This window comes from Paenarthrobacter sp. NPDC089988, assembly GCF_044748465.1.
Classification (GTDB): Bacteria; Actinomycetota; Actinomycetes; order Actinomycetales; family Micrococcaceae; genus Arthrobacter.
The window spans coordinates 1-113,287 of sequence record NZ_JBIVGD010000008.1 but is presented as its reverse complement, the minus strand read 5'-3'; the positions used below and the strand labels follow the sequence as shown (position 1 = coordinate 113,287).

The window sequence follows — 113,287 nt, the reverse complement described above, 5'->3', positions numbered from 1 at the left end:
GATGTGCGAGGGGTCGCGACCGAATTCCACAGCCTTGGCGCGAAGCGCGTCGATCTGCTTCTTCAAGCCTGCCTTGGTGGCGGAGTTCATGAACACGGCCTCGGCGGTCTGGGCTGCCAAGGCAACGCCGCGGGGTGAACCGCCGGCTTGGAAGATCACCGGGGTGCGCTGCGGGGAAGGCTCGCAGAGGAAGATGCCCGGGACGGTGAAGTGCTTGCCCTCATGGCCGATTTCGTAGCGGTCGTCGTGGGCGGTCTGGGTGCCGGTGCCGAGGTTGCGTGCGGCGCTGTCCGAGTAGGAGGTCACCACGTTCCAGCCGATGCGGCCGCGCGTGACGTGGTCCAGGGTGGAGAACTTGCGGGCCAGCGCATACGGGTGGTCATAAGCGGTGGAGGACGTGATGCCGAAGCCAAGGTGCTTGGTTCCGGCAGCCATTGCCGGGATCAGGTAGGCGGGATCGTTGGCGGGGATCTGCGCAGCGTCGCGCAGGGCACCGTCCACGTTGCCGCGGTACTTGTCGTGGTAGCCGTTGTTGTCCGCGAAGAACATTCCGTCGAAGCCGGCCTTCTCCAGAAGCTGTGCGTACTCAACCCACCGCTTGATGTCCGTGTATTGGGCGCCGCCGTCGTTGGGGTGCCGCCACAGCCCGGCCGAAAGGTGGGCCGGTCCGTTGAAATCGAAGGCAAACACCTTCATTTGCTTTCCCATGGTCAATCCTTGCTGTTTGCTCACTAGGTGAACAGACTATTTATCTGTTGAACACCAAGGTAAAGTGGCCCGTGACACATCGTCAAGTCCCCGCCGGTAATAAGGCGGCTTCCGCGAAAGGAAAACCAGCATGAAGATTCCAGGTGAAACCAGCAGGCCCAGCCCACTGACGGCACCTACCCTCGACCTCGCCGGACGCGGCCGGCGCGGCGTGTGGGTCGACGTCCCGCATCCGGCCTCCCTGGAGCTCATTGCGGCGGAGGGGCCGGACTGGGTCTGCATCGACGGCCAGCATGGCCACCCCGATTTCCAGGACATGCTGGGCCTCATCGACGCGGCCAACGTCTTTGGCGTCCCCGCCATGGTGCGCGTGCAGGGCCATGAGTTGGGTGGCGCCGGGAGGGTGATCGACGCCGGCGCCCAGGGGCTCATCTTCCCAACCGTTGAGGGCGGCGAAACGGCGGAACTGCTGGTCAGGGCCTGCCGCTTCTCACCGCGCGGCAGCCGCAGCTATGGGCCCGTGCGGCGCGCGCCGCGGTATGCGAAGGCGACGCCGGGCGTCCTGGCTGACGATCCTCTGGCCATCCTCATGGTGGAAACCCGCGCGGGCTACGAAAACCTTGATGCCATCCTGGCTGCGGGGCCGGATGCGATCTTCGTGGGCCCCTACGACCTCTCGCTCAGCCTGGGGGTCGATTTCGATTCGTTCCTGGCGAGCGATCCGGACGGTGTGCTCCGCGATATTGCGAATCGCTGCGCGGATGCGGGTGTTTCCGCGGGCATCTACACCGGCTCGCCCGCTCTCTCCGAGGCGCCTATCAGCTGGGGTTACAGCTTCATGCCCATCGCCTCGGACTTCTCGCTGATCTCCACCGCGGCGCGTGCCGTCCTTGCCGAGGTCCCCGTTCCTGCCTGACGCATCCTTTCCGGCAGGCCTTAAACAATTCCAATTGAAGGTATTGACGAGTGATCAACGTCACTCTATGCTTTTGATCACTGAACAATCAAACTGTTCACTGAATGAACGCACTCCACTACAATCCGTTCGCTCCGCAGTATCACCGTCGATGCCGTGAAGCGGTGGAGGGCCTCGAACCAACAGTCCCGGAGGACTGCATGACCACCATGCACGCATCGCCATTCGCATCCCTTCTCCACGAGGAACCCATGGATCCTGAACAATCCTTCATTCGAGTCGAAAACCTCACCAAGGTCTTCCAGCCCAGGAAGTCCCGGCGCATGCTCGGACTTCTCCCGGCGAAGTCTTCCTCGGTGGGTTTTACCGCCGTCGACGATGTCTCCTTCGACGTCAAGCGCGGCGAGATCTTTGTGATCATGGGCCTTTCCGGCTCCGGGAAGTCCACTATCATCCGCATGGTCAACCGGCTTATCGACGCCACCGATGGAACCATCACGGTGGACGGCAAAGCCGTCCGCTCGCTGGAACCGGCCGGGCTGCGCGATTACCGGAACCGGACCATCAACATGGTCTTCCAGCACTTCGGTCTCTTCCCGCACAAGTCCTTGGTGGACAACGTGGCCTTCGGCCTGAAGGTCCGCGGCGTGGACAAAGAGGCCCGCGAAGCCAAGGCGGCCGAAGCGCTGGCCATTGTTGGACTCGGTGACCGGATCCACGCCATGCCGGACCAGCTCTCCGGCGGCATGAAGCAGCGCGTGGGCCTGGCCCGGGCGCTGGCCACCGACGCCGAGATCCTCCTGATGGACGAACCCTTCAGTGCCCTTGACCCGCTGATCCGCAAGGACATGCAGGAACTGCTGATCAGGCTGCAGAGCAACTTCAAGAAGACCATCATCTTCGTCACCCACGACCTCAACGAGGCGATGTATCTGGGGGACCAGATCATGGTCATGAAGCAAGGCAGGAACATTCAGCGCGGCACTGCCTTGGATCTCCTCGAAGCCCCGGCCGATCCGTACATTGAGGAGTTCGTCGCCGAGGTGGACCGCAGCCGCGTCCTTACCGCGGCAATGATTGCGCGGCGCCCGGGAACGGGTGGCCTGCAGTCCCACGCGACCGTCCGCGTCACCGGGGACACGGTCCTGCACGAACTCCTTCCCACCCTCGCCACCGGCGCAGAACCGCTTGAAGTGGTGGACCAGGATGGTTCCGTCCTTGGCAAGATCACCGCCGAAGACGTTTTTTCAGCTCTCTCACCCAGCAAGGGGACCAGCCATGCAGCTTAATATCGGAACAGGTTTCGCGGCCGTCATCGACTGGCTGTTGGCCAACGTGGGCTGGTTCTTCGACGGAGTCTCGGCAGTGGTCCAGCTCCTGGTGGGAAACGTGGAGAACGTCCTCGTCGGGCTCCATCCCTTCCTCATCATCGCCGTCCTGGCGGCAGCCGCGGCTGGGCTGACGCGAAGCCTCGGCCTGACCGTCTACACCATCCTGGCCTTCCTGCTCATCGTCGGCATGGGACTCTGGGTGCAGAGCATGTCCACCCTCGCGGTGGTGTTGGTCTCCGTGGTCTTCTCCCTGGCCATTGGTATCCCCCTGGGAATCTGGGCGGCGCTCAACGGAACCGTGAGCAAAGTGGTCCGGCCCGTCCTTGACCTCATGCAGGCCATGCCCGTGTTCGTCTACCTCATCCCGGCCGTGTTCTTCTTCGGCGTTGGCATGGTCCCCGGCATTGCCGCCACGATTGTGTTCGCCATCCCTCCGGCCGTCCGCCTGACCGAACTCGGTATCCGGAAGCTTGACCTTGAACTCCTCGAAGCAGCTACTGCCTTCGGGGCAAGGAAGGGACTCATCCTCAAGGACGTCCAGCTGCCCCTGGCCTTCCCGTCCATCATGGCCGGTGTCAACCAGGTCATCATGCTGGCCTTGTCCATGGTGGTTGTCGCAGGCCTGGTCGGCGCCGGCGGACTCGGCGGAGTCGTCGTAGAAGGCGTCGCCCAACTTGATACCGCCCGGGGCTTCGAAGGCGGACTCGCCGTCGTCATCCTCGCCATCTACCTGGACCGCGTCACCAGCGGAGCCACCTCCTTCGGCGAGGTCCTTCGCAGCCGCAAGGTCCGCAAGGAACAACTCGCAGCAGCAAAGACGCCCGCTCCCGCGGTAGCCGTCTAAACCACTACAAGAATCAACGGAGATTACACGTGTTCAAGAAAATCGGGGCCTTCGCGGCCGTCGCACTCCTCGTCAGCGGCGTCAGTGCCTGCTCCGGAGTCAGCACCGCCTCGTCGCAAGGCGGCGGTACCGACACCAAGACCATCACCGTCGCACTGCCCGCAGGGTACGACGACTCCGTGGCCGTCACCGGCCTCTGGACGGAACTCCTGTCCGAGCGCGGCTACAAGCTCGAAACCAAGAGCGTGGACCTGGCCGCTGGTTTCTCGGGCATCGCCCGCGGAGACCTGGACGGCTACCTCAACGCCTGGCTGCCCACCACGCACGGAACCATGGTGGACAAGTACAAGGACCAGTTGAACATCCTGGACAAGCCCTTCTTCGACAACGACCGCCTGGTCCTGGTTGCGCCGAAGTCCGTCCCGGAGAACACCATCGCCGATGTCGTGGCCAACGCGGCCAAGTATGACTCCAAGATCGTGGGCATCGAAGCCGGTTCAGGCGAAATGAAGATTCTTCCGGATGTCCTGAAAAAGTACGGAGCCACGGACAAGCTCAGCATCGTTGCCGGCAGTACTCCTGCCACTCTGGCGGCGCTGAAGGATGCCACGGCGAAGAACAAGCCGATCGTTGCCACTCTGTGGACCCCGCACTGGGCGTTCTCCTCCATGGACATCAAGGTCCTCGAAGACAACCTCGAGGGCTGGCCCAAGCCGGACGGATCTTACGTGGTGCTGTCCAAGGACTTCGCCTCGAAGCATGCCGATGTGGCCAAGTGGCTGGGCAATTTCAAGATCACCGAGCAGCAGTTCTCGGACCTCATGCTCAACGTCAGCGAGGCCTCTAGCCCCACCGAGGGCGCCAAGAAGTGGTTGGAGAACGCGGATAACAAGAAGGCCGCCGACAGCTGGTTCAACTAGTCGGGCCAAGGCCGCGACCTGCCGGAAACGGTGCGTCGCGGCCTTTCCGCGAAATTTTGTTTCGCCTGTGTTTCCCGGTCGTTTAACCCTTGTCTCGGGACGGGTAAAGCCTTGTGCCGGCGTCCGGGAACCGTCAATAATGAACAAAGTGTTCACTTGATGAATATTGCCTCCCCAATGCACGGTAGTGATTTTTTTCCAGCAGACAGGACCAACCCATGGCTACACAGCTCACAGGTGTACTCACCGCGCTCGCCACTCCGTTCACGCCCGATGGCGCCGTTGATGTTCCGGCGCTCCGCCGCTTGGTGGACCGCTCCGTCGACGGCGGGGTAGATGGCGTGGTGGCTTGCGGTTCAACCGGCGAGTTCGCCTCCCTCAGTGCCGAGGAACGGAGGCTCGTTGTTGAAACAGTCACTCAGCACACCGCCGGGCGCGTCCCGGTGGTTGCCCAGACGGGTGCCACCAGCACGGCCGAGGCCATCAGCAACTCCCGCCACGCCCAGGAGTGCGGTGCAGACGTGCTCATGGTGGTGGCCCCGTACTACGATCCACTTTCACTCGGCGAGACGACGCACTATTTCCGCGCCGTGGCCGAGGCCGTGGAGTTGCCGGTGATGCTCTACAACTACCCCTCGGCCACGGGGGTGAACCTGGACCCCGCCACTGTGGGCAAGCTTGCCCGCGAGGTGGAGAACATCCGCTACATCAAGGACTCCAGTGGGGACATGGGCCAGGCTACCCAGCTCATCCACCACCACAGTGACTACATCTCCACGATCGTGGGCTGGGACGCGCTGATCCTCTCCGCGCTCACCGAAGGTGCTCCGGCCGTCATGGCTGGCACGGCCAACATCCTGCCGCGGGAAATCGTGGCCGTCCAGCGGGCAGTCGCCGCCGGTGACTTTGCCACGGCCAAGGCCGAATGGGACCGGATCTACCCGCTGATCGACGCCATCCTGTCCTCGCCCTTCGTGCCGGCCGTCAAGGCAGCGCTGGAGATCCTCGGGGAGCCCATCGGCACACCCCGGCGCCCGACCGCCGATCTTGATGCTGCATCCGTGAACCGCATCCAAACCCTCGTGAACCAGCTGCAACCGGCACCGGCAGCGGCCGGATAAAACGCACGACGGCGGCGCTCACCGCCGTCGTGTCCCTCACCCCTCGGACCGATCACCTGACCACCACAACCTAAGGACCATCAGTCATGACCATTGACGTCACCACCAACCAAGCAACCGTGCGACGCGGCACCGGTGCCATCTCGGAAGCCGGCGTGCTGCCGCCCACCACGCACTTCATCGCCGGAACGTTCCGCGATGGGCTCGGCACGGACAAGCAGGCCGTCGTCGATCCGTGCAGCGAAGAGACCATCTGCCTGGTCAGCCAAGGCACCGCTGCCGACGTCGACGCCGCAGTGTCAGCAGCCGTGGAAGCCAAGGCAAGCTGGGGACGCACCCTGCCCAAGCAGCGTTCGGAAATCCTGCACGCCATCGCGGACCGGCTCGCCGAAAACGCGGACCTGCTGGCCCGCTTGGAGGCCTGGAACACCGGCAAGCCCCTCATGGTCGCCGAAGACGACATTGCCGGATCCATCGATTCCTTCCGCTTCATGGCAGGCGCCGCCCGCGCCACCACCTCGCTCGCCGCCGGCGAATACGCCGAGGACCACCTCTCCGTGATCGTCCGCGAACCCCTCGGCGTGGTGGGCGTCGTCACCCCGTGGAACTACCCCCTGTTGATGGCTGCCTGGAAGATCGCACCCATCCTGGCCGCAGGCAACACGATCGTCCTCAAGCCCTCCGAACAAACCCCGCTGACCACGCTCAAGTTCGCCGAGCTCATCGCCGATCTCCTTCCCGCCGGTGTTTTCAACGTCGTCACCGGCCTGGGCCCGGAGGTGGGCGGCCGCTTGTCCGAGCACCCGGACGTGGACATGATCGCGCTCACCGGCTCGGTGAACAGCGGCAAGGCCGTGGCCCGCAACGCCGCCGAAACCGTCAAGCGCGTCCACCTCGAACTCGGTGGCAAGGCACCTGTGGTCATCTTCGAAGACGCCGACCTGGCTGCCGCGGCCGAATCCCTCCGCGCAGCAGGCTATTGGAACTCCGGCCAGGAATGCGGTGCCGGTTGCCGCGTGCTGGTCCACGAATCCGTGGCAGAAAAATTCACCGGGTTGTTGGTTGAACAAGTCGCAACTTTGGTGGTCGGCGAACCCACCGCCGGCGAAGACGTGGAGATCGGCCCCCTGATCTCCAAGGCGCACTACGATCGCGTCCTGGCACACCTGGAGCGCGCCAAGGCTGACGGCGCGGAAGCTGCCCTCGGCGGCGGCGCCATGGAAGGGCCGGGCTACTTCGTAGCGCCCACCGTCCTGGCCAACGTCCCCGAAGGCTCCGCCTGCACCCTGGAAGAAATCTTCGGTCCGGTGATCACCGTGGAAACCTTCGCTACGGAAGAGGAAGCCATTACCCGCGCCAACGCCGTTCCCTACGGCCTTGCCGCTTCGGCCTGGACGCTGAACGCCCAGCGCGGCCACGACGTCGCATCCCGCCTGGACGCGGGCACCGTGTGGGTCAACTCCCACCTTGTCCTGGCCAACGAAATGCCGTGGGCCGGTTTCAAGAGCTCCGGCTACGGACGCGATCTCTCCGCCTACGCCCTGGATGACTACTCCCGCACCAAGCACGTCATGCACAACAAGGCGCGCTAGAAACGACAACAGGCGCCCGGCCGGGGAACACCCAGCCGGGCGCCTTCTTGTCGGCTGCCGGCCTGCCGCCGGAGAATCGACGGCACGCGTACCTTCCACACTGCGTGAACGGTAAACCGATAACCGTTCCGGTAGGCTGATGTGGCTCATTCAGGAGGAAGGATCGCAGGCGATGGCCAAGCAGGTAGAGCGTCCAGCAGCGCTGGGACAGCAAGTGGTGACCTCATTGCGCGCGGACATCCTGTCCGGTGAGCTCGCACCAGGGGACGCTCTGGTGGAAGCGACGATCGGTGAGGCGTTCGGTGTCAGCCGGGGTCCTGTCAGGGATGCCTTGCGGACCCTGGCCGCCGAGGGGCTCATTGCTGCGGCCGGGCGCAGCTATCGCGTGGTGGGACTGGACGAGAAGGATCTCCAGGACCTGTTTTCCCTCCGCGAACTGTTGGAAGTGTCCGCTGCCCAGCAATGCGCCTCGGCCGACCCGGATGGACTGCGGGCTGCGGCCGAGTCTGCCCTGGACGCCATGGAGAAGGCTGTTGGGTCCAGTGATGCCGATGCGTTCGCGGAAGCCGACGTTGCCTTCCACTCAGCGTTCTTTGCCTGCTGCGGGAACCGCCGACTGCTCGCCGTGTGGGAGCAGCAAGTGCCTACCTTTACCGAGTTGTTCCGCCTGACCACCGCCCTGGATCAACCTCTGGCGAGCACCGTGGAGTCGCACCGGGCGGTTTTGGACCTCATTGCGGATGGCGATCTTGATGCCATCGCCACAGGTGTCCGTGGGCTTGTGGCCGGCGGCGAGCAGCAGATCGTGGCCACGCAGAAGGCGCTCCGGGAGGAACGGGGCGCCTGAGCGGGCACGGCGGGCCCGGTTCGTTGCGTGCTAGTCGCCCCAGACCGCTACGGGCTGGCCCAGAACTTCTTCGTTGACGGTAATGCCGAGACCTGGGGCTTCCGGGGGAAGGATTCCGCCATCCCGCTGGATGAAGTTGAACTCCGCGGTCTTGAGCGTGACCATGTCATCGCAATTGAGCACGCAACGGAGCAGCTTCTCGGGTACTGTCGCGCCCAGTTGGGCGATGCCTGCGAAAGCGATGGCTGAACCCACCGTGTCCTGCACGCTGATGGTCATCCCGGCGGCGCGGGCAATGTCGCGTTGGCGGCGGCCGGGCGTTAATCCACCGGCCTTGGAGATCTTCAAGCCAATGCCGTCCGCGACGTCGTTGGCAATTGCCCAGGCCAGATCGCTGTCTTGCTGGGCCAGTTCGTCAAGGATGATCGGGTAGGGGCAGCGCTGGCGCAGGGACATGGTTTCGCGCCACGTGGCACAGGGCGCTTCGATCACGAAATCCAGGCCGGCGGGCATTAACGCCAGCATGCGCAGGGCGCTTTCCGGCGTCATGCCGCCGTTGGCGTCCACCAGGAAGAACTCGCCCGGTTGCCTGTCCGCCAGGCACGCGGTGATGCGCGCGGCATCGATGGCCGGTCCGCCTTCGCTGTCCGGAGTACCGATCTTGATGGAATGGCCAAGGTAGCCCCTGGCCCTGTGGTCGGCAACCCTGGCCCGCATCTCTTCGGGTTCGCCCACGTGGATCGAGGAAATCATGACCATCGGAGTGCCGGTTCCACCTCCCAGCAATTCGTACACGGGCAACCCTGTGGATTTGCCGAAGATGTCCCAGCAGGCGATGTCCAGCGGAGTCTTCGCGTGGTTGTGCCCCACGAGCGTGGCGTCCATCATGTCGTAGTTCCGGTCTACCCGGCGCGGGTCCCGGCCCAGGAGTGATGGAGCCAATTCGGCAATGCCCGCCCTGGTCCCGAGGGCATGGGCGGCGATGTAGGTGGAACCGAAGGGTGTGCTTTCGCCCCATCCGACCGTCCCGTCGTCGGCGGTGATCTTGACGATCGAAGCGTCAAAGGACTGGTAGGTCCTGCCGCCCGAGAGGTTGTACGTGCCTCCCGAGTAAGGCAGGTCAACCTGGAAGAGCTCAATGCGTTCGATTTTCATGAGGGTCTCCTGTTCAGAGGCAAGCGTGGTGTCCGCAGCCGGATAAGTGGGGGTCGGCATCGTTCAAGAGCTGAACGTGATGTTCAACATAGTTACCCGTGTGAGCAATTGTCAACGGTAAACCGAACCATTGCCACGGGGAGCTGCGTATGAATAAAATGACCAAACCATCCAGCTAGTGGATGACTTTCTGACCCAAACCTTTCGAAAGGGATCGATGATGACCCTGCCCACCACCATGAGTGCCGTTTTGCTGACCGGACACGGCGGCCCGGAAAAGCTCGAGTACCGCACCGATGTTCCTGTTCCTTCGCCGCAAGCCGATGAGGTCTTGATCCAGGTAGAGGCTGCCGGCGTCAATAACACGGACATCAACACGCGCATTGGCTGGTACTCGAAGGCGGTGACCGGCGATACGAATTCAACGGCGACGGCAAACGCCGACGCCGCTGACGACGATGACGCGTCGTGGTCTGGAGTGCCCCTGAACTTTCCGCGCATCCAGGGAGGGGACGTCTACGGCAAGGTCGTGGCCGTCGGTGACGGCGTCGACGCGGCCCGCCTCGGGGACCGGGTGATTGTGCGCAACCTGATGCGCCATTACGTGGACCGCCGCCCGTTTGAGTGCTGGACGTACGGCAGTGACTGCGACGGTGGTTTTGCCCAGTTTGCAGTGGCTCCATCCGCCGAGGCCTACACAGTCGAATCGGAGCTCTCCCCGGTGGAGCTTGGTGCCATTTCGATCGCTTACTCCACCGCGGAAGGCATGCTCCACCGGGCCAACCTGCGGGCGGAACGGGTGGTCATTACCGGCGCTTCCGGCGGTGTTGGGCTGGCTGCGGTCCAGCTCGCCAAACTCCGTGGTGCCGAGGTCATCGCGATCTGCTCGCCGAGCAAGGCCGACGTCGTACGCGACGTCGGCGCCGACCAAGTGATCGACCGAGGCGCCGACCTGACCCAGGTCCTGGGCGCGCGTTCTGTCGACGTGGTGGTGGACGTGGTCGGCGGGGATGGGGTTTCGGGACTGCTGTCGCTGCTGCGCCGCGGTGGCCGCTACGCCATCGCCGGGGCCATCGGCGGTCCCCTCGCGGAAGTGGACCTGCGGACCATCTACCTCAATGACCTTTCCCTGTTTGGCTGCACTTTCCAGGAGGACGAGGTCTTCGAAAACCTGGTGCGCTACATCAACCAAGGCCACATTCACCCCCTGATTTCCCGAACCTATCCGCTCAGCGATATCCACCGCGCCCAAGAAGACTTCATCTCCAAGAAATTCGCAGGCAAGCTTGTCCTCGTACCTCCGGCAGTCGACGCATAGCCGTGGACCTCTTCGCCTGACGAGCCGTGCCAGACTGGAGCCATGCGTTCACGTTCCCAGACACCGCGCACACCGTCCCGGCCCGCCGGAGCCGGCCACCCGCCGTCGTACGCCACCTCGGGCCGGCGGCACTTGGCTGCAAGGATCGACGACGCGTGGCTGAGGTTCCAGAACAAGCTCGCCATCCGCCGTGGACACGTGGTCACCGTCATCCCGCATACCGGCTATGGGTCGACGTCCTGGGTCCGGGTGCTGGCGCGAGTAGTCCGCAGCGACCCGCGCTTTGCCGGCAACGGGTCGGTGGACGGGAAGCGGAAGCCGCTCACGGACGGCTTGCGCGGGTGGCGCAACTTCACGAGCGCCCCGGTGGCGCACGCCGCCGTCCGCATCACCGTTGACGGTGTGGAGTACGACGTCGAGGCGGACCGCGGCGGGGTTGTTGACGCCAGGATTCCGGCTGGCTTTGCACCCGGTTGGCACACGGTGACCCTGCAGGCCGGGGCCTCCAAGGTGGTTGAGGCGCCCGTCCAGGTGGTCCCGGACGAGGCGGATTTCGGCCTTGTCTCCGACATTGACGACACCGTGATGGTCACCGCGCTGCCGCGCCCGTTCCTGGCGGCGTGGAACACGTTCGTCCTCAACGAGCATGCGCGCACCCCGACTCCGGGCATGGCCGTGCTGTACGAGCGGATTACGCGGAACGCCCCTGAGGCGCCCGTTCTTTACTTGTCCACCGGTGCATGGAACGTGGCTCCCGCGATCTCGCGATTCCTCTCCCGCAACCTTTACCCGGCGGGGCCCAAGCTCCTCACCGACTGGGGACCCACTACGGATCGCTGGTTCCGGAGCGGGAAGGAGCACAAGCAGGGCAGCTTGGAACGCCTCGCCGAGGAGTTTCCGGGCATCAAGTGGCTGCTGGTGGGTGACGACGGGCAGCACGATGTTGCCATCTACTCCGAGTTTGCCCAGCGGCACCCGGAGAACGTGAAGGCGATCGCCATCCGTCAACTGTCAGCGGGCGAGGCGGTGCTTGCCGGTGGCCGCTCGTCCGACGCCCAGCCAACTCCAGGAGTTCCTTAGATTTATGCCCCCGACGGCGCCGGCATGGCGGCGCGGTTGGAGCAATTAGGCATCATTGGGCCCTCACTGCGGTAGAATTTAGTAAGGATGCTTACTTATGTGAGGTGCAGCCATGGCAAAGGATCCAACTCCATCGGGCGAAATGTCCGTGCCGCAGGGGGAGCGGATGTGGTGCTCAACGTGCGGCTCGGACGAGCACTTGGTGCTCCACTCGATTGAGTCCGTCCGGGCCCACACGGTAGGGCTGCTGGTGGCGGTGTCCTACAGCTGCGCGGACTGCGGCTCAGTCCTCTCCCACTTCACCCCTTTCCGCGAGGTCGCCGCGAAGCTCAACACCAAGGCCAACCTTGAGGGGCTCATCCTCTTCGGCGACAGCTACCTCCATTGCGGTGAGCCCATGACCAGGATTCCCATCGAAGTCAGGCGCAGCGTGACCGCGAAACCAGTGCCGGGCGAGGAGTTGGTCCTCCTCGATGTGCGGTTGGGAACCAAGGTGCTGCAGTGCCTGGACTGTGGTTTCAGGCTCGAGTTGCCTGCTTGAGGAAGTCTTGAGGTTTTCCTGACGGGACGCTGTGGGTTTGCAGCGTCCCGTCTTGAGGTGGGGCCGTCAAAGTATTTCTTGTCAGCCGGAAAGGCTGGAAACAAGAGAACGGCCGTCCGGGGAAACGGTGGCCACCTTTGAAAGGACACTGATTCAGATGGCCATCAGCCTCAAGACCACTTCCGGCAAGATCCTCGCCTCCGTCGCCCTGGTCGGCACCGCTGCCGCCGTCGCCGGAATGGGCACTTACGGTGCGTTCACTTCCTCCACCTCCGCTTCCCAGGCCGTGACCGCCGGGACCGTGACCATCGCCCTGGGCACCGGAGCTTCGAACACCCTGAACGTCCCGGTCGCTGGGCTGCTGCCCGGTGACAAGGTCGAAAAGCTCGTCACCCTGGCGAACACCGGCAACTCGGACCTGAACAACGTCACCCTCACCACCTCAGCCGGCGCCACCGCCTCGCTGTTGACGACCGACACGGTGAATGGTTTGCAGTTGACCATCGAGAACTGCTCCGTTCCGTGGACCGGGTCCGCTGCCCCGTACACCTGCGCAGGGACCAAGACCACTGTGCTGGCCTCGGCCCCGGTGATCGGCGCGAACAAGGTCCTGAACAACCTGACGTCCCTGACCTCGGCCAAGACCGACAACCTCAAGGTCACCACCGCGTTCCCCACCACCGCGGACAACACCTTCCAAGGCGCCACCTCCACCATCGCCTTCTCCTTCACCGGCACCCAACGCACCGAAACCACCAAGTAACCACCCGTCACGCCAAGCGAAAGGACCAGTCGTGAAAAGCCGCTTCACCTTCCTGCGCAGCGTAGCTGTGGCCGTGGTTGTGGCGGCTGGCGTGTTTTCGGGTTCGACGGCGGCAATGGCTGCGTTCCGGGATACGGAACAGGCCGCTCCCCAATTCTCGACAGCGAGCCTCGCAGCCCCTGCGACCGCCAATGTCACCATGAGCTGCACTTTCGGCATCCGGGCCACCGTGACGGTGAATTCGTTCAGCACGGTGGCCAACGCCAACTACCACGAAGTCAAGATTTTCGACCGCTCGGGCAACCTCGAATTCACGGGCGACCTCAGCAAGGCTGCCGGCAAGACGTACACCTCCGGCTACGAGGTCATCGGCACGTGGTCCTACGAGATCCGCGGGTATTACAAGGTTCCCGGCACCTCCAATGCCTGGACTGGCAAGGTCCTCAAGGGCAACCTCACCTGCACCTAGTGCCCGGGTGTCAGGCCTCGATGTGCTTCCCGGCAGCGTCCCGGAGTGCGACCAACGCGCGGGCGTTGTTCGCCGCGTCCGTGAGGTCGTAGCGGAGCGGGGTGCCGTTCAGGACGGTGTCCGCGAAGTGTTCGCCCATCCGCACAAAGTGGTTCCGGCCTTTGATGTGGTGATGGACGGGGTCCTGCCCGAAGTGGTGCTCCTCAAGGACGGAATCCTCTTCCAGGAGCCCGAACGGGTTGTCCAGGTACAACCGGCCTTCGGTGCCCGTGATCTCCAGGAAGTTGCGGCGTTCCAGGTTGACGCCGGTATCGAACAGCGCGGTGGCGTTGCCCGCGAAACGCATGATCCCGGCGATGCTGGTGTCGATCAGTCCGTCGTCGCTGGCTTCGCGCACGTTGGCGAAGGCTTCCACGGCGGTGGGCTCTTGGCCGGTGACCATCCGGGCCGCATTGACGCAGTAGCAGCCGGTGTCGAAGAGCGCGCCGCCGCCCAGCCCGGCGTACCAGCGGATGTTGTCGTCTCCACCGGCGTCGAAGGAATGGGCAACGTGGACGAACGTCAAGGTCCCCACGGCTCCGGCCTCCAGGAGCTCCTGCAGCTTCTCGAACCGGGGATGGAAGCGGTACATGAAGCCCTCAAGGACTTTGAGCCCCGAGTTGTCGGCCTTGCGCGCGATGTCTTCGCATTCGGCGGCATTCATGGCCAAGGGTTTCTCGCAGAGGACGTGCTTTCCTGCGTCGAGGGACTTCAGGATCCATTCATGGTGCAGCGCGTTGGGCAGCGGAAGGTAGACCGCGTCAATGTCGGGGGAGGCCAGCAGTTCTTCGTAGGAACCGAAAGCCTGCGGAATGCCGTGCTTGTCCGCCAATTCCTTGGCTTTCACTTCAGAACGGGAAGCAATCCCCACTACCTCGCCGTTCGCCGTCGCCTGCAGCGCCGGAATGGTCTTGCGGACAATGCGTGCGCCGCCCAGGATGCCCCAACGTACTTTCGCGGTCATTGAACTCCCCTTGCCGCCCGCTTCCGTTTACCCCGGACAGCCTACTGTGCGCCTTCTTCCCCGCGCCACGGTGTGAAGCGGGGCCACCAGCCGGGTACGTGGCGCCGATAGTCGAGGTACTGCTCGCCGTACCTTTCGGTGAGTGTCGGTTCCTCGTAACCCTTCACGAAGGTGAAGACGGCGAGGAATACCAATGCGGCATAGAACGCTACCCACCAATTTGCGAACAGCAGGGCCTGCCCCAGAATGATGGCGAGGACCGCCAGGTACATCGGGTTCCGGACGAAGCGGTAGACGCCCGTGACCACCAGCGTCTCGGTGGGGGCAACCGGGGCCGGAGTCCCACGGTGGATGGCGAAGAGTGCAAACGCGTACAGCAGGAAGGCAATCCCGACGGCGATGGCCACCAGGGCGATCGGCTCGACAATCCAGGCCTCACCCCAGTCGTGCCGCCGCCAGCCGGAAATGGTCCACGGCACCAGCCCCGCCACGACTCCGGGCGCAAGGAACAGGAAGAAGACAGTGCCAATCCATGCGCGGGCGGACATCATGGTGGGTGTCATGTTTGCTGGCAGAGCCGGTCAAGGGTTTCAAGCAAGGCGGACTGGATCTGGTCGCTCCAGAGATCCCTTTCCCTGTCCGTGTCGGGATCCTCCAGCGGTGTTGCCAGGGGAGGTGAGGCCAGCGTCATGGTCGCCTGGTAGCGCCCGTCGGCAGAGCTCATGGCTATGGTCCGGAAGTCGAGGAATCCGCCACGGCCAAAGTAGCGCGGCTTGCCGCTGCAGTCTTCGGTCCAGCTGATGATTCCGAGCCCGAACGGCTGGACCACGGTTTTCTGCATCTCGGCCAGGGAGGCGGCGGAGACCAGCTTGCCGCCGAAGAGTGCTGCGAGGAAGTCGTTGACGTCGGACATGGTGGAAACGACGCCGTGGGCCAGGCTTAGGGCCAGCAGCAGCGTCTTGGGTTTCATCGCCACACCACCATCCAAGGAACACATGGATAAATTCGATGGTCCTCCGCGGGCACACGGACGGCAAGTGCCGTCGCCGTGGGATACGACGACGGCACTTGCCGTCCGCTTGAAAGGTGACCGCCCGCCGTCGTACCTGCCGCCGGCCGGCCGCTGGGTCAGTTGGTTTCCAGCTCGTCCAGCGTCTTGCCCTTGGTGTCCGAGGAGAGCAGGGTGGCCACGGCGGAGACGAGGCAGATGCCGAGGGTGGTCAGGCCGATGACCAGCGGGATGTTCGCGGACCCCGGAGGAGCGATCGCGGTGAACAGGCTCGGGAAGAAGGACGCGATCATGAGCCCGATGTTCTGCGAAACGGCGAAACCGGTGACGCGCATCCGCATGGGGAACTGCTCCTGGAAGAACGTGGCGAAGGTGCCGTTCCACATCTGGAAGAAGATGCCCTGGACGATCACGACGCACACGAACACCAGGGGCAGGCTGCCCAGCTGGATCGCATACAGGTAACCCATGGTGAGCAGGCCTCCCACAATGCCACCGGCAACCATGAGGGTCCGCCGGCCCATGCGGTCGGACAGGGCACCGAAAACCGGGATGGTGACGACGGCGGCAACGTTGGCAGCCATGGTGACCCAGAGGAACTCGCTGCTGGTGAAGCCGATGCCGTACCCCTTTTGGGTGGCGAAGGAGACGCCGAAGATGAGGGTGGCCATGCCGATGACGTTGGTGAAGGTCATGGCGATGCAGCGGACCAGGACCCATGGATGGGTACGCAGAAGGTCGAACAGCGGGAAGCGGCGCTTGGCCGGGGTTGCCTCGGACTGTGCCAGGTACGCGGGCGGTTCCGTGACGCGGCGGCGGATGATGTAGCCCGCCAGGATTACTACGGCGCTCAACAGGAACGGGATGCGCCAACCCCAGGAGTGGAACTGGTCATCGGGAAGCAGGGAAGCGAGCGGGATCAGGACGGCCGTGGCCAGGATGGAACCAACCTGGGTGCCCTGCAGGCTGAAGCTGGCAAAGAAGCCGCGGCGTGCGTCGGGGGAGTGCTCCACGATCATGGCGCTGGCCCCGCCAAGCTCGCCTGCCACGGCGAATCCCTGGATGAGGCGGAGGGTCACCAGCAGTACGGGGGCCAGGAGTCCTACCTGTCCATACGTAGGCAGGAGGCCGACGGCGAAGGTGGCGAAGCCCATGAGCAGCATGGCAAACACAAGGACTTTCTTGCGTCCATGCTTGTCGCCGTAGGCACCCAGGACCACTGCGCCGATCGGCCGGGAAACGTAGCCCACGGCGTAGGTTGCCAGGGAAGCGATGATGCCCACGGTGGGGTTTTCGCTGGGGAAGAAGATCGTGGGGAACAGAAGCGTCGCGGCCAGCGAGTACAAGGCGAAGTCGTAGTACTCGAGTGCGCTTCCAATCCAACCGCTCATGGCGGCCTTCTTGGGGTCTTTCTGGCCTGGTCCGTTTTCGAGAGGGGCGGTCTCAAACGTGGGCTGGATGTCCCGTCGGTGCATGACGCTCATTCGTGAGTCTCCTTTATCCGTCATTGGCAAGGAACAAGAGCTCTTCCCCGCTTACGCAGCGTGAGGAGGGTTACATCTTGAATCGATTCATAAAGCATAGAACGTGACCTGCGCAACGTCAAAGGGGGAGTGGGTTGTAGGGGTAACGCCAGTGACTCCCTGCGCGCGGGATGCCACCGTAGCGTGGAAAGCATGACCGCCGAATTGCTAACCGCCCCGTGAGCGCCCCAACCACCTCGCGCACCACAGCAAGCGCGCCCACCAAGGATGGCCGCGGCTTCATCGCCGCAACCGCCTCCTTCGTCAGCGTCTTCGCCGCCGGTGCCGCCGTCATCCCCTTGTATGACACCTACCGCGTTGCAGACGGCCTCACGAACGACCAGTTCTCGCTGGTGGCCGTTGCCTATTTCTGCTGCGCGGTCTTTGCCCTGCTCTTCCTTGGCCGGCTCTCGAACCATTTCGGCCGGCGCCCGGTGTCGATCGCGGCGCTGACGCTTGCCGTCCTCGGCTGCGTCACCCTCTTGTGGGTCCACAGCTTCCTGCCCCTGCTGCTTGGCCGCTCCCTCCAAGGACTCGCCGCCGGCGTCGCGTCGAGTGCCATTGGCGCCTACGTCGTGGACACCGCGCCACGTCGACCGGGATGGCTCGTTGCCGCTGTCACTACGGCCGGGGCCACGGTGGGACTCTCCTTTGGCGTGTTTCTTTCCGGCGTTTTGGTGGAGTTCGCTCCCGCTCCCCGCCAGCTGACCTTCTGTGCGTTCGCACTGGTCCTTATCGCCTGCGCCATCGCACTGGCCACGCGGCCGGAGACTGTCAAGCGCGTGGGTGGTGCCTGGCGTTCACTGGTGCCGAACCTGGCCGTACCCGCCGCCGCGAAACGGCATCTGCCCCTCGCGTCAGGCGTTTTCGTGGCCACGTGGGCCTTCGGCGGCTACTTCAACTCGTTCGGGCCCTCCATTGCGGCCGACAACCTCGGCTCGCACAGCCCCATTATCGCCGCGGCCGTCTTTGCCTCCTGCATGGCGCCAGGCTTCCTCGGCGGGTTCATTGCCGGGCGGCTGGCTCCTGGAACGGCCCAGCGGTGGGGGATGGCCTTGGTTGCCGCAGCGGGCGCAGGCCTGGCGTTCGCCAGCACGGCGGGGATCCTGGCACTCTTCATCGGTGCCGGGGTGGTGGGCGGCGTGGGCATGGGCATCGCCACCTCGGGCAGCATGAACACGCTCCTGCCCCACGCCCTCCCCAAGGAACGTGCCGGGCTCCTGGCGGTGATCTACGCGATCTCCTACACAGGCTCGGCGCTTCCCAGCCTCGTGGCCGGGCAGCTTAGCCGGGCCCTCAGCCTTCCCGCCATCACGGCCGGGTACGCCGCACTCGCCGCCCTGGTGTGGATGGCAACCCTGGTATGGGCGGGCGGCAAGGAGCGCACGTAGGGTACGACGGCGGAACGCGCCTTCAGCTGGCTTCGTCGGCGCTGCGGGTGAGCAGGTTCCGCATGGTGGCAAAAGCGGCTTCCGGTTCGCGGCGCTGAACGGCGGTGGCCACATCCGAGTGGAGCTGCAGGGCCACGGGGTGCGGATGGCCCGGGCCAAGCCCGCCGGCATGCCAACCCTCAAGAAACTCGCTGATGAGTCCCTGCAGCTGGACGAACATCGGATTGCCCGAGCATTCGAGCATGAGCGCGTGGTACTGGACGTCGAGTTCCAGGAACGCTTCCAGGTTGCCTTCTTCGCCGGCGGCCCACATGCGTCCAGCCAACGCCACCAGCTCCGCCGCCTGGCCGGGCGTGGCGTTCAGGGCGGCGAGGCGTGCAGACTCGGGCTCTACGGCGAGGCGGAGTCCAACGAGTGCTGCCAGTTGCTCGGGCCGTTGCGGTGATTGCATGCGCCAGCGAATGATCCGTGGCTCGAACAGGTTCCACTGGTCCGGATCCAACACCTTGATCCCCACCCTGCGGCGCGAGACCACTAACTGCATGGATTCCAGGACCCGCACCGTTTCCCGGGCCACCGACCGCGAGACCCCGTGGGTTCGTTCCAGTTCCTCCAGGGTCAGGGTGCTGCCCGGTGCCCGCTCGCCGGAGCAGATTTCCTTCCCCAGGCTGTCCAGGACCTGGTCATGCAGTCCCGGGAAGGGGCGCGGCTGTTCCGTCACGCGCGGGCGTCCGCGGCGTCGTAGGCTTTGGATGGGATTTGCGTGGCGAGTTTTCCTCCGCTGACGTCGATCAGGGTTCCCGTGATGTACCGCGAAGCGTCGCTGGCGAGGAACAGCAGGAGATCGGCCACCTCCTGTGGCTCGCCCCACTTCCGCAGCGTCAGCGTGTTCAGCAAACGGTCCTGCGCTTCTTGGGGCATAGTGGCAAAGCCGTTCATGCCGGTGGGGATCATTCCGGGGGCGTACGCGTTGACGGTGACGTTCCAGGGGCCCAGTTCTCCGGCGAGCACTTTGGTGAATTGCACGACGGCGGCCTTGGACGCCGCGTAGGCGGCGCTGCCGATGCTGGGCACAATCGCGGCGAAGGACGCCGCGTTGATCACCCGGCCGTGGGCGCTCTCCTTGAGGTAGGGAATGACGGCCTTGCACATGCGTGCCACGCCGGTGACGTTGACATCGAAGCAGCGTTGCCACGCCGTGTCTTCAAGCTCCTCCACCGTGCCTTCAACATTGATTCCCGCGTTGTTGACCAGGACGTCGATCCCGCCGAAGTGCCCGGCAGTCCGTTCCACAGCTTCCTGCACCGAGGCGCTGTTGGTGACGTCGCAGGAGATACCGACGACGGCGGCGCCAGCCTCGGCCAGTTCGGCGGCAACGGCTTCGACGCCTTCGCGCGAGATGTCCAGGGCGGCAACCCTGGCTCCGTTGCGGGCTAAGCTCTCTGCGATAACGCGGCCGATGCCTTGGGCCGCGCCCGTGACCACGACCACGCGGCCTTCAATTCCCCACTGAACTGCTGCTGCATTAGTCATACGATTAGCTTACAGTGATTCTGAAAGATATGACTTTTACATTTGGGAGCACTGAATGGACTCGAGCAAGATCCTGTGGGTCATCGGTGGCGGAACTGGCATGGGACGCGCGGCCGCGGTGGAGGCGGCCGAAGCAGGTTGGCGAGTGGCCGTCACGGGCCGACGGCACGACGCCGTCGCCGAAACCACACGCCTCATCGCGCTCGCCGGCGGCGAAGCATTGGCTGTGGTGGCGGACGCCAGGGACGCTGAATCGCTGGCCGGGGCCCACTCAAGGATCGAGGCCTACTGGGGTCGCGTGGCCGCCGTCGTACTTGCCGCCGGCCTCAACGCACCCAACCGAACATGGGCAGACCAATCGATCAGGGATTTTGCGGACATCGTGGACACCAACCTCACCAGCGTCGCCCGGGCCATCCACCTGGTACTCCCCGGCATGCGGGCCGAAGGCTCCGGCAACATTGTGGTGGTGTCCTCGCGTGCCGCCTGGCGGTTCTCGCCCGGCTCCGGTGTGGCCTACATGAGCAGCAAGACCGGACTGTCGGCCCTGGTCGCGTCCATCAACGACCAGGAAGGCGCCAACGGCATCAAGGCCTGCCATCTGTGCCCCGGGGACGTGGACACCGATTTCCTGGCCATGCGCCCCGAAGTGCCGGATGCCGAACAGCGATCGCAGATGCTTGGCGCCGGGGATGTAGCCAGGGCCGTGCGCTTCATCCTCGACAGCCCGCCGCATGTGCGCATCGACGAACTTGCCATCAGCCCGATCGGGCAGCGCTAAGGCCGTGGAGCCGCGACCCTAGGATCCCAACTCCATCAGCCGTGCGATCTGTTCTCCCGCACCGCTGCCCGGCGCCGGCGTGTACACCACCAAGTGCAGGTCCGGCCGGTCCGACGGCGAAACCTGGTGGTGCTCCAAGTGCAGCACGCCCACAGCCGGGTGGTGGAACTGGCGCTCACGGGACTCGAAACCGAGGATGTCGTACTGGTCCCAGCTTTCCTGGAACTCCGGGCTGGCTTCCTTGAGGCGCTCCACCTGGAACTTGACGTCCGGATCACCCAGGCGCTGGCCGGTCTCGGCGCGGAACTCCGCCAGGAAACGCCGGCTGGTGACGTCCCAATCCGGGAGCAGGTCGCGGATGTACGGATCCGTGAAAACGAGCCACAGCAGGTTCCGGTCCTCGGCGGAGACGTTGGCGATGTTCGGGTACAAGGCGGCGTAGGCCTTGTTCCACCCGGCAACTCCCCAATCGGGGGAGAGCGCATACGAAGGGTTCGGGTCCAGGGCATCGAGCAGGCGTTGCACGTGTGGAGGAGCGCTGCCGGCAACCGGCGCAGTCGAAACGGAGGAGGCATAGCCGCCCAAGGACAGGACGTAGGCGAGCCCGGTATCGGACAGGTGCAGCGCGCGGGCGATGGCCTCCAGTACCTGTCTCGAGGGGCTGATGTCCCGGCCCTGCTCAAGCCATGTGTACCAGGTGACGCTCACGCCGGAGAGGAAGGCGACTTCTTCGCGGCGCAGGCCGCGCTCGCGTTTCCGGGAGATCGGGGGGAGCCCGTATTCGGAACGGAGGGCCTGGTCCCGCCGGGCCCTGAGGAAGAGGCCGAGTTCTTTGCGTCTCTCCGAATCGTGCACCCATAAATACTATTACTCTGTTACTCCTACTACTAGTATCAGCGCCGTCTTCTGCGCCGGGTCCCGAGGCAGCAGGATGGTATTCATGCCTGCACTACGTTCAAAAACTGTCACCCACGGCCGCAACATGGCCGGCGCCCGCGCACTGCTGCGCGCTTCCGGCGTCGCCAACTCGGACATCGGCAAGCCGATCATTGCCGTGGCCAACTCCTTCACCGAGTTCGTCCCCGGCCACACGCACCTTGCCCCCGTGGGCCGGATCGTTTCCGACGCGATCCTGGCCGCCGGCGCCGTGCCGCGCGAATTCAACACCATCGCCGTGGATGACGGCATTGCCATGGGCCACTCAGGCATGCTCTACTCGCTGCCTTCCCGCGACCTGATCGCGGACTCCGTTGAGTACATGGTCAACGCCCACTGCGCCGACGCCCTGGTGTGCATCTCCAACTGCGACAAGATCACCCCGGGCATGCTCATGGCCGCGCTGCGCCTGAACATCCCGGTAGTCTTCGTCTCCGGTGGCCCCATGGAAGCCGGCCGCGTCACGCTGACTGACGGTTCCGTGCGCTCCCTGGACCTGGTGAACGCGATCGCCGACGCCGTGGACGAGTCCATCTCGGATGAGGACATCAACCTCATCGAAGAGAACGCCTGCCCCACCTGTGGTTCCTGCTCCGGTATGTTCACGGCCAACTCCATGAACTGCCTCACCGAGGCGATCGGCCTGTCCCTCCCGGGCAACGGCTCCGTGCTCGCCACCCACACCGCGCGCAAGGCGCTGTACGAAAAGGCGGGCGCCACGATCGTCGAACTCGTCAAGCGCTACTACGACGGCGACGACGAATCGGTCCTGCCGCGCTCCATCGCCACAGCCAAGGCCTTCGACAACGCCATGGCACTGGACATCTCCATGGGCGGCTCCACCAACACCATCCTGCACTTGCTGGCCGCTGCCCAAGAGGCCGGCGTGGACTACGGCCTGGCCGAGATGGACGCCAAGTCCCGCCAGGTACCCTGCCTGGCCAAGGTTGCCCCGAACGTCGCCAAGGACAAGACCTACTACATGGAGGACGTGCACCGCGCCGGAGGCATCCCCGCGCTCCTGGGTGAGCTGAACCGCGGCGGACTCCTCCACAAGGACGTCCACTCCGTGCACTCCGAAGACCTGGACGGCTGGTTGGACGACTGGGATATCCGCGGAGGCAAGGCCACGGAAGAAGCCAAAGCACTGTGGCACGCGGCCCCGGGCGGCGTCCGTTCCTCCACCGCGTTCTCGCAGTCGAACGAATGGACCTCCCTGGACACCGACGCTGAGGGTGGCTGCATCCGCTCCGTGGAGCACGCCTACTCCAAAGACGGCGGCCTGGCTGTGCTGCGCGGCAACATCGCAGTGGACGGCGCCGTGGTGAAGACCGCCGGCGTGGACGAGTCCATCTGGAAGTTCGAAGGCCCGGCCATCGTGTGCGAGTCCCAGGACGAAGCCGTGGAAATGATCCTCAACAAGACCGTCAAGGAAGGCGACGTGGTGGTCATCCGCTACGAAGGTCCCCGCGGCGGTCCGGGCATGCAGGAAATGCTCTACCCCACGTCCTTCCTCAAGGGCCGCGGCCTGGGCAAGAAGTGCGCCCTCATCACGGACGGCCGTTTCTCCGGCGGCACCTCCGGCCTGTCAATCGGGCACATTTCCCCTGAAGCTGCTTCCGGCGGCGACATTGCCCTGGTGGAGAACGGCGACATCATCAGCATCGACATCACGCAGCGCTCCCTTGAGTTGAAGGTCTCCGACGAGATCCTCGCCGAGCGCCGCGAGAAGCTCCTGGTCAACGGCGGTTTCAAGCCCAAGAACCGCGACCGCCAGGTCTCGCCGGCTTTGCGCGCCTACGCCGCGATGGCCCTGTCCGCTGACAAGGGCGCCGTCCGCGACGTCTCGCTGGTGGAGAACCTCTAGCGGTACTCCATTACCGCAACGCACGACGGCGGCGGGTCACCCGGGTTTCGAAAGGAACCACAGGTGACCTGCCGCCGTCGTTCACCGGCTAGATCGGGTTCCCGAACTCGCGGATGGTAATTCCCGTGAAGGTCGCCGGGCCGCCGTCGGAGTACAAAGAGATCCCTGTATCGCCCTCTGCAAAGTGGACCTGCTGCGAGACCGTCGTGTGCCCGGCGTTGATGAAGACTTCCACGCTTTGGGTGTCCACAAAGATGCGAAGATGCACCGAACGGGCGTTGGCATCGATCGGCGCGGCCGCGCGCGTGAACGGCACCAGGGAGTAGCCGGCCAGGTCGGACGGCGCCCGGTCCACATAGAGGTCTCCGCCGTATTTGCCAATGTTCGTGTGGCGGGAGCCATCCGCTGAACGTCCCACCGACACTCCCACGTTGGCGGCGGTGTCCCAGGCAACGTCGAGTTCCAGTTCGTAAGCCCGCCCGCTCCACGGCAGGACATAACTGCCGTTGACGGTCTGGTTGGGGAGGGTGGTGGTGGCGGTGACGTACCCGGACAGGGCGGCCACTGGTCTGCTGAGCAGCGAATACCAACCGCCGCCCTGGCGCTCCAAAGTGAGCTCACGGGTGATCGAGTTCTGTCCGTTGTAGCCGTCCGACGGGTCCGTCGGCACGTCGCGGGCGGCGTATTTCCAGTTGTTCATCCACGCCGTGGCAAGCCGCTTGGTTTCGGGTGCTTCCACGGACGGCCACGTCACTGCGGCGTACCAGTCCCAGCCCCAGTCGAGCCACTGCGGGGTGAGGTTGTCGGCAAGGAAGGCCGCGCCGTTCCAGGTTCCCGTCCAGTACGCGTACGTCATCGGGAGGCCCACGCTGTAGGCGTCCATGCTCGCTGCGAAGACCCAGTGCCGCGTGCCGTCGCCGGCCGTCATCTCGAAGAGGTCCGGACACTCGATCCCGCCGAGCGCGTGGTTGGGGTAGTCGAAGTTGGATTTCCATTGCCAGTCCCGCAGGTTCGGCGAAGTATAGAAAGCCGCGTACCTGGCCCGGCCAATCACGCACACCCACTCGCCCCGGACGGCGTCCCAATGGATCTTGGGGTCGCGGAACCACTCGGCGTTGTCGATCTCGGCCTGGGTTGTGGCCGTCCGGCCGTCTGTATTCACGATCACCGGGTCCGGCAGGGGAGTGAAGGTGAACCCGCCGTCTGTGGACCAATACAGGTATTGCTCCTGATACCTGCGGATGCCGTCGGTCGGCTTGGTGGCCAGTACGACGACGGCTCCGGCACCAAAGCCTGCCGTGTTGGCCGTGTCCACCACGCCGGAACCGGACCACACCGGGAAGTTTGGCTGGAGCGGCAACACGGCCCCGTGGTGGGTGAAGGAAACACCGTCCGTGGTGGTGGCGTGGTCCCAGCCGCCCTGGCCGTTGTTGATGCTTGAGTGCAGGTAGTAGAGCTGGTAGGCGCCGTTGGTGTAGACGGGTCTTTGCGGATCGCACAACCAGCCCGTGGGCGGGGTCATGTGGTAAACGGCCCGCAAGGACGGCGAGGCGTGGGCAGCGCCGGATGCGGCGCCCCCCATGAGGAGAGCCAAAGCTCCGGCTCCGGTGCCTTGCAGGACTGTTCGTCGGGAGAATTCGAGCGTCATGAAGCGGTTTCCTCTCAAGCATTCGTTGGTTGAGAACGCGCTGGCAGCACGGACACAGCAGTGCGTCCGGGCGCGCCAAAGTGCGCCGTCAAAGGGGCTGGAGTTACTTCGTCCGTGGCCATAGCCCACTGCGCCCGCTCGGCGTCGAGGGGCGTGGGTATGCCTTCGGTAGCAAGGACCCTAGCTGGCAAGGATCGAAGCGGTCAAGCGTTTTAGCGGATCAAAAATTTCCTTTGCTAAAACGCTTGACCAAGAACATGTCCAAGAGCTACCTTCATGGTGATCAAACGCTTTAGCAGAATGGACATCAGCGCAGATGAAACACTCAGTCTTCTTCCAGCCCGGCGATGGCTGGGTCGGTGACCTCATCCCCTTCGAGAAGGACGGGGAGTTTTGGCTCTTCTACCTCCACGACGTACGCACTGACCCCAAACCAGGCACGTCCTGGAATCTCGTGACCACCAAGGACCTCACCCAGTTCGAGTACCACGGAGTCGCCTTGCCGCATGGCAGCGAGGACGACGCGGACTTCAACGCCTACACCGGCAGCGTGGTGGTTGACGACGGCGGGACCCACCACTTGTTCTACACAGGCCAGAACCCTGGGAACCTGGGTGCGGACGGTGCTCCCCTTCAGTTGGTCATGCACGCCACCAGCCGCGATGGCATGCAGAGCTGGACGAAGCATCTGCAGCACACTTTCGGTGCTCCCGAAGGTTACGAATCCGGCGATTGGCGCGACCCCTTCGTGTTCCGCGACGAGGCCAATTCCCAATGGCGGATGCTGATTGCCGCCCGCCACGCAACAGGACCGGACCGCCGTCGGGGTGTGATCGCCCAGTGCGTTTCCACCGACCTCGTGACCTGGGACTACACGGAACCGTTCTGGGATCCGCGCCGCTACATCACCCACGAGTGCCCCGACGTCTTCCAGTGGGGCGACTGGTGGTACCTGGTGTATTCCGAATTCTCCGAGACCTTCACCACCCGGTACCGCATGGCCAAGAGCCCGGACGGCCCGTGGTCCGTGCCGGAATTGGACAGCATCGACGGCCGCGCCTTCTATGCCTCCAAGTCCGCCGGACGCGACGACCGACGCTTCTTCTTCGGCTGGATCGCCAGCAAGGAAGGAAACCGCGACGACGGCGCCTGGCAGTGGGCAGGCACCATGTCCGTCCTCGAAGCCCGGCAGAACCCTGACGGCACCCTGGGATTCGGTTTCGCCGACGAACTCGTGGACAGCTTCTGGGAGGATGTGCCCGTTTCGCTCTCCACGCAAATCCCGGCCCTGTTGAAGGTCCCGGACAGCTACGCAGCCATCGTCTCGGACGAAGAACTGCCCAGCCAGTTCTACGCGAAAGCCGCCTTTGACATCGCGCCAAACACCACCGAATGCGGGCTCCTGCTTCGCGCAAACCACGACGGCGACGAGTCCTACGTCCTGCGCCTGGAACCCAAGCGCAACCGATTGGTCTTCGACCGTTGGCCCCGCGAGGTTACCGGCGACGCTCAGTGGCACGTCTCGGGAGACATCCCCTTCGACGTCGAACTGGAGCGCCCGTGCCAGCTCGCCCCGGGCGAGCACACGCTTGAGGTGATCGTCGACGGCGATCTGTGTGTCGCCGTCGTCGACCGCCAGATTGCGCTGAGCGCAAGGATCTATGACCGCGCGACCGGGCGCATCGGCGTCTTCGCCGGTGAGGGATCCGCCGTCGTCACCGAACTCGAAGTCCGTCAACGCACTGAAGACTGAACACCCCAACCCCAACACCCAACCCAATCGAGGGAGACAAGTCCCCATGAAGAAACTATTCCGGGCCGCGGCAGTCGCGGCGGCAGCAGCACTGGCGCTGACGGCCTGCGGCGGCGGCGGAAACGCCAGCAGCCCAGCCGATGTGAATCCCACCGGCGAGATCAAGCCACGCGAGATTTCCTGGCTGCTGTCCAGGCCCGCCGATGGAGCCGTCATCAACATCATGAAGAAGCTTGCCGACGACTACGCCAAAGACCACCCGGGGTTCTCCCTGAACCTCATCACCACCCCGGACCGCCCGTCCTACATCCAGAAGCTCGAAACCCTGGCCGCCGCCAACAAGCTGCCGGAACTGTTCGATACCGACGCCACGCCGTTCGCCCAGCAATTGGCCAAGCAAGGCAAGATGCTCGACGCGGACAAGCTGCTCAAGTCCCTGGGCCTGTACGACGATTACCGCCCGGGCGCCTTGGACTACCAGCGGTTCGACGACGGCTCGCTGTACATGATCCCGTTCCAGTTCGAGCTGGAATTCATGTGGTACAACAAGGCGCTGCTGGAGAAGGCAGGCGTGTCGGTGCCCAAGTCGCTCGACGATATCCCGGCCATGTGCACGGCCCTGCGGTCGGCCGGCATCACGCCGATTGCCATCGACGGCCAGGACCAGTGGCCGCTGGAACGCTACGTCGCTTACCAGCCCTTCCGAGAGGCCGGACCGGATTTCGTGCAGAAACTGAAGAAGGGCGAGGCGTCCTTTAAGGATGCCGCCGGACAGAAGACCGTGAACTGGATGGCTGAACTGGGCAAGGCAAAGTGCTTCCAGGACGGCTTCTCCGCCCAGGGCTACTCCGACGCGCAGAACCAGTTCACCTCGGGGCAGGCAGCCATGTACAACATCGGCACCTGGGAGCTGCCCAGCCTGGCTACGGACAAGCTGAATCCGGCTGTCCGGGACAACGTGGATTTCTTCACCCTGCCAACCACAGCGAATTCGGTGACGGCCGCGAACGAGTTCGTCTCGCCGTCGGGCATTGGCATGGCCGTCAACGCCAAAACCTACGATCCCCTGGTGAGCGACTTCCTGAAGTTTGCGCTGCAGAAGTACCCCAGCGAGTACGCGGCAACGGGAGCACTCTCGCCAACCACCAACGTGCAGACTGCCGTCCCGGCCAACGCCACCCCGCTGTACAAGAAGGCTCTGGACGCGGCCAACAACCTCGGTTCCAAGCAGGCCATGCCGTGGGACACCCAGCTGGACCCCACCACCAACGGCCGGCTCCAGCAGGAACTCGTCCTCCTGGTCCAGGGCAACATCACCCCTGAGCAGTTCACCAGCACCATGGACGACACCATCAAGCAGAATGCACCGAAGTTCTTCAAATAAGCGGTCCTTCACGTAGATCCCAGCGGCGGGGGATCGGCAGGTCCCCCGCCCGAAAGGCCAGAAATGCTACCCAACAGATCAAAGACATCCGTCCTGGTCTTCCTGCTCCCGCCGCTGTTCCTGTACGGCGCCGCAGTGCTCTTCCCGATCCTCCAGTCCCTGTTCCTGAGCTTCTTCTCCTGGAACGGCATCAGCGACATGGAGTTCGTCGGCCTCGCCAACTACCTCCGGATGCTGACCGGGGACGACATCTTTTGGCGTTCCTTCGCCAACGCGCTCGTCTACCTGGCCATCTGCCTGGTGCTGCAGCTCGGTGGAGCCCTGGTGGTGGCCAGCCTGCTGACGTCGCTGACCCGGGGCAGGGAGTTCATCAAGACCCTCTACCTTCTTCCCGCAGTCATCTCCACGGTGGCCATCGCGTTCCTCTTTGTGCGGATCTACTCGATCGATCCCGTCGGCCTGCTCAACCAGTTGCTGCACTGGGTTGGGCTCGGTTCATTGGAGCGCGCTTGGCTTTCCGACGTGAATACTGTCCTCGCGGCCGTTTCCGCTCCTGAGGGCTGGAGGTTCACCGGCCTCTACATGCTGATCATCTACGCTGCCTTGATCGCGGTGCCCAAGGAACTCGAAGAAGCCGCGGTCCTGGATGGCGCCTCCAAGTGGACGCTGTTCACCAAGATCCGTTTTCCCTACATCCGCCCGGTGTGGATCACCACCACGATCATGGCCACGACGTATGGCCTGCGCGGCTTCGACATTCCCTACCTCATGACCAACGGTGGTCCCGGCCAATCCTCCGAACTTCTCACCACGTACATGTATAAGACAGCCTTCACCAGCACCGATTTCGGCTATGCCAGCACCATTTCCGTGTTCATCGTCATCGAATGTTTGGTGGCCGTCGGCCTCATCCTGTTCATGCTCAAGCGGAAGGCTGACTCATGATCGCCCAAACAGCACCTGCCACCCCGCGTACCCCTGAAAAGCCGCCTGCACCCGTCATCAAGCGGCGCCGCCGGAAGCCCAACGTGTACCGCACTCTTTCCCGGGTGCTGATCTCCCTGATCGTGATCGTTCAGGTCTACCCCCTGGCCTGGCTGTTCCTGACCAGCCTCCGGACCGAGCACGACTTCGCCACAGGAGACCCGTTCGCCCTGCCCGGGGCCTGGACATGGGACAACTATGCAAGGGCTTTCGAAACAGGGGACCTGGGCCGCAACATCCTCAACAGCTTCATCGTCACCATGGGCGCAAACTTGTTGATCGTCCTGTTTGGCATGATGGCCGCCTACGCCATCCAGGTCCTCGGCTTCCGGCTGAGCAAGTTCGTGCGCGGGCTGTTCCTGATCGGCATCATCGTGCCCGTCCAGATCGCCCTGGTCCCTCTTTTCATCGACTACTCCGCAGTGAACCTGCTGGACACCTACCAATCGATGATCATCCCGCTGGCCGGCTTCGCGCTACCCATGTCCATCTATCTGTTCTCGTCGTTCTTCGAGTACATCCCGCGGGAGACGTACGAAGCAGCATCCCTGGACGGTGCAGGTCCCTACCGGATCTTCGGCCTCATCACCTTGCCGCTCTCCCTCAACACCGTGGTCACCGTAGTGCTGGTCAACAGCATCTTCATCTGGAACGACTTCATCTTCGCCAACACGTTCGTCCTGTCCGAGGACCTCAAGACCATCCCGCTCGGCCTGCAGAACTACATCGGCGCCATGGGCAAGGTTGACTGGACCGCCACGTTCGCGGCCGTCTGCGTGACCATCACCCCGCTGCTCCTGGTGTTCCTTGTCCTGAACAAGGCCATGATCCAGGGCCTGGAGAGCGGGGCGAGCAAGGGATGACCGCCCCGGCTGATGGATATACTCCTGATGGAGGGCAGATGATTTCGCAGGAGAAAGATCCAGGCACGCCGGCGACCCCCGACGCTCCTGTCGGAACCAGCCGCGCACATCCGGTGACCCTCCGCGAAGTAGCCGAAGCGGCGGGCGTTTCAACTGCCACGGTCTCGCTGGTCATCAACAAGAAGAAGAACGCGCGGATCGCGGACGAGACCCGCCAACGCGTCAAGGACGCCATTCAGCACCTTGGTTACCGCCCCAACGCCATGGCCAAGACCCTGGTCAGCGGCACCTCCAAGTTCATCGGGCTCGTTGCTGACGGCGTCGCCACCACCCCCTTCGCCGGCCAGATCATCCACGGCGCCCAGGACGAGGCGTGGAAACACGGGTACGCCCTGCTGATCGCCAACACGGAGGGCAACCAAAACCTGGAAAACGACGCGATCAACATGATGCTCGAATACAAGGTCCGCGGGATCCTGTACTCCACGTGGTTCCACCGGACCACGGACATTCCGGAGACGCTGCGCGAAGCCGACTTTGTGCTGGTCAACTGCTTTTCCCCTGAAACCTCGGCCCGTGCAGTGGTTCCGAACGAAGCCCAGGGTGGCCAGTCGGCTACGGACATCCTGATCCGCGGCGGCCACCGGCGCATTGCCTTCATCAACGCCACCACTCCGGCTCCTGCCCGAGACGGCAGGCTTGAGGGCTACAGGAAGGCGTTGGAAGCAGCGGGCATAGCCTTCGACCCGGCCCTGGTGCTGGAGGCTTTTCCGGACCAGGAAGGCGGCTACGGTGCCACCAAGGAGCTGCTGAAGCACGACATCACGGCCGTGTATTGCTACAACGACCGGATGGCCATGGGCCTTTACGACGGACTGCGCGAGAATGGCCTGTCCATTCCTGATGACATTGCCGTGGTGGGGTTCGACAACCAGGAAGTCATCGCCGCACACCTGCGCCCGCCCCTGTCCACGGTTTCGTTGCCGCACTATGAATTGGGTGCCGCTGGCGTGCGTCTCCTGCTCGGACTGGACCAGGCGCCCACCGATTCGGCGTTGAAGATCGAATGCCCGGCCGTGGAACGCGCCTCGGTAGCGGTGCCGTCGAAGGCCTAGGCGACCCGGACCCACTTGATTAAAGCCCGACGGCGGCTGGTTACCTCAGGTGACCAGCCGCCGTCGGGCTTTAATTCAGTGGCACCGCACTTCAGTTGCACCGCGGTTCACTTGCCCGCCTCACTCGGGCAGCGGGCCTCCGAACGTTGGGTCCGGGTGCGGAGGAGGAGTTGCCGGGCCGGGATCCGGAATCGGCAGCGGTCCTGGCTCCGGACCCGGGTCCGGCATGGGAGGCGGAAAGGGTTGCGTCGGGTCCGGCGGCGGCTGTCCAGGCCCCGGTTCGGTGGGTGGCTGCGTAGGCCCGGGCTCGGGCGGGAATGGATCGGGTTCGTGCTGTGGAGGAAGGGTCATCATCACTCCTTTGAACTCGGATAAACAGGTGGCTTACTGAAGGGTCCAGCCTACGCTCCCTCGGCGTTTGAGGCCATGGTTCCGGAAACCCAGGACCTTGCTTGCTGAAAGCCTTGACCCTTCACCGGCTGGCGGCTGATGCTGGACGTACCGCGCATTTCACCCAGGGGGACACTCGCATGCATAGGGGCCGGAACGAATGACCGAGCAGACAGCCAACGTTGACCTCTCCCTGCGCACCCCGGCCCAGCGATCCCGCACCTTCATGGGAATCCTGGTCAACACAGCCGCGGCTAATATCACCACCAGCTACCTCTGGTTTGCCCTGACGTTCTGGGTGTACCTGGAGACCCGCAACGTCATTGCCACCGGTGTGGTTGGCGGGGCGTACATGTTGCTGATCGCCGTTTCCAGCATCAGCTTCGGTACGTTCGTGGACCGCTACCGCAAGCTCGTCGTGATGCGGTTCGCGGCTGCCTTCACACTCGTGATGTTCACGGTGTCCGGGGTGGTGTTCCTGCTGGTTCCCACTGCATCCTTGCTCGACCTCGGCCAGCCATGGTTCTGGGCCTTCACGCTGATCATCCTGGTGGGTGCCGTGGTGGAGAACATGCGCAACATCGCCCTCTCCACCACCGTCACCATCCTCATTGAGCCGGAGCGCCGGGCCAACGCGAATGGCCTTGTGGGCATGGTGCAGGGGCTCATGTTCATTGTCACGTCGGTGCTGTCCGGCCTGTCCGTGGGGCTGGTGGGCATGGGTTGGACCATCGTGATCGCGCTGGTCTTCACGGCGCTGGCATACGTACATCTCCTAACCCTGCGAATGCCAGAAGAACTGCGACCGGCCGTTACCGATGCAAAAGGCAGCTTCGACCTCCGCGGTTCCTACGCTGCCGTGGTGGCGATTTCGGGGTTGTTCGCGCTCATCATCTTCTCCACGTTCAACAACTTCGTGGGCGGGGTCTATATGGCCCTCATGGATCCCTACGGCCTGGAAATGTTTCCCGTTGAGCTGTGGGGGACATTCTTTGCGGTGGCGGCGACGGGGTTCATCATTGGCGGCGCCTTGGTGGGCAAATTCGGCCTGGGTTCCAATCCTTTGCGCACCATGCTCATCGCCGTGGCCGTCATGGGCGCGCTCGGGGCCCTGTTCACCATCCGCGAGTGGCCGTGGCTCTACATTGTGGGGATCTGGCTGTACCTGACCCTGGTGCCGATCGTCGAGGCCGCCGAGCAGACCGTGATCCAGCAAGTGGTTCCACTCCCGCGGCAAGGCAGGGTGTTCGGTTTCGCCATGGCCTTCGAGTCCGCGGCGGCTCCGATCACGGCCTTCCTCATTGCTCCCATCGCCCAGTTCTGGATCATTCCCTATGCGCGGTCCGAATCAGGGGCAGCGCAGCTGGAACCGCTTCTGGGTGAGGGTACGTCGCGCGGAATAGCCTTGGTGTTCCTGGTTGCCGGCGTAGTCATGATTGTTGCCGCCGCGTTGGCCTTCCTCACGCCCGTTTACCGGCGGGTCTCGGCGTCGTACAAGGAGAAGGCCGCCGAAGAGGCGGCTGCTGGGGCGACCACGGCTGAAGCGACAGCCGATGAAGGGTAGCCCCGCGCAACTGCGTTGGCAGCACCTCGAATTCGGCGTCTTTATCCACTTCGGCGTCAACACCTTCGCGGGCAAGGAATGGAGTGACGGCACCCTTCCTCCTTCTCTCTTCAACCCTTCCCATTTCGACGTCGGAAGCTGGGTCCGTGTGGCCAAGGAAGCGGGTGCCAGGTATCTGATTCTCACCTCGAAGCATCACGACGGTTTCTGCCTGTGGCCTACCTCGACCACGGGCTACTCCGTCGCTTCCTCGCCGTGGCGCGGGGGATCCGGCGATGTAGTGGGTTCCGTGGCGGACGCGTGTGCTGCTGCAGGCTTGGGCTTTGGTGTGTACCTCTCACCGTGGGACCGCAACGCAACTTGTTATGGCGATCCCGAGGCCTACGATTCCTTTTACGCCCAGCAACTCACCGAGCTCTGCACCGGTTACGGACCGCTCATGGAACTCTGGTTCGACGGCGCGGGTTCGGTGGGCCGGTCCTACGATTGGGATCGCATCATGGCGGTTGCGAGTCTTCACCAGCCCGACGCCATGATTTTCAACATGGGCAGCCCCACCATCCGCTGGATAGGTAACGAGGACGGACTCGCCGCGGATCCCGTGCAGTATGTGGTGAATCAGACCGCCGACAGCCAATACACCGAGTCGAGTTCCACTCTCACCGCCCGCTACCTTCCGCCGGAGTGCGACGTTTCCCTCCGGCGCGGCTGGTTCTGGCATCCTGACGACGAGCCCAAATCCACCGAACACCTCCTCGCCATCCACCACCAATCAGTTGGCATGGGAGCCAATCTGCTGCTCAACCTCCCGCCGGACACGCGCGGACTGATCCCGGTAGAGGATCAGACCCGGCTGCGTGAGTGGAAGGCCGAGTTGGACCGACGCCTGTCCGGGGCGGTGGAGGCGGCGCTGGAACAGCACCCCGGCTCCGTGACCATGCGCTTCCCGGAGCAGGTCACGTTCAACTACGTCGAGTTGGTTGAAGACCTCAGTTCCGGACAACGGATTACCCGCCACAGCATCACGCACGACGGCGGTGCTCACGACGGCGGTACTCACGACGGCGGCGACATCGCCACCGGGCTCACGGTAGGGAACCGTCGGCTCCACCAAGTTCCTGTCACCACTGCCGGCAGTCTGCGGGTGGTCTTGTCCGGATCAGGGGCCGCGTTGGCGTCGGCGCGTGTCTACACCGGCGCACTGGACGCTGGCATCCCACGGATTCCGGAGGGGTACGAGGCGCCTACGGATCCGCCGGAGTGAGGGGGCCACGTGGCGTGGGCTTGCTTGCCCCGAAGCAAATGGGGTGTGGCATGGCCCAGTCTGACGCTTTTTGGATGCGTAGTCTGAAGGCATCCGTGTCGTTTCTCATACAGTTTGTCGGTTTTCTCTTGCTGTGGCTCCTGTTTGGAGGGAACCCCGCAACTGCGGCCGTCTCCGCAGCGATTCTTGCAGGCTTCCTTACACTGCATCCGTGGATCGACGGTCTGTTGACGCGGCGACGATTCACCAAGTGGCGGCACCGCGGCCGCCTTGAGTGCTGGATCCGGCACGGTGAGAGCTCCCGAATTGGCCTCTGGCGGGGATGGGAGCGCGGCTTCGTTTCGTTCCGGCCGCCCAGTGTGGACTTTGTCCGGAACAGTTCCTTTCGGCCGCCGGACAGCTGGCTCATCAGCTTCCTGGTTTCGGAGGTTCAGGTGGGCTCCGTGGCCGGCTCCCCTCCCTTGCCGGATGTCAGGTACCTCGGGCCCTACGTTCGCTGCGTCCGGTTGAAGACGACCTTGGGCACGATAGAGCTTGCTGGCTTCCCCGAGGCATTGGAGGTCTTGGAAGCAGAGCTGCTGGCGGCCTCGTCGCTCGTCGAAGGTACTGCGGGGTTACCTGGAGCCGCATAACGGCCCGCCAGATCCTTACACGCCAGCGTCAACTGCCCCGTCCTGAACGCCTGTGGAGGAGAGGTTGATGGGCGTCTTTTGGGGTGTTTCCACATAGCTCGTCGGCGGTCTTATTCAGCGGTTGTGGGGCTGGAAGAGTGGGGGTATGGACGGGTTTTCGGGGCAGTTGGGTGGTGGCGTGGGTGGCGCTGCCGGGGTTGCTGCTGCCCTCGCCCCTGGGCCTTCCGCTTCCGTGTCTCCGGTCGCTGGGGCTGGTTCGTCGCAGCCTGGTGTTCCTGATTGTGAGGTGTCTTCCGCCGGCGGGGATCTGGTTTCTGTTGCGAATTTGATTGCTGTAGTGGGTGCGCTGAACCCTGCGGGTGACAGTGGGGTGTTTGTGGATTTGTTGCGGGGTTTGGAGGATTTGAAGTCGGCGGTGGCGGCGGCGCAGGCGAGGGTGGCTGTGGCGTTTGATCTGGCTCAACGCAGGGAGCAGGCCGCGGCGGGCGTGCCGGCCTCGGAGCGGGGTAGGGGTGTGGGGGCGCAGGTGGCGTTGGCGCGTCGGGAGTCCCCGAACAAGGGGGCCCGGTTGTTGGGGTTGGCGAAGGCGTTGGTGGGGGAGATGCCGCGGACGTTGGCGGCGTTGGAGACCGGGCAGTTGAATGAGTGGCGGGCGACGTTGTTGGTGCGGGAGACGGCGTGTTTGTCGGTGGAGGACCGGTGCGCGGTGGATGAGGAGTTGGCCGCGGATACGGGCACGTTCGAGGGTGCCGGGGACCGGCGGATTGTGGCGTTGGTGAAGGCTGCGGCGTATCGGCGGGACCCGGGGTCGGTGACGCGGCGGGCGGCGTATGCGGTGAATGAGCGGAGCGTGGGGTTGCGTCCGGCGCCGGACACGATGACGTATTTGACGGCGTTGTTGCCCGTGGCGCAGGGGGTGGCGGCGTACGCGGCGCTGACCCGGGCCGCGGGGACGGCCCGCTCCGCCGGTGATGCGCGGTCCAAGGGGCAGGTGATGGCCGATACGTTGGTGGAGCGGCTCACCGGCACCCCGGGCGGTGCCGCCGGGGTGCACCTGGAACTGGTGATGACTGACCGGACCTTGTTGCAGGGTGATAGTGAACCGGCGAGGTTGAAGGGTTACGGCATCGTCCCTGCCGGCTGGGCCAGGACCCTGGTCAAGCACGGCCCCGGCAACGGCCCGGCCACACGCGCCGGGCAAGGGGCCGGCACTTGGCCACCCGAGCTGGCCGGGTTTGGCGGGGAAACGACCTCGGACGGCCCGCACCTCGGTGGTCCCTCGGGGATCCAGTCCGATTTCGACGTGTGGATCCGGCGGCTGTACACGGCGCCGGGGACCAACGAGCTGTTGGCCACTGATTCCAAGGCCAGGTTGTTCCCCAAGGGGATGCGCAGGTTTATTCAGACCCGTGATGACACGTGTCGCACACCGTACTGTGACGCGCCCATCCGCCACTACGACCATGTCCTGGCATGGCACTCCGGCGGAAAAACCACTCTGGCCAACGGTGCAGGGCTCTGCGAAGCATGCAACCACACCAAAGAAAACCCCGGCTGGAACACCAGACCAAGTGATCAGGGACCACGAAGCCTGGAGGTCAGAACCCCCACCGGACACCGTTACCAATCCACAGCACCACCACTCCCCGGAAGCGGCAACCCAGCAACTGAACACGCTGACGGGTCGCCTGTTAACGGGTCTGTTGTGGCGGGTGACCCGGACGGGCGGCTGGTCGACGGGAACCTGGCGGCGGGTGACCCGGACGGGCGGCTGGTCGACGGGAACCTGGCGGAGGGTGACCCGGACGGGCGGCTGGTCGACGGGAACCTGGCGGAGGGTGACCCGGACGGGCGGCTGGTCGACGGGAACCTGGCCGCGGGTGACCCGGACGGGCGGCTGGTCGACGGGAACCTGGCGGAGGGTGACCGGGACGGGCAGCCTGGAAACCCGGGAATCCGACCCGGAGCCAGGTTTGGGAAGCGAACCCTCCCGCGGGCCACAGCATCGGCGACGGCTCGCTAGTGGGAGTACCTGAAGCTAGGAACGACAGAGCCCTTCTGTCCTGCCGAGACATACCAACAGGTCCTCCGCCGTGGGTTGCAAGCAGCCCTTCCGTGGGCCGCAAACAGCGTTGCAGCGGGCCGCAAGCAGCCAGGCCGAGGCATCCAAAGAAGCCCACCAAAGCGCCCGTGAAAAAACTTTTCAAAAAACTTCGTACCCCGCGTAACCCTATGGCGTCCCCCAACGATTACCTCTTTGAAAGGGCCGAGCTGGAATTTGTCCCCCATCATGTTCCAGCTCGGCTCTTCTTTCGTCTCAAGGCGGTTTCCGGATTCAACGGAGATTTCCGGAAGACATGCAGGGTGTCCTTTGGGCCGCCCGGCAGAGCAGATAACCTAGGTGAGGTTGTGCGTCGAGCAAAGGCGGATAACCTGGCTCCAAGCCACGGACCTGCCGCCGATCGAAAGTCTCATCTGTGACCGACGCATTGACCGATGAAGCGCTGAGCGCGCTCAAAGGCAATAACGCGGAACTGTTCAGCGCCGTTTACCAGGCCTACGCGGGCCAGGTCCTCGGCTATCTGACGGCCAAGGGTGTACTCGATCCTGAAGCTGTCACCCAGGATGTGTTCCTGGCCGTCCTGCCCCGGCTTGATGACCTCAGCGGTGGCGCAACCGGGCTGCGGACTTTCGTTTTTTCGGTGGCGCACGCCCGCATGGTTGACGAGCATCGGAAGCAAAGCCGGGCTCCGGAGCAGCATGAGTTCGAGGTTGAACGGGACACCCGCGCCTCGGAGTCTGCCGAGTCGGCGGCCATGGAACTGCTGGGCCCGGGCGAAGTATTGAGGCTTCTGGACGGCTTGGGAGAGGACCATCGGGAGGTCCTTGCCCTTCGGATCGTCGCGGGACTAACGGTGGAACAGGTTGCCGACATCATGGGGAAATCAGCCGGCGCGGTGAAGCAGCTGCAACGGCGGGCATTGATAACGCTCCGTGAGCACTCGGTGGTAAAGGAATACGTGTCGTCGTGACATACAAGGATTTGGAACGCGAGGCTGTCGTCGACGAGCTCCTGCTCGACGCCGACCTGGACGGCGACTCAGACCTTCGGACAACGCTGCTTTCCATCGGCTCCTACGCCAGCCTCCCGGCGCCCGCACCGAACGCTGAACTCGCAGCCATGCTGGCCGGTCCCCACGACGAACTAAGCAAGCGGCGCTGGAAGCGCAAGCACCGTGCCGCCGTCGTAAGCGTTGCCGTGGCGGCCGCCATGGGAGTTGGCGTCAGCGGCGTAGCTGCGGCGAGCTCCGGTTTCACGCGCCATCCGGCCTTCATCGATGAACTCTTCGGGAACCTGGCACCGCATGCAACGGCCGGTCCGACGGCGTTGCCCATCCCGGATGCCCCAAAGGTGGCCACGGAGGAGGGCCGTCAGGTGGACCCGGTGGCGGTTCCGGCTCCAACGACCACGGGAGCTCCGGTCCCGACGACGGCGCCCGCCCCGGAGGTTTCGGCTCAAGGCACTTCCGCAGCAAACCCAGCGGCCCAGGCACCGGCCGTCCAGCCGACAACCCCAAATGCTGAGGCGACCCAGGACGCTGCGGCCAGGCCCGCCGAGACCGAGACCAAGCCAGGCAATCCGGCTGCCAAGCCCGGCCCGGTCAAACCCAGCAAACCGGCGAAGCCGGAGAAGAGCGCGCAGGATAAGAAACAGGGCAACGGCAACGGCAAGAATCAAGGCAACGCCGGCGACCAAGGCCAGGACGGGGATAAACTTGCCGGTCGCCTGCCCTCCTTAGTGGACAAACTGAAAGAGTGGCTCACGCCGTCAACGCGCTGATCCGCGGCCGCGTCGCGCGCGACAGGTAGTCTGGAACGATGATGCAGGTCAACGACCCGGCCGTCGTGGAGCGGTTGATGCGGACAAAAGGCACGTGGGCCATTGTGGGCCTCAGCAACAACGAGTGGCGCTCGGCCTACGATGTTGCGCTCTACGTTCGGGACAAGATGGGCATGGCCATCATCCCGGTAAACCTCAAAGGCGAGGAAGTCCATGGCGAGAAGGGTTATAAAACCCTCGCGGACATCCCTGCCGAAAAGCACCCCATCGACGTCGTGGATTGCTTCGTCAATTCCGAGCGCGTCGGCGCGGTCATAGACCAAGCGATTGCGGTGGGCGCCAAGGCCGTTTGGCTCCAGTTGGGCGTCTTCGACGACGCTGCTTGCCAACGCGCGCGGGATGCCGGACTCGATGTGGTGGTCAACTCCTGCCCGGCGCGCGAAGGCTGGCACTACGGCTTGTAAAGAGCACGCCGATACTCCTGCTAATCTGCGACTGAATCATTCCTTAGTCCATGGGGGACAGCCGTGTGTGTGCAGCATTCTGCGGTGCAATTTTCCGCGCCCAGCAGGCGGGCCATATTGGGGGTACTCGGCGCATCGGTGGTCGCCGGACTGACGGCGTGCAGCGTTGGTGAAAGTACGACGACGGGGCTGCCGCCGGCTACGCCGACTGCCTCGCCCGAGCTGCCCGCCGGCAATGGTGCCCTGGCCGCGGGTGGCGAGGTCCCGACGTCGTCCGCTCCGTCACCGACGCCGATAGCCACTAAGCGGATCCGCCGCACGTTCATCCCGGACTACCAGCTGCCGCCGATTGTCGGTGGCCTGGCCCCTGTGATCACCAAGATTCCCACGCAGCACCCAGTGGTGTTCCTGACCATCGACGACGGCAACATCAAGACGCCCGAGTCGGTGAAGCTCATGGCCGAATATGACTACCCGGCGTCGCTGTTCCTCACCAAGGACACGATCGCCGACAACCCGGCGTTCTTCAAAGCCTTCCAAGCGCAGGGCAGCCTGGTGGAAAACCACACGGTAAGCCACAACATCAACATGGTGCGGCAGTGGGGCTACCAGCAGCAGCTCAATGACATGGTGGGAATGCAGGACTACGCCGCGCAGCAGTACGGTCGCAAGCCCATGCTGTTCCGTCCGCCGGGTGGCGCGTATTCCAACGTGATGCGGCAGGCCGTAGCGGCCGCGGGCATGAAGGCGATTGTCACTTGGGAGGCCAAAGCCAACGCAGGCAAGATGGACTACCAGGTGGGGAACTCCCTGCGTCCCGGCGACATTGTGCTCATGCATTTCCGTGCCGAATTCGCCGCTGACCTCGCTGCGTTCCGTGCAGCCCAGCTCGCCGCGGGATTGGAAGTGGTGCTGCTGGAGGACTTCCTGGGCGTCGCCTAAGGGTGGGCGCAGAGGGACTAGTACCCTCGAACCATGGACGTTCCCACCCTTCGCGAGATTTGCCTGAGCTTTCCCGGTGCGTTCGAGGATTTCCCGTTCGGGCCCGAAACGTCGGTGTTCAAGGTGCGGTCGGCCATTGCCGGCGGCGCCAGGCACGAGGCCAAGATGTTCGCGCTTTCGGCCATGAACCCGGTCGACTGGTCCGTGAGCCTGAAGTGCGAACCCGCGCTGGCGGAGCAACTCCGGGCAGCCCACCCCGAAATTACGGGCGCGTGGCACATGAACAAGACGCACTGGAACGGCGTCCGCCTGGACGGTGGCCTACCCGATGACATGATCCGGGACATGGTTGAGGATTCCTACGACCTTGTGGTTGCAACGCTCAGCCGCAAGCAACAGGAACAGCTCGGTTGGGCACGGCTGGCCAGCCTAAGGACGGACTCGAACGCCGGGTAAAACCCCCTGTTCAAGCACTCCCTACGCCGCCATGTTGGGTCTAGATTGAGAGTGCAAACCGGCGAAACCTGGTTCTTACATTTGATCACGCTTTGACAAATCTTGATTGAAACTGCCAAGAAATATTGATTTTCGATCATTCGTGGTGAAGTATGTCACACGAAGGTTGGCGTCCCAGAGCGCCAGCCCCAGACTGTCCCACCCTCCGGCCCCAGCTGGTTCAGGTGGACATATCGAGTCACTAAAGGGGTATTGAAATGACCATTCAGCACCAGTCCCTTGGCCGCCGCGGATTCCTGCGCGGAGCACTTGCTGCAGCTGTGCTCGTCCCGATGGGCGGGACCATCGCGTCGTGTGCAGCCGGCGGTGGCGGAACGTCCACCGGACCCACGGGTACCGTCTCGGACACCAACCCGTTTGGCATGGCGGACAAATCCACCGTTGACGCCGTGATCTTCAAGGGTGGCTACGGGATCGACTATGTCGAGTTCGCCGGCAAGGCCTTCGAAAAGGCGCATGACGGCTCCTCCGCCAAGATTGCCCCGTCCACGGATATCGCCCAGGAACTCCAGCCGCGCTTCGTCGGCGGCAACCCGCCGGACCTGATCGACAACTCCGGTGCCAAGGCCATCGGCTTCAGCACCATCCTGGCCCAGCTTGAGGACCTCAACAGCGTGGTGGAGGCCAAGAACCTGGAGGGCAAGGTCATCAAGGACACGCTCTACACCGGTGTGCTGGCGCCGGGCACCTTTGACGGCAAGCTGGCGGCCCTGAACTACGTGCTCACGGTCTTCGCCGTCTGGTACTCGGATGCACTCCTCAAGGAAAATGGCTGGACCGTTCCGAAGACCTGGGATGAGATGTACACCCTCGGCGAGCAGGCCAAGGCCAAGGGCAAGTACCTGTTCGTCTGGGGCAAGGAAGCCGCCACGTACTACCAGGAAATGGCGATCGCTTCGGCCATCAAGGAAGGCGGCGACGAGGTCCGCCTGGCACTGGAGAACCTGAAGGCCGACTGCTGGTCGCACCCCGCAATCCAGTCCGTGTTCGCCGCCCTGGACAAGATCGTGAAGGCCGGCTTCTTCAAGCCCGGCGGTTCCGGAACACAATTCACGGCAGCCCAGGCGCAGTGGAGCAACGCCCAGGAAGCCGTGTTCTACCCGTCCGGTTCCTGGATCGAGAACGAAATGAAGGACCAGACCAAGGCAGGCTTCAACATGACTGGTGCTCCGGTTCCGTCGGTCAGTGCCAGCCCGAAGATGCCGTACGCCTCCCTGCACAGCGCGGCCGGCGAGCCGTTCGTTGTTCCGTCCCAGGGCAAGAACGTGGCCGGGGGCAAGGAATTGCTCCGCGTCATGCTGTCCAAGGAAGCCGCAACCAACTTCGCCAAGACCAAGCTGGCCCCCACCATCGTCAAGGACACCGTTCCCGAAGACGGCTTTGGCTCCACGGCTCTCGTTTCGCAGACCAAGCTGCTCAAGGACGCCGGGGACAATATCTACACCTGGAACTTCATTGACCTCTACGGCACCAACAAGGACCAGTTGGTTGTGTGGAACACGTTCCTCGACGGCAAGTCGGACGTGGCGACGCTGACCTCGGCGCTGCAGAACATCACGGACAAGGTCCGCAACGACAGCTCGGTCAAGAAGATTGAAGTGAAGTGACAGCAGTGAAAACGCAAGCGAGCCGGAACGATGACGGCACGGCCGCCGTCGTTCCGGCCACGGCTCCACCAATAATGGTCAAGCGGCGCCGCAGGCCGCTGACGTGGGACAAAGCCAGCTTCTTCCTGGTGTTCCTCGGTCTGCCGCTGGTCATTTATCTCGTGTTCGTGATTTGGCCCTTCATCCAGGCTTTCGGCTACTCCCTGACCGACTGGTCCGGCTTCTCGCCCAACCAGAACTTCATCGGCCTGGATAACTACGCCAAGATCTTCACCGACGACATCTTCATGAAGGCCATGGGGAACAACATCCTCCTGGTCATCTTCCTGCCGATCATCACCATCATCCTGAGCCTGGTCCTCGCCACGCTCGTGACTGTGGGCGGGAGCAGCAAGGGGCAGATCAAGGGCCTCCGGAACTCCAGTTTCTACCGCGTGGTTTCCTTCTTCCCTTACACGATTCCTGCCATTGCCATCGGCATCATGTGGGGGCAGATCTACGATCCTTCAGGGGGCTTGCTCAACGGTCTGCTCAGGGGCATCGGCCTGGAGCAATTCAAGGACTTCGCGTGGCTGGGCAACAAGGACACAGCCATGATCGCCACCATGTTCGTCATCGTCTGGGGGTTCGTCGGCTTCTACATGGTGCTGTTCGTGGCAGGCATCAAGGGCATTCCGGCTGAATTGTTCGAGGCGGCCAGGATCGATGGGGCCGGCCGGTTCCGCACCGCGGTCTCCATCACCATTCCTTTGATCCGGGACAACATCCAGACCGCTTACATCTATATGGGCATCCTGGCCTTGGACGCCTTCGTCTATATGGCTGCCCTCAACTCGGGCGGCGGTCCGGACAACTCCACGCTGGTCATGTCCCAGCAACTGTTCTTCACGGCCTTCAGCAAGGGCCAATTCGGGCTGGCAAGTGCCATGGGCGTCGTCCTGGCAGTGACCACCCTGATCTTCTCCGGCCTGGTGTTCGTAATTAACAGGCTCACTGGCGGCGACAAGGATGTGAGCAACTGATGACTACCAAGGTCGCACCTCCGGAAATGAAGTCCCTGCACTTCCAACCGCGCATCCCCGCCACCACACCCGGTGACAAAGTGGTTGGCGCCATCTCGCACACGGCGCTGACCATCTGGTCGCTCATCGTGATCCTGCCGCTCTTGTGGACGTTCATGTCCTCGTTCAAGACGTCCAGCGAGATCTTCGCCTCCCCGTTTGCCCTGCCGTCCCAATGGCGATTCGACAACTACGTCAAGGCCTGGAGCGAGGCCGGAATCGGCAGCTACTTCCTTAATTCCGTGATCGTGGTGGGCTGTGCGCTGGTGATCGTCATGGTGCTTGGTGCCATGTGTGCCTACGTCCTTGCCCGCTACACCTTCCCGGGCAGCAAGGCCATCTACTACCTGATGCTCGCAGGCCTGACGTTCCCGATCTTCCTGGCCATGGTTCCGTTGTTCTTCGTGATGCGGAATATCGGGCTCCTTAACACGTTGCCCGGCCTGATCCTGGTGTACGTCGGCTTCGCGCTGCCGTTCACGGTGTTCTTCCTGTTCTCCTTCTTCAAGTCGCTGCCCCACGAAATCACGGAGGCTGCGGCGTTGGATGGAGCAGGGGAGTGGCGGACGTTCTTCCAGGTCATGCTGCCGATGGCCAAGCCGGGCCTCGCCTCGGTTGCCATCTTCAACTTCCTGGGCCTCTGGAACCAGTTCCTCATCCCGGTGTCCATCAACGCGGCCGGCCCGCGTGTGCTGTCGCAGGGCCTCGCGGCCTTCGCCGGCCAGATGGGCTACGCCGTGGACTTCGGGGCCCTGTTCGCTGCGGTGACAGTGACCGTGGTGCCCGTGCTGATTGTCTATGTGATCTTCCAGCGCCAGCTCCAGGGCTCGGTTTCACAGGGAACCATGAAGTAGCGCAGGCCAGCTAAAACGCCCGACGGCGGTTCGCGCCTTGGGTGCGGACCGCCGTCGGGCGTTGTTCTGAAAGGATGGAAGGGAACTTACTGTCCACCGAAAGGCCGAAGCCCGTGATCTTCATCGTCGTCAAATTCAACGTCAAGCCAGACTGGTCGGAACGTTGGCTGGACCTGGTGGCTGACTTCACCGAGGCCACCCGCGCCGAGCCCGGCAACCTGTGGTTCGACTGGTCCCGCAGCGTGGACAACCCCAACGAATTCGTCTTGGTCGAGGCCTTCCAGGACGACGCCGCCGAGGCCCACGTCACCAGCGATCACTTCAAGAAGGCCATGGCGGACATGCCCCAGGCCCTCGCCGAAACCCCGCACATCATCAGCCGCCAGCTCGAAGGCAGTGGCTGGGACCGGATGGGCGAGCTGACCATCCCGTAGGGCGGACCGCCACCACCCACTTTGACCTCGAACGCCCCCGACACGCCCGCGCTAGAGGCATGTTGGGGGCGTTTGCGCGCCAAAGTCAGTGGTGGAGGCACGCCGGCAGGGGGCAGCTAGTCCTCGCTGTGGAGTTCCCGTTGCCTGGCGCTAAGCAGCTCAAGCTCAGGCCGCGACGCCACGAACCGTTCAACGGCGTCGAGCACTTCCCTGAGGTGGGCGTGATCCGAGGCGACCATCGCTGCACCCACCATGGCGCGGCGGTGTTGGTCCTGCAGGCCCGTTTCCGAAGCCGAGACGTCGAAGCGCCGCTTCAGCTCGGCGATCAAGGGCCTGATCAGGGAGCGCTTTTCCTTCAGGCTGTGCACGTCGCCCAGGAGCACATCGAATTCGATCCAGCCGATCCACATGGATGCTATTGTCCCGCAGCCTCGTCCAGCTTTTGTTTCAGCCACTTTGGCTGCTTCGCTGCAGCCCGCGGGAATCGCGACTGGTCTTTGGCGTAAACTTCGGGGTTGACATCGATCTCCCACTGCGGTTCGTCGTCAAAATTGAAGTCCATCGTGACGCTTCCGGAAGCAGTAACTATGGCATGTATTCCAAACCAAGTCCCCAATTCCGTGCGATAAGACGCCTGGCGGAGTTCCCGCATTGCACGGGAGATCTCGAAGGAACCGCCAGAATCGTTGAATCGCCCTTCGCTGGAAGCAAATTGTCCAGCCGGGTTGTAGATGCGTATATGTTGCTCATTTGTGGTTGACGTGACGCTGGCAATGAACTCCACGCGGTCGTCCGCCGGACCAATCAGTCGATGAAGCAGTGAGCCGAGTTTATCGAAGGCTTCGCGTTCGGCGAGGAGATTTCCTTGCTCAGTCATTCTGGAATTCCTTTCTGACCCTTGGCCTGTCATCTATGCGAAATTCCACGGCAAACACGTCAGCCAGACGATTCGAAGTGGGAAAGTTGGACAGGAAATCAACTTCAATTTTGGTCAACGGATCGGCTTTCAACAATGAACGCCACATGTTTTCAACGTTGAAGAAGCTGTCGCCAGCCCCTCTATTGAGCTGTTGAAGCATAGCAAGAATATTGATGTCTTCTCCGCCTCCGCCGAAACCGTTGGCAAAGACATGACCACCTTCGTACCCATCTCCACCAATGCGGCCTATGCGCGACTGTATGGATTCGGATCGATCGGCGCTGCCCAGCGCTAGTTGATCTGTGTGACCCAGAACCGAACGCCCCTCCGCATCAGAGACAAATACATGCGCGTGACTTGCCCCGGCGACTGGATTGGGTACTTCGGGATGAACCACGTAAGTGGTGTTTGGCTGGGTGTGTATCAAGTCGGCATTTAGACTTCCACGGTCGCCGTATCGCGTCTCCACATACGACACTTTCCCGTTGTCGTCGGTGTAGAAGTCCCCTCTGCCTTCAACTGAATAGACAGTATTGGGCTCCAGATCTTCGCGTGCTGCGAACGCCGTTCTCGACGATGGTCCACTTGTCCTTGGCACGTGAACGAGTCGCTCCACCGGGAGGGCGTGGGTGGTCTCGCGGACTGAGAGGAAGATCAATGCTGCTAAGACCGCGGTGTGGCTGGGGCGTGGGACTGTGTAGCTCCGGCGCCGTCGGTTCAGGGTGGGTGTGCGGGACGTCGGCGGGGTCAGTGGTGGTGGGGTTGAAGCGTTGGTTCAGGCGGGCCCTGTCGATGGGGTCGGGCTTGGGTCCGGTTTCAGGGGCGGGGGTGTTCCTGGCCTGGTTCCTGATGTCGTCGCTCCAGCGGCCATTGGACGGGGCCCGGGTTGTGGGGGTTGGGTCGGGTGTGGGGTTGGGGTTGTGTTCGTTGAGCCAGCGGTTGACCGGACCAGGCCCACCGGTACCGGCAGAGGCAACCCCTGGTGGTGTTGTTCCCGTGGGGACGCCTGCGGTGGCCGGGGCGGGGTTGTTGTAGTCCTCGATGGTTCTACCTACGGTGGTCAGGAATTCCTGGACGCGGGCGATGCCGGCGTCGAGGTTCTTCGCCCACTCGGCGGCCGTTGCGGAGCCGAGCACGGCGCTGGATTTAGTGGCCGTGGTCCCGAGCGCGGCAGCGGCTTCCTCCGGCACGGCCGTTCCCGCCGCACCGGCGCCGGTTTCGGTGATCGAGGTTGTTTTGCCCGGCAGGGTCCGGAGCCGGGCGGTGAGGGCGGTGATGCGGGCCTCGACCGTGAGGCCGCCACCGGCGCCGCCTGCTGCTGCGGAAGCGGCGTCGAAGGTGGTTTGCCCGGCGGCCCGCCAGGGGTCGGTGGCCCATTCGTCGGCGTGAACGGTCTCCCGGATCGCGGCGGCGGCGGTCAGGAGCGCTTCGATGTCGCCGTCGTCCATGTCCGTGAAGCCGCGGTCGATCACGGCCTTGGCCCGGAACACAGCAGCGCCCAGGACCCCGATCCCTTGGAACGTGCGGAGCCGTTCGTTCGCATCACTGGTCCCGGCCATGGCGTGCAGGCCCTGGGCGGCGCCCACGGCGGCGGTCCCGAAACCCTGCACCGCGGAGAAGAACCCCTCGGGACGGATCGACACCTGAGGCCCCCACGGTACGCTCGGTGCGGGAACGTCGGTGCCGAGGTAGTGCTGCAGGGCACGGAACCCGTTCGAGAGCACGTCCGTGGAGGCGGAGTCCGTACCCGTCGGGATGTGCGCGGCGCCGTACCGGGTCCCGTGCGTCAACGCTGAGAGTTCGTTGGCGCATTGGGTGTCCGAGTCCAGGATCTGCTGGACCAGCCCGGACGCGGCGGACATGAGCCGTTGATGGGTGTCCACGATCTGGGCTTTCGTGTGCCAGTCATCGTTGGCCAGGATCACCGCGTCCAACGCCTGCACCTCAGCCCGCAAACCCCTGATGCGGCGCTTGAAATCCCTTGCCCGGTCCGCGTATCCGTACAAGGCCCGGGCCGCGGCGCCGGTCAGGTCCTTCACCCGCGCGGCTTTGGCAAGGGCCGGGGTGAATGCGCCGAGTACTTGTTCGGCTTCCGGGGTCCGGTAGAACGCCCGGAGACCGGCCCAGTTCCGGGCCGCGTCCTGCACCCCGTTATGGAACCCCACCCCGGCAACGATCATCGACTGGACCTGGGCGTCCAACACCTCCGGATCAGGCAACGGCGGCAACGCGTCCAAATTGATCCCAGACCCACCAGCACCGGACGGGACACACACCTGCGTGAAATCCCCACTCATTGATCGATCCCGTTCATGGCCCAGCCCCAATCCGCCGTTGCTTCACGAGGAAGCCTGCCCCACAAAATCGCGTCTAGGTGGCGAAATAAGTTCCGTAGGTGTTGGCCATCCGCGGAATCTCGGGGTTCGTGCAATGCCGAATCGGTCAAAAGCCAAAAAATAGGGGTTTTGAGAAATCTTCTAGGTGGTGGCTTTGGGGTTTCTTGATCCAATCTTGAGGAAATGCCGCAGGGAGGTTGAGCCAACGGGATCACACTGAAACCACGGATCACCCAGGGGGGAGATGAGTGGACATGGGCAATATTGCTGGCCAGTGCAACACATGGGCAGGTGCTGCTTTGACAGGAACCCCGTCATGGTAGAAATTGGCGTGGGACCAACTGGCAGGAGCTAACCATGGTGCTCGACGCTTTCTCGGTGAGGGTAGCCCTCGGTGTGGTCACGCTGACCCTCTTTGTGCTGTTCTTCACCTCGTACCGACGCACCAAGTCGCCGTATGCGGGCTGGTGGGGCATTGCCTTGCTGGAATACATGCTCGGCAACGCAGCCTTCCTGCTCAATGGCACCCTCCACCAAAACTGGGCGAACCCCTTGGGCAACGTCCTGGTGGTGGCAGGTTCCTACAGCGTTTGGGCGGGAGCACGCACGCTGCGGGATAAGAAAGCAGCTCCTTGGCAGCTTGCCATTGCACCTGCGATTACGGCCGTGGCCTCCGTCCTGGAGAATCCTGCCACCAACGTGTGGTCCGGGGGCTTTGTGTACTTGGGCATGATGACCATTGGCATTGCGCTGGCCGCCAAGGATCTCTGGTTCATCAAGGCCTCGCTCTCGCAAGTGCACAGGGGCTTGTCCATCGCGGCGGGCCTGCTGGCCGTCTACTACCTGGGCCGGTGGGCCGCGTATGCCGTGGAGGGTCCCGACAGCCCGTTCTTCAAGACCTACTTTGGTCCGGCGCCGTCTGGCCTGGTGTCGCTGGTGCTGCTGGTCACCGTGTCCTTCAGCATGACAGCCCTGAGCAGTGACCAACTGATCAAGGGACTCCGTGAACGTGCCAGCAGGGACCACCTGACCGGGCTCCTCAACCGGGGCACGTTCCTGGACCTCGCCGGCACCGAACTAAACCGGCTGCGGGGCACCGACTCGAGTGCCGCCGTCGTGCTGGCCGACCTGGACCACTTCAAGGCGGTCAACGATGAACACGGCCACCGCGCCGGCGATGCCGCGCTCAAGGCGTTCGCCGAGGCATGCCGTGCCAGTGTTCGTTCCACGGATCTTGTGGGCCGCTACGGCGGGGAAGAGTTCGTCCTCTTCCTGCCCGGTGCCACGCAGGAGCGTGCGGAAAACGTGGCGGTAGAGATCAGCCGCCGCATGTCCACCATGGAAGTGCCTGGAGGCGGCACCTTCCCAACAGTCAGCTACGGGGTCACATCCAGCACTCCGGCCGCCGCGGACCTCACCTTCATGATCGAAGTTGCGGACGCGGCACTCTACAGCGCCAAGGCGCAAGGACGAAACAGGATTGTCGGAGCAGACCGCCTCGGAGCGGCCACTATCGCTGATGAGGCACGATCATGACCATCAATGGATTGACCACCAGGATCCAGATCCAGCACACCCAGGAGCTGAACGCGTTCCGGCAGGACATCACCAGCCCGCCCTACCAGGCCGGCACGGCCACGGCGCTGAACACCGCCCGCCGCTCGGTCCGGATGAATCCGGTCCAGTCGGTGGAGGACGGTAATGCGAGCCTCACCATCGTTGCCGACGTCCAAGGCCTCGCGTGGTTCACCGCGGACAAGGGCCTGCAGGGGAGCTGCATCACCCTTTCCATCGCTGGCCACCGCCGGGCTACCGGCACGCGTCTTTCGTTGCCACTGGCCGAATGCGACGCCTGGATCGAGGCAATCCTCGGCGGCTCCTGGATCACCCACGTGTACCGTTCGGGGGCCAGCCCGGAGCCCGGTGGGAAGCTGGACGTTGCGTCCTACCGGCTCTTCCTGGACGAGCGCAGCAACCCCGTTGCCAAACCGAAGTCCGTGGTGGACGACAGCTTGCGCCGCTTGGAATTGTCTTGAACGCCAAGGGCGGGCTTCACTCCGCCCGCCAATCCGAAGGACGCGAACCCCGAACGGACCCGTTGACCGGGCTCGGCGACCGGTTTGCCTTGGAGAGCGCCGTGCTGGAGGCACAAAAGGCCGAGGGCGGCTTGCCCGCGGCCTTGCTGCTGCTGGACCTTGATGGCTTCAAAGCCCTCAAGAAATCGGTGGGCCATGCGGCGGCGGACCAGGTCCTGATGACCGTCGCCATGCGCATCCGCGAAACAGTGGGGGAGAACGACGTCGTCACCCGCCTCGGTGGCGACGAATTCGCAGTGCTGTTGCGCGCCACCCCCCTTGCCAAGGCTACCGCTGCGGGGAACCGCATCCTGGCCGCGCTGGAGCCCGAGATCGACCTCGGGACCGAAATCGCCCAGTGCAGGGCCAGCGTGGGGCTGCGTATGGTTGAACCGCAGCACACACCCAGCGAACTGCTCCTTGAAGCGGACATGGCCATGGAGGAATCCAAAGCCGAGGGCCGTAACAAGGTCAAGAACTTCGATCCAGCCACACTTCTGGCGCGCCAACTCCAACGGCAAATCGTGGGGGAGTTGGCCCACGCCATCGACTCCGACCAGTTGGTGTTGTACTACCAGCCGATTGTTGAACTGGCCACTGGACGCCTTCAAGGCAGCGAAGCCCTTGTCCGCTGGAACCACCCCGAGCATGGGCTCATCATGCCGGACCGTTTCATTCCCATCGCCGAGTCCTCCGGCCTGATCGCGAAGCTGGGCCGCTGGGTGCTGCGGACCTCCATTGCCCAACTGGCCATGTGGAGGCAGGACGCGGAAACCGCACACCACGACTTCACCATGCGCATCAACGTGTCCGCACCCGACCTGCAAAGCCTGGAATTCGTGGACGATGTGCGCGAAGCCCTGTCCGGGGCCGGGCTTCCTCCCGAGTCGCTGGTCCTGGAACTCACCGAGAGCGCCATTATCCAGAACAACGAACTCGACCGGTACACCCTCATGAGCCTGCACCGCCTGGGCGTGGGCTTGGAGATCGACGATTTCGGCACGGGATATTCGTCCATGGGGTATCTCCGGAAACTGCCTGTGGACCATGTGAAGGTGGACCGCGAGTTCGTCCGGGACCTGGGGAAGGACGACACCCAGTTGACGTTCCTCGCTGCCATCCAGCAGGTGATCCGGTCCTGCGGGTTGGACGGGATCTGGGAAGGTATTGAGACGGCGGAGCAGGCCGAGGCCCTGCGCAGTATCGGATGCACCAGCGGCCAGGGCTACTACTTTGGCCGTCCCGTGCCGGGGCCCGAGTTCACGGAGAACCTGAAGCGGCAGCAGACCTGGCCTGGGTAAACCATGCCTCGGCAAACCCCCGCCCGGAACGCAGCAAGGCCCCGGCACTCTGCGAGTGCCGGGGCCTTGCTGCGTTAGCCTCTGCTAACCAAAGTACTTCGGCAGCGTGCCTTCGTGTGCTTCGCGGAGTGCATCCAGTGAAAGCTCGTCCACACCGTTGATCTCCAGCTTTCCGCCGGCGGCGTCAACAACGCCGATCCGGAGGTGGGCGAAGCCGCGGGCCGTGCACATGTCCTTGAAGCGGACTTCCTCGGAGCGCGGCACGGAAACGATCGCACGGGCCTGGGATTCGGAGAACAGGGCCGTGAACAGGTCCACGCCGTCGCGCTCCATGAGTTCCTCAAGGGCAATGCGGGCACCCACGCCGTAGCGCAGCGAGGACTCCACGAGTGCAGCCGCAAGGCCACCTTCGGAGAGGTCGTGTGCTGCGTCAACCATGCCGTCGCGGGAAGCGTTGATGAGGATCTCACCAAGTTCGCGCTCGGCTGCCAGGTCTACCTTCGGCGGCCGGCCACCGAGGTGTCCGCGCAGGTTGGACCACTCCGAGCCATCCAGTTCGGCTGCCGTGGTGCCGAGCAGGTAGATGGCCTGCCCGTCCTCGCGCCAGCCCGACGGCGTGCGGCGGGCGACGTCGTCGAGCTTGCCCAGGACTGCCACCACAGGGGAGGGGTGGATCGGCGTGGTGCCGGTCTGGTTGTACAGCGAAACGTTGCCGCCGGTGACCGGAACACCCAGTTCCATGCAGGCGTCGGACAGGCCACGGATGGCCTCGGCGAGCTGCCACATGACGTCAGGGTCCTCGGGGGAACCGAAGTTCAGGCAGTCGCTGACGGCCATCGGCACGGCGCCGGACGTGGCCACGTTGCGGTAGGCCTCGGCCAGTGCCAGCTGCGCACCCTGGTACGGATCCAGGTAGGTGTAGCGTCCGTTGGCGTCGGTGGCCAGGGCAACGCCGAGGCCGGATTCCTCGTCAACGCGGACCACTCCGGCGTCATCCGGGAAGGCCATGGCAGTGTTGCCGCCAACGTAGCGGTCGTACTGCTTGGTGATCCAGGACTTGCTGCACATGTTGGGCGATGCAACGAGCTCGGTGACGGCCGCGGCGAGCTCGGAGGGAGCGGACGGGCGGTTGGCGTCTTCCACGGATCCGGTGAAGGCGTTGGCCTGGAGGGAATCCTGCCACTCAGGGCGGGCATAGGGGCGGTCGTAGACCGGTCCGTCGTGCGCAACGGTGCGGGGATCGACGTCGACGATTACCTCGCCCTCCCAGGTGATGATGAGGCGGCCGGTATCGGTCACTTCACCCAGCCAGGAGTACTCGACGGCCCACTTGTCCATCACGGCCTCGAACGCTTCCACGTTCTCCGGAGTAACAATTGCCATCATGCGTTCCTGCGATTCGGACATGAGGATCTCGCCCGGGGTCAGCGTGGGGTCGCGCAGCAGCACCGAGGTCAGCTCAACCTGCATGCCGCCGTCGCCGTTGGAAGCGAGCTCGGACGTCGCACAGGAAATGCCCGCGGCGCCGAGGTCCTGGATACCTTCAACCAAGGAGCCCTTGAAGAGCTCGAGGCAGCACTCGATGAGCACCTTCTCAGCGAAGGGGTCGCCCACCTGTACGGCGGGGCGCTTGGAGGGCTTGGTGTCGTCGAAGGACTCCGAGGCCAGCACCGAAGCGCCGCCGATGCCGTCGCCACCCGTGCGGGCACCGAACAGGACAACCTTGTTGCCCTTGCCGGAGGCGTTGGCCAGGCGGATGTCCTCGTGGCGCATGACGCCTACGGCCAGTGCGTTCACCAGCGGGTTGCCCTGGTAGACGGAGTCGAATACCATTTCGCCGCCGATGTTCGGCAGGCCGAGGCAGTTGCCGTAGCCGCCGATACCGGCGACGGCGCCGTGCATGACGCGGGCGGTATCCGGGTGGTCGATCGCTCCGAAACGCAGCGGGTCCATCACGGCAACCGGGCGTGCGCCCATGGAAATGATGTCGCGGACAATGCCGCCGATACCGGTAGCGGCACCCTGGTACGGCTCAACGAACGACGGCGAGTTGTGGGACTCGATCTTGAAGGTGACGGCCCAGCCGTCGCCCAGGTTGGTGACGCCGGCGTTTTCGCCGATGCCCACCAGCATGTCCTTCTTCATCTCCTCGGTGACCTTGTCGCCGAACTGGCGCAGGTGGTTCTTGGAGGACTTGTAGGAGCAGTGCTCGCTCCACATCACGGAGTACATGGCCAGCTCGGCGCCGGTGGGGCGGCGGCCCAGGACCTTGACGATCTCGTCGAATTCGTTCTGCTTCAGGCCCAGTTCGGCCCACGGAAGTTCCGTGTCCGGGGTCTTGGCAGCGTGCTCAACGGTATCGATGTTGAACTTCTTGGTGGTTTCCGTGGTCACTTGTCGCCTCCCACAATCTTGGTCAAAACGGAGGTGAAGAAACCGAGGCCGTCGGTGTCGCGGGCTGCGCCATCAAGCGCTTCCGGACCGAAGCCTGCCTCAACGGCGTGCTCGGGGTGCGGCATGAGGCCCACAACGTTGCCCGCGGCGTTGGAGATGCCGGCGATGTCGCGGCGGGAGCCGTTCGGGTTGAAGCCCACGTAGCGGAACACCACGCGGCCCTCGGCCTCAAGGGCATCGAGGGTCTTCTCGTCGGCGATGTACTGGCCGTCCTGGTTCTTCAGGGGCACAGTGATTTCCTGGCCGGCCTGGTAGTCCACGGTCCATGCGGTGTCGGCGTTCTCCACGCGCAGCACCTGGTCGCGGCAGATGAACTTCAGGTGGTCGTTCTTGATCATGGAACCGGGCAGCAGGTGCGACTCGGTCAGGATCTGGAAACCGTTGCAAATGCCCAGGACAGGCAGCTTGGCGTCGGAGTTGGCGGCATCGATGATCTTGGACATCAGCGGCGCGAAGCGCGAGATGGCGCCGGCGCGCAGGTAGTCGCCGTAGGAGAAACCGCCGGGGATAATGACAGCGTCAACGTCGCCAAGTTCGGAGTCTGCGTGCCAGAGCGGCACCGCCGTTGCGCCGGCAAGACGCACTGCGCGGGCGGCGTCGCGGTCGTCCAGGGTGCCGGGAAAGGTAACGACGCCGATCTTGGCACCGGCCAAGCGGGGCTCTGCGGCGACGGCCACAGCCTCGCCAATCAGGGGGAGTGACGTCATCTCAGGCCTCGACGACCTCGACGTTGACAACATCTTCGATCACGGGGTTGGAGAGCAGCGTCTCAGCAGCCTCGCGGGCCTGTGCCAGGATGGCGTCGGTAACCTCGCCGTCAACCGTCAGTTCGAAGCGCTTGCCCTGGCGGACTGCGCTGAAGCTGTTGAAGCCGAGGCGGGGCAGTGCACCCACGATGGCCTTCCCCTGGGGGTCCAGAATCTCGGGCTTGGGCATGACGTCAACGACGATCCGGGGCATCCGGTAACTCCTGTGCGTGAGTTGGGTGAACCTTTAAATAAGGCTGCCGCGGAGGATGCCGTCTCACGCCGTTCAGCCGCGTTCGAACTATGTCCCGAAAACGGTGTCCTGAAACGGTGTGGGGGCGCTCCGCGAGCTTGCACGTCTATCCTACCGGGAGGAGCGCACATACCCTATTCAGCGCGTTTGCGCGAGGAGCCCCCGCCGTTTCGGGGGAAATTCCCTGCGATCAGGGCCCGACGGCGGTATGGCAGCAGGTGCGTGGCGTCACTAGGATTGCGGCATGGCTGAGAAACCGAAGTCGATGGTGCTGGGCGTGATGGCCGTAGCTGTTTTTGCCGGGCTGGGGCGCATGGTCGTCCAGAAAATCCGGGCAGACAGGGCTGCCCGCGAGCAGCGGTTGGTGGCTCCCCTGGACAAGGAAACGTTGGAGAAGATCAGCCGCGCGGTCAGGACTCCTGGCCAGTTCCTGCGGACTCCGGGCAAATGAACGGATTAGGGAACGTACAAATGCGCTAATCAACCGGGTTAAACCTCGGAAATCCGGCGTAGTTTGGGTAGTACACCCGGGGTTCAGCCCCTTGGCCCAAACCAGGAGGAACAATGACCGAACATGTTGCCGAAGTATCCGCCTGCAGCGTTGGAACGTGCGGGTTCAACCACAACGGTTGTACCGCGTTTGGAATCACCATCGGCGGTACCCAGGACCACGCATCCTGCGCCACGTTCATCGACACCACCACCATGGGCGGACTGCCCAAGGTCCTTGCGCACGTTGGTGCCTGCCAGCGTTCGGAGTGCGTCCACAACAACAACTTGATGTGCGAAGCCCACGATGTGAAGGTTGGCCCCGGCGCCGATTCCGCCGACTGCCTCACCTACGAGCACGCCTGATACCTATCAGCGAAAGCGGGCACGTCCTTGCCGGACGTGCCCGCTTTTTGCGTGCTCCTACTTGGCTTCCTTGGGGCTGTTCGCGTCCTTGAGTTCCTGCTCCGCAGTGGCTTGGATCAGGGCGAGGAGTTCGGGATCCAGTCCGGGTGCGAATTCTTCCTTGCGTTCCGGTGAGATGGTGATGGGGCTCCCCTTGGGCATAGTGTCCGTGGACAATTCCGTTCCGTCGTTGGAGGGTGAGGCTCCGCGGAAGAGCTTGCCCGCCTCGCTGAGGTTGTCGGCGCTGAAGGTGTACTGAATGCTCTGCAGGCCCTTGTCCAGGAGCTTTTTCACCTCCGGGAACTGCTCGGCGTTGGTTTTGGGGATCGGCAGGACCTTGCCCCAATTGACGCCCAGGCTTTCCAAAGCCTTCGCGTAAGCATTTTCGTGGGCTTGGTCGCGGACGATCAGGTACGCGATGGTGGATCGGGCTGTTTTGTTGTCTGTCATTTCATAGATGCGGCACTTCTGCAGCCTGCCGGTCGATTCGAGCATCAGGTTGTAGAGGAGGTCCAGGACGAGGTTGCCACTGTTGTAGACATAGGAGCCGCTCCAAGGATTGCCGGCGGCGTCTACGGGGAGTGCGCCTTGGGCGCCCACGAGGTAGTGGTGGATGTTGCTGGTGTCCAAGGCGATATTAAGGGGAGTGGCCCCGCCTGCTCCGGGCTCGTCTACCGGATCGTTTTTCTTGCCTTGATAGCGCGGTGACCCATCCAGGAGTTGGGAGATGGTGGTCCCGATCAACTCCACATGGCTGATCTCCTCTGTGCCGATGCCCTGGAGGAGGTCCTTGTACGGCTTCGATGCGGCGTCGCCGCGGAAGTTCATGCTCTGGAACAGGTACTGCATCATGGTGCGCATTTCACCGAATTGCCCACCGAGCCCTTCCTGCAGGGCGTTTGCTGCGGCGGGATCCGGCTCGTCCGCTGCGATTTCGTTGATGAGAAGCTGGGTATGCAGGTACATTGCGATTCCTCACGTTGATACATGCTTTGGAGTGGAAACCCTCTGCTGGCCACCCCGGGTCCGCTAACCATAAGCATGCTTACTAATCGTGGGCAAGGGGTACTGCATCCCCTTGTGGCTTAGCCCGCTACTTGGTTGGTCAGTTCCCGGCCTTCCCTGAGGGCGGCCAGGTTGGACAGCACCAATGCGGAGGAGCCCTTGGGCCGGTTTCCTGCAACGTGCGGGGTGATGATCAGGTTGGGCGCCGACCATAGCTCCGAATCCGCAGGCAGGGGCTCAACCTTGGTGACGTCCAGCGCTGCGGCGCGAAGGCTGCCGTCACGAAGGGCCGCCAGCAGGGCGTCCTCGTCCACGGTCGCGCCGCGGCCTACGTTGACGAATATGGCTGTATCCGGAAGGGCCGCGAGCACCTCGGCATTGAGGGAGCTTTCGGTCTCCGGAGTCGCCGGCAGGATGGAGACCAGCACGTCGGTGGTCTTCAGCGCCTCGGCTAGCTCGGAGGTGGCGACCACCGGGAACCCGTACCGCTCGCCGGCGGAATTCGCGACGCCGGTGACCTTGGCGCCCAGCGCGGCCAGCAGGGGTGCGAGCCGGCCTGCGATGGAGCCGAACCCCCAAATGGTGACCTTGGCGCCGTCGAGCGTGTAGAGCTGCCCGGTATCCGGCGACGACTGGGCCACGTTGTAGTCGCGGTTCCAGGTGGAAGCTTTTTGGGACTCGGCCAGCATGTCCAGGCGCCGGACGGCTGCCAGGATCAAGGCCAGGGCGTGCTCGGCCACGGGGCCGTCGTGGAGCGAGCGGCCGGAGGTAATCGCAACGTTCTCTGCGAAGCCTGCGGCGAGGACGGAGTCGGGTCCCGCGGCGAGTGTTTGGACGAGCTTGAGGTTTCCGAGCCGCTGCGCCGCGTCGCTGAGGTTCGCGGCGGTGTTCTGCCAGGCCACCAGGACCTCGGCGTCCGTGTGTTCGTCAGGAATCGTCTGGTCAACCCGGTAGGTGGCGACGGTATCCCCAGATGCGCTCAGGTCCAGGGCGATGGTGTGGGGGATGAGGATTTTCACTGCGCAGCTCCGTTACTGAGGGTTTGCCGGTATGTACTCGACGTTAGTGCTTGGACGCTCGCCAGCGCATTCCGCTGATTGATCTCTGGCAATGTGACGATCGACACTCTATGGTTGTAGGACGTTCGACGTGGCACGTAACACCAATCGTCATGTTGGATCGATCCCGCCGTTTCGAAAGGACACTGGATTTGAGATCCCCCGCACTCCCGTTTGCACGTTTATCCGTCGTAAGTGCCTTGGCCGTGGGCCTGGTGGCCGGTTTGGGCTTGCCCGCCAATGCCGCCCCCATCCCGGCCAACGACCCCACCTTCGCCCCGGGCAGCTTCAGCGAAACCAACCTCGCCGCCGATCGCACGGCGGCCAACTTCTTCTACCGCATCCCCGCACTCACCTACCTGGCCAACAATGTGGTCCTCGCTGCGTGGGACGGCCGGCCCGGTTCGGCAGCGGACGCCCCCAACCCCAACTCGATCGTGCAGCGCCGCAGCACCGACGGCGGTGTAACGTGGGGCCCCGTTCAGGTCATTGCCGCCGGACATGTTGGCGATGCCAGCGGTCCGAAGTACGGCTACAGCGACCCGTCCTACGTCTACGACGCCGAGGCCAACAAAGTCTTCGCCTTCTTCGTGTACTCGAAGGACCAGGGATTCGGCGGAAGCCAGTTCGGCAACGACGATGCTGACAGGAATGTCATCTCCTCCGCCGTCATTGAGTCCTCGGACGGAGGCGTTACGTGGAGCCAGCCGAGGCTCATCACCAACGTCGCCAAGCCCGGCTCCAGCAAGACCAGCCCCGTGGCCGGGGATGTCCGTTCCAATTTCGCTTCCTCAGGCGAGGGCATCCAACTCAAGTACGGGCAGTACAAAGGCCGGCTCATCCAGCAATTCGCGGGTGACGTACGCCAGGCGGATGGGACCAACAAGATCCAGGCCTACAGCGTCTACTCCGACGATCACGGGGTGACCTGGAAGAAGGGCAGCAACGTTGGCGACCGGATGGACGAGAACAAGACCGTGGAGCTCTCCGACGGCCGTGTCCTGCTGAACTCGCGCGACAACGCCAACCAGGGCTACCGGAAGGTGGCCATCTCGATGGATGGCGGGGCTACATACGGTCCCGTCACCCAGGACACGGAGCTGCCCGACCCTGCCAACAACGGCTCCATCTCACGGATGTTCCCCAACGCCGCCCAGGGCTCGGCTGACGCGAAGAAGCTCATCTTCACCAACGCCAACTCCAAGACCGGCCGCGAGAACGTCTCGGCCCGGGTCTCCTGCGACGACGGCGCCACATGGCCTGGCGTACGCACCATCCGTTCAGGTTTCTCGGCCTACTCCACGGTGAGCCGCCTGGCCGACGGAAAGTTCGGCGTGCTCTACGAGGGCAATTACACGGACAACATGCCTTTCGCCACGTTCGATGACGCGTGGTTGAACTACGCCTGCGCACCGCTTTCTGTTCCCGCCGTCACCACTGCTCCAAGCGCCACCCAGCAGGTTCCCGTGACCGTGACCAACCAGGAAGCCACCACCCTGTCCGGTGGCACTGTCACTGTTTACACGCCGTCGGGATGGTCGGCCACCACCGTTTCCGTGCCCGCGGTTGCTCCCGGAGCGTCGTTAACCGTGAATGTCGCCCTCACCGCGCCGGCCAACGCCAGTGGGCCGCAGAGCCTGAACGCGGCATTCACGACGGCGGATGGCCGGGTTTCGCAGTACACCTTCACCGCCACGGTGCCCGTGGCCCCGCAGGTGGGACTCACCATCACGGGGTCCGCCCCTTCCCGCGACGTCGTGGCCAGCCCGTACCAGGCCGGCGAGACCTTGGCATACACGTTGACGGTCAAGAGCACGGCCAATGTCACCGCCAACGCGGTGCCTGTGTCCGGGACTTTTGACTCCGGCTTCCTGCCGCCAACAGCTCCCAACTGCCGGTACAACAACCTCGCCGCCGGAGCCAGCTACACCTGCACCACGGCCAAGCACGTCATTACTGCGGCCGATATCGAGCGGGGCTACTTCGTTCCCGAAGCCAGCTTCAGCATCACCTCAAGCACGACGCCGTCACTCACCAAGACCGTGCCGTTCACCGGCGCCGCGGTGGCCTTGCGCGACGGGCTGCTGGCAGCCGACATCAGCGGGGCGCGTGCCGACGTCGGGCGTGACCTCGCCACCCAGCCGTACGCGGCAGGCGACCTGGTCCCTTACACGTTCACCGTGAAGAACACGAGTGCGCTCGGGGAGAAGGTGGTGCCCACCGCCGGTAACTTCAGTCCATTCCTGCCGGAGGGGGCGGGCAACTGCCGGTACTCGTCGTTGCCTGCGGGGCAGAGCTACCAGTGCGCTACTCCACGCCACACAGTGACGGCGGCGGAGGCCGGGCAGGGGTTCTTTGTCCCCGTTACGTCGTGGGAGGTCAGCGCTGCCGGGCAGTCCACCAAGACCTACCAGATCAACGGTGGCGAAGTTGACCTGAAGGTCCGCGACGCTGCGCTTTCGGCGACCGTCGCAGCGGAGTGGTCTGACTCGGACGGGGACCGCTTTGCCAGCGCAGGCGACCCCGTGACCTACACCTACACGGTGGGCAACGCCGGGAACGTGGCCGTGACCGGGGTGGAAGCTTCGGCGGCCGGGATTTCGGTTGCTTCGTTGGCGGCAGGTGAGACGGTGACGGAAACCCGTGAGCATGTGCTGACGGCTGCCGACGTGGCCGCCGGATCGCTTGCTGCAGTGTCGTTCGAGGCGACGGCACACAACGGTGCCAAGGGCGTTGCTGTGACTGCGGAAGGCGACACCTTGGCCTTGAAGGTCCAGCCTGAGCAGCCGTCGGTGGAACCGCGACTGACCGTCCAGGACTTCGATGGCCAAACGCCGCCGTTCGATCTCGGTACGGAGTTCAAGTACCGCACAGGCCAGAAGGTGGTTTTGAAGGGCTTGGAATACGGGCAGTGGTACTACGTGTATCTCAATAAGAACAGCTACCGTCTGGGCTGGATTTTCCCAACAACGGATAACACCGTGGAATTCATTCTTCCTTCGGATGTGAAGAACGGGCGGGACGATGTTGTGGTGCTGGACAGGGACGGTAAGCAGGTCTCCTTTGATCGGCTGCACGTAACGCCGAAGGGCTGAACCCGCTGTGAAGGGGGTCGTCGGTGTCTGCACCGGCGGCCTCCCTTTACGCTGCCCGAAAACTGTCGCACGCTCACATAGACTCGGGGTAGCGGGCAAGAGCCTGCTGCATCGTTAAAGAACTAAAGATCCGATGGCAGTCGGATCTTCGTTCAGAGCGATGCGCTCAATTGGTGCGGTATGAGGGCATACACCTCAATCCCTACGAATTGAGTGTATGTCCCTTGGCGATGGGGGTGCAAGCACTCCCCGCTGCCGCACCCTTTTCCCTGGGAGGGGGTGCCGCAATGACTCGACAGCGGAAACGCCGCGAGCCTTGGGGACGCCTGAACCTGCTGGTCAATCTCAGCCGCCTTGTGGTTGAACTTTGTTCGTCACATGGCTTGCTGCTCGGCGTGTGACAAGACAAATTTCCCGAAATGTGCTGTATGTCATAATTCCCCGTCGCTATGTACTCTGTGACTCGGCTGGTTGCGTATTTTTGACAGGACCTGTCAAAAACGCAACCATCTCCAGTTGACAGGTCCGGGCGAAGGCGCCGGGTCCTCCCCAGTGAAAGGTGCAGTCACTCGTGAAATCACAAGGAAAGAGCTTCGTCAGAAGCGGGGGGCTTCGGAAGGCAGCGGCCTTGGCCGTGGGCGTTCCGTTGCTGCTCTCTTCAGTGGCGTTGCCGGCCCAGGCGGCTCTATCAGCGGAGAACGCGCCAGGGAATGTTGCGTCGGTAGCCAAGAAGAACCTTGACCCCAGCGCTTATAAGGACGGCCGCTACATGGTGGTCCTGGCAGAGAAGCCGGCAGCCACTTACGACGGCGGCACTGCGGGGCTTGCGCCAACCAAGCCGGAGGAGGGCAAGAAGCTCGACGCGGACAGCGCCCCGGTCAAGCAGTACCAATCACACCTTCAGCAGAAGCAAAAGGAAGTGGCGCAGCAGGAAAACGTCACCATCCAGCGTGAATTCACCACCGCTGTCAACGGCTTCAGCGCCAACCTGACGGCGGACCAGGCCATCAACCTGGCGAAGGACCCCAAAGTGCTGCTGGTCTCCCCGGACACGCAGTACGCGCCGGACTACTCGACCACTGATTTCCTGAAGCTCAGCGGCGCCAACGGAACCTGGAAGACCCAATACGGCGGCGTGGACAACGCAGGCAAGGGCACCGTTGTTGGGGTCATCGATACCGGCTACACCCCGTCCAACCCGTTCTTCGCTGGTGAACCCGTGGGCCCGCTGGTGGGCAACCCCCAGGTAGGCGTTCCGTACCGCACCGGTGACGGTAAGATCGCCATGCTGAAGGCCGACGGCGACACCTTCGTTGGCGAATGCCAGGCAGGAACAGGCACCGGCGCCGACTACGACGGAAGCGCCTGCAACTCCAAGGTCCTCAGCACCCACTACTTCGCGGACGCCTTCCTTGAGACCGTTCCGCCGGAAAACCGTGCTCCCGAAGAAGTCATCTCGCCCGTGGACGTCGACAGCCACGGCACCCACACCGCAAGCACCGCGGCGGGCAATGCCAACGTGGAAGCAACCGTGGACGGCCGCAGCTTCGGCACCACCAGCGGCATTGCACCGGCCGCGAAGCTCTCCATCTACAAGGTCTGCTGGGAAGACACGGATCCCGCTACCGGCGGCTGCTATGGATCGGCGTCCATTGACGCGATCGAGCAGGCCATCCTGGACGGTGTGGACGTGCTGAACTACTCCATCTCCGGTTCCACCACCTCCACCACGGACCCGGTTTCCCTGGCCTTCCTGTCCGCGGCTTCCGCCGGCATCTTTGTGGCAACCTCCGCCGGTAACTCCGGTCCCACCGCCAGCACCGTGAACCACGGAGCTCCATGGCTGACCACTGTTGCCGCAACCTCGTTCTCCCAGGAATTGCAGGGAACGGTCGAATTCTCCGATGGCAGCAAGTTCCGCGGAGCGAGCATCATGAACAAAGAGGTGAGCGGGGCCGGCGTCGTGCTTTCCACCAACGCCGCAAGCGGCAACGGCAACGCGGCCCTCTGCGCTCCGGATTCGCTTGATCCGGCCAAGGTGACCGGCAAGGTGGTTGTTTGCGACCGCGGCGTTGTTGACCGCACCGCCAAGAGCGCGGAAGTACAGCGCGCCGGTGGCGTGGGCATGATCCTGGTGAACCTGACCGACTCCTCGCTGGACACGGACAAGCACGTTATTCCCACCGTCCACGTGAACCCGCCGGCAACCCAGGCCATCAAGGACAAGGTCACGGCCAACCCGGCCATTACCGTCTCCCTGCGCAACCGCGACACCACCGGCCTGCCGCTCGAAGCCCAGCCGCAGATCGCCGGATTCTCCTCGCGCGGACCGCTGCTTGCCACCGACTCCGACCTCCTGAAGCCGGACGTTTCCGCGCCCGGCGTTGCCATCCTCGCGGGTGTTTCACCGATCGGAACCGGCGGCGACAACTTCGGCTTCCTGTCCGGAACGTCCATGGCTTCGCCGCACGTGGCAGGCTTCGGCGCGTTGATCCTGTCCAAGAACCCCACCTGGTCGCCCGCCACGGTGAAGTCGGCCATGATGACCACGGCCGGCCAGGTCAAGCTCGCCAATGGCGCCCCGAACAAGGACGTCTTCGCCACCGGTGCCGGGCAGGTTGATCCCGCCAAGGTGCTGTCCCCGGGACTGGTGTACGACAACACCACCGAGGACTACCTCAAGTTCGTCCAGGGCACCGGCATGGACCTGGGCATCCCGGGCCTGGGCACCACGGCCGCCCGCGACGTCAACGTGCCATCGTTCGCGCTGGGCAACCTCGCAGGCAAGATCGAGGTCACCCGAACGTTGACGGCCCTGACGCCGGGCCTCTACCGCGCGTCAGTCAACGTTCCCGGTGTGGACGTCAAGGTCACCCCGTCCGTGCTCAACTTCAGCCGTGCCGGTGAGAAACGGACGTTCAAGGTGCAGTTCGAGAACAAGAACGCCGCACTGGGCAAGTTCGCCATGGGATCGCTGAGCTGGCAAGGTGCCAACAAGACCGTCACTTCGCCGATCGCTGTCCGTCCGCAGTCCGTGATCGCGGATAAGGCACTGACCTTCACGGGAACCGGCCGCAACGGTTCGGGAACCATCAACATCACTTCCGGAACCAACCTTCCGGTGGGCGTCACCGTTGACGGACTGTCCAAGGCCGATTCCTCCGCTGTTGAACTGGTTCCCGGCCCCTTCGCCGGCGAAACCAACGCCTCCAACTTCGTGAAGAAGGTGACCGTGGGTGCGGGCAGTGCCCTTGCCAAGTTCTCGGTGATCTCCTCCGACCAGGCTGCTGACTTCGACATGCTGGTCCTCACGCCCTCCGGCCAGCAGCTGCCGGCCGCAACGGCCTCGGCCAGCGAGTCGCTGTCGGTGCCGAACCCGGCCCCGGGCGACTACTACGTCTTCGCCAACCTCTACGCGAGCCCCAACAACCAGCCAACCAAGGCCTCCGTCGATGCCGCGGTCCTGGGGGCCAACGAAGGCAACGCCTCGGTGACGCCGAATCCCATCAAGCTGGCCAACGGCAAGAAGGGCACCATCTCCCTGAACTGGAAGAACCTGGCGCCGGGCTCGTACATCGGCCGGCTGACGTTCGCGGGAACCAGCGAGCCGAGCTTCGTCACGGTAGTGGTGAGCCCGGGCGGAACCGCTGTTGTTCCGGACAACGAGGATCCGAAGAAGGACAAGAAGAACCGCGGCAAGATCCGTGGTGACGAACAGACCCAGGAGAACAACGCCGGCTAACTCCGGACTCCTGACGAACAGCAGTGGCCGGTGGGAAATCCCACCGGCCACTGCTGTTCTGTCTAAGCATCTGCTGGTTCTTGAACCGATAGCGGATTTTCTGTGGCAAGGCTGTCGGGTCGGACAACATCGCTGGGGCTGCCAAGATGTCCGGAGAGCCACTCGCGCAATCCGGGAGCAGTGTCTTCCCGTTCCAAGGCGACAGTCATCACGGCCTTGAGATAGCTCAGTTTGTCGCCCGTATCGAAGCGCCGCCCCCGGAAGACGACGCCGTAAACGCCGGAGCCCGGGCCTTCGGACACGGCCAGCGCCTGCAGGGCATCCGTCAACTGGATTTCTCCGCCCCGGCCGGGAGGGGTCTGCTCAAGGACGCCAAACACCCTGGGGTGCAGGACGTAGCGTCCGATGATGGCAAGGTTGGACGGCGCGGACCTGGGGTCAGGTTTTTCGACAAGACCACGGATCCGAACTGCTCCGTCCTCTTCGACAGAGGCGACATCGGCGCACCCATAGGAGCTGATGAGCTGCGGTTCCACCTCCATCAATGCCACCACCGAGCTGCCGGTACGTTCCTGGACGCGTGCCATCTCTTCGAGGATGCCGTCGCGTTCGTCGATGAGGTCATCCCCGAGCAGCACAGCGAATGGTTCATTTCCGACGTGTGCTCGGGCGCGCAGGACGGCATGTCCAAGACCTTTCGGATCACCTTGGCGCAGGTAGTGCAGGTCCGCCAGCGACGACGGTCCCTGGACGGCTGCCAGTTTTGCGTCGTCTCCCTTTGCCATAAGGGTTTGCTCAAGGAAGGGCTCCCGGTCGAAATGATCCTCCAAGGCCCTCTTGTTGCGGCCGGTGACCATCACGACGTCGGTCAAGCCTGCCCGCACAGCTTCTTCCACGACGTACTGGATGGCGGGCTTGTCCACGACGGGAAGCATTTCCTTGGGCATCGCTTTGGTGGCTGGCAGGAAGCGGGTTCCGAGTCCGGCCGCGGGGATGACTGCTTTACGCATGGGAGTCCTTTGCTTTGTGGTCGATTCCGTCGACGAAGTCCGCCGGGGAGTAATCAGGCATGTCCTCAATTCCCCTTGAGGGGTTCCAGTGGTGGAAAATTGCGCACGGAAACGCATCTGCCAGGGCATTGCGGGATACCCGGCCTACGGAGTCCACGACTACGACGTCGCGGAACTGCGCGAACACGGCCCCGGCGAGGCTGCCGAGGCGCTGCGGAAGTGCCGACGGAACAACCAGCAGATCTGCTTCGGTCTCGCGAAGATGCTGCCTCAGACAGTTTCCTGACAGTGATTCGAGGTGGTCAATCAGGTCGACCGTCCCGCCCGCGGCCAGAACCGCCCAGACATCGATCATGGACCCTGGCTGCACCAGGCTGGTGGTACCAAGCACTGTCCGGGTTGAGAGATTAAACCTCTTTCCAACACTTTCAAGGACGTCGCTGAACTCCCGTAGGTCCATGGTGGTGCGGCCGGGGCCGGTGCCGCCGAACAGCCATACGGCGGATGAAAAAGGCAATGCCTGTCCAGAGACTCCGGCAGCCTTGAGGTAGTCCCCGTCCGGGTGCATGAAGCCGGTTGCCTGGCCAAGTATTGTGCGGGCAGGCAGTGGCTCCCTTGTGTTTGGCTGGAGCGGAAACCCACCAGCTCCGAGGGTCCAAAGCGCCGCGGATTCCACTATGGTTTCCGGACCCGGGACCGCTTCAAAAGCCACGAGATCACCGGCCCGTACACCTTTGAGCTGCATGGCCAAGGCGCGTGTGTTGATCTGTCGGTCCACGGCCGCATACGGGAAGTCGTGGCACTTCCACCGGAGTGCAACCTTGCCGGGGTTGTTCCGGGCCGTCTCATGAATGGCTGAAACGAGGGGATGCACTCCCGGCCCCTTCCTGTGCAGCTACGGCCTTGCGGCCGCCAGAGGATGACCGCGCTAAGGCATGGGCGATAAGCCGGTTTGAGTTGATCCGGTCCTCGAGCCGGGGCGCGGGCGTGCTGATCATCAGTTCGCCGACGCCCAGTTCATCGGCCAAGGTTGTGAGCTGGCGGGCCACGTGTTCAGCGGCACCGACAATGAGCCGATTCTCATTGTTTTCAGCTCGGCGGAGTTCTTCGGCGGACCAGTCCAGGCGAGCGGTGCCCAACGGGAAGGGCGCGTCCATCCCCAGATCCTTCCGCGCCCGCCACAACCGTACCGCGTCTGCCAACTCCTGTGCCTCGGCTTCGCTTTCAGCTGCAATCACCCTCACCGCGAGGATGGCCTCCGGTTGCTTCCGGGTGGCCCCGGGCTGGAAATTCTCCCGGTAATGCATGAACGCCGTCCGGCCGCTTGTGCTGTTGAGGAAATGGGCATGGGCGTACCCGGCCCCGGTAACGGCTGCCAAGGGGGCTGAACCTGTGCCTGCTCCCAGCAGCCAGATGTCGAGGTCGTCCCGTCCGCTGCTTCCGGGCATCAGGCCGAGCCGCGCATGCAGTTCGATGATTTTCTCGTTGAAGGAGCCCGTACCGCCACTGCCTGCCCGGCCGACACCGAGGTTCACCCGGCCTGGGTGGAGGGCTGCAAGGATTTCGAAGGCCTCTGCGACTTGCCAGGGCTCGTGCAGGCCCAGCAGGACCCCGCCTGAGCCGACAGTGATCCCTGCTGTGGCTTCAAGAACCGCCATGGCCATGAGGGATGGTGTGGTGCCGGCGAAACCGGGAGACTCATGGTGTTCTGCGAGCCAGAAGCGGTGATAGCCGTCTTCCTCGGCTGCGCGGGCCAAGGCGAGGGTTTCACGGAGAGCCTCGGCCTTGGTTTTGCCTTGGGCGACCGGTGACTGGTCCAGGACGGATATCTTCATCGCGTCGAGGTGGTGGTGCCGGGCTTGGAGGACGGAACGATGGTGAAATCGGCCAGGAAGACGAGGTTGTGGATCTCGGCCGAGGCTATGGCTCGGAGGATTGGCAGCTGCTGTGCGGCCTGTTCAGGGGTAAAGACGTTAAGTGGCCATTCCTTCACTGTTCCACCTCGCAGATGGGGGTGGTGGAAACCTCGTCCGTAGTAGGCATGGATGGTGATGGGGGGTATGCCGGCAGCCCGTTGTTCCGCCCATCCCAGCGTCCAGGAGCAGATCAGGCCGGTGTCCGGTGCTCTGCCGATGCCCGACGATTCCACCATTCCCTGCCCCAACATAAGTACGTCATTGACCTCATTGAGGGCTTGGCGTGCGTAGGGGTCCAGTAGGTCGACAGCGGAGCGGAAAAGTGCCTCCTTGTCGTGGCGGCTCACGGCCTCTCCGTGGGTTCCGTCACGGAGGTCGGCGAAGTGCCGCAGCAGGGCTTCGGTGTAGGCGGTGTCCGGGCTGGTGGAGGTGCTCAATTCATGCTCCTTGTGTTGTAGGGGTTTGGCTGCTGTAGGGACCTAAGCGCTCTTGTATCCAGCGGTGGAGCGGGTTTTCCGGTGAGTTGTCCAGGAAGTGTCCGTGGGCGACGCCGGGACTGACTTCCAGATCGACGGTCACCGAACTTTGGGCCAGCCTTTCTGCGAACTGCTCGACGTCGTCCCGCACCGGGTCGGCGGCACCGACTATGAGTGAGACCGGACAGAGGCCGGTGAGGTTGGGAGCATGGAGCGGCGAAAGGTACAGCCGTTCGCGCAGGTCAGTTGGGGAACCGGCATACTCTTCCCATGCGTCAAGCAGCAGCGTTCGGGGCGGGAAGGACCTGCTGTGCCGATAGGAAGGCGCACTGCATTCGGGGTCCAGCGGTGGATAGGCCAGGATCTGGCCGTGCAGTGGCAGTCCGTTGTCGCGAAACCAAAGGGCAACACCCGCCGCCAACGTACCGCCGGCACTGTCCCCGCCCACCAGGACCGGATGATGGTACGTCTGTTGCGCCCACAGAGTGGCTGCTGCGATGTCCATTACTGCCGTGGGGTGCAGCCAGCGAGGTGCCAGCCGGTAGCCCACGCTGATGATCCGTGTAGTGCCCAGGGAAGCCAAAGAGGTGCACGCTGGATGCCAACCTTCGATAGATCCGCGGGTCCAACTGCCCCCGTGCGCCCAGACAAGTGTTACGGACGGCTGGTCCGCGGGTTCATAAACACGCAATCGGATGTCTGCACCGTCCGCCCCCTGCACGAAGATGTCCGACCACTGCCCAACCATGTCCGACCGCGGCGCCAGGGGCCGTTTTTCGCGGAAACGCGGGGTCCCGGGCAGCGCAGAAGTATCTGAAGTCATGCTTTCATCCTTCATGCCGGGAAGGATTCGCGCCTGTCCCTGCTTTGCCTATCACTGACAGGGGGTGGATAACTTTGCGTTGCACTGCCAATACTTGCTCCAGTGGAACAGTGTTGTGGCCTTGCGGAGGTTTCGCAGCGTTCCACTTCTTTGTGCCGATCCGTAAGCGCGCAGAGATTGAACGATGACCTTGGGGGTAATTGTGGGAACTGTCCCATTGGAAGAATTGTCTTTCAGCAGCGGCTTGGCTAAAGCCGTCGTGCTGCGTGATGTGCAGCAGCACGACGTTACGGGACCTGTCGTCGTGGTGAACCTGGCTGGGAGCGACGCGTTCGTTGGTCAAGGACAGCCATCGGCACTGCCGGCCTTTAGCTCTACGATCCTCCACGGCGGCTCCGTAACAGGGGCCCTTCTGGCCCTGCTTTCCGTGGAATTGTTCCAGGAGGGGGAACAGATCGCCCGGAACCTCGGGTGGGACGACTTCTATGGCGCCGGACCCGGCCGGCCGGTCCTGCTGCGCTCGGCGCAGGACACCCTGGGTACCGTGCAGCTTGAACCGTCGACCGTCCTCCACCAGCCCGGGTTGCCGCCGGGGGAGAGAGTCTTTACCGTAAAGGCCAATCTATGGTTCAGCCCCGCCGGTACAGACTGCGGTATCCACAACCAGCACGACTTCATTGAGATCCACACGCAGATTTTCGGCTTTGGCCGCATGCAGAAATTCAGCTCGCTGGACCACGGCTCCCTTTATGAGGACCAGCTGTTGAGCCCGGGCAACACCAACCCTGTTCCGTTTTGTCTGGAACAAGACGGTGCCTTCTCGTATCCATGGCACCAGTACAGGGCCGACACCGACTGTATCTGGCTCGCGCTGGAGTACCACCCCAGCTAACGCTCCGTTCCATCCACCGGCAAAGACCGGTGTGCCGGCGACAACCGGCAGGTCCGCCATGCCCATTTCAGGAGAGCAGCTATGAAAACCATTGGAATTATCTTCGGTACCCGACCCGAAGCAGTGAAATTCGCGCCTATCATCCACGCCCTGATCAAGGATTCACGGTTTCGGCCGGTCCTGATCTCCACGGGCCAGCACCGCGAAATGCTGGACAGCACGCTGGAGGAATTCGGCATCACTCCCGATGTTGAACTGCGCATTATGAAGGACCAGCAGACCCTGTCCCAGGTAACCCACCGGATCCTTGAAGGTCTCTGCTCGGGAGACCACGTGGACGGCCTCGACGCAGTGATGGTCCATGGCGACACCGCGACCACCCTTGCCGGTGCCTTGGCCGCGCTGCATCGCTCAGTGCCCATCATTCACGTGGAGGCAGGGCTCAGGAGTGGTAACAATTACTCGCCGTTCCCCGAAGAAGTAAACCGGAAGCTTGTAGCGCAGATCGCGGCGTTGCATCTGGCGCCTACGCCGGGCAACAGTGCCAACCTGATCCGTGAAGGCGTTCGCGAACACTCGATCGTCATCACGGGGAACACCATTGTTGATTCCCTGCAATGGGGGATGAACAACCTTCGCGGGTACGGAGAACCGTCCTTGACCGACCTCGACGACGACCCCCGCAAGGTGATTCTTTCCACCACCCACCGGCGCGAAAGCCACGGCAGGCCAATGCGGGAGATCGCAGCTGCCTTGGCGGACATTGCCCGGCGTCGTCGGGATGTGCGGATCGTGGTTCCGCTGCATTTGAATCCGAAAGTCCGGGAAACCATGGTTCCCGTCCTGAGTGGGATTTCCAATGTGGACATGGTGGATCCGCTTCCGTACCTGAGCTTCTGCAGGCTGCTGCAGCGCAGCGACCTGATCCTTTCGGACAGCTCGGGAGCCGAAGAAGAAGGCCCTGCCCTTGGCAAGCCAACGCTTGTCCTGCGCGAAATCACCGAGCGCAGCGAATCCATCCTCACGGGAAGCTCGCGACTGGTCAGCCGGAACCGAGGCCAGATCGTCCAGGAAGTGGAACGCCTGCTCGATGATCCCAATGCCTACATGGAGATGGCGACCGCCATCAATCCCTATGGGGACGGCAGAGCCACCGAACGGACCATTGCCGCCGTCGCGCATTATTTCAAGTTGGGTCCGGCGGCCATGCCGTTCGTTCCCGGCGCGGATTTTGTGCCGGCACCGACACGAACTGCGGCATGACGAGGATGCCTTTGGGCCTTCCTCCAGCACCCCGCACACTCACACGAAAGGTAGCCTCATGACTTCAACGGCACTGCCAAAGACCACACCCGCTCTGGACGTCAGCGAACCTGCATTCGGAACGCAGACAGTGACGGATTTCCTTCGCGACGGATACTGGCTGGAAGCGGCTGATATCGACGGCGACGGGAAACCCGACTTGGTGGGCTACGGCCTCAAAGTCGGCGAAATCTACTGGTACAAGAACCCCACCTGGGAAAAGAAGCTCGTGCTGGACAAGATCAAAGAACCAGTCGGCATGGACTTTGGCGACATCACCGGTGACGGGACGACCGACCTCGTGGTTTGCTACCAGCTTTATGGCCCGGGGGGGACTATTCACCACGCCGACCCCGAGGGCGGAAAGATCGACTGGCTGGAGAACCCCGGTAATCCTTCTGAGGCGAAGGAGAACTGGAAGCGCCATTACGTCGGCCGTGCCATCGGCATGCACCGGCTTCGGGTAGGGCACTTCACCCGGACGGACAAGATCCAGATCATCGGCTTCCCGATCGTCGCAGTCGAGGACGTCCACGCGGTCCTGCCCGTCGTGCTTTTCACGCCCACCGATGACCCCCGCGCTGAATGGGACAAAGAGATCATCAGCGACTCGGACTTCCGGATGATCCACGGGGTTGCCAAGAAGGGTGGCTTGATTCCCGGCTCACCGCTGGACTCGATCCTCATGGCCTCCGATGAAGGTGTCACGTGGCTCTACTACGAACAGGACAAGGGTGCATGGTCCTGGGAGCACATCGGCGACGGCGAGGAAAACCAGTTTGAGCAGACCACCTTCAAGGGCAGCGGTGATGTGGATGGCGGACGGATCGGCGACGATCCCCTCGCCTACGTCGCCGCAATCGAACCTTTCCACGGCAACACAGTCGCCGTCTACGTGCGGAGTGGGGGCGACGCGGAGGCGGCTGGCTGGACCCGGCACCTGCTGGACATCTACGGGGACCCGAACGAGAACGGCGAGGGCCCCGGCCACACCGTCATGTGCCGCGATTTCGACGGCGACGGTGACGACGAATTCCTGATCGGGCTCCGCGGCCCCAACCCTTGGCAGGGCGCGTACTACTACAAAACCGTAGACCTGGCCAAAGGCCTGTTCCTGAAGTGGAAAGTCTCCGGAGAGTCAATCGCCCGGATTGTTGCCGGGGACTTTGACGGCAACGGCGCCGAAGACTTCGCCACCATCTCCTATTCGGTACAGCACTACTTCGTCGCCCCGAAGGCCGAAATTACGCTGCACCCCAACAACACAGTTCAACGGGGAGGAACCCGGCAATGACCACCACCGAAAAGAAGGGGATGGGCAGGCGGTTCTTCATGACCGGGTCTGCCGGGACCATCGCGGCAGCCTCCCTGGCAGCACTCGGGACTGCCACAGCCCCGCAAGCCCATGCCGATGCCGGTCCCGCGGGAGTGCCGGATGGTTCCGTCATCAAGTCCGGGGACTCCCGCTATGCGGACCTCATGACCGGCAACAACCAGCGATTTGTCTCCAACCCCGATTATGTCAGGCTGATCACCAGCACCAAGGACGCCGAGGACGCGGTACGCGAAGCAGTCCGCACGGGCAAGAAGGTCTCGGTAAGGAGCGGCGGGCACTGCTTCGCTGATTTCGTTTGCAATCCCTCCATCCAGGTAATCCTTGATGTGTCGCCGATGAACGCGGTGTACTACGACAAGAAGATGGGCGCTTTTGCGGTGGAACCCGGTGCCCGTCTCATGAACGTCTATGAAACGCTGTACAAGAATTGGGGAGTCACCGTTCCCGGCGGGATCTGCTACAGCGTCGGTGCCGGAGGACATATAGCCGGCGGCGGTTACGGTCTCTTGTCACGCTCCCACGGCTTGGTGGTGGACCACCTTTATGCCGTTGAGGTGGTGACAGTCGATGCCCGCCGCAAGGTACGGACCGTCACCGCAACCCGCGACGACAAGGGGGAGCTGGGTGATCTGTGGTGGGCGCACACCGGCGGTGGCGGCGGCAACTGGGGAGTTGTTACCAAGTACTGGTTCCGGTCTCCGGGCACCCGTGACAAGACCCCGTCGGGGCAGCTGGTCAAGGCGCCTTCGACGGTTCTGGTCAGCGCAATCTCCATTCCCTGGGATCAGCTGGATGAAACCTCTTTCCGCCGGTTGATTACCAATTTCGGCACTTGGCACGAGACGTACCGCCAGCCCGGAACCCCGGAGTCACACCTCAGCAGCCTCTTCAATGTCAGCTCCAAGGCACACGGAAGCCTGGGCATGTTCACGCAAATCGATGCAGCTGCTCCGGATGCCAAGGGTGTAATGGAACGCTACGTGAAGGCGATCCTTGAGGGCGTATCGGTGACTCCGGAGCCGTTGGAGAAGCCCAACGGCGAAATCCCGGCAATGCCGGGCTTCTTCAAGACCCGGGAAATCCCCTGGCTGCAGGCTACCCGCCTGGTGGGTACCGACAACCCGGTGATTACCAATCCCACGAGCCGTGGGGCACACAAATCGGCATACCTGAACCGAAAGTTCACCGATGACCAGATTGCAGTGCTCTACCGGCAGATGAGCAGGCCGGACTTCACCAACCCGAACACCATGCTGGTGCTGTTCTCTTTCGGCGGCCAGGTCAACGCCGTCGCCTCCGATGCCACGGCGAACGCCCAACGCCAGTCGGCGTTCAAATTCTGCCTGCAGACGTTCTGGTCGGAGGCGGGAGACGATGACTTCTATCTGGGCTGGGAACGCGAAACGTACGAGGGCATGTTCCAGGCTACGGGCGGCGTACCAGTTCCCGGCGATCAGCTGGATGGCTGCTATATCAACTATCCTGACGTCGATGTTGCCTCCACTGGCCACAACAGCTCCGGCGTTGGTTGGCAGACGCTGTACTTCAAGGGCAATTACCCCCGGCTCCAGCGGGCAAAGGCCAGCTGGGATCCAACCAACTATTTCACCCACAGCCTGGGCATTGAGCTTCCCGCAGGACGGGCATCATGACCGCAACCGTACCCGAAGCGACCACCGCACGCCCGCGGCTTAGCAAACTGCCGTCCCTGACCGGGTTGCGGTTTTTTGCCGCCCTGTTGGTGTTCTTCTTCCACATCACCCTGTCCAACTCACCCATACCGCCCAACGATCCCATCAACCCGTTCGCGGACAGCGATCTCGGATCAACCCTGGAATGGCTCGTCAGCAAAGCCGGATACGTGGGGGTTTCGTTTTTCTTTGTCCTCAGCGGTTTCCTGTTGGCCTGGGCGTCAAAGCCGGGCGAGCCAAAGCGGCAATTCTGGCGGCGCCGTTTGCTGAAGATCTTCCCCAATCACCTTGTGATGTGGGTGTTGTCGATGGTCCTGTTCGCAGCCGCGATCAACCCTCCCCTCGGATGGCTCAGCAACCTCTTCCTGGTGAATTCGTTCATTCCTGATGCCTCCGTGTACGTGGCGGTGAACCCGCCGTCTTGGACCCTGAACAGCGAGTTGCTGTTTTACATGCTGTTCCCTGTCCTGATGGTCCCCATCCGGAAGATTCCCGGGAACCGCCTGTGGGCCTGGGCGTGGGCAAGCGTGGCCGCGATGATCGCCGTGCAGCTGGTCACCACGTATCTGATTCCCGCTACGCCGGTATCGGCACTGACTCCGGTGTCAGAGGCACAGTTCTGGTTCGGGTACATCTTCCCGCCCGCGAGGCTGTTCGAGTTCATCCTGGGGTCCATCCTTGCCCGGATAGTCCTTTCCGGCCGCTGGATTCCGTTGAAGGTGTGGCACGCCCTGGTTCTCTGCCTGGCCGGCTACGTCGTTGCGATGATGGTTCCGTTTGTCTATTCCTTCAACGTGGCCACCATCGTTCCGGTGGCAGCGATCATCTGCACGGTAGCAACCCGCGACATTGAGGGCCGCACCGGCTTCCTCGGTTCAAAACCCATGGTCTGGTTGGGCAATGTGTCCTTCGGTTTCTACCTGTGCCAGGGCGTGGTGATCTTCTACGGTCGGATACTTCTGGGCGACCAACTGTACCCGACGCCGGTCGCATTGCTGGTGGTGGCGGGATTCTTCCTGGCCACGCTCCTCGCTGGCTGGGCACTGTACGCCCTCGTGGAGAAGCCGGTCATGGACCGGTGGGCGCGCCCTCGGCCAAAGCAGGTGGCGCCTGAGCGATCCCAGGCTCCGGCTCCCGTCGCTTAGGGGCGGCGGACAACCCCGGAACGATAAGAAGGCCCGATCCCTCGGTGGTTTTGAGGGATCGGGCCTTCTGTTGCGTGTCAGGTCGGCGGCATCACTTGGCCGGAATGCGCTTGGCCTCATTGGCCGCAGCGGCCTCGCATGAGGTCAGCAGCTGCAGGGCCTCCGCAGCAGGCGTGCCGGGATCCGCGGTGTACATGAGGAGGCGGTGTCCCGATTCATCAGGCGGGGTCAGCACCTCGAAGTTGAGCTCGATATCGCCCACCTCGGGGTGGTGCATGTATTTCAGCCCGGACATGCAGTTTTCCACGGGATGCCGCGCCCACAGATTGGCGAACTCTTCACTGTTCATGGTCAATTCGCCAACCAATGAAGCGAGCTCCGGATCGTCGGTCGCGCGACCGGCCACCAGTCGGAGCGATGATACGGCGCGGGTGGCCTCTTCCTGCCACCGCGTGTACAGCTCCCGGGTGTGGCGGTCGAGGAACAATAACCGCGTCATGTTGGGCCGCGTGGACGGCGTTTCCGGCGAGGCGAAATCCAGGTGGCCGGCCACGAGCCTGTGGCCGATCCGGTTCCAAGCCAGGACCTCGCTGCGGCGTCCAAGGACGACGGCGGGCGTCGTAGCCATCGACTGGATGAGGCGGAGTGTGCCAGGCCGGACCTTATCCGGCTTGGTCAGGGTCCGCCTTTTGGTTGTTCCCGGACGTGCAAGGTTGAAAAGGTGTGCACGCTCGTCGGTGTTCAGGTTCAGTGCCCGGGCAATGGCGTCGATCACGGCCTCGGATGCATTGTTGCTGAGTCCCTGCTCCAGCCGCGTGTAGTAGGTGTTGCTGACGCCGGCCAGCATGGCCAGCTCTTCCCTGCGCAGTCCCGGAACACGGCGGATGCCGTAGTTCAGCAGTCCAACGTCCTCTGGCTGTAAGGCAGCTCTTCGGACGCGAAGGAACTCCCCAAGTTCACTTAGATTACTCATGGGCCCCATTCTGCCGGTCTTCTGCAGCCATGTCCTGTCCCTGTCAGTAACACCCTCATGCGGCGTCCCGCAGGTTCTTGTGACAAGACAAAGCCCGGAAATTAAAGTACTGGGCGCCCTGCCTGTCCCTGCCAGGGGTAGGCAGAAGGGGGTGTGGTTGATCCTGTCAGCTTGGATGAACGTGGAGTTGTGAAGATGCCGCCAGCGGGCGGCAGTAACTCCAAGAGAAGGAACTCTCCATGACAACTCAACCGGATGTCAGCACGGAACCCGGTGTTCCGCCCTTGAGTGAGGGAGCCCAGGCGCCGGCCCGTGCTCCTGAACGAATGAACGGGCGTCAAAGGCTGGCGCTCATTGTCCTGCTCGCGGCGAGCTTCACCCTTGCAGTCGACTTCTCCATCCTCAACGTTGCCCTCCCGGCCATCGGTGCCGACGTCGGCTTCAGCCTCGAGAACCTGCAGTGGATCGCGACGGCGTTCGCGCTGTGCGCCGCGGGTTTGACGCTCCTGTTTGGCCGCGTCGCTGACATTGCCGGCCGTCGAAGGATGTTCATCATCGGTATGGCGTTGCTGGGTGTAGCCTCGCTGGCCGGTGGCCTGGCCGCGGATCCCGCACTGCTGCTCATCGCCCGCGTTGGCCAAGGCATTGCGACAGCCATTGTGGTTCCGGCGGCGCTGTCCCTGCTGCTTGCTTCCTTCCCGGAGGGTCCGCTGCGTGACAAGGCCCTGGGGCTGAATGGTTCCCTGATGGCCGCTGGATTCACTACCGGGGCCATCCTGGGCGGGCTCCTGACGGACCTGCTCAGCTGGCGCTGGGCCTTCTTCATCAACGTTCCCGTCGCCGTCGCGGTTCTTATCATCGCCCCGATCGTCCTCGGCGAGGGCAAACCGGCCACGAAGCTCAAGCTCGATGTTCCGGGCGCGGTCACGGTGACCCTGGGCCTTCTGGCACTTGTTTTCGGCCTCACGAACGCCGCTGAACATTCCTGGGCCGATCCCCTGACGTTGGCTTCGCTGGCCGCAGCCGTGGTGCTGTTCGTGGCCTTCGTTGCAGTTGAACGCCGGGCAGCGTCACCGTTGGTACCGCTGGAGATCCTGAAGCGCTCCACGGTCGCGTGGGGAAACATCGCGGGCATCCTCGCGTTCGTCACGGAGACATCCCTGGTCTTCCTGCTCACGCTGTACCTGCAGCAGGTTCTCGGCTACACGCCGCTGGGTGCAGGCCTGGCCTTCGCAGTTCTCGGCCTCGGAACGGTACTGGGTGGTGTCCTTGGTCCAAAGGTCATTGGCCGGATCGGCAACAAGAAGGCCATCGTGTACGGATTCATCGTCCAGGCCATCGCCACCGGTGCCCTTGTCCTGCTCAGCGCACACCCCGCGTCGATTGCCCTGCTGCTGGTCGCCACGTTCGTGGGTGGCGTGGCCAACCTCGTGGTCATCGTCGGTTTCATGGTCACCGCAACCTCCGGCCTGCCTGATGCAGAGCAAGGCCTTGCCACCGGGCTGGCAACCATGAGCCAGCAGATCGGCATCACCATGGGTATTCCGATCATGAGCGCCATCTTCACGGCACAGATCCTTGCGATCGGCAACAATGCCGCCCCTGCCGTGCTCAGCGGTGTCACCACGGCGATTTGGGTGAATGCGGGTCTGTGCGTGGCCACGGCCGTAGTAGTGGCAGTGTTCCTCCGGAAGCCCGCCCAGGCCACCAACTGACGCTGGTCCTCCCACACCGCAGGGGCTCTGCAGGCGCGTCACACGTTGCCTGCAGAGCCTCCGGTGTTGCCCAGCAGTGGTGCCATGGTTTTCCAGCGGGCGATCTCGCAGCCGTCGGTCCGGCTGAAGGAACTGTTGACTACCCGGCCACGGAATGAGCCCGTCACCAGCGCAGTCTGCGGGCCGCCGTACTGTTGCGTGCAGAACCGGTCCGGGCGGGGTACGGGAAAGAAGATTTCCTCGCCGAATTGCTCGACGGCGGCAAGCGCCGCGTGCGCGTCCGGCAGGTTCGAATCGAGCGAACCTTCGTCCGGGGACAGGACGCCGTCCACGGACCGCAACCGGAACTCCCGTGGCTCAGCGCCTGGTGCCTCTGTCAGAGTGACTGTCAGGTCGACGTCGTACTCGGTCTTATCGGTGGGAACCATGCTTGCCTTTCGCTGGTGGCGGCGGGTGCTTCAGGCGGGCAGTGCGTCCAGGAGCGGCCCAACAGCCTCAAGCACGCGGGCCCGCAGCATTTGGGATTCGGCTGCGAAAGCCCGCTGGTACTCAACGTACTCGGCCTTGCCCGCCGGTGTCTCGATCCTGATGGGCGGGTAGCCCCATTCCTCAAGGTCGTAGGGGGACGCCTGCATGTCCATGGCACGGATCCGCCATGACAACTCAAAGCAATCCATCACCAATTCGCTGGGCAGTGCAGGCGTCAGCTTGTAGGCCCACTTGTACAGGTCCATGTTGGCGTGCAGGCAGCCGGGCTGTTCCGTGGCGCGCTGGTTCTCCCGTGTTGGTGAGAGCTCATTGAGCGGAACGGCGTCCGGCGTGTAGAACCGGAAAGCGTCGAAGTGCGTGCACCGGATGCGGTTCTGCTCCACCACGGTATCCGTGCCGGCGCCGCCGAGCCGCAGCTGCAGGTACTCGTGCCGCAGTTCGAACTTTTCCTGCCGGTACACCATGGCCCACTCGTGCAGCCCGAAGCAGCCGAACTGGGCCGGGCGCATGGCAGTGCCCCGCAGGATGATTCCCGCGAAGCGGACTGCTTCGGCGCGCTGGGACGCAAAGCCGTCGCGATCAAAAGCGACCGCGGGCGTTCCGGGGGCCAGCCCGGCGGCGGCGAGCTGGCCGTCGTCGAGCCGGTGATAGAACTTCCAGTCGGCCCGTTCCAGGGCTCGCTCGCCCGTGAGGATTACGCCGTCGCCGGGATGCCAGCGCAGCAATTGGCCGGGCTTCTGGGTGTAATACGTGAAAAGGAAGTCCTCCACTGGGTGCTTCCGCCCGGCCGAACGCCGCGCCAGGTAGGGGTCCGCATACTGTGCCACCCGGGCATGATGGGCAGCCTCCAGCCCGAGCCATTGCTCCTGCGGGAGGTGCTGCGGGCTAGGCTGCACCACCACTGGCACCAAGGAGGACGCTGGCCCCATCCCACTGTGCAATCTGGCAGCCGTCGGTCCGGCTGAACTTCCTGTTGACTTCCGTGCCGTCCACCGAGCCGGTCACCGTGGCTGTTTCCGGGCCGCCGAACTGCATGGTGCAGTTTTGGTCAGCGGGAACCGGTGCGGTCAGGAGGGTGGGGTAGTTCTTCAGCGCTTCGCAGGCTGCCGACGCGGTGGGGTGCTTGCTCTCTGCCGCCGGTACGCCACCCGCGCAGACCAGCGTGTAATTCTGCGGTGTGGCCTCGGGGGACGCCAGGAAGGTGATGGAGAGTTCGGCGTTGCCTTGGCCGGCGGTGCTTCCTGGCAGGGTGGGAGCGGGATCGCTGGGACCGACGCTCGTGGGTACCTGTGTGGGGGTGCGGCTGGGAGTGGCGGACGACGACGGTGCTTGCGTGGCGCTGGTAGTGGCACTTGATGTTGGGGTGCTGGTGCTGGTGCTGTTGCCGGGGGCGGGCGTGCCCGTGCAGGCCGCCAGTCCGGCTATGGCGAGGACTGCCAGTGCGGGAATGGCCAGTGCGGGCCGGGCGAATCGCAAGCGCATGATCCCATTTTACGCTGACGGCTTGGCCGGGTCCTGCTGGGTTGCCCTGATGAGTCCGGTCATGGCCTGGTGAAGCTCGGCCACTTCCTCGCGGCTGAGGTTCAAGCGCTCGCGGATGGTGCCGGGCACGGCCGTGGCCTGTGCCCGGAGGGCAGCGCCCTTCTCCGTGAGCTTGATGGCCAGGGCGCGTTCGTTGCCGGGAACACGCTCACGGGTGACCAGTTCGGCTTCTTCCAGCCTGCGAAGGAGAGGGGAGAGCGTGGCGGGCTCGTGCAGGAGGGCGTCGCTGATGTCCTTGAGGGTCCGGGGACTCCGCTCCCAGAGGGCAAGCATCACGAGGTATTGGGGGTGGGTCAGCCCCATCCGCTCCAGGACCGGCTTGTAGATGCCCACTACGCTCCGCGATGCCACCGTGAGGGCGAAGCAGAGTTGGCGTTCCAGGAGGAGGTCGTCGGTCTCCTCGGCTGCGTCCGTGAGTGCTGTCATGGCTTCCCTCCCAGGGCCGGTTCTCTTGATTAGTTAGTGTACTAATTATTAGCGTACTATTAAGGTGTTGAACGGTCGAAATGTCTAGCTGAAGGAGTCGATCGCCAGTGGCCCAGGAAACCTTCGCCCGGAAGTTCATGCGCGCAACGGGCAAGCTGCGGGTAATCTTCGGTCCGGCGCACAGCAGCTCCCTCGACCACGAAATGACAGAGGAGAACCGGCGCCTCCTGGCTCAACGGCAAGCCGAGACGCAGCAGTGGGAAACCATTCGACGGCCCGACGGCAGCACGTATGTGGTGCCCCGGAATCCGGAAGACAAGTCGCTGCGCTAGGCGTTGGGTGAAGCGCCCAGGGCTATCGAGAAATCCCGGGCCACTTTCGCCGCGAGTACACCGGCCTGGTCCAAGTGCCTGCCGAGCCGTTGCTTGGGTGCGCTGACGTTGAAGACGGCGACGATGCGCTGCTTGAAGTCGTAAACCGGGGCGGACACCCCCACTACGCCAATCTCGAATTCTTCGTCCACTACGGCGTATCCCTGCCGGCGAATCTGCGTGATCTCCGCCTTGAGGTCCGCGAACGTTTGGATCTTGGATTTCAGTTCGCCCGCGGCAGGGCTTTGTCCTGCCTCCAGGGCGAGGGGAGAGATATCCTGCCTGTCCGGGCGTGCGGCCGGAGATGAGGCGGCCGCGTGCGTGTCATACCAATCCTTGAGTGCCGTTTCGTCCCAGTCGCTGACCAGTACCCGGCCTGCTGACGTGCTCCAAGCATCAACACTCACTCCTTCCCAGCCGAGGGCCCGGTAGGTGTGGTTGGACATTTCGCTCTTCAGGGTCAGGACCGTTCCGCCGCGCAGGACGCACAGGTGGGTGGTCTCGTGCGTCGCGGCGGATACGCGCTTGAGGTAGGGGGCCGATGCGCTGACCATCCTGGCCTCCGTGGTCCTGGCGGCCAGTGCGTAGAGGCTGTGCCCCAGGGTGTAGAGCAGGCTTTCCGGGTCGCGGCTCACAAGGCCCGCCTCCGCCAGAGTGGCCAGGGTCCTGGAAACCTGGGCCTTGTCCCGCCCGGTAATCTCCGCCACCTTGCTGACGCCCAATCCATTGCCTGCAACGGCCTCTGGCGAGCCCAGGATTTCCAGGAGTTCCAGGTCCCTTCGCAGCCCTGAGGAATTGCGTCTGGGTGTGGCTGTCTCGTTCACGGGTACTCCTTCGTCGATCCGGTCACGTCTTGATCCTAACCGGAGCGTGTTGACATTTCAACAACATGCATTGCGCAAAAGGGAACCGGGCTTCTACGGTTGTGTCATGCCTCACGGAGAAGTGAGCGCCGATCCTTTCCCCCAATGAAGTGAAAAGGAGGATCACGTTGAACGACTCGTTTCTGTCCGACCTCGGACAGTTCCTCATCAAGAGATCGGCAGACATCGCCGAATCCGCCACCCAGCACGTGCTGGTTGTCTTGGTTTCCCTGCTGATCGCAACGGTCATTGGTGTGGGGATCGGTGTTCTCGTCTGGAACCGGCCCGTCAGCCGGTCCATGGCGATCGCCGGTGCCGGCGTCGGGCTGACCATCCCGTCCATGGCCCTCCTGGCGCTCCTCATCCCGCTCCTCGGGCTGGGCTGGACCCCCACCGTGGTGGGACTGGCCTTCTACGCTCTGCTGCCCATCATCCGAAACACCGTTGTAGGCCTGCGGGAAGTCCCCGCAGCCGTTTCCGAATCCGCCCGTGGCATGGGGATGGGGCCGGTCAAGACGCTGTTCCGCGTCCAGCTGCCCATGGCCTGGCCGGTGGTACTGACTGGCGTCCGGGTTTCCGCCCAGCTGTCCATGGGCATCGCGGCCATTGCCGCCTACGTGGGCGGGCCGGGCCTCGGCGAAATGATCTTCAAGGGTCTTTCCAGCCTGGGATCGAAGAACGCCCTCAACTTCGCCGTGGTGGGAACCGTCGGCGTCATTGTCCTTGCCCTGCTGCTGGACGGTGCTTTCGTGCTCGCCCGCCGCGTCACTACCTCAAGGGGACTTCGTGTCTGAAACAACTACCCGTCCGGCCGCAGGCGCCCGGATCGTCCTCAAAGACGTCACCAAAACGTACCCGGGACAGGTGATTCCCGCCGTCGAGTCCTTCACCATGGACATCGCCCCGGGCGAGCTGATCATGTTCGTGGGACCCTCCGGCTGCGGCAAGACCACCACCATGAAGATGATCAACAGGATCATCGAACCCACATCCGGCTCCATCACCATTGACGGGGAAGACGTCCTTTCCCTCAACCCCAACGAGCTCCGCCGCCGCATTGGATACGTCATCCAGCAGATCGGACTCTTTCCGCACATGACCATTGCCGAGAACATCTCGGTGGTTCCCAAACTCCTCGGATGGGACAAGAAACGGACCCGTGACCGCGTGGAGGAGCTGCTGTCCGTCGTCGAACTCGATCCCAAGGTGTTCGCGAACCGGTACCCGCGGCAGCTGTCCGGTGGCCAGCAGCAACGCGTCGGCGTGGCACGGGCCTTGGCTGCCGACCCGCCGGTCATGCTCATGGACGAGCCCTTCGGCGCCACCGATCCGATCACCCGGGAAAAGCTCCAGACCGAGTTCCTGCGGCTGCAGGAAAAGCTCAGCAAGACGATCGTGTTCGTCACCCACGATTTCGAAGAGGCCGTCCGTTTGGGTGACCGGATCGCTGTCCTGTCCGAACGCTCCCAGATTGAACAGTTCGATACACCGGCCAACATCCTGGCCAATCCGGCCAACGACTACGTATCCCAGTTCGTGGGCCACGGCGCGGCGCTCAAGCGCCTCAGCCTCATCCCTGTGAACCAAGCCGGCTTGGGTCCTGCTGTTGCGGGCAGCGCCTTGAGCGTAGGGCTCAACGATTCCCTCAGGGATGCCCTGGATGCCCTGGTGCTGTCCGGTGGAGCACCCGTGGCAGTGACCGACGCAGACGGCCGCGCCAGGGGGTCGATCGACATCGAACGGATCTCCGCGGTACTGGGCACCGGTGTTCATCCGGCAGCACTTGCCGGGGGAGTCCGGCCATGACCGCCCAGGCAACGAGGGACCTGGCCACCTCCTTTGGGACGGCGTCCAACCGCAAGGGCAAGTACTTCTCCTTCAAGCGCTTCGGGACCCCTCTGGTCATCGCCGCGGCCCTGCTGGCCCTGGGCCTGTGGATCTCCTCGCTCAGCCTGGATTCCATCGAGGTCCGGACACTGAATTGGAACTACTTGTGGGACCGGACCCGGGAGCACCTGCAGCTGACTGTCACGGCCTCGGCGATCGTTGCGGCGATCGCCATCCCCGCCGGTATCGGCCTCAGCCGGGTGCACTCGAAGGCAGTCCACGGCATAGTCTTCGCCATCGCAAACATCGGGCAGGCCACCCCTGCCATTGGACTGGTGATCCTGCTTGCGATCGTGTGGAAGCTTGGCTTCGAAGTGGCGCTGGTGGGGCTGGTTGCCTACTCCATCCTCCCGGTACTCCGCAACACTTTGGTGGGCCTCGAACAGGTGGACCGCAATTTGGTGGAGGCCGCCCGGGGCATGGGAATGCGCCCGGCCCAGGTCCTGGCCAAGATCGAGCTTCCACTGGCCATTCCGGTGATCGTTGCCGGTCTGCGCACGGCCCTGGTGTTCTGCGTCGGCGTCGCCACCGTTGCCACCTTCATCAACGCCGGAGGGCTGGGCGACATGATCGTCAACGGCCTCAAGCTCCAGCGCTGGCCAGTGCTGATTACAGGGGCCGTGGTGGTTTCCTGCATTGCGCTCACCATCGATTGGCTCGCCGGGCTGGCAGAGGACTTCCTTAAGCCCAAGGGCACCTAAGACAACCAACACTTCCCAAGGACACACATTATGAAGAAACCACTCCTGGCCATCCTGGCCACCGGACTTGCCGCCACCCTGAGCCTGAGCGCCTGCGGAGGGTCGGCCTCCTCCAGCAGCGCCGATGCCAAGGGCGACGAATTGAAGGGCCTCACCGGCGTCATCGGCGCCAAGGACTTCTCCGAGCAATTCATCCTGGCCCACATCACCAGCCAGGTGCTGAACGCACACGGTGCGGATACCTCCACCAACACCAGCGTGGTGGGTTCCGCGAACGTCCGCACCGCCTTCGAAACCGGCCAGTTCGCCGGATATTGGGAATACACCGGAACCTCCTGGATCACCTACAACAAGCAGACAACTCCCCTGAAGGACAAGAAGGCGATGTTCGACGCCGTCAAGGCAGCCGACGCCAAGAAGGGCATCGCCTGGCTGGATCCGGCACCTTTGAACAACACCTACGCGTTCGCCATCAGGGAGGACAAGGCCAAGGAACTGGGAATAGAGACCCTCTCCGACGTCGCCAAGCTTCCGGCCAGCGAACAGACGTTCTGCGTCGAAAGCGAATTCTCCACCCGGGACGACGGCATGCCGGGCCTGCGCAAGGAATACGGCATCAGCCCGGACGCCAAGGTTTCCATGCTGGATACCGGCGTCATCTACACGGCCACGGAAAAGGGCCAGGACTGCAACTTCGGTGAAGTCTTCGAGACTGATGGCCGCATCCCGGCGTTGAAGCTCAAGGTCATGAAGGACGACAAGCAGTTCTTCCCCATCTACCAGGGTGCCTTGACCATCAAGTCGGACATGCTGCAGAAATACCCGGCGATCACGGACATTATGGCCAAGGTCTCTCCCAAGCTGACCACGGAAGTCATGCAGCAATTGAACGCCAAAGCTGACGTCGACGGTGAAGACCCGGATGACATCGCGAAGGAATGGCTCGAATCGGAGGGTCTCCTCTAATGACCCAGGAAATCCAGATCGGCGAGTCCTTCGTTGGAGCCGGCGTCAACGCGGCGCACGTCAATACGGTTCTTGGCCACAGGAATGGTCCTGCCGGAACTGCTTGGGCCACGGCGTTGGCCTCCCCGAGCGCAGGCCACGTGCCCTTCGTCGCCGTCCTCCGCCCATCGCTTCCCGTCAAACCACTCACCCTCTTCGTGACCAAGGCCGCCCCTGCGAACGACCAGCACGGCAACCTCACCTGGGGCGCCGCGCAGGCCGGGATCGCCGCAGGCGTAGCTGACGCCGTGGCGGACGGCATCCTCTCCGAGGAAGAGGCCGATTCGCACGCGTTGATCGCCGCAGTGTGGGTGAATCCGCAAGCGGACGACGATGACGCTGTCTACCGCAACAACCGGGAGTCGGTCCGGACTGCCTTGGAGAACGGGGCCAAGAGCCTCCCGTCCACGGCAGAAGTCATCGATGCACGCCACACCCCGTCCAACCCCTTCTTCACCCCGCGAGGCTGACCCACCATGAAGATCACTGCTATCCGGCTGACCCGCATGGTCCTACCCCTGGACCCGCCGTTCAACGCCGCCTGGGACCCCGAGCCGCGTACCGCGTTCCCCGCCACCTTGGTGGAAGTGGAAACCGACGAGGGCATCACCGGCGTCGGCTCCGGCGACACCATGGATGGTTTCGAAGCCTACGAACACCTGTTCATCGGCACCGATCCGCTGGCCATCCTGAACCAAGTCCGGCGCATCGAAACCATCAACTTCCACGGGGGACGCTACTGGCCCCTCGAAGCCGCTCTTTGGGACATCATCGGTCAGGTGGCCGGCCTTCCCGTGGCCACCCTGTTCGGCGGAGCCAAGGACCGGCTGGTGGCCTACGCCTCCTCCGGCGAACTGAAGGCACCGGAAGCGCGGGCCGAGTCCGCGCTCGCAGCAAAGGCCCGCGGGTTCAAAGCGATGAAGATCCGCATCGCCCGCGACCGCCTTGAGGAAGGGATCGCGTCTGTCCGGGCCGCCCGCGAAGCCGTCGGCAGCGACTTCGACCTCATGGTGGACCTGAACCAGATGTGGCGCATGAGCGGGGACATCGAACCCGCACTGGAACTCGCCAAGGTCCAACGCCTGGCTGCCCAGCTCGCGGACCTCGACGTCCGCTGGCTTGAGGAACCCCTGCCCCAGGCGGACATCGTCGGTGCACAGCGGGTGCGTGCCCAGACGGGCATCCAGGTTTCCGGCGGCGAAATGGTCCGGAGCATGCCGGAAATGATGGCGTTGGTGGAAGCCGACGCCTATGACATCTACCAGCCTGACGTGGCCCTGGCCGTAGGCATGTACCGCGCCCGCCAGGTGGCTGAGACGGCAAACCTCAAGCACCGTTTCTTCACGCCGCATACCTGGAGCAACGGGCTGGGACTCCTGGCCAACCTGCACGTAGCCGCGGGCGTGGACGCAGGTCCATACTTGGAATTCCCCTACGACCCACCGGGCTGGACCCCCGAGCGCCGCGACTTCTTCATGGAGCCGCTCGACATCGACGACGACGGCATGCTCCGGGTGCCGGACCTGCCGGGCCTGGGCGCCGTGATCGACTACGACGCCGTCAAGAAGTACTCGGTCTAAGGAACCCGCCATGGCATTGAGCAAGAACGAATGGATCGAGCGGGCGGCCGCCCAGCAGCCAAGCACAGGGCTGTTTATCGACGGCGGCTTCCGCCCTGCCCGCGACGCCGGAACCTTCCCAACGGTCTCCCCGAGGGACGGATCCGTTACCGCCCACGTGGCGTCCGCCGGGGAGCAGGACGTGGACGACGCCGTGAAGGCGGCACACCGTGCCTTCGAGTCCGGTGCGTGGTCACGGACGGACCGCCGCCACCGCCAGGCTGTCCTTACCAAACTCTCCGACCTGATACTTGAGAACCTGGAAGAGCTGGCGCTCCTGGAATCCACGGACGCCGGCCACCCGATCGGCGATGCACTCGCCGTGGATGTCCCCAGCTGTGCCCGGACCTTCCGTTGGTACGCGGAGGCTTTGGACAAGGTCTACGACGACGTCGCACCCACCCCACGGAACGCCCTCGCTGTCATCTCCCGGGAGCCTCTTGGGGTGATCGGCGCGGTGGTTCCCTGGAACTACCCGCTGATTATCTCGGCATGGAAGGTTGCCCCCGCGCTGGCCGCAGGAAACTCCGTGGTCCTCAAGCCCTCGGAGCAGACCAGTCTCACCGCGTTGCGGTTGGCCGAACTTGCCACCGAGGCAGGCATCCCCGACGGGGTGTTCAACGTGGTTCCGGGGCTCGGCCACATTGCGGGTGCGGCCCTGGGCCGTCACGAACTGGTAGACAAGATTACGTTCACGGGCTCACCCGAGGTTGGAAAGTACTTCCAGCGCTACGCTTCCGAGTCCAACGGAAAGCAGGTGGCATTGGAATTGGGTGGCAAGTCCCCGCAGGTGGTCCTCCACGATGTGGGAGACATCGCCGCCTGTGCGTCCGCGGTTGCGTGGGGAATCTTCTACAACGCGGGCCAGACCTGCCACGGTGGTTCGCGGCTCCTGGTGGACGAGCGCGTCCACGACGAACTCCTCGAAGAGGTCATCAAAGTGGGCCGGTCGCTGCAACTCGGTGACCCGCTGGATCCAGCCACCCAAATCGGCACGATCATCGATGACAAGCAGCTGGACAGCATCCTCGGGTACTACGCGATCGCCGAGAAGGAAGGCATCACGGTGGCGTCCGGCGGTGCGCAGGTGAGGCCTGCCGGCGTCGAAAATGGCTTCTACCTTGAGCCGACGGTCCTGGACCGGGTGGACAACTCCGGGCGCATCGGCCAGGAGGAAATCTTCGGACCCGTGCTGGCGGTTTCCACCTTCCGCGGTGCGGCGGAAGGAATCCGGATGGCCAATGACACCAAGTACGGCCTGGCCGCGAGCGTGTGGACCCAGGACATCACCAAGGCGCACACCGCTGCCCGTGAACTGCGTGCCGGGACGGTATGGGTCAACACCTTCGACGTCGCGGACATCATCACTCCCTTCGGCGGTTTCAAGGAATCCGGTTTCGGACGGGACCGTTCCCTGCACGCGCTGGATGCCTACTCCGCGCTGAAAACAACCTGGATCAACCTGGGCGACGCCGCCCTGGATGACTGAACCACACATCGTGAATTGAGACCCGAAATGACTGCAACAACGCAATCTTCCGTTCGTGAGGCGCTGCTCCTCACTCCCGGCACCGCCCGGATCGGCTTCATCGGCCTGGGCAACATGGGCTCCGGAATGACCCGGAACCTCCAGGCCGCCGGATTCCAACTGGTCGTCAACGACGTCCGCAAGGAATCCGCGGCTGAACTTCTGGCCAACGGCGCTGAATGGGCCGACGACGCAGCGGCAGTCGCTGCCGGCTCCGACGTCGTTATCACCATGCTTCCCACGCCGAAGCACGTGGACATGGTGGCGTTCGGGCCCCACGGCATCCTCGCCGGAATGCCCGACGGCGGCACCTGGGTGGACATGTCTACGTCCGTTCCGGAGGTGGCCAACAGGGTCCGTGAAGCGGGCGCCGCCCGCGGTGTGCGGGTGGTGGATGCACCCGTGAGCGGCATGTCCGTGGGTGCGGCCAAGGGAATGCTGCAGATCTTCATCGGTGGCGAGGAGGCCGACGTCGAGCGTTTGCGCCCGGTGTTCGAAGCGATGGGTGACCCGGAACGCATCCTCCACGTGGGCGGCCACGGGGCGGGCTACGCAGTGAAGCTCATGATCAACCAACTGTGGTTCTCGCACCTCGTGGCAACTGCCGAAGTCCTCAGCACCGGAGTCAGAGCCGGCGTGGACCTGGAAGTGCTGCGGCAGGCAATCATCGCCAGCCCGGCGAACTCCAACTTTGTTGAAAACGATGTTCTGTCCATCCTCAACCACGGCGACTACGACGAAGGCTTCGCGATTGCGCTCGCCTGCAAGGACCTTGGCCTCTCCGTGGACCTGGCCCGCTCGGTGGGTGTGCCCATGGAGTTGTCCGGCCTGGTGGAGCAGCTCTACCGCAGGGCAAAGGCTCTCTATGGCGACAACGCCGGCGAAATGACCCCGGTGAAACTTTATGAAGACGCTATTGGCGTGCAACTGCGGACCGCACCGTCTGTTGCCGCGGAAGGAGTTTGACCATCATGCAGACGCGCATGCAGATCCACGCCGAACTGGCCTCCACCGAGCTGACGCTCGATCCGAAGCCGACGGCTTATTTTGGTCGGGGCCGCGTGGCTGAGATTGGCGGGATTGTTGCCTCCCTCGGCGCGAAGTCAGCCTTGATCGTCACGGACCCCTTCCTTGCCACCACGGACGTTGTGTCTGCCGTGCGGGCGTCCTTGGAAGCGGCCGGGCTCTCCGTCAGCGTTTTCGATGGCGTGACCCCCAACCCCACCACCACGTGCGTGGACGCCGGCTCGGACCAGGCAGCAGCCTCCGGTGTGGACGTCCTGGTTCCCGTTGGCGGAGGATCGTCCATGGATGCCGCAAAAGGCATCTCGTTGGGTGCCGTGAATCCGGCCAGGGGAGCGGGGCTGGACTACAGCAACCACTTCCCGAACCCGGCGTTGCCGATTGTTGCCGTGCCCACCACCGCCGGTACCGGTGCCGAGGTGAACGCCTTCGGTGTGGTCACCGACGTAGACGCCCACCGCAAGTTCTACGTGGGACACGCCTCCGCGTTGCCCAAGGCTGCGGTGCTGGACCCCGAACTGACGGTAGGCCTGCCGCCCAAGGCGACAGCCGCGACGGGCATGGACGCGCTGACCCACGCGATCGAGTCCTACTCGTCCATCCGGCCCAACCCCTACTCCGATGGCATCGCCCTCCAGGTGGTCTCCACTGTGGCCGAGTTCCTGCCGCGGGCAGTTGCTGACGGAACAGATCTTGAGGCCCGGTCCCAGCTGCTCCTCGCCTCCCATATTGCCGGCGTGGGCTTCTCCCATACGGGACTGGGCCTGGTCCACGCGATTGCCCACCCGCTCGGGGGCCGCTTCAACATTCCCCACGGCCTGGCGCTGTGCCTGGTCATCGAGGATGTCCTGCGGCTGAACCTCCGGAACCGCCTGGACAGGACCGCCCGGCTGGCCTTCGCCTTAGGCGTCGGGGACACCTCGGCGGGCATCGACCAGAACGCTGCTGCCGCCGTCGACGCCGTTGCGTCGCTGGCCCGCGAGGTGGGCATGACAGCCCGCTTGGCCGACTTCGGCGTCACTGAGGCCGACCTCGACTCGTTGGTCGAAGACACCCTGGCCGATGCCGTCATCAACAACACGCCGGTGCCACCCACCGCCGTCGAAATCCGTACCATCCTCGAGAAAGCGCTCTAAGTGGAGAAGACCATTGAGCTTGATGCCCTGACTGATGCCGAGCAGCAGCTGCTTGCCTCGCTGCCGGTGCAGCTTTTCATTGACGGCCAGTGGACGGACGCGTCCGACGGCGGAACCTCCGTTGTGGAGGATCCGTCCACCGGCGCTGTGCTCGCCAGGATTGCTGACGCTTCACCCGAGGACGGACAGCGGGCCTTGGCTGCTGCCGCCCGCGCCCAGGACTCGTGGGCGGCAACTCCGCCGCGGGAACGTGGCGAGATCCTGCGGCGAGCGTTTGATATGGTCACCGAACGGGCCGAGGAGTTCGCCTTGGTGATGACCCTGGAAATGGGCAAGCCCTTGGCTGAATCCCGTGGTGAAGTTGCCTACGGGGCCGAGTTCCTGCGGTGGTTCTCGGAAGAGGCAGTCCGGATCTCGGGACGCTACTCCACCGCCCCGGACGGCAAATCCCGGCTGCTGGTCACCAAGCGCCCCGTAGGTCCCTGCCTGTTCATCACCCCCTGGAACTTCCCTTTGGCCATGGCCACAAGGAAGATCGCACCCGCCATCGCAGCGGGTTGCACCATGGTGCTCAAACCGGCGAACCTCACTCCGCTCACGGCGCTCCTGTTGACGCAGGTCCTGCAGGAGGCGGGCCTTCCGGCCGGCGTCCTGAACCTCATCCCCACCACACGGCCAGGAGATGTCACAGGACCACTCATCCGGGACAGCCGCCTGCGCAAGCTGTCGTTCACCGGTTCCACGGGTGTGGGCCAGCAGCTCATTGCGGACTCGGCCCACCAAGTGCTCCGCACGTCCATGGAACTCGGCGGAAACGCGCCGTTCCTGGTGTTCGAGGATGCTGACCTGGACGCCGCCCTGGACGGTGCGATGCTCGCGAAGCTAAGGAACATGGGGGAAGCCTGCACGGCCGCCAACCGGTTCATTGTCCATGAATCGCTGGCGGGCGAGTTTGCCCGCCGACTGGCGGATCGTATGTCCGGACTGCGGCTCGGCCGGGGATCGGCTGAGGGGACCAACATCGGGCCGCTCATTGACGCGAAGAGCCGTACCAAGGTGGATGAGCTTGTGTCGGACGCCGTTGCGCTTGGTGCCTCGGTGCTGACGGGTGGTTCGCCCGCCGATGGGCCCGGCTACTTCTACCCGGCCACTGTCTTGGCTAATGTCCCCACCGATGCGAGGATCCTCCGTGAGGAGGTCTTCGGTCCCGTTGCGCCCATCGTCAGCTTTGCCTCGGAAGCGGAAGCCATCGCTTTGGCCAATGACACTGAATACGGACTCGTTGCCTACGCCTACACGCGCGATCTCAACCGGGGCATCAGGCTTTCCGAAAAGATCGATGTGGGGATGTTCGGGCTGAACACGGGGATCGTATCCAACCCCGCTGCACCTTTCGGCGGGGTGAAGCAATCCGGGCTCGGGCGGGAAGGCGGCTTTGAGGGCATCGAGGAATTCCTGGAAACGCGCTACATCGGCATCGCGGATCCTTCCTGATGCTCCGCATCCTGGTTACGGGCGGCACCAGCGGGATTGGTGCCGCCCTGGTGCGGGAGTCCCTGCGTGCAGGGCATTCCGTGTTTACTACTGGGCGCGACCCGGTCAAGCTTGATGCCCTGCTGGCGTCCTCGCCAGCAACCGGACGGCTTGGGGGAGTCGTGGCGGATGCGGGCGACTGGGAGCAAACGCGCGACGCCGTTGCTGCCGCCCGCGGCTTTATGGGCGGGATCGACGTCGCCGTGGCCAACGCCGGATTTTCTTCGCCGGGGGACCTCGCCGACGGTGATCCCCTGCTGTGGCGGGACATGGTGCTGACCAACGTCTACGGTCCGGCAATCCTGGCCAAAGCCGCCCTGCCCCAGTTGATGGAGAACCGGGGGCATATGGTGCTGATCGGTAGCACCGCCGGCCGGAAGGTCTACCCTGGCAACCTGTACACGGCCACCAAGTGGGCCGTCACTGGTTATGCCGAGTCCCTCCGGCAGCAATTGGTGGGGACCGGAGTGCGGGTCCTGCACATTGCTCCCGGCCATGTGGACACGCCGCTGTGGCGTGAAGCGCCGGACGCTTCGATTCCTCCCGAGTCCGTGGCTGGAACCATGCTGTGGGCACTTTCCCAGCCACCCGGCGTCGACGTTTCGGAGGTGATGGTGAGGGCCACAGGGCAGGCGTTCTAGCGCCTTTTCCTGCCTCCGGGCGTAAAATTGGCTCACTGGTACGGCGCTCACCGGACCTGCCGTTTTTCATTTTCCTGTGGAGGGGAGGTGGAAGAAATGGGACGTAAGTTGGAAGGCTTCCAGCACGTGACCGAGAGGCTGCAGTTCGTTTTCGGCCCCGCAACGCGTGGGGACACGGACTCTCCTGTAGTGCACAAGCACGATGATTTTGAGACCGCCTCGGAGGAAGACCTCAAGCACTTCGATGTCGAAACGGATTCCGAAGGGCACCACTACGCAGTCCGGAACGATGACCCCGGGCCCACCAGCACGGATTACAGCATGAAATGAAATGACGCAGAGGGGCCGGTCCACATGGACCGGCCCCTCTCCTTCCATCCATCAGTAAGCATGCTTATTATTAGATGGCAGGGTTGGATGCTGTCCGGAACGAAGGGGGCCAAGCATGAGTTTCCAGGATGACGCCGCGAGGATTCCGGCGACTACGGGATCAAACCCAAACGCCGGACCGCCGCCAGGGGGAGCCGGAACGCCGGTTCAACCCGCGAGCCCGCGCAGCGTGGATCCAACGGGGGTCGCGCAGCCAACAGTGCATCCTGAGAGCAGCCGACCCACGCGCACGGCCGCTGTGTGGGTGGCTGTGGCCGTCGGACTTGTGGTCCTGGTGCTGCTGATCGTCTTCTTTGTCCAGAACCAGGACATGGTCACTGTGAGGTTCTTCGGGCTTGAGGGGTCGCTGGCGCTGGGAACCACGCTGTTCATTGCGGCCGTCGGAGGCGGAGTACTGGTGGCCCTCGCTGGCGGTGCCCGCATCCTGCAGTTGCGGATCACAAACCACCGCCGCAAGCGGGCTGGCTAGTTAACTGCGGAAGGACCGGAGCAGGTGCTCCGGTCCTTCCGCAGTTAAATCCCGACGGCGGCACTCCCTGACGACGATCAGACCGCCCGGGTGGTGGGTCGTCTTAGCCTTCGCAGTCAGTGCAGTAGGCGACGCCATCCTTTTCGCGGGCAATCTGCGAACGGTGGCGGACCAGGAAACACGAGTTACAGGTGAATTCGTCGCTTGCCTGCGGGATGACCTGGATGACGAGTTCCTCGGCGACGATTTCGCCGCCAGGGCCGTTGGCGTCAAGGCCATCGGTCTCGTCGAGTTCCAGCACAACGCTCTTGGCTGTAGGGGCGCTGGCGGACTGGAGCGCCTGGAGGGACTGCTCCTGGTTTTCTTTGACGTCTGTGCGGAGTTCGTCGTAATCGGCTGCCACTTGTTTTCTTGCCTCTTCAGATAGGGGAGTTACGGCTATGCAACGTACAGCATGCCATGAAAATTCCACACCATACCGTAAAGAAGCAACATGTGGGGAAAACCACGGTAATGAAGGTCTCCAAAGTGGCAGCCGTCACGGCTAATTCAGCGCAGTTCGATCTCCAACTCCTGGAACGTGTCCGCCGAGTGGCGGCCCACCAGCAGGGTGAACGTCCCGGGCTCAAGCTGCCAGCCGCCGTCGTAATGGCCGAAAGCCTTGGCGGGAATCCGCACTTCGACGCTGTCCGTGCCGGATGGCGCGAGGTGCGTTCCGGCGTAGCCGGCCAGCCAACGGACGGGGCGTTCCACGGAGGAATCCGTGCGGGCCAGGTACACCTGGACCACTTCGCGGCCGGTGCGGGTGCCCGTGTTCCTGACCGGGACGTGCACCACCACTTCCTTGCCCGCGGGGACGCACTGCGGAGCGTGGGCCTTGCCGAGTTCGATGGTGGTGTGGCCCAGGCCGAAACCGAACGGCAAGGCAGGAGCGGCGCCGCCCTCTGCCTGCTGCTTGAGCCAGGCGCGGTAGCCCACGTGGATGCCCTCGGAGTAGACCACCTTTCCGTCCAGAGGGGTGGTGTTGAGGACGGGCACGTCTTCCAGTGCGGCGGGCCAGGTAGTGGGGAGACGGCCTCCGGGTTCCTCGTTGCCCAGCAGGATGTCCGTGATCGCGTGGCCGAATTCCTGCCCGCCGAACCAGCCCAGGAGCACGGCGCTCACATCGTCGAGCCACGGCATGAGGACCGGTGAACCCGAGTTCACCACCACCACGGTGCACGGGTTGGCGGCGGCAACGGCTGCCACGAGCTCATTCTGATGTCCGGGGAGGTCAAGGTTCTTACGGTCGAAGCCCTCGGATTCGATGGCGGCGTTGGTGCCGACCACCACCACGGCCACGTCCGATGCGCGGGCGATGTCCACGGCGGCGTCGATCTCGGCCTGCGGGTCCTCCACCACGGTTTCCTCACCCAGGAGGATGGCCGTGAACGGGATGACCTGCTGCTTCGGCAATTGGTACTCGGCCTCGATCCGGACCACCTCACCGGCAGTGGCCTCGATGGCGTGGACCGTCTTGGGCGGATCGAACAGGGCGGCTCCGAGGACATCGGTATCGTCCTCGAGCTCACCGTTGAACACTTCCTCGCCGTTCAAGGCAAAGCTGATCTGGCCCACCGTCCCGATTCCCAAGTGGTGGATGCCCGCGGTTTCTGCGGTCCAGTCGGTCTCCATGCGGATGGTTGCTGCACCTTCGGGGATGCCGATGCCGAACCAGATGAGGTGCGTGGCCAGCCGGTCCTCGCCCGAGATCACCGCGCCATCCGTGTCCAGGAAGGTGACCCGGATGCCCGGAACGTTGGAAACCGGGTTGTCGATTGCCGTGCGGGGGAAGGCCTGGAGGCCCTCGGCTACCTTGGCGCCACGCGCGAAGGTGACCTGGACGCCGTCGGGCAGTCCTTTCCTGAGCCCTTCCAGTGGCGAGGCGGTGTGCTTCGGCATGACGGTGGCGCTGCCGCCGCCCTGGGTGCGGGCCTCGTCGGCGTTGTGGCCAATGATAGCGACGCTCTTGAGCTGCGTGGCATCCAGCGGGAGGGTGCCTTGATTGCGGACCAGCACTGCGCCGCGCGTCGCTACTTCACGTGCGACGGCGGCACCGTTCAGTTCGGCGGGCGGCGCGGTGACAGCGGGTGTGAAGCCTTCGAGGGAGCCCACCCTTGCCGCCAGGCGCAGGATGCGGGTGACCTTCTCCAGGATGGCTTCCCGGCTGACCTTTCCCTCGTTGATGGCGGCCAGGAGCTTGGGGCCCCAATGGCCTACGGGGCCGGGCATTTCCAGATCCTGGTGGGCGTTCGCGGCCTCAACCGAGCGGACGCCGGTCCAGTCGGAGACCACTACGCCGTCAAAACCCCATTCCGTGGAGAGCGGGGTCTCCAGGAGCTTGTTCTCGCTGGCGGTGGTGCCGTTGATGGAGTTGTAGGAGCTCATCACCAGCCACGAACGGGCCTCGGTGATGGCGTCCTCGAACGCCGCGAGGTACAGCTCGCGCAGGGGACGCTCATCCACCACGGAATCGGCCGTGAAGCGGTCTGTTTCGGCCTCGTTGGCAATGTAGTGCTTTGGCGTGGCGCCGACGCCCATGGACTGCACGCCCTCCACATACCCGGCGGCGATGGTGGCCGTGAGCCGGGGGTCCTCGCTCATGCATTCAAAGTGGCGTCCGCCCAGCGGGGAGCGGTGCAGGTTGATGGTGGGGCCCAGGACGGCGTGCACACCCTTGCGGCGGGCCTCCTGGCCCAGGACCTGGCCGTACCGGCGGGCGGTTTCGACGCTCCACGTGGCGGACAATGCCGAGGATGAGGGCAGGGAAATGGAATCGTGGCGCTCATCGAAGTCCTCGCCGCGGACGCCTGCGGGGCCATCGGACATCACGATGCGGCTCAAGCCGATCTCCGGGATGGCATGCGTTGACCAGACATCGGCACCGGTCAGCAACTGGACCTGCTGCTCAAGGGACAGGCTCTGCGCCAATTCGCGGATTCGTGCCTCGGCATCGGGTGAACCGGCGGTGGGGGTGGTCACCGCGGGGGAGAGTGCGGGGTTCATGGCGTGACTCCTTTGTGCTTCGTGGACCTCAGCTTTCACTGTACTCGTCAAAACCGAGTCTGACTAGGTTTTTATGGTGTGAGGGTGAAATACACTGAACCAATGTCAACTTCGAAGGCGCGCGGCCAGTACGCAAAAGGTGCGGAGCGTCGGGAACAGATCATCCAGACCGCCACCGATGTTTTCGCCACCGAAGGGTTCGAAGGGACCGCGCTCAAACGCGTCGCCGAGCTGGTCGGAGTCCGGGAAGCCACGCTGTTCCACTACTTCAAGGGCAAACAGGAACTGCTCACCGCGGTCCTGGCCGAGAGGGACCGCCGCTCCGTTGCTGTGAGCGGAGAATCCGAAGTGGGGGTCCGTCTCATGGCGCCCATCGCTGAACGCAACCGGCGGGAGCCCGGGCTAACCACGCTCTACGCGGTCGCGTCCGCAACCGCCAACGATCCCGGGCACGACTCCCACGGCTACTTCAAAAAGCGCTACCAGAACGTGGTCCGCGAGGTCAGCGAGGACATTGCCCGCCGCCAGCGGGACGGCGAGGTCAGGGCGGACGTGGATTCCCTGACGCTTGCCCGGCTGGTCATCGCCGCCTTCGACGGGCTGCAACTCCAGTGGCTCTACGACAAGGACGTGGACATGGCGGAGGGGCTCCGGAAACTGGTGGACGTGCTGCTGGCCCCTGATGGGTCCACCTAGGACTCCTCCTGGCCGTGCCGCCACCACCGACTTTGAACCGGGACAAACCAGGAGATGCCTGAAAACGCGGCGTGTTCGGCGGGGCCGGTCCCAAAGTGGGTCGTGGTGGTACACCCCTGGGGTGGCAATCCTGATACAAACGCCGAAGGACCGGAGCGCGTGCTCCGGTCCTTCGAACGCACGACGGCGGCAGTCGCCGTCGTGGGTTTGCGTTGCTTTCGCTGGGGTCAGCGGCCGGTGCCGCCGTAGACGGTAGCTTCCGCTTCGCCGTCGAGCTCAAAGGCGTTGTGGATGGCGATGACGGCCGCGTCCAGCTTGTCGGCGCTGGTGACTACGGAGATGCGGATTTCCGAGGTGGAAATCATGTCGATGTTGATCCCGGCGTCGGACAGGGCCTTGAAGAAGGTGGCCGAAACGCCCGGGTGCGAACGCATGCCGGCGCCGATCAGGGAGAGCTTGCCAACGTTCTCGTTGTACTCGATGCTTTCGAAACCGATCTGGCCCTCGGCAGCGCGCAGTGCGGTCAGGGCGTCGGCGCCTTCGACGATCGGCAGGGTGAACGAAATATCCGTGCGGCCCGTGCCGTGGGTGGAGACGTTCTGGACGATCATGTCGATGTTCGAGTGGGCATCGGCAATGACCTGGAAGATGGCTGCGGCCTTGCCGGGGATGTCCGGAACGCCGACTACGGTGACCTTGGCTTCGGACCGGTCGTGTGCAACGCCGGAGATGATTGGCTGCTCCAAGGCAACTCCCTCTTGAATGTTGAACTTTTCGTTGGCGCCCGGGATGACCCAGGTGCCTTCGTGGTGGCTGAATGAGGAACGGACGTGCAACGGCACACCAAAACGCCGCGCGTACTCCACACAGCGGAGATGCAGGATCTTGGCGCCGGAAGCGGCAAGTTCCAGCATTTCCTCGCTGGAGATGCGGTCAATCTTCTGGGCGGAGGAAACCACCCGGGGGTCGGCCGTGTAGACGCCGTCCACGTCCGTGTAGATCTCGCACACATCCGCTTCGAGCGCTGCGGCAAGGGCGACGGCGGTGGTATCCGAGCCGCCGCGGCCAAGCGTGGTGATCTCATTGGTGCTACGGCTCATGCCCTGGAAACCGGCCACGATGGCGATGTGGCCCTTGTCCAGGGCGGTACGGATGCGGTGAGGATCGACGTCGATAATCCGCGCCTTGCCGTGGATACCGTCGGTGATCATGCCGGCCTGGGAACCGGTGAACGACTGGGCCGAGGCGCCGAACTTGTTAATGGCCATGGCGAGGAGGGCCATGGAGATGCGCTCACCGGCGGACAACAGCATGTCCATCTCACGGGCGGGAGCGGAATCGGTAACCTGTCCTGCCAGATCAAGGAGTTCATCGGTGGTGTCGCCCATGGCGGATACAACAACCACAACCTCGTTGCCGGCCTTTTGCGCATCCACGACGCGCTGGGCCACCCGTTTGATGCCATCAGCATCGGCAACCGAGGAACCGCCGAACTTCTGGACGATCAGCTGCTTGGTAATGGCAGCCCCGTCAGGGAGCTCTTCGGTTTTCACTTCGGTAGTGGGCATAGTCATGCGCGCACCCTCACTGCATCAATAGGGTTCGAATCCTGCGTACTGACTTCCAATTGGAGCACGCCGGCGTAGCTTATTTGGCCAGTTTATCGCCGCTGACTCCCCGGGCAGGAATTGTGACCAAATGGCGGTTGCCCTGGCCGTTTCGGCCCACCCCTGTCCGGAGTACCATCCCATTTATGACTCAAGCGAGGACCCGTGGGCAAGGTTCCTGAAGAACGTGCCGCCAGGGCCGGGAACGACTCTGCCCAAGGCCGTGATTCGGACTACGAGCTCATCGGTGGCAGCGGCGTCATCGACGACCACTTCACGTACCGTGATGCGGTGGCAGAGAACGAGCCTGGACCGCCGAGGCCCGGTGCCTGGGAAGTAATCCGGGGTGCTGCATGGCTTTCGTGGAGGGATGCCCGGGCTGCCTTTGCATCCCTGTGGTTTTGGGTGGCCTGCGCAGCCGGAATCCTGGCCTCGTGGGGACTGGCCGAAGGCGTCGTTGCTTTCGGAGAGGCAAACGGTTGGTTCTCGACTCCGGTGGCCGGAGCCGACTACCTGCTCATGGGAGCCTTGCTCGCGATCACAGCTGCCGTCCTTGGTGCGCTATGGGGCTTTCAGAGGCCTTGGTCCAGCCTGGGAGTTGCCCTGCTGTCCGGCATTCTGCGCGGTGCCGCGTATGGCCTACCGGCCGGAACCGTCCTCGCTGTGGTGGGTGCCCGCAGCGGTGGGCCGTTCGGGATGGCGGCCGCCGCCGTCGTCCTCGCTGTGGTGGAAGTGGCACTGTTCGGCCTGATCGGCGCGGGACTGCGGGCGTGCTTCGCGCACCCAGCAGCGGGCGCGGTCCTGCTGACGTTGCTGCTTGTTTTCCTGGGGTTCGGGAACATCGTCGCGACCATCATGCTGCTGCCATCCACCATGTCAGTGGAACAGGCGTCCGTCCCCATCAATGTGGAGCGGGATGATGCCGGACGGATTACTGCGTTCGAATGCGTCGGGCAGCTGCATCCGGTGGACGTTGCCCACACCGACCGGGTGGCCTGGATAGCGGCAAGTAATCCGGCCATGGTTTTCGGCAGTGTTGCCGCCGAGACCATGTCCCAGGACAACGAACTTGCCTGGGTGCTGTTTGGCCTGCAATGGGCCGCCGATGGGCCGCAACGCTATGTGCCCTGCCTTGGCGGGGAATCCAGCGACGGCCTGCCGCCGACCATACCGGTGGCGCTGACGGGCCTGGCACTGCAAGGTGCGGTGGCTGCCCTGGTTTTCGTGCCGGGGCGGTATGCCCGGTCGCGGCGCCCGGTTGGTGCCTCCGGCTAGGCCAACGCGTTGCGGCGGCCCTCGAAGGCGCGACCGAGCGTCACTTCGTCGGCGTATTCGAGGTCGCCGCCCACAGGCAAACCGGACGCCAGCCTGGTCACGGCAATCCCGATCGTCTTCAGCATGCGTGCGAGGTAGGTCGCCGTTGCTTCGCCTTCAAGGTTGGGGTCCGTAGCGATGATGATCTCCTGGATGGCGCCATCGTTAAGGCGGGTCAGGAGTTCGCGGATCCTGAGCTGTTCCGGTCCCACGCCCGCGATCGGATTGATGGCACCGCCCAGCACGTGGTACCGGCCACGGAAGGTCCTGGTACGTTCAACGGCCAGGACGTCCTTGGACTCCTCCACCACACAGATCACGGAGGGGTCCCGCCGCGGGTCGCGGCAAATATTGCACGTCTCCTGCTCCGTGACGTTGAAGCAGACGGAGCAGAACTTCACTCTCTCCTTGACGGTTGTGATGGCAGCAACCAGCCGCTTCATGTCCTCGGGGTCTGCCTCGAGGATGTGAAAAGCCAGGCGCTGAGCCGATTTAGGGCCCACGCCGGGGAGCCGGCCGAGCTCGTCAATCAGCTCTTGAACTGCACCTTCGTACACAATTTCCTCGTTCGTTTAGTTGCTCGTGGGCTGTAGCGCCACGTCAGCGCAGGTGGAGGGGCGAGCCGTCCAACGCCCGTTCCTCGATCAGCTTTCCGCCCAGAATACGCTCCACGGCGGCACGCCCAAACACCCGCGATTCCTCGATGGTTTCGTCTTCCGGGCTCGGGATGTCCTCAGCTGTGGCTTCTTGCTGGACATGGGTGCGGGTGGGCGCCTGGACACGACCCATCTGGGCTTCCGGGCTGTTGGTCAGCCGCTGGTACAGGCTCTGCTTGACCGGCCTTCCCGACGGCGCACCCTCCTCGAGCGTCGCGACGGAGCCGCGCGCTTCCAGGGGCTCAGCTGATGCTGCTGTTGAGGGCCATGCGGCGGGGGCTTGGGCTTGTGCGCCCGCAGTTCCGGGCCAGTCCGACGCCGGTGCGACGTCCCAGCCCGACGGTCCGGTCTGTTCGCCACTGGTTGGGCGGCCGTACTCCGCGGTCTGCGGGATCTGCGCCGCTGCCGGTTCGTAATCCGGGACGCTGGCCGATGCTGCTTCCTCGGCCGGCTGGGTGGACTTGGCGCCCACGTTGGATTCCGTTCCGACCACCCACGTGCCCGGGGCGTGCTCGACGGCCCGGGACCACGGATCCTGGGTGCTGTCCGGCTGGGTGGTGGTTTCGGGGGCGTTGTGGTTGGTGGTGCCGGAGGCCGGGGTGCTTGCCCGGGACGGTGACGGGGCAGGGCTTGCCTGGGTGGTGGGCTCCCAATCCATTGGGGGTTCCTCGTCCAGGGGCGGGGCATCCTCGTCCAGCGGGGGACCCCAATCGTCGTCGGGGTACGAGTAATCGCCCGCCGACTCCGGGATGGAAGGCATTGCCTTGGGTGCCTGTGTGGTTTCCTCCGGACCGGGGGCGTTCGGCCCGGTGACGGAGGCTTGCGTGGCGCTCCGAGCAGCCGGGCCCGTGTTGAATGTGCTGCTGGCGCTTGAGGGTGGGGTGCTGCTTGTGGTTGCGCCTGCTCCTGTGGGCGCCAGTCCCCAGGCCGTATCTACGGCCGAGACGGCGCTGGGCGTCGACGGTGCAGCGGCCGTTGCCGGCGCAGATGGTTGTGGTGGCGCAGGCGCCTGTGCCGGTTCCGGAACAGGCGGAGCCGGGGTCTCCCGGCTAGTAGGCGCTTTTGGGTTTGGCTCAGAGCTCGCTGAGCTGTTGCCGCCAGCGACTGCCACGATCTGGCAGTCGATGCCGATGGTTTTGTGGATCGCCTGCCGAAGGTTCTCCGAGTGGTCGCCGCGCCCGAAGGCTCCCGCGAGGCCACCTGTGGTGAAGGCAAGCGTCAGGACCTGGCCGTCGAATTGGGCAACCTGGGCATTCGGTTCAACCAGCGCCCACGTGCTGCGCTTGATCTTGGTCAAGGTTTGCAGGACTTCAGGCCACGCACGACGAAGAGCCTCGACGTCCCCGGCACCGGCCGGTGCGTTTGACGGTGCGTTCGACGGTGCCGGGTTGGATTGCGCCGGGTTGGACGGTGCTGGGTTGGACGGTGCCGGGTTGGACGGGACGGTGTTGGACGGTGCCGGGGTGCGGGTGGGCGCGGTTGCGGGTGGCGGTGTTTGTGCCGTCGGTGGGGTGGCGGTGTGGGACTGATCAGCTGGTGACGTCCGATCTTCCACCGGCCAGTCGTTGGTGGATACCCGGGGTGCCGTGAGTGGGGAGCGGGATTCCGTGGGGTCTGGCTGTGCCGGGGCCGACGGCGCTGCGGATTGCTGTGCCGGGGCCGGCTGCTCCGCCGGGGCCGATGGGGCGTGAGTGGACGGGCTCGGCTGTTGGGCAGCCTCGGCCTGAGAGGCCGGGCGCGCTGACGGCGCAGGCGCTGCCTGCTGTGGTTCGGGTGCCGCTGGCCGGACGCCGGACCCGGCGTTGCTTGCTGGCGCGGCGGAAGCAGCCCCAACCGACGGTGCCGTGGCGGCGGAAGCCGGGATCCCGGCGTCGCCCGCGTAATTAAGGCGACGTTCCACGCGGTCGATGCGCGCGGCAATTCCCCGCTCCGTCTGCTCAGAGCTGGGCAAAAGGATGCGGGCGCAGAGCAGCTCCAGGTGCAGGCGCGGGGAGGTGGCGCCCGTCATCTCGGTGAGGGCGGTGTTGGTGACGTCCGCAGCCCGGGAGAGCTCGGCGGCGCCCAGGTTGGTGGCCTGGTTGCGCATGCGTGCGATCTGGTCCTCGGGCATGCCACGGAGGATTGCCTGGGCGCTCTCCGGCATGGCCTGGACGATGATGAGGTCGCGGAACCGCTCCAGCAGGTCCTCGACGAAGCGCCGGGGATCATGGCCGGTTTGGATCACGCGGTCCACGGCGCGGAACACTGTTGCCGCGTCTGCGGCGGCCACGGCATCAACGACGTCGTCCAGCAGCGAAGCGTGGGTGTAGCCCAGGAGGGCCACGGCGAGCTCGTAGTCCAGGCCGTTGGGTCCGGCGCCGGCCATGAGCTGGTCCAGGACGGACAACGAGTCACGGACGGAACCGCCGCCGGCCCGGATCACGAGCGAGAGGACACCTGGGGCCACCGGAACGTTCTCCTGGTGGCACAACAGTTCCAGGTACTTCATGAGCGGCTCGGGCGGCACCAAACGGAACGGGTAGTGGTGCGTGCGGGAGCGGATGGTCCCGATGACCTTGTCAGGTTCCGTGGTGGCGAAGATGAACTTGATGTGTTCCGGCGGCTCTTCGACGATCTTGAGCAAAGCGTTGAAGCCGGCGGACGTGACCATGTGGGCCTCGTCGATGATGAAGATCTTGTAGCGGTCGCGGACCGGGGCGAACGTAGCGCGCTCGCGGAGGTCCCGGGCGTCGTCCACGCCACCGTGGCTGGCAGCGTCGATCTCGATCACGTCCAGGGAACCAGAACCGCCGCGGGCCAGCTCGACGCAGCTGGGGCACGTACCGCAGGGGGTATCCGTGGGACCCTCGGCGCAGTTCAGGCAACGGGCCAGGATGCGCGCGGAGGTGGTCTTGCCGCAGCCGCGGGGACCGGAGAAGAGGTAGGCGTGGTTGACGCGGTTCTTGCGAAGCGCCGTCATCAACGGCTCCGTGACGTGTTCCTGCCCTATAACGTCCGCGAAAGAGTCCGGACGGTAGCGTCGGTACAGGGCAGTTGTAACAGTCACAGGGGAAACCTACCTATAGGGACTGACATTTAAATAAGAGACCCCTCATGCACCCGCCAGAGCCCATCTACCCTTGCTACCTTCCGGTCCTGGGGGAGTTCAACAGGATGACGCCACATGAGGGGCCGTCGACAAGCTTACCCGAACTTACTTCGGGGTTCGAATCGGCTGGTGAGGGGTGTGGAAAACGCCCGACGGCGGGTGGCGGCGTGCCGCTGAACCGGCTAGTTCCGGACGTCCCGCGCCACGAACTTCCAGCCGGCCAGCAGCAGCAAGCCAGCCGTCCAGGCAGCCGTGGCAGTGGCCGCCACGGGGACTCCGAGGCCAGCGTTCGGGAACGAACCGGTGACCAAACCGGCGTCGAACAGCTGGACTCCGGCGATGGTTGGCAGGTAGACAAGGGCGGGTCCCAGAAGGAGCAGCATCATCGAGAGCTGGGACAGGACGATCAGCAGGAACAGGGGGATCAAACCCTGCCTAAGAAGGATGCCCAGCGAGAAGCCGATCAACGCAGACGCGTCCCAGAAGGCGATGGCACCCAGCCAACGGAAAACCAGCTCTGCCGGAAGGCCGCCGCCCAAGACGGACAATTCGCCGATGGCCGCCTGCGACAACAAGCTCAACAAGGGGATAGTGACCAAACCGAGCGCAGTGACGAACAGCATCAAAGCCGCACACTTCGCTCCGTAGAGGCGCCAGCGTTGGGGGACTGCCACCATGCTGGAACGCAACTGCCCTGAGACGAACTCGCTGCTGGCTGAGATGACTCCGATGACGATGATCCCGATGAGGCCAAGCGCCACCCAGTCGAAGCCTACGGTCGCCGGACTTGCGCCAGGTGCCAGGTCCGGATCATGGCGCCGGAGCCCTTCCCCCACCGGCCCCGCTTGTGACCACCCCATGAGGACGACGACGGCGAAAGTCGCCAGGGCGCTGATCCACACCGCCCGCAGCGTGGTGAGTTTGGTCAGTTCCGAGACCAGCAGCCGGGGCCGGCTCCTGGCGATGTCGGGCGCACTCACGATGCACTTCCCAACGCCGGGTTGCCGGTCAGCCCGAAGTACGCCGTCTCGAGGTCCGGATAGCCTGCAACCAGGTCTGGAACACTGCCCGAACGGACAATACGGCCTTGGGAAATGACCACTACGTGATCTGCCATGTGCTCCACCTCGTTGATGAGGTGGCTTGAGAGCAGGACGGTCTTGCCGGCCTCGGCGAGGCTGCGCAGGAGCATGCGGATCCAGCGGATGCCGTCAGGATCCAGTCCATTGGTTGGCTCGTCGAGGACCACGATCCGGGGATCGCCCAGAAGTGCCGCCGCTATTCCAAGCCGTTGGCCCATCCCCAGGGAGAACTTGCCAACGCGTTTTCCGGCCGCATCCCGAAGGCCCACCAACTCAAGGACCTCAGGGATACGTGAGGTGGGGATGCCGTTGGACTGGGCCATCCACGTGAGATGGGCGCGTGCGGTGCGGCCCTTGTGCGCGCCGGAGCCATCGAACTGTGCACCAATGGTCCACAAGGGCGAGGCGAAGTCCCGGTAGGGCTTTCCTTCGATCAGCGCCGATCCGCTGTCCTCGCGGTCCAGCCCCAGGAGCAACCGGAACGTGGTGGACTTTCCCGCGCCGTTGGGTCCAAGGAAGGCCGTCACTTTTCCCGGCTCGGCCGTCAGCGTGACATCTTCTACGCCGGCCGATTTCCCGTAACGCTTGCACAGTTTCTTGATTTCGATCACTGGATTCTTCTCCCTTTGGTTCTCAACTTCGGACCGGCTGGCGGATGAACAGCACCAAAGCACCACCCATTGCCGCCGTCACCCAGGCAAGGAGGACCAGCCCACCTCCCACCGGCCCCAGGGCATCAACGGGGAGTGGAGGCTGTTGGTAGAGTTGCGCGCCGGCTTGGTCCGGAAGAAACTTCGCTGCGGGTGTGATCGGAAGCAAATACGTGGACACAACCAGGGCCAAGGCCAGGACCGCGCTCATCGCTGCCAGGCCGCTGCGGAGGATGACGGACAGGGCATAAGTGAAGAGGGCAATGAGGATCCAGTAGAGGACCACACCCAGGAGTACGTCGGGCGTTATCCGGGCACCCTCTGCGGAACACTCCACGGCAAGGCACCGGACCGCTGTTGCTCCCACCACGCTCGGGATTGCCGTCAGCAGCACGCCCCCGGAAACCACCAGTGCCTTGGCGGCGAAAACCGCGGAGCGTTGCGGAACGGCAATGAGGGTGCTGCGGAGCGAGCCGGAGTCAACCTCCTGGTGCACTGCCCAGGCGCCCAACAGGATGGCGCCTATCTGGCCGAAATGAAGGATCGTGAGGAAAGCGCTGCCCGCGTCCAAACCGCCGGTTTCCTCGGGTTTTCCCGCCGCGAGTGCCGAGGCAACCAATGCGGTGGTGATCCACGAGAAGCCGATGCCCAGGAGGATGGTTCCGGCTGCCGTGTAAAGGAACAACGGCAGCGTCAAGAGCTTGGTGCTTTCCGCCCTGGCAGCGCGGAAAAGAGTCACGGTCCACGTTTGGTCACGGACGGGCATGCCCGTTGCTGCCTCAACCAACGGCGTCGTGCGCGTAAGGCAGCGCCCCGCCGTCGGACTCCCTGTTGAGGAACTGCTTGGCGGCCAGCTCCCGGTACAAGGGCGACTTCCGGACCAGCTCAGCGTGCGTACCCGAGGCGGCCACCCTGCCCCGGTCCAGGACCAGGATCATGTCAGCGCCCTGCACGGTGGCCAACCGGTGGGCAACGATCACCAGGGTGCACCCCGACGCGCGCTCGGCAATGAGCTCCTGGACCCGGTCCTCGCTGACGCCGTCAAGGTTGGAGGTTGATTCGTCCAGGATCAGCATCGCCGGGTTTCCCAGGAGTGCCCGGGCCACCGCGATCCTCTGGCGCTCGCCGCCGGACAGCAGGACGGCTCCCTCGCCGATCCCGGCGTCGAGTCCGTGCTCCGAGCGCCGGAGCACGGACCCCAGGTTCAAGTGCTCCAGGATGGACACCATGTCCTCGTCAGTGGCGTGTGGCTTTCCGATGCTGAGGTTGTCACGCAGCGTTCCCGCAAGCGCCGGTGCGTCCTGTTCGACGTAGGCTATCCGCGAGCGGACTGCTGACCTGGTGACGGTTTCGACGTCGGCACCCCCGAAGAGGATGCGGCCCTCCGAAGCGTCGTAGAAGCGGGCGATGAGGTTCAGGATGGTGCTCTTACCGGCTCCGGACGGACCGACGATGGCCACTGTTTGCCCGGATTCCACGCGGAAAGAGACATCGCTGAGCGTCCCCTGCCGGCCCGGCTCCCCGCCGTCGTGGTCGGTGTACTGAAAACCCACGCCCTCAAACACCAGGCTCGAATCGCCAATGTTGCCGGTAGGTGCACGCTTTGGCTCGTCGTTCTCCACTGGAAGCTGGAGGATCTCGTTGATCCGGGCCACTCCGCCCAGGGCCTCGCCAATGGCGGTGACGGTACCGAAGAGCTGACCGAGCGGCACGATCAGGAGGAACAGGAAGAGGATAAAGGAGACAAGGTCGGCCACCGTCAGAGCTCCGGACGCCACCCTCCAGCCGCCGACGCCGATGACGGCGAGGAAGGTGGCCTGCGTGGAGATGGACGAGATGGGCGAAACAACTGCGGTTGTGGCGGCCACCTTGAGCCCCACCTTCCACACGCCTGTAGCGTCGTCCTCCACGCGGCTCGCTTCGTGCGCCGTGGCATTGGCGGCGCGGACCGTCCGGGTGGCCCTGATGGCGCGATCCATCGAGGCGGCCAGCTTGCCCAGGGAGTTCTGCACACCGAGGCTGGCACGTTCAATATGAGATGTCACCCAGGCCACGGCAATGACCGCGGCCACGGCGGCACCAACGGCAATGAGCAGCAGGATCGGGTCCAGGAAGAACATGGAAACGAGCGCGCCAATGACAGTGAAGATGCCGGCGAAGGACTCGACGAAACCTTGGCTGAGCATATTGCGGACCACGGTGGTGTCCGTAGTGACCCGAGCCACGAGGTCTCCCACGCGGCGTTGGTCAAGCGTGGCCACAGGCAAGTGGAGGATGTGGTGGATCAGGCCGTGCCTTGATCTCCTGATGGCCGTCTCCGCGGTGCGCTGGATCAGGTATTGGTTGACCCCGCCCAGGATTCCGCCGACGACGACGAGCCCGCCTACCAGCCACGGCAGCAGTTCAAGGGGCCTTGAGCCGGTAACACGGTCGATTACCTCGCGCACCAGCAACGGTTGTGCCAGGGAAAGACCGGACCCGGCGAGGCTCAGGACAATGATCACCACTAGTAACCGGCGCTGGACGGCGACGTGGCGGAACAGTTCGGCCAGCCCTGCCCGCCGGGAACCCACAGCCTGGGTTTCGATGGTCATGAGGCGGTTCCTGGTTGGCTGACGGAGAGCACCGGGACGTAGCTGCTGATGGCCGACGGCTCGTCCACGGGCTCACCGTCCACCTCTACCCACGCGTGTGCGGTGAATGGTTCAAGCCGGTAGCCGGTCTTCCAGGCAGGGGAGTGGCCCTCCAGGCGGCAGAGGAGGAACACGGCGATGGAACGCTGCAAACAGCCCTCGCCCGCACACCGGGAGCTGACCGCGCACACGGCAGCCCGGATGCGGCGCGCTTGGGCATGGCTGCTTGGACGGGAGCGGTGCACCATGGCCCGGAAGACTGACTCAAGCAGAGCCGGGGGAAGAAGGGTCATGGGCCACGCCAAAGCAACCACGGTCCGCGTTCTCAGCAATGCCAGTCCCCGGGGCATGATGGCGCGCTGGGGAACGATGGGCAGGCTCATTGCCGCACCCGCTGGATGATTCCATGCTGCTGCAGCTCTGCCAGGAGTGCCTGAACATCCTCGCGCACGCGTTCCCGGTCCACCTCGTAGGCCTCTGCGATGGAGGTGATGAGGCTGTTGACCGGCCGACCCAGCCGGATGCCTTCCATCACTTCTCCCGCCGTTGCGTTCCCGCGCCAGTACGAGCCGCCTCGTGCGTCGAAAACCGTCAGGCCGTCGTCGTCGAGGTTGAACGTCAGCTTGGGCGCGGGTTTAAAAACGTCCGTATCAGCGATCACCTTGGTGGCTTTCCTCATATGAGTCTCCTTATCCATCGCTCCACACCAGCCAGGTGCTCCAGTTCATACAGTTCGTCCGTGCCGATGACCGGCATGCTGAGCGCCGTCCGTACGGCAGTCGGGTCAACGTGTCCCAGGTCCACCAGGCAGCTGTCATCGAACAGCCGGGACAGTTCGCGGCGCCTTGCCTTGAACTCCTGGAAGAGGTCCGAGCTGTATTCCCCTTTGTCTTCGCGGGTGAAGATCCAGCGGGGTACCACTCCGTTGGTGGCGCGGGCCAGGAGCGGTTTGCTTTCCACCACGCCCAGGATCGCTTCGACAGGCAGGTTCTGGACGAGCCGAATGACGTGGTCGTCCAGGAAAGGCGCTTCCCATGCGACGCCCAGCTGGCTGTACGCCTGGTTGACTTGCCGGGCGATCTCGCCTTGGAACATCAGGGATTCGGTCATTTGGTGCTTGAAGCGCTCGGCGTGGTGGGGTCTTGCTCCCCGTTCCAGGCCTTCGCGCACTTTGTACGCCACCGCCTCGCGGGCTTCCTTGGTGGCGAACCGTGACAGGCCGAACCCCGGAGTCCACGAGAAGGCTTCGCCGGGTCCATCAACCGGATTGCCAACATTCCCGGCGCGCCGCAGCACCTCCGTGTCGAATCCGACTTTTGAGGCGACGGCCCGGCCGAGCGACAGGGCCGGCCAGCGCTGCATTTTGCCGAGCCGCCGCAGGACGCGGACGCCGGCTTTCCAGGAGGACGTGGAGAGGAGCCCGAGGGCCATGGCGGGAAGAGGATCGAACAATTCGTCTCCGCCAATCCCGGTCAAATGGGCGCGCACACCGCGTCGGGCGGCATCTGCGAACAACGAGCCCAGGTGGTGCGAGTTCGCAGCCCAACCGGGAGGGCCGTCGTCGAGCGCGCCAATGGCGGGGTCTGGTTCGCCAAAGGCGGCAGAGGTGGACGTCAGCGATTCCAGTTCAATGAGTTGGCCCCGCAAGACGTCGGCTGCCCTCCGGGCGAACTCGGAATCGCGGTTCTGCGGATCGTCGGTGCCCGCGTGATAGAAGATGCTTCCTTCCTGCAGCGAGTCCAGGAAGAAGGCCAGGCTTGTGGAGTCCATTCCGCCTGACACATCGGCGCTCACCGTTCCGTAGCTGGCCAGCCGTCCTGCGATGGATTCCTTGAGTGCACCGGACATGGCATGTGCCGCGTCCGACAGATCGGCGAAAGGTTCACCCGCCACGGGTGCAAGGTCCACCGACTTGGCGCGGCCATTGCTGAAGGTCAGGGCGAAGCCGGGCTGTACGGCGTGAACACCTTCCCAAAAGGGCAAGTGGCGAAGGAAGCCAGGCAGGTTGGAGCACAGTGCCAATCGGACACGGTTTTGGTCCAACTTCCTCTTGGCGATACGACGCAGGGCGCCCTGGGATGTTGATCCGACGTGGTTTCCCTCGATGTCGGTCCAGTACAGCGTCCGTGCCGTGGAAAGCGAGCCGTACGCGAAAGGGGCGTAGCGCGGCTCCGGACCTTCAGCCGGGGCCTGGTCGCGGCTGGGCCGGGTAACGGAGTCGTAGTCCGGATCGAGGAAGGTGGTCTGGGCACCGGCAGGAATCAACCCTGTCTGGCCAGCGGCGGAAGCATGGTGGGGAAGGAAGTATTCATGCATGGAATCGATGGCACCTGCGGTATTCGTCGGAGGGTGGAGAGTTGCGCAGAGCGGGAGCCCCGTCCCGAGGGTAGGGCTCCCGCCTGAACGGCGTGATGCGGGTTAGCCAATGATGATGATCTTGAACAAGGCGCGACCGCCGAAGATGTCACGCCAACGGCCGATCCAATAACCATTCGTCACCTTGCGGAACGAACCAACCCGTGCGATGCGCGGAGCAGAATAGGTGTTTTCCATCGATTTCCTCCTTCCCTTGGAGAGTCTGGTTTCCTGGACATGTTTGCTGGTTAACTAACAAACCCGGGATTCACTGGGTTTGAAATTCATTGTTCCTCCAGCTGATTCCCTAAAGTCAATTCCGGGAAAGTTGGGTCCGTGCCGGGTGGACCACCTCATGCAAGGGATGATCCTTTGCCAAAACCCGTTGCCGAAATCAACACGGGTTACCGCAAAGAGGCGGAACCCGTCGTGGGCTGGCTCAAGGTCCTAGCAGAACCAGGGCTTGAAAATGGAGCGGCCGCAGAAGAGGTCGCGGTACCGGCCGCACCAGATTCCGTTCGTTACCTTGCGGAACGAGCCGGCGTGGGCAATGCGGGGAGCTGAATAGCTGTTTTCCATCGTGATCCATCCTTTTGAAGGAAACGTTGTTCAGGCGGATTGCCTGACGTGAATTGAGTATTGCCATCCATGGGAACAGGACAAAATCCTCCCGGCCCGCGATTTGGCATTTCCGGCTCCCATTCTTCGCTGTGTGTCATAATGGCCGTGCGGAGGCCATAAGCGGTTTCCGTGGTTGGCTCCGGAGGGTTCCCTCTAAAGTCGATTTCTGCAAACGAAGCTTCCCGCCGGGTTTCATGCGCTTGAACGAAAGGGTTTGCATGTCAAAAGTCGTTCTCTGAATCAAAAAGCGAGAAACCCAAGAAAGGGAGGTTTTTGGGAAATTGTTGGAAGGAAATATTTCAGTTGGTTACGCGAGGGAAGGGACGGTGGGTCCATCGCTTTCGTTCCAAATCGCTACCCTCAAGGCGGCGGGAGCAGTGAAGGTGTATGAGGAGCGCGCCTCGGGAGCTACTGAAATCAGGGAGCAGTGGCGGGCTTGCATCGAGGACCTGAAGAGCGGAGACACGCTCATGGTCAGTGACATGTCCCGCCTGGGCCGTAGTGCCGTGGATCTCGCCGATATTGTTGCCGCGCTCGCCGGAAAAGGCGTCAGGTTCCGCGCCCTCGCTGAACCGTGGCTGGATACGGGGAGCCCCTGCGGCCAACTCATCCTTGAGATCTTCGAGGCGATTGGCAGATACGAGCGCAACAGGATGTCCGAGCGCACCAGGGCCGGGCTGAATGCGGCGCGTGCCCGCGGACGGCTTGGCGGGAGGCCTCCAGCGATGACGCAGAACAAGCTGGAGACGGCCCGCGACCTCAGGCTCAAGAAGATGACCCTCGGCGAAATCGCCAGCACGCTGGGTGTCAGTATCTCCACCGTTGCAAGGGCGTTGGGTGGTGGCCCGCCCTAGCGGCCGGGTAGCGAACCCAATGAATCAAGCAGGCGAATCCCCGGATGTGGGGGCCCAGACCCTCACCGCCACCCCTGTACCGGCCAGGTCATGAAAGCCGGTTCCTCATAAGGGTGTGCTGCCCGTAAAGCCAGCACCACGCCGTCGAGCATGTCCGCGGCAACCACGCACTCAATCCGCACTTCAGGCACCTGCTCCGCCATGCCCACTTCACCGATGAAGGGTTGGGCTCCCGCGAGGGGCGTGAAATGGCCCGTCCCCGGGGAGGTGAAGGCGCAATGCGAGTAGTCGCCGATCCGGCCAGCGCCGGCATCCCCGATCGTCCGTAGAACCTCGTTCACGTGGCCTACCGGAACGTAGGCAACCAGGGCATGGAGCTGCGTCATGGGCACATCCTGTCAGTAAAGAACTCCAAATGGCGGCGAAACCATTGCATATCCGCGAGTCACAGCGGACCATAAGTATGTACACCGATTGGGGCAATTTCCAGATTGTGAGCTGCGGGGCCTGGGCAAGAGGGGCCGGACCCGGCAGCTCAACGGTGATACCGCAAGAATGGGCGCGTTGGGGGCGTCCATTTTTCCGTTAAAGCGTGGGTTGAAAGCGCCACCTGATCCGAGTGCCAACCCCCGATTGGGCGATGCCGAAATTCTCAGGTACAGTAGTATCTGCTTTCGGTTCGGAAGCAAGGAGAATTCGCCTAGCGGCCTATGGCGCACGCCTGGAACGCGTGTTGGGTTAACGCCCTCGGGGGTTCAAATCCCCCATTCTCCGCGGTTGGCCCCGGTCCCTTTGGACCGGGGCCTTTTGCGTGCCCGGGAATCGTGCTGGGATTACTGGCGGGTTATAGGACAAAACGTGTGTAAATCCCGGGTGTGTCAGGCTCGTCCGGCCCATCCGGTGCGGTGCCAAAGGCCTTCGTCGGGGCTGAGGCCGGAGCTG

The 113,287-nt window shown here is 63.8% G+C and carries 106 protein-coding genes, 1 tRNA gene, 1 other RNA gene and 2 pseudogenes (1 of these 110 cut by a window edge); 64 read left to right on the top strand and 46 right to left on the bottom strand.

Going from position 1 to position 113,287, the window contains the following annotated elements:
• Positions 1 to 708, bottom strand: partial view of an LLM class flavin-dependent oxidoreductase gene (locus ACIPV6_RS11540; RefSeq protein ID WP_400271012.1) — the 5' portion only. The gene continues 561 nt to the left of window position 1, outside the view; the window shows 708 of its 1,269 coding nt (coding positions 1–708); its start codon is at positions 706 to 708; its stop codon lies beyond the left edge, outside the window.
• Positions 709 to 838: 130 nt separating this feature from the next.
• Here ACIPV6_RS11540 and ACIPV6_RS11535 point away from each other — a divergent pair, with 130 nt between their 5' ends.
• From ACIPV6_RS11535 to ACIPV6_RS11505, 7 genes are all read left to right on the top strand, one after another.
• Positions 839 to 1,624 (top strand): HpcH/HpaI aldolase/citrate lyase family protein, encoded by a 786-nt coding sequence (locus ACIPV6_RS11535; RefSeq protein ID WP_400271011.1) that lies wholly within the window; start codon positions 839 to 841, stop codon positions 1,622 to 1,624.
• 104 nt (positions 1,625 to 1,728) lie between these two features.
• Positions 1,729 to 2,913, top strand: a complete 1,185-nt coding sequence (locus ACIPV6_RS11530; RefSeq protein ID WP_400271010.1) for a betaine/proline/choline family ABC transporter ATP-binding protein — start codon at positions 1,729 to 1,731, stop codon at positions 2,911 to 2,913.
• Entirely contained in the window at positions 2,903 to 3,799 is an 897-nt protein-coding gene (locus tag ACIPV6_RS11525) for an ABC transporter permease (RefSeq protein ID WP_400271009.1), read from the top strand. Before ACIPV6_RS11530 ends, ACIPV6_RS11525 begins: the two co-directional genes overlap by 11 nt.
• Before the next feature lie 29 nt (positions 3,800 to 3,828).
• Entirely contained in the window at positions 3,829 to 4,719 is an 891-nt protein-coding gene (locus tag ACIPV6_RS11520) for a glycine betaine ABC transporter substrate-binding protein (protein WP_400271008.1), read from the top strand.
• Between the two features lie 218 nt (positions 4,720 to 4,937).
• On the top strand, positions 4,938 to 5,840 hold the full coding sequence (dapA, locus tag ACIPV6_RS11515) for a 4-hydroxy-tetrahydrodipicolinate synthase (protein ID WP_400271007.1): 903 nt from the start codon (positions 4,938 to 4,940) through the stop codon (positions 5,838 to 5,840).
• 86 nt (positions 5,841 to 5,926) lie between these two features.
• Positions 5,927 to 7,432 (top strand): aldehyde dehydrogenase family protein, encoded by a 1,506-nt coding sequence (locus ACIPV6_RS11510; RefSeq protein WP_400271006.1) that lies wholly within the window; start codon positions 5,927 to 5,929, stop codon positions 7,430 to 7,432.
• 172 nt (positions 7,433 to 7,604) lie between these two features.
• The gene (locus tag ACIPV6_RS11505; RefSeq protein ID WP_400271005.1) at positions 7,605 to 8,279 is read left to right on the top strand and encodes a GntR family transcriptional regulator; all 675 of its coding nucleotides are present in this window, start codon (positions 7,605 to 7,607) and stop codon (positions 8,277 to 8,279) included.
• A gap of 30 nt (positions 8,280 to 8,309) precedes the next feature.
• Here the strand turns inward: ACIPV6_RS11505 and ACIPV6_RS11500 are convergent, their stop codons facing one another.
• Positions 8,310 to 9,434 (bottom strand): mandelate racemase/muconate lactonizing enzyme family protein, encoded by a 1,125-nt coding sequence (locus ACIPV6_RS11500; RefSeq protein ID WP_400271004.1) that lies wholly within the window; start codon positions 9,432 to 9,434, stop codon positions 8,310 to 8,312.
• Positions 9,435 to 9,654: 220 nt separating this feature from the next.
• Here ACIPV6_RS11500 and ACIPV6_RS11495 point away from each other — a divergent pair, with 220 nt between their 5' ends.
• The 5 genes and pseudogenes from ACIPV6_RS11495 to ACIPV6_RS11475 all read left to right on the top strand — a co-directional run bounded on the left by ACIPV6_RS11495 (position 9,655) and on the right by ACIPV6_RS11475 (position 13,605).
• Entirely contained in the window at positions 9,655 to 10,752 is a 1,098-nt protein-coding gene (locus ACIPV6_RS11495) for an alcohol dehydrogenase family protein (protein ID WP_400271003.1), read from the top strand.
• 42 nt (positions 10,753 to 10,794) lie between these two features.
• Positions 10,795 to 11,907, top strand: a pseudogene (locus ACIPV6_RS11490) (App1 family protein).
• A gap of 37 nt (positions 11,908 to 11,944) precedes the next feature.
• Complete coding sequence (locus ACIPV6_RS11485) at positions 11,945 to 12,373, top strand: hypothetical protein (protein WP_400271002.1); 429 nt, start codon at positions 11,945 to 11,947, stop codon at positions 12,371 to 12,373.
• A 157-nt stretch (positions 12,374 to 12,530) separates the two neighbouring features.
• Entirely contained in the window at positions 12,531 to 13,136 is a 606-nt protein-coding gene (locus ACIPV6_RS11480; RefSeq protein WP_400271001.1) for a TasA family protein, read from the top strand.
• Between the two features lie 31 nt (positions 13,137 to 13,167).
• Positions 13,168 to 13,605, top strand: a complete 438-nt coding sequence (locus ACIPV6_RS11475) for a hypothetical protein (RefSeq protein ID WP_400271000.1) — start codon at positions 13,168 to 13,170, stop codon at positions 13,603 to 13,605.
• Positions 13,606 to 13,615: 10 nt separating this feature from the next.
• Here the strand turns inward: ACIPV6_RS11475 and ACIPV6_RS11470 are convergent, their stop codons facing one another.
• From ACIPV6_RS11470 to ACIPV6_RS11455, 4 genes are all read right to left on the bottom strand, one after another.
• Complete coding sequence (locus ACIPV6_RS11470) at positions 13,616 to 14,608, bottom strand: Gfo/Idh/MocA family protein (RefSeq protein ID WP_400270999.1); 993 nt, start codon at positions 14,606 to 14,608, stop codon at positions 13,616 to 13,618.
• Between the two features lie 41 nt (positions 14,609 to 14,649).
• Entirely contained in the window at positions 14,650 to 15,171 is a 522-nt protein-coding gene (locus ACIPV6_RS11465) for a methyltransferase family protein (protein ID WP_400270998.1), read from the bottom strand.
• Positions 15,168 to 15,584, bottom strand: a complete 417-nt coding sequence (locus ACIPV6_RS11460; protein ID WP_400270997.1) for a hypothetical protein — start codon at positions 15,582 to 15,584, stop codon at positions 15,168 to 15,170. The genes ACIPV6_RS11465 and ACIPV6_RS11460 overlap by 4 nt, the downstream gene beginning before the upstream one ends.
• A gap of 152 nt (positions 15,585 to 15,736) precedes the next feature.
• Positions 15,737 to 17,101 carry an MFS transporter gene (locus ACIPV6_RS11455; RefSeq protein ID WP_400270996.1) on the bottom strand — a complete coding sequence of 455 codons (1,365 nt, stop codon included), beginning with the start codon at positions 17,099 to 17,101 and terminating at the stop codon, positions 15,737 to 15,739.
• Between the two features lie 218 nt (positions 17,102 to 17,319).
• Here ACIPV6_RS11455 and ACIPV6_RS11450 point away from each other — a divergent pair, with 218 nt between their 5' ends.
• Positions 17,320 to 18,531, top strand: a complete 1,212-nt coding sequence (locus ACIPV6_RS11450; RefSeq protein ID WP_400270995.1) for an MFS transporter — start codon at positions 17,320 to 17,322, stop codon at positions 18,529 to 18,531.
• A gap of 22 nt (positions 18,532 to 18,553) precedes the next feature.
• Here ACIPV6_RS11450 and ACIPV6_RS11445 read toward each other — a convergent pair whose 3' ends face one another.
• Both ACIPV6_RS11445 and ACIPV6_RS11440 read right to left on the bottom strand, forming a co-directional pair.
• Positions 18,554 to 19,252: a FadR/GntR family transcriptional regulator gene (locus tag ACIPV6_RS11445; RefSeq protein ID WP_400270994.1), complete on the bottom strand. Its 699-nt coding sequence runs from the start codon at positions 19,250 to 19,252 to the stop codon at positions 18,554 to 18,556.
• Positions 19,249 to 20,064, bottom strand: coding sequence for an SDR family NAD(P)-dependent oxidoreductase (locus tag ACIPV6_RS11440; protein ID WP_400270993.1), 816 nt, complete (start codon positions 20,062 to 20,064; stop codon positions 19,249 to 19,251). The genes ACIPV6_RS11445 and ACIPV6_RS11440 overlap by 4 nt, the downstream gene beginning before the upstream one ends.
• A 55-nt stretch (positions 20,065 to 20,119) precedes the next feature.
• Between ACIPV6_RS11440 and ACIPV6_RS11435 the strand changes: the two genes are divergently transcribed.
• Positions 20,120 to 20,845, top strand: a complete 726-nt coding sequence (locus ACIPV6_RS11435) for an SDR family oxidoreductase (RefSeq protein ID WP_400270992.1) — start codon at positions 20,120 to 20,122, stop codon at positions 20,843 to 20,845.
• Between the two features lie 18 nt (positions 20,846 to 20,863).
• Here the strand turns inward: ACIPV6_RS11435 and ACIPV6_RS11430 are convergent, their stop codons facing one another.
• Entirely contained in the window at positions 20,864 to 21,700 is an 837-nt protein-coding gene (locus tag ACIPV6_RS11430; protein ID WP_400270991.1) for a helix-turn-helix transcriptional regulator, read from the bottom strand.
• 85 nt (positions 21,701 to 21,785) lie between these two features.
• Here ACIPV6_RS11430 and ilvD point away from each other — a divergent pair, with 85 nt between their 5' ends.
• Entirely contained in the window at positions 21,786 to 23,648 is a 1,863-nt protein-coding gene (ilvD, locus tag ACIPV6_RS11425) for a dihydroxy-acid dehydratase (RefSeq protein WP_400270990.1), read from the top strand.
• A gap of 88 nt (positions 23,649 to 23,736) precedes the next feature.
• On the opposite strand, the gene ACIPV6_RS11420 is transcribed toward ilvD, so the two are convergent.
• Positions 23,737 to 25,296 (bottom strand): glycoside hydrolase family 32 protein, encoded by a 1,560-nt coding sequence (locus ACIPV6_RS11420; RefSeq protein ID WP_400270989.1) that lies wholly within the window; start codon positions 25,294 to 25,296, stop codon positions 23,737 to 23,739.
• A 316-nt stretch (positions 25,297 to 25,612) separates the two neighbouring features.
• Here ACIPV6_RS11420 and ACIPV6_RS11415 point away from each other — a divergent pair, with 316 nt between their 5' ends.
• The 18 genes and pseudogenes from ACIPV6_RS11415 to ACIPV6_RS11330 all read left to right on the top strand — a co-directional run bounded on the left by ACIPV6_RS11415 (position 25,613) and on the right by ACIPV6_RS11330 (position 44,964).
• Positions 25,613 to 27,049, top strand: coding sequence for a family 43 glycosylhydrolase (locus ACIPV6_RS11415; RefSeq protein WP_400270988.1), 1,437 nt, complete (start codon positions 25,613 to 25,615; stop codon positions 27,047 to 27,049).
• A gap of 46 nt (positions 27,050 to 27,095) precedes the next feature.
• Positions 27,096 to 28,433, top strand: coding sequence for an ABC transporter substrate-binding protein (locus tag ACIPV6_RS11410; RefSeq protein ID WP_400270987.1), 1,338 nt, complete (start codon positions 27,096 to 27,098; stop codon positions 28,431 to 28,433).
• 63 nt (positions 28,434 to 28,496) lie between these two features.
• Positions 28,497 to 29,378 carry a carbohydrate ABC transporter permease gene (locus ACIPV6_RS11405; protein WP_400270986.1) on the top strand — a complete coding sequence of 294 codons (882 nt, stop codon included), beginning with the start codon at positions 28,497 to 28,499 and terminating at the stop codon, positions 29,376 to 29,378.
• The gene (locus ACIPV6_RS11400) at positions 29,375 to 30,280 is read left to right on the top strand and encodes a carbohydrate ABC transporter permease (protein WP_400270985.1); all 906 of its coding nucleotides are present in this window, start codon (positions 29,375 to 29,377) and stop codon (positions 30,278 to 30,280) included. The genes ACIPV6_RS11405 and ACIPV6_RS11400 overlap by 4 nt, the downstream gene beginning before the upstream one ends.
• A 38-nt stretch (positions 30,281 to 30,318) precedes the next feature.
• Positions 30,319 to 31,395 carry a LacI family DNA-binding transcriptional regulator gene (locus ACIPV6_RS11395; protein ID WP_400270984.1) on the top strand — a complete coding sequence of 359 codons (1,077 nt, stop codon included), beginning with the start codon at positions 30,319 to 30,321 and terminating at the stop codon, positions 31,393 to 31,395.
• A 550-nt stretch (positions 31,396 to 31,945) separates the two neighbouring features.
• Positions 31,946 to 33,349 carry an MFS transporter gene (locus ACIPV6_RS11390; RefSeq protein ID WP_400270983.1) on the top strand — a complete coding sequence of 468 codons (1,404 nt, stop codon included), beginning with the start codon at positions 31,946 to 31,948 and terminating at the stop codon, positions 33,347 to 33,349.
• Entirely contained in the window at positions 33,339 to 34,613 is a 1,275-nt protein-coding gene (locus tag ACIPV6_RS11385; protein ID WP_400270982.1) for an alpha-L-fucosidase, read from the top strand. The genes ACIPV6_RS11390 and ACIPV6_RS11385 overlap by 11 nt, the downstream gene beginning before the upstream one ends.
• 50 nt (positions 34,614 to 34,663) lie before the next feature.
• Complete coding sequence (locus ACIPV6_RS11380; protein ID WP_400270981.1) at positions 34,664 to 35,245, top strand: hypothetical protein; 582 nt, start codon at positions 34,664 to 34,666, stop codon at positions 35,243 to 35,245.
• Between the two features lie 145 nt (positions 35,246 to 35,390).
• Positions 35,391 to 36,896: pseudogene (locus ACIPV6_RS11375) on the top strand (HNH endonuclease); the annotation flags it as partial.
• Between the two features lie 826 nt (positions 36,897 to 37,722).
• Positions 37,723 to 38,277, top strand: a complete 555-nt coding sequence (locus tag ACIPV6_RS11370) for an RNA polymerase sigma factor (protein ID WP_400270980.1) — start codon at positions 37,723 to 37,725, stop codon at positions 38,275 to 38,277.
• On the top strand, positions 38,274 to 39,086 hold the full coding sequence (locus ACIPV6_RS11365; protein ID WP_400270979.1) for a hypothetical protein: 813 nt from the start codon (positions 38,274 to 38,276) through the stop codon (positions 39,084 to 39,086). The genes ACIPV6_RS11370 and ACIPV6_RS11365 overlap by 4 nt, the downstream gene beginning before the upstream one ends.
• 38 nt (positions 39,087 to 39,124) lie before the next feature.
• The gene (locus ACIPV6_RS11360; RefSeq protein WP_400270978.1) at positions 39,125 to 39,550 is read left to right on the top strand and encodes a CoA-binding protein; all 426 of its coding nucleotides are present in this window, start codon (positions 39,125 to 39,127) and stop codon (positions 39,548 to 39,550) included.
• An 84-nt stretch (positions 39,551 to 39,634) separates the two neighbouring features.
• Positions 39,635 to 40,492: a polysaccharide deacetylase family protein gene (locus ACIPV6_RS11355; protein WP_400270977.1), complete on the top strand. Its 858-nt coding sequence runs from the start codon at positions 39,635 to 39,637 to the stop codon at positions 40,490 to 40,492.
• A 33-nt stretch (positions 40,493 to 40,525) separates the two neighbouring features.
• Positions 40,526 to 40,948 (top strand): MmcQ/YjbR family DNA-binding protein, encoded by a 423-nt coding sequence (locus ACIPV6_RS11350; protein WP_400270976.1) that lies wholly within the window; start codon positions 40,526 to 40,528, stop codon positions 40,946 to 40,948.
• 257 nt (positions 40,949 to 41,205) lie between these two features.
• Positions 41,206 to 42,615, top strand: a complete 1,410-nt coding sequence (gene ngcE, locus ACIPV6_RS11345; RefSeq protein ID WP_400270975.1) for an N-acetylglucosamine/diacetylchitobiose ABC transporter substrate-binding protein — start codon at positions 41,206 to 41,208, stop codon at positions 42,613 to 42,615.
• Positions 42,612 to 43,637 (top strand): carbohydrate ABC transporter permease, encoded by a 1,026-nt coding sequence (locus ACIPV6_RS11340; protein WP_400270974.1) that lies wholly within the window; start codon positions 42,612 to 42,614, stop codon positions 43,635 to 43,637. Before ngcE ends, ACIPV6_RS11340 begins: the two co-directional genes overlap by 4 nt.
• A complete protein-coding gene (locus ACIPV6_RS11335) occupies positions 43,637 to 44,530 on the top strand; it encodes a carbohydrate ABC transporter permease (protein ID WP_400270973.1) in 894 nt (297 codons plus the stop codon). The genes ACIPV6_RS11340 and ACIPV6_RS11335 overlap by 1 nt, the downstream gene beginning before the upstream one ends.
• Positions 44,531 to 44,643: 113 nt before the next feature.
• Positions 44,644 to 44,964 (top strand): putative quinol monooxygenase, encoded by a 321-nt coding sequence (locus ACIPV6_RS11330; protein ID WP_400270972.1) that lies wholly within the window; start codon positions 44,644 to 44,646, stop codon positions 44,962 to 44,964.
• A gap of 116 nt (positions 44,965 to 45,080) precedes the next feature.
• Here ACIPV6_RS11330 and ACIPV6_RS11325 read toward each other — a convergent pair whose 3' ends face one another.
• The 4 genes from ACIPV6_RS11325 to ACIPV6_RS11310 are packed head-to-tail and all read right to left on the bottom strand — an operon-like array spanning position 45,081 to position 48,180.
• A complete protein-coding gene (locus ACIPV6_RS11325; RefSeq protein ID WP_400270971.1) occupies positions 45,081 to 45,374 on the bottom strand; it encodes a DUF503 domain-containing protein in 294 nt (97 codons plus the stop codon).
• Positions 45,375 to 45,379: 5 nt separating this feature from the next.
• A complete protein-coding gene (locus tag ACIPV6_RS11320; protein WP_400270970.1) occupies positions 45,380 to 45,841 on the bottom strand; it encodes a hypothetical protein in 462 nt (153 codons plus the stop codon).
• Positions 45,834 to 46,352 (bottom strand): DNA/RNA non-specific endonuclease, encoded by a 519-nt coding sequence (locus tag ACIPV6_RS11315; protein ID WP_400270969.1) that lies wholly within the window; start codon positions 46,350 to 46,352, stop codon positions 45,834 to 45,836. The genes ACIPV6_RS11320 and ACIPV6_RS11315 overlap by 8 nt, the downstream gene beginning before the upstream one ends.
• 46 nt (positions 46,353 to 46,398) lie before the next feature.
• Positions 46,399 to 48,180, bottom strand: coding sequence for a hypothetical protein (locus tag ACIPV6_RS11310; RefSeq protein WP_400270968.1), 1,782 nt, complete (start codon positions 48,178 to 48,180; stop codon positions 46,399 to 46,401).
• 396 nt (positions 48,181 to 48,576) lie between these two features.
• On the opposite strand from ACIPV6_RS11310, the gene ACIPV6_RS11305 reads away from it, so the two are divergent.
• Genes ACIPV6_RS11305 through ACIPV6_RS11295 form a run of 3 tightly spaced genes read left to right on the top strand, consistent with a single transcriptional unit; the run spans position 48,577 to position 51,595 of the window.
• Positions 48,577 to 49,755 carry a GGDEF domain-containing protein gene (locus tag ACIPV6_RS11305; RefSeq protein WP_400270967.1) on the top strand — a complete coding sequence of 393 codons (1,179 nt, stop codon included), beginning with the start codon at positions 48,577 to 48,579 and terminating at the stop codon, positions 49,753 to 49,755.
• Positions 49,752 to 50,255 carry a hypothetical protein gene (locus ACIPV6_RS11300; RefSeq protein ID WP_400270966.1) on the top strand — a complete coding sequence of 168 codons (504 nt, stop codon included), beginning with the start codon at positions 49,752 to 49,754 and terminating at the stop codon, positions 50,253 to 50,255. The genes ACIPV6_RS11305 and ACIPV6_RS11300 overlap by 4 nt, the downstream gene beginning before the upstream one ends.
• Complete coding sequence (locus ACIPV6_RS11295) at positions 50,252 to 51,595, top strand: putative bifunctional diguanylate cyclase/phosphodiesterase (protein WP_400270965.1); 1,344 nt, start codon at positions 50,252 to 50,254, stop codon at positions 51,593 to 51,595. Before ACIPV6_RS11300 ends, ACIPV6_RS11295 begins: the two co-directional genes overlap by 4 nt.
• Before the next feature lie 84 nt (positions 51,596 to 51,679).
• Here ACIPV6_RS11295 and purL read toward each other — a convergent pair whose 3' ends face one another.
• From purL to purS, 3 genes are read right to left on the bottom strand one after another with little or no spacing between them, the layout of a single operon-like run.
• Positions 51,680 to 53,989 (bottom strand): phosphoribosylformylglycinamidine synthase subunit PurL, encoded by a 2,310-nt coding sequence (gene purL / locus ACIPV6_RS11290; RefSeq protein WP_400270964.1) that lies wholly within the window; start codon positions 53,987 to 53,989, stop codon positions 51,680 to 51,682.
• A complete protein-coding gene (purQ, locus tag ACIPV6_RS11285; protein ID WP_400270963.1) occupies positions 53,986 to 54,756 on the bottom strand; it encodes a phosphoribosylformylglycinamidine synthase subunit PurQ in 771 nt (256 codons plus the stop codon). Before purQ ends, purL begins: the two co-directional genes overlap by 4 nt.
• 1 nt (position 54,757) lies before the next feature.
• Complete coding sequence (purS, locus tag ACIPV6_RS11280; RefSeq protein WP_011773385.1) at positions 54,758 to 55,009, bottom strand: phosphoribosylformylglycinamidine synthase subunit PurS; 252 nt, start codon at positions 55,007 to 55,009, stop codon at positions 54,758 to 54,760.
• 283 nt (positions 55,010 to 55,292) lie between these two features.
• On the opposite strand from purS, the gene ACIPV6_RS11275 reads away from it, so the two are divergent.
• Entirely contained in the window at positions 55,293 to 55,499 is a 207-nt protein-coding gene (locus ACIPV6_RS11275; protein ID WP_397326440.1) for a hypothetical protein, read from the top strand.
• Between the two features lie 113 nt (positions 55,500 to 55,612).
• Entirely contained in the window at positions 55,613 to 55,903 is a 291-nt protein-coding gene (locus tag ACIPV6_RS11270) for a DUF1540 domain-containing protein (RefSeq protein WP_400270962.1), read from the top strand.
• 57 nt (positions 55,904 to 55,960) lie between these two features.
• On the opposite strand, the gene ACIPV6_RS11265 is transcribed toward ACIPV6_RS11270, so the two are convergent.
• Together ACIPV6_RS11265 and ACIPV6_RS11260 are read right to left on the bottom strand one after the other, a co-directional pair.
• Positions 55,961 to 56,908, bottom strand: a complete 948-nt coding sequence (locus tag ACIPV6_RS11265) for a manganese catalase family protein (protein WP_400270961.1) — start codon at positions 56,906 to 56,908, stop codon at positions 55,961 to 55,963.
• Between the two features lie 119 nt (positions 56,909 to 57,027).
• Positions 57,028 to 57,966 (bottom strand): NAD(P)-dependent oxidoreductase, encoded by a 939-nt coding sequence (locus tag ACIPV6_RS11260; RefSeq protein WP_400270960.1) that lies wholly within the window; start codon positions 57,964 to 57,966, stop codon positions 57,028 to 57,030.
• Between the two features lie 152 nt (positions 57,967 to 58,118).
• Between ACIPV6_RS11260 and ACIPV6_RS11255 the strand changes: the two genes are divergently transcribed.
• The gene (locus tag ACIPV6_RS11255) at positions 58,119 to 61,100 is read left to right on the top strand and encodes an exo-alpha-sialidase (RefSeq protein WP_400270959.1); all 2,982 of its coding nucleotides are present in this window, start codon (positions 58,119 to 58,121) and stop codon (positions 61,098 to 61,100) included.
• A 628-nt stretch (positions 61,101 to 61,728) separates the two neighbouring features.
• Entirely contained in the window at positions 61,729 to 64,842 is a 3,114-nt protein-coding gene (locus tag ACIPV6_RS11250; RefSeq protein ID WP_400271091.1) for a S8 family serine peptidase, read from the top strand.
• Positions 64,843 to 64,904: 62 nt separating this feature from the next.
• Here the strand turns inward: ACIPV6_RS11250 and galU are convergent, their stop codons facing one another.
• From galU to ACIPV6_RS11225, 5 genes are read right to left on the bottom strand one after another with little or no spacing between them, the layout of a single operon-like run.
• Complete coding sequence (galU, locus tag ACIPV6_RS11245; RefSeq protein ID WP_400270958.1) at positions 64,905 to 65,852, bottom strand: UTP--glucose-1-phosphate uridylyltransferase GalU; 948 nt, start codon at positions 65,850 to 65,852, stop codon at positions 64,905 to 64,907.
• Positions 65,845 to 66,726 carry a hypothetical protein gene (locus tag ACIPV6_RS11240; protein ID WP_400270957.1) on the bottom strand — a complete coding sequence of 294 codons (882 nt, stop codon included), beginning with the start codon at positions 66,724 to 66,726 and terminating at the stop codon, positions 65,845 to 65,847. The genes galU and ACIPV6_RS11240 overlap by 8 nt, the downstream gene beginning before the upstream one ends.
• The gene (locus ACIPV6_RS11235; RefSeq protein ID WP_400270956.1) at positions 66,698 to 67,687 is read right to left on the bottom strand and encodes an LLM class flavin-dependent oxidoreductase; all 990 of its coding nucleotides are present in this window, start codon (positions 67,685 to 67,687) and stop codon (positions 66,698 to 66,700) included. The genes ACIPV6_RS11240 and ACIPV6_RS11235 overlap by 29 nt, the downstream gene beginning before the upstream one ends.
• Positions 67,684 to 68,205 (bottom strand): hypothetical protein, encoded by a 522-nt coding sequence (locus tag ACIPV6_RS11230; RefSeq protein ID WP_400270955.1) that lies wholly within the window; start codon positions 68,203 to 68,205, stop codon positions 67,684 to 67,686. Before ACIPV6_RS11230 ends, ACIPV6_RS11235 begins: the two co-directional genes overlap by 4 nt.
• 1 nt (position 68,206) lies before the next feature.
• On the bottom strand, positions 68,207 to 69,067 hold the full coding sequence (locus tag ACIPV6_RS11225; protein WP_400270954.1) for an alpha/beta hydrolase: 861 nt from the start codon (positions 69,065 to 69,067) through the stop codon (positions 68,207 to 68,209).
• A gap of 202 nt (positions 69,068 to 69,269) precedes the next feature.
• Here ACIPV6_RS11225 and ACIPV6_RS11220 point away from each other — a divergent pair, with 202 nt between their 5' ends.
• The 5 genes from ACIPV6_RS11220 (at position 69,270) to ACIPV6_RS11200 (ending at position 75,433) form a co-directional block, all read left to right on the top strand.
• Entirely contained in the window at positions 69,270 to 69,959 is a 690-nt protein-coding gene (locus ACIPV6_RS11220; protein ID WP_400270953.1) for a hypothetical protein, read from the top strand.
• Positions 69,960 to 70,040: 81 nt separating this feature from the next.
• Positions 70,041 to 71,222, top strand: a complete 1,182-nt coding sequence (gene wecB / locus ACIPV6_RS11215; protein WP_400270952.1) for a non-hydrolyzing UDP-N-acetylglucosamine 2-epimerase — start codon at positions 70,041 to 70,043, stop codon at positions 71,220 to 71,222.
• A gap of 58 nt (positions 71,223 to 71,280) precedes the next feature.
• The gene (locus tag ACIPV6_RS11210; RefSeq protein WP_400270951.1) at positions 71,281 to 72,555 is read left to right on the top strand and encodes an FG-GAP repeat domain-containing protein; all 1,275 of its coding nucleotides are present in this window, start codon (positions 71,281 to 71,283) and stop codon (positions 72,553 to 72,555) included.
• On the top strand, positions 72,552 to 74,249 hold the full coding sequence (locus ACIPV6_RS11205) for an FAD-dependent oxidoreductase (protein WP_400270950.1): 1,698 nt from the start codon (positions 72,552 to 72,554) through the stop codon (positions 74,247 to 74,249). The genes ACIPV6_RS11210 and ACIPV6_RS11205 overlap by 4 nt, the downstream gene beginning before the upstream one ends.
• The gene (locus ACIPV6_RS11200; protein WP_400270949.1) at positions 74,246 to 75,433 is read left to right on the top strand and encodes an acyltransferase family protein; all 1,188 of its coding nucleotides are present in this window, start codon (positions 74,246 to 74,248) and stop codon (positions 75,431 to 75,433) included. The genes ACIPV6_RS11205 and ACIPV6_RS11200 overlap by 4 nt, the downstream gene beginning before the upstream one ends.
• A 91-nt stretch (positions 75,434 to 75,524) precedes the next feature.
• Here the strand turns inward: ACIPV6_RS11200 and ACIPV6_RS11195 are convergent, their stop codons facing one another.
• Positions 75,525 to 76,406, bottom strand: coding sequence for a helix-turn-helix transcriptional regulator (locus ACIPV6_RS11195; RefSeq protein ID WP_400270948.1), 882 nt, complete (start codon positions 76,404 to 76,406; stop codon positions 75,525 to 75,527).
• Positions 76,407 to 76,732: 326 nt separating this feature from the next.
• On the opposite strand from ACIPV6_RS11195, the gene ACIPV6_RS11190 reads away from it, so the two are divergent.
• A complete protein-coding gene (locus ACIPV6_RS11190; RefSeq protein ID WP_400271090.1) occupies positions 76,733 to 78,121 on the top strand; it encodes an MFS transporter in 1,389 nt (462 codons plus the stop codon).
• Between the two features lie 38 nt (positions 78,122 to 78,159).
• Here the strand turns inward: ACIPV6_RS11190 and ACIPV6_RS11185 are convergent, their stop codons facing one another.
• The 4 genes from ACIPV6_RS11185 to ACIPV6_RS11170 are packed head-to-tail and all read right to left on the bottom strand — an operon-like array spanning position 78,160 to position 80,578.
• On the bottom strand, positions 78,160 to 78,549 hold the full coding sequence (locus tag ACIPV6_RS11185) for a serine protease inhibitor (protein WP_400270947.1): 390 nt from the start codon (positions 78,547 to 78,549) through the stop codon (positions 78,160 to 78,162).
• A 30-nt stretch (positions 78,550 to 78,579) separates the two neighbouring features.
• A complete protein-coding gene (locus ACIPV6_RS11180) occupies positions 78,580 to 79,539 on the bottom strand; it encodes a 3-methyladenine DNA glycosylase (protein WP_400270946.1) in 960 nt (319 codons plus the stop codon).
• Positions 79,496 to 80,092, bottom strand: coding sequence for a serine protease inhibitor (locus tag ACIPV6_RS11175; protein WP_400270945.1), 597 nt, complete (start codon positions 80,090 to 80,092; stop codon positions 79,496 to 79,498). Before ACIPV6_RS11175 ends, ACIPV6_RS11180 begins: the two co-directional genes overlap by 44 nt.
• Before the next feature lie 9 nt (positions 80,093 to 80,101).
• Entirely contained in the window at positions 80,102 to 80,578 is a 477-nt protein-coding gene (locus tag ACIPV6_RS11170; RefSeq protein ID WP_400270944.1) for a MarR family winged helix-turn-helix transcriptional regulator, read from the bottom strand.
• A 107-nt stretch (positions 80,579 to 80,685) separates the two neighbouring features.
• On the opposite strand from ACIPV6_RS11170, the gene ACIPV6_RS11165 reads away from it, so the two are divergent.
• The gene (locus tag ACIPV6_RS11165; RefSeq protein WP_397323627.1) at positions 80,686 to 80,910 is read left to right on the top strand and encodes a hypothetical protein; all 225 of its coding nucleotides are present in this window, start codon (positions 80,686 to 80,688) and stop codon (positions 80,908 to 80,910) included.
• Here the strand turns inward: ACIPV6_RS11165 and ACIPV6_RS11160 are convergent.
• Complete coding sequence (locus ACIPV6_RS11160; protein ID WP_400270943.1) at positions 80,907 to 81,773, bottom strand: IclR family transcriptional regulator; 867 nt, start codon at positions 81,771 to 81,773, stop codon at positions 80,907 to 80,909. The genes ACIPV6_RS11165 and ACIPV6_RS11160 overlap by 4 nt on opposite strands.
• A 167-nt stretch (positions 81,774 to 81,940) precedes the next feature.
• On the opposite strand from ACIPV6_RS11160, the gene ACIPV6_RS11155 reads away from it, so the two are divergent.
• The 13 genes from ACIPV6_RS11155 (at position 81,941) to ACIPV6_RS11095 (ending at position 93,744) form a co-directional block, all read left to right on the top strand.
• The gene (locus ACIPV6_RS11155) at positions 81,941 to 82,606 is read left to right on the top strand and encodes an ABC transporter permease (protein ID WP_400270942.1); all 666 of its coding nucleotides are present in this window, start codon (positions 81,941 to 81,943) and stop codon (positions 82,604 to 82,606) included.
• Positions 82,599 to 83,618: an ABC transporter ATP-binding protein gene (locus ACIPV6_RS11150; RefSeq protein WP_400270941.1), complete on the top strand. Its 1,020-nt coding sequence runs from the start codon at positions 82,599 to 82,601 to the stop codon at positions 83,616 to 83,618. The genes ACIPV6_RS11155 and ACIPV6_RS11150 overlap by 8 nt, the downstream gene beginning before the upstream one ends.
• A complete protein-coding gene (locus tag ACIPV6_RS11145) occupies positions 83,615 to 84,400 on the top strand; it encodes an ABC transporter permease (RefSeq protein WP_400270940.1) in 786 nt (261 codons plus the stop codon). The genes ACIPV6_RS11150 and ACIPV6_RS11145 overlap by 4 nt, the downstream gene beginning before the upstream one ends.
• 30 nt (positions 84,401 to 84,430) lie before the next feature.
• On the top strand, positions 84,431 to 85,366 hold the full coding sequence (locus ACIPV6_RS11140) for a glycine betaine ABC transporter substrate-binding protein (protein ID WP_400270939.1): 936 nt from the start codon (positions 84,431 to 84,433) through the stop codon (positions 85,364 to 85,366).
• On the top strand, positions 85,366 to 85,875 hold the full coding sequence (gene fae / locus ACIPV6_RS11135) for a formaldehyde-activating enzyme (protein ID WP_400270938.1): 510 nt from the start codon (positions 85,366 to 85,368) through the stop codon (positions 85,873 to 85,875). Before ACIPV6_RS11140 ends, fae begins: the two co-directional genes overlap by 1 nt.
• Positions 85,876 to 85,881: 6 nt before the next feature.
• Positions 85,882 to 86,985, top strand: coding sequence for a mandelate racemase/muconate lactonizing enzyme family protein (locus tag ACIPV6_RS11130; RefSeq protein ID WP_400270937.1), 1,104 nt, complete (start codon positions 85,882 to 85,884; stop codon positions 86,983 to 86,985).
• Positions 86,986 to 86,995: 10 nt separating this feature from the next.
• On the top strand, positions 86,996 to 88,513 hold the full coding sequence (locus tag ACIPV6_RS11125; RefSeq protein WP_400270936.1) for an aldehyde dehydrogenase: 1,518 nt from the start codon (positions 86,996 to 86,998) through the stop codon (positions 88,511 to 88,513).
• A gap of 27 nt (positions 88,514 to 88,540) precedes the next feature.
• Positions 88,541 to 89,518, top strand: a complete 978-nt coding sequence (locus tag ACIPV6_RS11120) for an NAD(P)-dependent oxidoreductase (RefSeq protein ID WP_400270935.1) — start codon at positions 88,541 to 88,543, stop codon at positions 89,516 to 89,518.
• Positions 89,519 to 89,523: 5 nt separating this feature from the next.
• Positions 89,524 to 90,711, top strand: a complete 1,188-nt coding sequence (locus ACIPV6_RS11115) for an iron-containing alcohol dehydrogenase family protein (RefSeq protein WP_400270934.1) — start codon at positions 89,524 to 89,526, stop codon at positions 90,709 to 90,711.
• The gene (locus ACIPV6_RS11110) at positions 90,712 to 92,205 is read left to right on the top strand and encodes an NAD-dependent succinate-semialdehyde dehydrogenase (protein WP_400270933.1); all 1,494 of its coding nucleotides are present in this window, start codon (positions 90,712 to 90,714) and stop codon (positions 92,203 to 92,205) included. It begins immediately after the preceding gene.
• Positions 92,205 to 92,885, top strand: a complete 681-nt coding sequence (locus ACIPV6_RS11105; protein ID WP_400270932.1) for an SDR family oxidoreductase — start codon at positions 92,205 to 92,207, stop codon at positions 92,883 to 92,885. The genes ACIPV6_RS11110 and ACIPV6_RS11105 overlap by 1 nt, the downstream gene beginning before the upstream one ends.
• 96 nt (positions 92,886 to 92,981) lie before the next feature.
• The gene (locus ACIPV6_RS11100; RefSeq protein ID WP_400270931.1) at positions 92,982 to 93,215 is read left to right on the top strand and encodes a hypothetical protein; all 234 of its coding nucleotides are present in this window, start codon (positions 92,982 to 92,984) and stop codon (positions 93,213 to 93,215) included.
• 115 nt (positions 93,216 to 93,330) lie between these two features.
• Positions 93,331 to 93,744, top strand: a complete 414-nt coding sequence (locus ACIPV6_RS11095; RefSeq protein ID WP_400270930.1) for a lipopolysaccharide assembly LapA domain-containing protein — start codon at positions 93,331 to 93,333, stop codon at positions 93,742 to 93,744.
• A 103-nt stretch (positions 93,745 to 93,847) separates the two neighbouring features.
• Here ACIPV6_RS11095 and ACIPV6_RS11090 read toward each other — a convergent pair whose 3' ends face one another.
• Both ACIPV6_RS11090 and ACIPV6_RS11085 read right to left on the bottom strand, forming a co-directional pair.
• Positions 93,848 to 94,147, bottom strand: coding sequence for a DUF4193 domain-containing protein (locus ACIPV6_RS11090; RefSeq protein ID WP_211713967.1), 300 nt, complete (start codon positions 94,145 to 94,147; stop codon positions 93,848 to 93,850).
• Positions 94,148 to 94,293: 146 nt separating this feature from the next.
• Positions 94,294 to 96,789, bottom strand: a complete 2,496-nt coding sequence (locus tag ACIPV6_RS11085) for a beta-glucosidase (RefSeq protein WP_400270929.1) — start codon at positions 96,787 to 96,789, stop codon at positions 94,294 to 94,296.
• 102 nt (positions 96,790 to 96,891) lie between these two features.
• On the opposite strand from ACIPV6_RS11085, the gene ACIPV6_RS11080 reads away from it, so the two are divergent.
• Positions 96,892 to 97,485 (top strand): TetR/AcrR family transcriptional regulator, encoded by a 594-nt coding sequence (locus ACIPV6_RS11080; RefSeq protein ID WP_400270928.1) that lies wholly within the window; start codon positions 96,892 to 96,894, stop codon positions 97,483 to 97,485.
• 227 nt (positions 97,486 to 97,712) lie between these two features.
• On the opposite strand, the gene ACIPV6_RS11075 is transcribed toward ACIPV6_RS11080, so the two are convergent.
• On the bottom strand, positions 97,713 to 99,059 hold the full coding sequence (locus ACIPV6_RS11075; protein ID WP_400270927.1) for an aspartate kinase: 1,347 nt from the start codon (positions 99,057 to 99,059) through the stop codon (positions 97,713 to 97,715).
• 198 nt (positions 99,060 to 99,257) lie between these two features.
• On the opposite strand from ACIPV6_RS11075, the gene ACIPV6_RS11070 reads away from it, so the two are divergent.
• The gene (locus tag ACIPV6_RS11070; protein ID WP_400270926.1) at positions 99,258 to 100,367 is read left to right on the top strand and encodes a hypothetical protein; all 1,110 of its coding nucleotides are present in this window, start codon (positions 99,258 to 99,260) and stop codon (positions 100,365 to 100,367) included.
• Here the strand turns inward: ACIPV6_RS11070 and recR are convergent.
• From recR to ACIPV6_RS11010, 12 genes are all read right to left on the bottom strand, one after another.
• Positions 100,364 to 100,963: a recombination mediator RecR gene (gene recR, locus ACIPV6_RS11065; RefSeq protein ID WP_387434538.1), complete on the bottom strand. Its 600-nt coding sequence runs from the start codon at positions 100,961 to 100,963 to the stop codon at positions 100,364 to 100,366. The genes ACIPV6_RS11070 and recR overlap by 4 nt on opposite strands.
• Before the next feature lie 43 nt (positions 100,964 to 101,006).
• The gene (locus ACIPV6_RS11060) at positions 101,007 to 104,108 is read right to left on the bottom strand and encodes a DNA polymerase III subunit gamma and tau (protein WP_400270925.1); all 3,102 of its coding nucleotides are present in this window, start codon (positions 104,106 to 104,108) and stop codon (positions 101,007 to 101,009) included.
• 33 nt (positions 104,109 to 104,141) lie between these two features.
• Positions 104,142 to 104,238: signal recognition particle sRNA small type (gene ffs, locus ACIPV6_RS11055), an RNA gene on the bottom strand.
• A 94-nt stretch (positions 104,239 to 104,332) separates the two neighbouring features.
• Positions 104,333 to 105,130, bottom strand: coding sequence for a hypothetical protein (locus ACIPV6_RS11050; RefSeq protein ID WP_400270924.1), 798 nt, complete (start codon positions 105,128 to 105,130; stop codon positions 104,333 to 104,335).
• Entirely contained in the window at positions 105,127 to 105,843 is a 717-nt protein-coding gene (locus tag ACIPV6_RS11045; RefSeq protein WP_400270923.1) for an ABC transporter ATP-binding protein, read from the bottom strand. The genes ACIPV6_RS11050 and ACIPV6_RS11045 overlap by 4 nt, the downstream gene beginning before the upstream one ends.
• A 22-nt stretch (positions 105,844 to 105,865) precedes the next feature.
• Positions 105,866 to 106,621 (bottom strand): hypothetical protein, encoded by a 756-nt coding sequence (locus ACIPV6_RS11040; protein WP_400270922.1) that lies wholly within the window; start codon positions 106,619 to 106,621, stop codon positions 105,866 to 105,868.
• A 40-nt stretch (positions 106,622 to 106,661) separates the two neighbouring features.
• Positions 106,662 to 108,476, bottom strand: coding sequence for an ABC transporter ATP-binding protein (locus ACIPV6_RS11035; protein ID WP_400270921.1), 1,815 nt, complete (start codon positions 108,474 to 108,476; stop codon positions 106,662 to 106,664).
• Positions 108,473 to 108,898 carry a lasso peptide biosynthesis B2 protein gene (locus tag ACIPV6_RS11030; protein WP_400270920.1) on the bottom strand — a complete coding sequence of 142 codons (426 nt, stop codon included), beginning with the start codon at positions 108,896 to 108,898 and terminating at the stop codon, positions 108,473 to 108,475. The genes ACIPV6_RS11035 and ACIPV6_RS11030 overlap by 4 nt, the downstream gene beginning before the upstream one ends.
• The gene (locus ACIPV6_RS11025) at positions 108,895 to 109,194 is read right to left on the bottom strand and encodes a PqqD family protein (protein WP_400270919.1); all 300 of its coding nucleotides are present in this window, start codon (positions 109,192 to 109,194) and stop codon (positions 108,895 to 108,897) included. Before ACIPV6_RS11025 ends, ACIPV6_RS11030 begins: the two co-directional genes overlap by 4 nt.
• Positions 109,191 to 110,831, bottom strand: coding sequence for an asparagine synthase-related protein (locus ACIPV6_RS11020; protein ID WP_400270918.1), 1,641 nt, complete (start codon positions 110,829 to 110,831; stop codon positions 109,191 to 109,193). Before ACIPV6_RS11020 ends, ACIPV6_RS11025 begins: the two co-directional genes overlap by 4 nt.
• Before the next feature lie 102 nt (positions 110,832 to 110,933).
• The gene (locus ACIPV6_RS11015; protein WP_400270917.1) at positions 110,934 to 111,068 is read right to left on the bottom strand and encodes a keywimysin-related RiPP; all 135 of its coding nucleotides are present in this window, start codon (positions 111,066 to 111,068) and stop codon (positions 110,934 to 110,936) included.
• A gap of 249 nt (positions 111,069 to 111,317) precedes the next feature.
• Complete coding sequence (locus tag ACIPV6_RS11010; RefSeq protein ID WP_397323659.1) at positions 111,318 to 111,449, bottom strand: keywimysin-related RiPP; 132 nt, start codon at positions 111,447 to 111,449, stop codon at positions 111,318 to 111,320.
• Between the two features lie 323 nt (positions 111,450 to 111,772).
• Here ACIPV6_RS11010 and ACIPV6_RS11005 point away from each other — a divergent pair, with 323 nt between their 5' ends.
• Positions 111,773 to 112,345, top strand: coding sequence for a recombinase family protein (locus ACIPV6_RS11005; RefSeq protein WP_400270916.1), 573 nt, complete (start codon positions 111,773 to 111,775; stop codon positions 112,343 to 112,345).
• 62 nt (positions 112,346 to 112,407) lie between these two features.
• On the opposite strand, the gene ACIPV6_RS11000 is transcribed toward ACIPV6_RS11005, so the two are convergent.
• Positions 112,408 to 112,731 (bottom strand): hypothetical protein, encoded by a 324-nt coding sequence (locus tag ACIPV6_RS11000; protein ID WP_400270915.1) that lies wholly within the window; start codon positions 112,729 to 112,731, stop codon positions 112,408 to 112,410.
• Between the two features lie 303 nt (positions 112,732 to 113,034).
• On the opposite strand from ACIPV6_RS11000, the gene ACIPV6_RS10995 reads away from it, so the two are divergent.
• Positions 113,035 to 113,119 (top strand) — tRNA-Ser (locus ACIPV6_RS10995).
• Positions 113,120 to 113,287 lie beyond the last annotated feature (168 nt).

Bases quoted from the DNA above. Each gene is read 5' to 3' on its own strand.
- ACIPV6_RS11535 (WP_400271011.1), top strand. From the start codon at position 839: ATGAAGATTCCAGGTGAAACCAGCAGGCCCAGCCCACTGACGGCACCT.
- ACIPV6_RS11530 (WP_400271010.1), top strand. From the start codon at position 1,729: ATGAACGCACTCCACTACAATCCGTTCGCTCCGCAGTATCACCGTCGA.
- ACIPV6_RS11525 (WP_400271009.1), top strand. From the start codon at position 2,903: ATGCAGCTTAATATCGGAACAGGTTTCGCGGCCGTCATCGACTGGCTG.
- dapA (WP_400271007.1), top strand. From the start codon at position 4,938: ATGGCTACACAGCTCACAGGTGTACTCACCGCGCTCGCCACTCCGTTC.
- ACIPV6_RS11510 (WP_400271006.1), top strand. From the start codon at position 5,927: ATGACCATTGACGTCACCACCAACCAAGCAACCGTGCGACGCGGCACC.
- ACIPV6_RS11505 (WP_400271005.1), top strand. From the start codon at position 7,605: ATGGCCAAGCAGGTAGAGCGTCCAGCAGCGCTGGGACAGCAAGTGGTG.
- ACIPV6_RS11500 (WP_400271004.1), bottom strand. From the start codon at position 9,434: ATGAAAATCGAACGCATTGAGCTCTTCCAGGTTGACCTGCCTTACTCG.
- ACIPV6_RS11495 (WP_400271003.1), top strand. From the start codon at position 9,655: ATGACCCTGCCCACCACCATGAGTGCCGTTTTGCTGACCGGACACGGC.
- ACIPV6_RS11485 (WP_400271002.1), top strand. From the start codon at position 11,945: ATGGCAAAGGATCCAACTCCATCGGGCGAAATGTCCGTGCCGCAGGGG.
- ACIPV6_RS11480 (WP_400271001.1), top strand. From the start codon at position 12,531: ATGGCCATCAGCCTCAAGACCACTTCCGGCAAGATCCTCGCCTCCGTC.
- ACIPV6_RS11470 (WP_400270999.1), bottom strand. From the start codon at position 14,608: ATGACCGCGAAAGTACGTTGGGGCATCCTGGGCGGCGCACGCATTGTC.
- ACIPV6_RS11465 (WP_400270998.1), bottom strand. From the start codon at position 15,171: ATGACACCCACCATGATGTCCGCCCGCGCATGGATTGGCACTGTCTTC.
- ACIPV6_RS11455 (WP_400270996.1), bottom strand. From the start codon at position 17,101: ATGAGCGTCATGCACCGACGGGACATCCAGCCCACGTTTGAGACCGCC.
- ACIPV6_RS11440 (WP_400270993.1), bottom strand. From the start codon at position 20,064: ATGACTAATGCAGCAGCAGTTCAGTGGGGAATTGAAGGCCGCGTGGTC.
- ACIPV6_RS11435 (WP_400270992.1), top strand. From the start codon at position 20,120: ATGGACTCGAGCAAGATCCTGTGGGTCATCGGTGGCGGAACTGGCATG.
- ilvD (WP_400270990.1), top strand. From the start codon at position 21,786: ATGCCTGCACTACGTTCAAAAACTGTCACCCACGGCCGCAACATGGCC.
- ACIPV6_RS11420 (WP_400270989.1), bottom strand. From the start codon at position 25,296: ATGACGCTCGAATTCTCCCGACGAACAGTCCTGCAAGGCACCGGAGCC.
- ACIPV6_RS11415 (WP_400270988.1), top strand. From the start codon at position 25,613: ATGAAACACTCAGTCTTCTTCCAGCCCGGCGATGGCTGGGTCGGTGAC.
- ACIPV6_RS11410 (WP_400270987.1), top strand. From the start codon at position 27,096: ATGAAGAAACTATTCCGGGCCGCGGCAGTCGCGGCGGCAGCAGCACTG.
- ACIPV6_RS11405 (WP_400270986.1), top strand. From the start codon at position 28,497: ATGCTACCCAACAGATCAAAGACATCCGTCCTGGTCTTCCTGCTCCCG.
- ACIPV6_RS11400 (WP_400270985.1), top strand. From the start codon at position 29,375: ATGATCGCCCAAACAGCACCTGCCACCCCGCGTACCCCTGAAAAGCCG.
- ACIPV6_RS11395 (WP_400270984.1), top strand. From the start codon at position 30,319: ATGATTTCGCAGGAGAAAGATCCAGGCACGCCGGCGACCCCCGACGCT.
- ACIPV6_RS11390 (WP_400270983.1), top strand. From the start codon at position 31,946: ATGACCGAGCAGACAGCCAACGTTGACCTCTCCCTGCGCACCCCGGCC.
- ACIPV6_RS11385 (WP_400270982.1), top strand. From the start codon at position 33,339: ATGAAGGGTAGCCCCGCGCAACTGCGTTGGCAGCACCTCGAATTCGGC.
- ACIPV6_RS11380 (WP_400270981.1), top strand. From the start codon at position 34,664: ATGGCCCAGTCTGACGCTTTTTGGATGCGTAGTCTGAAGGCATCCGTG.
- ACIPV6_RS11360 (WP_400270978.1), top strand. From the start codon at position 39,125: ATGATGCAGGTCAACGACCCGGCCGTCGTGGAGCGGTTGATGCGGACA.
- ACIPV6_RS11350 (WP_400270976.1), top strand. From the start codon at position 40,526: ATGGACGTTCCCACCCTTCGCGAGATTTGCCTGAGCTTTCCCGGTGCG.
- ngcE (WP_400270975.1), top strand. From the start codon at position 41,206: ATGACCATTCAGCACCAGTCCCTTGGCCGCCGCGGATTCCTGCGCGGA.
- ACIPV6_RS11335 (WP_400270973.1), top strand. From the start codon at position 43,637: ATGACTACCAAGGTCGCACCTCCGGAAATGAAGTCCCTGCACTTCCAA.
- ACIPV6_RS11325 (WP_400270971.1), bottom strand. From the start codon at position 45,374: ATGTGGATCGGCTGGATCGAATTCGATGTGCTCCTGGGCGACGTGCAC.
- ACIPV6_RS11320 (WP_400270970.1), bottom strand. From the start codon at position 45,841: ATGACTGAGCAAGGAAATCTCCTCGCCGAACGCGAAGCCTTCGATAAA.
- ACIPV6_RS11310 (WP_400270968.1), bottom strand. From the start codon at position 48,180: ATGAGTGGGGATTTCACGCAGGTGTGTGTCCCGTCCGGTGCTGGTGGG.
- ACIPV6_RS11305 (WP_400270967.1), top strand. From the start codon at position 48,577: ATGGTGCTCGACGCTTTCTCGGTGAGGGTAGCCCTCGGTGTGGTCACG.
- ACIPV6_RS11300 (WP_400270966.1), top strand. From the start codon at position 49,752: ATGACCATCAATGGATTGACCACCAGGATCCAGATCCAGCACACCCAG.
- purQ (WP_400270963.1), bottom strand. From the start codon at position 54,756: ATGACGTCACTCCCCCTGATTGGCGAGGCTGTGGCCGTCGCCGCAGAG.
- purS (WP_011773385.1), bottom strand. From the start codon at position 55,009: ATGCCCCGGATCGTCGTTGACGTCATGCCCAAGCCCGAGATTCTGGAC.
- ACIPV6_RS11275 (WP_397326440.1), top strand. From the start codon at position 55,293: ATGGCTGAGAAACCGAAGTCGATGGTGCTGGGCGTGATGGCCGTAGCT.
- ACIPV6_RS11270 (WP_400270962.1), top strand. From the start codon at position 55,613: ATGACCGAACATGTTGCCGAAGTATCCGCCTGCAGCGTTGGAACGTGC.
- ACIPV6_RS11265 (WP_400270961.1), bottom strand. From the start codon at position 56,908: ATGTACCTGCATACCCAGCTTCTCATCAACGAAATCGCAGCGGACGAG.
- ACIPV6_RS11255 (WP_400270959.1), top strand. From the start codon at position 58,119: ATGTTGGATCGATCCCGCCGTTTCGAAAGGACACTGGATTTGAGATCC.
- galU (WP_400270958.1), bottom strand. From the start codon at position 65,852: ATGCGTAAAGCAGTCATCCCCGCGGCCGGACTCGGAACCCGCTTCCTG.
- ACIPV6_RS11235 (WP_400270956.1), bottom strand. From the start codon at position 67,687: ATGAAGATATCCGTCCTGGACCAGTCACCGGTCGCCCAAGGCAAAACC.
- ACIPV6_RS11225 (WP_400270954.1), bottom strand. From the start codon at position 69,067: ATGACTTCAGATACTTCTGCGCTGCCCGGGACCCCGCGTTTCCGCGAA.
- wecB (WP_400270952.1), top strand. From the start codon at position 70,041: ATGAAAACCATTGGAATTATCTTCGGTACCCGACCCGAAGCAGTGAAA.
- ACIPV6_RS11210 (WP_400270951.1), top strand. From the start codon at position 71,281: ATGACTTCAACGGCACTGCCAAAGACCACACCCGCTCTGGACGTCAGC.
- ACIPV6_RS11205 (WP_400270950.1), top strand. From the start codon at position 72,552: ATGACCACCACCGAAAAGAAGGGGATGGGCAGGCGGTTCTTCATGACC.
- ACIPV6_RS11200 (WP_400270949.1), top strand. From the start codon at position 74,246: ATGACCGCAACCGTACCCGAAGCGACCACCGCACGCCCGCGGCTTAGC.
- ACIPV6_RS11195 (WP_400270948.1), bottom strand. From the start codon at position 76,406: ATGAGTAATCTAAGTGAACTTGGGGAGTTCCTTCGCGTCCGAAGAGCT.
- ACIPV6_RS11190 (WP_400271090.1), top strand. From the start codon at position 76,733: ATGAACGGGCGTCAAAGGCTGGCGCTCATTGTCCTGCTCGCGGCGAGC.
- ACIPV6_RS11185 (WP_400270947.1), bottom strand. From the start codon at position 78,549: ATGGTTCCCACCGATAAGACCGAGTACGACGTCGACCTGACAGTCACT.
- ACIPV6_RS11180 (WP_400270946.1), bottom strand. From the start codon at position 79,539: ATGGGGCCAGCGTCCTCCTTGGTGCCAGTGGTGGTGCAGCCTAGCCCG.
- ACIPV6_RS11175 (WP_400270945.1), bottom strand. From the start codon at position 80,092: ATGCGCTTGCGATTCGCCCGGCCCGCACTGGCCATTCCCGCACTGGCA.
- ACIPV6_RS11170 (WP_400270944.1), bottom strand. From the start codon at position 80,578: ATGACAGCACTCACGGACGCAGCCGAGGAGACCGACGACCTCCTCCTG.
- ACIPV6_RS11145 (WP_400270940.1), top strand. From the start codon at position 83,615: ATGACCGCCCAGGCAACGAGGGACCTGGCCACCTCCTTTGGGACGGCG.
- ACIPV6_RS11140 (WP_400270939.1), top strand. From the start codon at position 84,431: ATGAAGAAACCACTCCTGGCCATCCTGGCCACCGGACTTGCCGCCACC.
- fae (WP_400270938.1), top strand. From the start codon at position 85,366: ATGACCCAGGAAATCCAGATCGGCGAGTCCTTCGTTGGAGCCGGCGTC.
- ACIPV6_RS11130 (WP_400270937.1), top strand. From the start codon at position 85,882: ATGAAGATCACTGCTATCCGGCTGACCCGCATGGTCCTACCCCTGGAC.
- ACIPV6_RS11125 (WP_400270936.1), top strand. From the start codon at position 86,996: ATGGCATTGAGCAAGAACGAATGGATCGAGCGGGCGGCCGCCCAGCAG.
- ACIPV6_RS11120 (WP_400270935.1), top strand. From the start codon at position 88,541: ATGACTGCAACAACGCAATCTTCCGTTCGTGAGGCGCTGCTCCTCACT.
- ACIPV6_RS11115 (WP_400270934.1), top strand. From the start codon at position 89,524: ATGCAGACGCGCATGCAGATCCACGCCGAACTGGCCTCCACCGAGCTG.
- ACIPV6_RS11105 (WP_400270932.1), top strand. From the start codon at position 92,205: ATGCTCCGCATCCTGGTTACGGGCGGCACCAGCGGGATTGGTGCCGCC.
- ACIPV6_RS11100 (WP_400270931.1), top strand. From the start codon at position 92,982: ATGGGACGTAAGTTGGAAGGCTTCCAGCACGTGACCGAGAGGCTGCAG.
- ACIPV6_RS11095 (WP_400270930.1), top strand. From the start codon at position 93,331: ATGAGTTTCCAGGATGACGCCGCGAGGATTCCGGCGACTACGGGATCA.
- ACIPV6_RS11085 (WP_400270929.1), bottom strand. From the start codon at position 96,789: ATGAACCCCGCACTCTCCCCCGCGGTGACCACCCCCACCGCCGGTTCA.
- ACIPV6_RS11080 (WP_400270928.1), top strand. From the start codon at position 96,892: ATGTCAACTTCGAAGGCGCGCGGCCAGTACGCAAAAGGTGCGGAGCGT.
- ACIPV6_RS11075 (WP_400270927.1), bottom strand. From the start codon at position 99,059: ATGACTATGCCCACTACCGAAGTGAAAACCGAAGAGCTCCCTGACGGG.
- ACIPV6_RS11035 (WP_400270921.1), bottom strand. From the start codon at position 108,476: ATGACCATCGAAACCCAGGCTGTGGGTTCCCGGCGGGCAGGGCTGGCC.
- ACIPV6_RS11030 (WP_400270920.1), bottom strand. From the start codon at position 108,898: ATGAGCCTGCCCATCGTTCCCCAGCGCGCCATCATGCCCCGGGGACTG.
- ACIPV6_RS11025 (WP_400270919.1), bottom strand. From the start codon at position 109,194: ATGAGGAAAGCCACCAAGGTGATCGCTGATACGGACGTTTTTAAACCC.
- ACIPV6_RS11020 (WP_400270918.1), bottom strand. From the start codon at position 110,831: ATGCATGAATACTTCCTTCCCCACCATGCTTCCGCCGCTGGCCAGACA.
- ACIPV6_RS11015 (WP_400270917.1), bottom strand. From the start codon at position 111,068: ATGGAAAACACCTATTCTGCTCCGCGCATCGCACGGGTTGGTTCGTTC.
- ACIPV6_RS11010 (WP_397323659.1), bottom strand. From the start codon at position 111,449: ATGGAAAACAGCTATTCAGCTCCCCGCATTGCCCACGCCGGCTCGTTC.
- ACIPV6_RS11000 (WP_400270915.1), bottom strand. From the start codon at position 112,731: ATGACGCAGCTCCATGCCCTGGTTGCCTACGTTCCGGTAGGCCACGTG.